The organism is Hymenobacter polaris (assembly GCF_012927305.1).
Classification (GTDB): domain Bacteria; phylum Bacteroidota; class Bacteroidia; order Cytophagales; family Hymenobacteraceae; genus Hymenobacter; species Hymenobacter polaris.
Map to the genome: position 1 here is coordinate 567,853 of NZ_JABBGH010000003.1, position 111,517 is coordinate 679,369.

General features: G+C 59.3%; 116 protein-coding genes, 4 tRNA genes and 1 riboswitch (2 of these 121 running past the window's edge). Of the genes, 75 read left to right on the forward strand and 45 right to left on the reverse strand.

Features of this window, described 5'->3' with window-relative positions:
* From HHL22_RS18840 to HHL22_RS18860, 5 genes are all read right to left on the reverse strand, one after another.
* Positions 1-924: the 5' portion of a tetratricopeptide repeat protein gene (locus tag HHL22_RS18840; protein WP_169532946.1), read on the reverse strand. It extends 474 nt beyond the left edge of the window; only the first 924 of its 1,398 coding nucleotides appear in the window; its start codon is at positions 922-924; its stop codon lies beyond the left edge, outside the window.
* Between the two features lie 107 nt (positions 925-1,031).
* The gene (locus HHL22_RS18845; protein WP_169532947.1) at positions 1,032-2,045 is read right to left on the reverse strand and encodes an NAD-dependent epimerase/dehydratase family protein; all 1,014 of its coding nucleotides are present in this window, start codon (positions 2,043-2,045) and stop codon (positions 1,032-1,034) included.
* An 8-nt stretch (positions 2,046-2,053) separates the two neighbouring features.
* Entirely contained in the window at positions 2,054-2,740 is a 687-nt protein-coding gene (locus HHL22_RS18850; RefSeq protein ID WP_241738180.1) for a tyrosine-protein phosphatase, read from the reverse strand.
* Between the two features lie 105 nt (positions 2,741-2,845).
* On the reverse strand, positions 2,846-5,359 hold the full coding sequence (locus HHL22_RS18855) for a polysaccharide biosynthesis tyrosine autokinase (RefSeq protein WP_169532949.1): 2,514 nt from the start codon (positions 5,357-5,359) through the stop codon (positions 2,846-2,848).
* A gap of 52 nt (positions 5,360-5,411) precedes the next feature.
* Positions 5,412-6,419 (reverse strand): polysaccharide biosynthesis/export family protein, encoded by a 1,008-nt coding sequence (locus HHL22_RS18860; protein ID WP_241738181.1) that lies wholly within the window; start codon positions 6,417-6,419, stop codon positions 5,412-5,414.
* A 113-nt stretch (positions 6,420-6,532) separates the two neighbouring features.
* On the opposite strand from HHL22_RS18860, the gene HHL22_RS18865 reads away from it, so the two are divergent.
* The 4 genes from HHL22_RS18865 (at position 6,533) to hpf (ending at position 9,393) form a co-directional block, all read left to right on the forward strand.
* Positions 6,533-7,675: an acyl-CoA dehydrogenase family protein gene (locus tag HHL22_RS18865; protein ID WP_169532950.1), complete on the forward strand. Its 1,143-nt coding sequence runs from the start codon at positions 6,533-6,535 to the stop codon at positions 7,673-7,675.
* Positions 7,676-7,754: 79 nt separating this feature from the next.
* On the forward strand, positions 7,755-7,949 hold the full coding sequence (gene rpsU / locus HHL22_RS18870; protein WP_169532951.1) for a 30S ribosomal protein S21: 195 nt from the start codon (positions 7,755-7,757) through the stop codon (positions 7,947-7,949).
* A 228-nt stretch (positions 7,950-8,177) separates the two neighbouring features.
* Positions 8,178-9,056 (forward strand): tyrosine-type recombinase/integrase, encoded by an 879-nt coding sequence (locus HHL22_RS18875; RefSeq protein WP_169532952.1) that lies wholly within the window; start codon positions 8,178-8,180, stop codon positions 9,054-9,056.
* Positions 9,057-9,090: 34 nt separating this feature from the next.
* Positions 9,091-9,393: a ribosome hibernation-promoting factor, HPF/YfiA family gene (hpf, locus tag HHL22_RS18880; RefSeq protein ID WP_169532953.1), complete on the forward strand. Its 303-nt coding sequence runs from the start codon at positions 9,091-9,093 to the stop codon at positions 9,391-9,393.
* A gap of 164 nt (positions 9,394-9,557) precedes the next feature.
* On the opposite strand, the gene metK is transcribed toward hpf, so the two are convergent.
* From metK to HHL22_RS18895, 3 genes are all read right to left on the reverse strand, one after another.
* Entirely contained in the window at positions 9,558-10,820 is a 1,263-nt protein-coding gene (gene metK, locus HHL22_RS18885; RefSeq protein WP_169532954.1) for a methionine adenosyltransferase, read from the reverse strand.
* 135 nt (positions 10,821-10,955) lie between these two features.
* Positions 10,956-12,164, reverse strand: a complete 1,209-nt coding sequence (locus HHL22_RS18890; RefSeq protein ID WP_169532955.1) for a class I SAM-dependent methyltransferase — start codon at positions 12,162-12,164, stop codon at positions 10,956-10,958.
* A gap of 137 nt (positions 12,165-12,301) precedes the next feature.
* Positions 12,302-12,904 carry a hypothetical protein gene (locus tag HHL22_RS18895; protein WP_169532956.1) on the reverse strand — a complete coding sequence of 201 codons (603 nt, stop codon included), beginning with the start codon at positions 12,902-12,904 and terminating at the stop codon, positions 12,302-12,304.
* Between the two features lie 114 nt (positions 12,905-13,018).
* Between HHL22_RS18895 and ahcY the strand changes: the two genes are divergently transcribed.
* Positions 13,019-14,338 (forward strand): adenosylhomocysteinase, encoded by a 1,320-nt coding sequence (gene ahcY / locus HHL22_RS18900; RefSeq protein WP_169532957.1) that lies wholly within the window; start codon positions 13,019-13,021, stop codon positions 14,336-14,338.
* A 72-nt stretch (positions 14,339-14,410) separates the two neighbouring features.
* On the opposite strand, the gene HHL22_RS18905 is transcribed toward ahcY, so the two are convergent.
* The 3 genes from HHL22_RS18905 to HHL22_RS18915 form a co-directional block, all read right to left on the reverse strand.
* Positions 14,411-14,914 (reverse strand): hypothetical protein, encoded by a 504-nt coding sequence (locus HHL22_RS18905; protein ID WP_169532958.1) that lies wholly within the window; start codon positions 14,912-14,914, stop codon positions 14,411-14,413.
* A 56-nt stretch (positions 14,915-14,970) separates the two neighbouring features.
* A complete protein-coding gene (locus HHL22_RS18910; protein ID WP_169532959.1) occupies positions 14,971-16,032 on the reverse strand; it encodes an LLM class flavin-dependent oxidoreductase in 1,062 nt (353 codons plus the stop codon).
* 71 nt (positions 16,033-16,103) lie between these two features.
* Positions 16,104-16,973, reverse strand: a complete 870-nt coding sequence (locus HHL22_RS18915; protein WP_169532960.1) for an SDR family oxidoreductase — start codon at positions 16,971-16,973, stop codon at positions 16,104-16,106.
* Positions 16,974-17,123: 150 nt separating this feature from the next.
* Between HHL22_RS18915 and HHL22_RS18920 the strand changes: the two genes are divergently transcribed.
* The 7 genes from HHL22_RS18920 to nadD all read left to right on the forward strand — a co-directional run bounded on the left by HHL22_RS18920 (position 17,124) and on the right by nadD (position 22,710).
* On the forward strand, positions 17,124-18,428 hold the full coding sequence (locus HHL22_RS18920) for a hemolysin family protein (RefSeq protein ID WP_169532961.1): 1,305 nt from the start codon (positions 17,124-17,126) through the stop codon (positions 18,426-18,428).
* A gap of 56 nt (positions 18,429-18,484) precedes the next feature.
* Positions 18,485-19,255 (forward strand): glycosyltransferase family 2 protein, encoded by a 771-nt coding sequence (locus tag HHL22_RS18925; RefSeq protein WP_169532962.1) that lies wholly within the window; start codon positions 18,485-18,487, stop codon positions 19,253-19,255.
* Positions 19,252-20,325, forward strand: coding sequence for a glycosyltransferase family 9 protein (locus tag HHL22_RS18930; RefSeq protein WP_169532963.1), 1,074 nt, complete (start codon positions 19,252-19,254; stop codon positions 20,323-20,325). Before HHL22_RS18925 ends, HHL22_RS18930 begins: the two co-directional genes overlap by 4 nt.
* 181 nt (positions 20,326-20,506) lie before the next feature.
* A complete protein-coding gene (locus tag HHL22_RS18935; protein WP_169532964.1) occupies positions 20,507-21,145 on the forward strand; it encodes a sigma-70 family RNA polymerase sigma factor in 639 nt (212 codons plus the stop codon).
* Between the two features lie 51 nt (positions 21,146-21,196).
* Positions 21,197-21,496: a hypothetical protein gene (locus HHL22_RS18940; protein ID WP_169532965.1), complete on the forward strand. Its 300-nt coding sequence runs from the start codon at positions 21,197-21,199 to the stop codon at positions 21,494-21,496.
* Between the two features lie 12 nt (positions 21,497-21,508).
* Positions 21,509-22,099: a guanylate kinase gene (gene gmk, locus HHL22_RS18945; RefSeq protein WP_169532966.1), complete on the forward strand. Its 591-nt coding sequence runs from the start codon at positions 21,509-21,511 to the stop codon at positions 22,097-22,099.
* Positions 22,096-22,710 carry a nicotinate (nicotinamide) nucleotide adenylyltransferase gene (gene nadD, locus HHL22_RS18950; protein ID WP_169532967.1) on the forward strand — a complete coding sequence of 205 codons (615 nt, stop codon included), beginning with the start codon at positions 22,096-22,098 and terminating at the stop codon, positions 22,708-22,710. The genes gmk and nadD overlap by 4 nt, the downstream gene beginning before the upstream one ends.
* Before the next feature lie 71 nt (positions 22,711-22,781).
* Here the strand turns inward: nadD and frr are convergent, their stop codons facing one another.
* From frr to HHL22_RS18965, 3 genes are all read right to left on the reverse strand, one after another.
* Positions 22,782-23,345 (reverse strand): ribosome recycling factor, encoded by a 564-nt coding sequence (gene frr / locus HHL22_RS18955; RefSeq protein WP_169532968.1) that lies wholly within the window; start codon positions 23,343-23,345, stop codon positions 22,782-22,784.
* Between the two features lie 93 nt (positions 23,346-23,438).
* Positions 23,439-24,197 carry a UMP kinase gene (gene pyrH / locus HHL22_RS18960; protein ID WP_169532969.1) on the reverse strand — a complete coding sequence of 253 codons (759 nt, stop codon included), beginning with the start codon at positions 24,195-24,197 and terminating at the stop codon, positions 23,439-23,441.
* Positions 24,198-24,308: 111 nt separating this feature from the next.
* Positions 24,309-24,812, reverse strand: a complete 504-nt coding sequence (locus tag HHL22_RS18965; protein ID WP_169532970.1) for a biotin/lipoyl-containing protein — start codon at positions 24,810-24,812, stop codon at positions 24,309-24,311.
* Positions 24,813-25,033: 221 nt separating this feature from the next.
* Here HHL22_RS18965 and HHL22_RS18970 point away from each other — a divergent pair, with 221 nt between their 5' ends.
* The 49 genes from HHL22_RS18970 to rplQ all read left to right on the forward strand — a co-directional run bounded on the left by HHL22_RS18970 (position 25,034) and on the right by rplQ (position 62,030).
* Complete coding sequence (locus HHL22_RS18970) at positions 25,034-27,484, forward strand: M1 family metallopeptidase (protein WP_317172701.1); 2,451 nt, start codon at positions 25,034-25,036, stop codon at positions 27,482-27,484.
* 131 nt (positions 27,485-27,615) lie between these two features.
* Positions 27,616-27,695: transfer RNA gene (locus HHL22_RS18975), tRNA-Tyr, on the forward strand.
* Positions 27,696-27,715: 20 nt separating this feature from the next.
* A tRNA-Gly gene (locus HHL22_RS18980) sits at positions 27,716-27,788 on the forward strand.
* A 41-nt stretch (positions 27,789-27,829) separates the two neighbouring features.
* A tRNA-Thr gene (locus tag HHL22_RS18985) sits at positions 27,830-27,901 on the forward strand.
* Between the two features lie 162 nt (positions 27,902-28,063).
* On the forward strand, positions 28,064-29,254 hold the full coding sequence (gene tuf, locus HHL22_RS18990; RefSeq protein ID WP_169532972.1) for an elongation factor Tu: 1,191 nt from the start codon (positions 28,064-28,066) through the stop codon (positions 29,252-29,254).
* Positions 29,255-29,391: 137 nt separating this feature from the next.
* Positions 29,392-29,465 (forward strand) — tRNA-Trp (locus HHL22_RS18995).
* A gap of 53 nt (positions 29,466-29,518) precedes the next feature.
* Positions 29,519-29,716: a preprotein translocase subunit SecE gene (gene secE / locus HHL22_RS19000; protein ID WP_169532973.1), complete on the forward strand. Its 198-nt coding sequence runs from the start codon at positions 29,519-29,521 to the stop codon at positions 29,714-29,716.
* A gap of 12 nt (positions 29,717-29,728) precedes the next feature.
* Positions 29,729-30,286 carry a transcription termination/antitermination protein NusG gene (nusG, locus tag HHL22_RS19005; RefSeq protein ID WP_169532974.1) on the forward strand — a complete coding sequence of 186 codons (558 nt, stop codon included), beginning with the start codon at positions 29,729-29,731 and terminating at the stop codon, positions 30,284-30,286.
* A 114-nt stretch (positions 30,287-30,400) separates the two neighbouring features.
* Positions 30,401-30,844 (forward strand): 50S ribosomal protein L11, encoded by a 444-nt coding sequence (gene rplK, locus HHL22_RS19010; RefSeq protein WP_169532975.1) that lies wholly within the window; start codon positions 30,401-30,403, stop codon positions 30,842-30,844.
* A gap of 20 nt (positions 30,845-30,864) precedes the next feature.
* A complete protein-coding gene (gene rplA / locus HHL22_RS19015) occupies positions 30,865-31,563 on the forward strand; it encodes a 50S ribosomal protein L1 (RefSeq protein ID WP_169532976.1) in 699 nt (232 codons plus the stop codon).
* 15 nt (positions 31,564-31,578) lie between these two features.
* Entirely contained in the window at positions 31,579-32,133 is a 555-nt protein-coding gene (gene rplJ, locus HHL22_RS19020) for a 50S ribosomal protein L10 (RefSeq protein WP_169532977.1), read from the forward strand.
* Positions 32,134-32,192: 59 nt separating this feature from the next.
* Complete coding sequence (rplL, locus tag HHL22_RS19025) at positions 32,193-32,573, forward strand: 50S ribosomal protein L7/L12 (RefSeq protein WP_169532978.1); 381 nt, start codon at positions 32,193-32,195, stop codon at positions 32,571-32,573.
* 418 nt (positions 32,574-32,991) lie between these two features.
* Positions 32,992-36,858 carry a DNA-directed RNA polymerase subunit beta gene (rpoB, locus tag HHL22_RS19030; RefSeq protein WP_169533523.1) on the forward strand — a complete coding sequence of 1,289 codons (3,867 nt, stop codon included), beginning with the start codon at positions 32,992-32,994 and terminating at the stop codon, positions 36,856-36,858.
* A gap of 296 nt (positions 36,859-37,154) precedes the next feature.
* Positions 37,155-41,510 carry a DNA-directed RNA polymerase subunit beta' gene (gene rpoC / locus HHL22_RS19035; protein WP_169532979.1) on the forward strand — a complete coding sequence of 1,452 codons (4,356 nt, stop codon included), beginning with the start codon at positions 37,155-37,157 and terminating at the stop codon, positions 41,508-41,510.
* Positions 41,511-41,643: 133 nt separating this feature from the next.
* Complete coding sequence (locus HHL22_RS19040) at positions 41,644-42,069, forward strand: hypothetical protein (protein ID WP_169532980.1); 426 nt, start codon at positions 41,644-41,646, stop codon at positions 42,067-42,069.
* 1 nt (position 42,070) lies between these two features.
* The gene (locus tag HHL22_RS19045; protein WP_169532981.1) at positions 42,071-42,397 is read left to right on the forward strand and encodes a DUF3467 domain-containing protein; all 327 of its coding nucleotides are present in this window, start codon (positions 42,071-42,073) and stop codon (positions 42,395-42,397) included.
* A gap of 232 nt (positions 42,398-42,629) precedes the next feature.
* Positions 42,630-43,058, forward strand: a complete 429-nt coding sequence (gene rpsL / locus HHL22_RS19050) for a 30S ribosomal protein S12 (protein WP_169532982.1) — start codon at positions 42,630-42,632, stop codon at positions 43,056-43,058.
* 79 nt (positions 43,059-43,137) lie between these two features.
* The gene (rpsG, locus tag HHL22_RS19055; protein ID WP_133656894.1) at positions 43,138-43,605 is read left to right on the forward strand and encodes a 30S ribosomal protein S7; all 468 of its coding nucleotides are present in this window, start codon (positions 43,138-43,140) and stop codon (positions 43,603-43,605) included.
* A gap of 109 nt (positions 43,606-43,714) precedes the next feature.
* A complete protein-coding gene (fusA, locus tag HHL22_RS19060) occupies positions 43,715-45,856 on the forward strand; it encodes an elongation factor G (RefSeq protein ID WP_169532983.1) in 2,142 nt (713 codons plus the stop codon).
* Positions 45,857-45,902: 46 nt separating this feature from the next.
* Positions 45,903-46,208, forward strand: a complete 306-nt coding sequence (gene rpsJ / locus HHL22_RS19065) for a 30S ribosomal protein S10 (RefSeq protein ID WP_144846844.1) — start codon at positions 45,903-45,905, stop codon at positions 46,206-46,208.
* 227 nt (positions 46,209-46,435) lie between these two features.
* Complete coding sequence (rplC, locus tag HHL22_RS19070; protein WP_169532984.1) at positions 46,436-47,056, forward strand: 50S ribosomal protein L3; 621 nt, start codon at positions 46,436-46,438, stop codon at positions 47,054-47,056.
* 21 nt (positions 47,057-47,077) lie between these two features.
* Entirely contained in the window at positions 47,078-47,722 is a 645-nt protein-coding gene (gene rplD, locus HHL22_RS19075; protein WP_169532985.1) for a 50S ribosomal protein L4, read from the forward strand.
* The gene (gene rplW / locus HHL22_RS19080) at positions 47,722-48,009 is read left to right on the forward strand and encodes a 50S ribosomal protein L23 (RefSeq protein WP_169532986.1); all 288 of its coding nucleotides are present in this window, start codon (positions 47,722-47,724) and stop codon (positions 48,007-48,009) included. Before rplD ends, rplW begins: the two co-directional genes overlap by 1 nt.
* 69 nt (positions 48,010-48,078) lie before the next feature.
* On the forward strand, positions 48,079-48,906 hold the full coding sequence (gene rplB / locus HHL22_RS19085) for a 50S ribosomal protein L2 (RefSeq protein ID WP_169532987.1): 828 nt from the start codon (positions 48,079-48,081) through the stop codon (positions 48,904-48,906).
* Between the two features lie 3 nt (positions 48,907-48,909).
* On the forward strand, positions 48,910-49,188 hold the full coding sequence (gene rpsS / locus HHL22_RS19090; protein WP_169532988.1) for a 30S ribosomal protein S19: 279 nt from the start codon (positions 48,910-48,912) through the stop codon (positions 49,186-49,188).
* 1 nt (position 49,189) lies between these two features.
* Entirely contained in the window at positions 49,190-49,627 is a 438-nt protein-coding gene (rplV, locus tag HHL22_RS19095; protein ID WP_169532989.1) for a 50S ribosomal protein L22, read from the forward strand.
* Positions 49,628-49,633: 6 nt separating this feature from the next.
* Complete coding sequence (gene rpsC, locus HHL22_RS19100) at positions 49,634-50,527, forward strand: 30S ribosomal protein S3 (RefSeq protein ID WP_169532990.1); 894 nt, start codon at positions 49,634-49,636, stop codon at positions 50,525-50,527.
* A 94-nt stretch (positions 50,528-50,621) separates the two neighbouring features.
* Positions 50,622-51,050, forward strand: coding sequence for a 50S ribosomal protein L16 (gene rplP, locus HHL22_RS19105; protein ID WP_169532991.1), 429 nt, complete (start codon positions 50,622-50,624; stop codon positions 51,048-51,050).
* 3 nt (positions 51,051-51,053) lie between these two features.
* Positions 51,054-51,263: a 50S ribosomal protein L29 gene (gene rpmC, locus HHL22_RS19110; RefSeq protein WP_169532992.1), complete on the forward strand. Its 210-nt coding sequence runs from the start codon at positions 51,054-51,056 to the stop codon at positions 51,261-51,263.
* 2 nt (positions 51,264-51,265) lie between these two features.
* Complete coding sequence (rpsQ, locus tag HHL22_RS19115) at positions 51,266-51,565, forward strand: 30S ribosomal protein S17 (protein WP_169532993.1); 300 nt, start codon at positions 51,266-51,268, stop codon at positions 51,563-51,565.
* A gap of 9 nt (positions 51,566-51,574) precedes the next feature.
* Positions 51,575-51,943: a 50S ribosomal protein L14 gene (gene rplN / locus HHL22_RS19120; protein ID WP_169532994.1), complete on the forward strand. Its 369-nt coding sequence runs from the start codon at positions 51,575-51,577 to the stop codon at positions 51,941-51,943.
* Positions 51,944-51,947: 4 nt separating this feature from the next.
* Positions 51,948-52,211 (forward strand): 50S ribosomal protein L24, encoded by a 264-nt coding sequence (rplX, locus tag HHL22_RS19125; protein ID WP_169532995.1) that lies wholly within the window; start codon positions 51,948-51,950, stop codon positions 52,209-52,211.
* A gap of 12 nt (positions 52,212-52,223) precedes the next feature.
* On the forward strand, positions 52,224-52,781 hold the full coding sequence (rplE, locus tag HHL22_RS19130) for a 50S ribosomal protein L5 (RefSeq protein WP_169532996.1): 558 nt from the start codon (positions 52,224-52,226) through the stop codon (positions 52,779-52,781).
* Positions 52,781-53,050 (forward strand): 30S ribosomal protein S14, encoded by a 270-nt coding sequence (gene rpsN / locus HHL22_RS19135; protein ID WP_144846881.1) that lies wholly within the window; start codon positions 52,781-52,783, stop codon positions 53,048-53,050. Before rplE ends, rpsN begins: the two co-directional genes overlap by 1 nt.
* A gap of 312 nt (positions 53,051-53,362) precedes the next feature.
* A complete protein-coding gene (gene rpsH, locus HHL22_RS19140; protein ID WP_169532997.1) occupies positions 53,363-53,761 on the forward strand; it encodes a 30S ribosomal protein S8 in 399 nt (132 codons plus the stop codon).
* A gap of 22 nt (positions 53,762-53,783) precedes the next feature.
* Entirely contained in the window at positions 53,784-54,341 is a 558-nt protein-coding gene (gene rplF / locus HHL22_RS19145) for a 50S ribosomal protein L6 (RefSeq protein ID WP_169532998.1), read from the forward strand.
* A gap of 9 nt (positions 54,342-54,350) precedes the next feature.
* The gene (gene rplR / locus HHL22_RS19150) at positions 54,351-54,701 is read left to right on the forward strand and encodes a 50S ribosomal protein L18 (protein ID WP_169532999.1); all 351 of its coding nucleotides are present in this window, start codon (positions 54,351-54,353) and stop codon (positions 54,699-54,701) included.
* A gap of 6 nt (positions 54,702-54,707) precedes the next feature.
* Complete coding sequence (rpsE, locus tag HHL22_RS19155) at positions 54,708-55,322, forward strand: 30S ribosomal protein S5 (RefSeq protein WP_169533000.1); 615 nt, start codon at positions 54,708-54,710, stop codon at positions 55,320-55,322.
* Between the two features lie 6 nt (positions 55,323-55,328).
* Positions 55,329-55,508 carry a 50S ribosomal protein L30 gene (gene rpmD / locus HHL22_RS19160; RefSeq protein ID WP_169533001.1) on the forward strand — a complete coding sequence of 60 codons (180 nt, stop codon included), beginning with the start codon at positions 55,329-55,331 and terminating at the stop codon, positions 55,506-55,508.
* 15 nt (positions 55,509-55,523) lie between these two features.
* Positions 55,524-55,970, forward strand: coding sequence for a 50S ribosomal protein L15 (gene rplO, locus HHL22_RS19165; RefSeq protein ID WP_169533002.1), 447 nt, complete (start codon positions 55,524-55,526; stop codon positions 55,968-55,970).
* 25 nt (positions 55,971-55,995) lie between these two features.
* Complete coding sequence (gene secY / locus HHL22_RS19170; protein ID WP_169533003.1) at positions 55,996-57,312, forward strand: preprotein translocase subunit SecY; 1,317 nt, start codon at positions 55,996-55,998, stop codon at positions 57,310-57,312.
* 3 nt (positions 57,313-57,315) lie between these two features.
* Positions 57,316-58,098: a type I methionyl aminopeptidase gene (gene map, locus HHL22_RS19175; RefSeq protein ID WP_169533004.1), complete on the forward strand. Its 783-nt coding sequence runs from the start codon at positions 57,316-57,318 to the stop codon at positions 58,096-58,098.
* A gap of 4 nt (positions 58,099-58,102) precedes the next feature.
* Positions 58,103-58,321, forward strand: a complete 219-nt coding sequence (gene infA / locus HHL22_RS19180) for a translation initiation factor IF-1 (RefSeq protein WP_035567874.1) — start codon at positions 58,103-58,105, stop codon at positions 58,319-58,321.
* A gap of 22 nt (positions 58,322-58,343) precedes the next feature.
* Positions 58,344-58,460 (forward strand): 50S ribosomal protein L36, encoded by a 117-nt coding sequence (gene rpmJ / locus HHL22_RS19185; protein ID WP_068340511.1) that lies wholly within the window; start codon positions 58,344-58,346, stop codon positions 58,458-58,460.
* Positions 58,461-58,569: 109 nt separating this feature from the next.
* The gene (gene rpsM / locus HHL22_RS19190; protein ID WP_169533005.1) at positions 58,570-58,947 is read left to right on the forward strand and encodes a 30S ribosomal protein S13; all 378 of its coding nucleotides are present in this window, start codon (positions 58,570-58,572) and stop codon (positions 58,945-58,947) included.
* A 105-nt stretch (positions 58,948-59,052) separates the two neighbouring features.
* The gene (gene rpsK, locus HHL22_RS19195; RefSeq protein WP_144846925.1) at positions 59,053-59,445 is read left to right on the forward strand and encodes a 30S ribosomal protein S11; all 393 of its coding nucleotides are present in this window, start codon (positions 59,053-59,055) and stop codon (positions 59,443-59,445) included.
* Between the two features lie 26 nt (positions 59,446-59,471).
* Entirely contained in the window at positions 59,472-60,077 is a 606-nt protein-coding gene (rpsD, locus tag HHL22_RS19200; RefSeq protein ID WP_169533006.1) for a 30S ribosomal protein S4, read from the forward strand.
* A 172-nt stretch (positions 60,078-60,249) separates the two neighbouring features.
* On the forward strand, positions 60,250-61,239 hold the full coding sequence (locus HHL22_RS19205) for a DNA-directed RNA polymerase subunit alpha (protein WP_169533007.1): 990 nt from the start codon (positions 60,250-60,252) through the stop codon (positions 61,237-61,239).
* A gap of 170 nt (positions 61,240-61,409) precedes the next feature.
* Positions 61,410-62,030: a 50S ribosomal protein L17 gene (gene rplQ / locus HHL22_RS19210; protein WP_169533008.1), complete on the forward strand. Its 621-nt coding sequence runs from the start codon at positions 61,410-61,412 to the stop codon at positions 62,028-62,030.
* 104 nt (positions 62,031-62,134) lie between these two features.
* Here rplQ and hemW read toward each other — a convergent pair whose 3' ends face one another.
* Positions 62,135-63,277, reverse strand: coding sequence for a radical SAM family heme chaperone HemW (gene hemW / locus HHL22_RS19215; RefSeq protein ID WP_169533009.1), 1,143 nt, complete (start codon positions 63,275-63,277; stop codon positions 62,135-62,137).
* Between the two features lie 118 nt (positions 63,278-63,395).
* Here hemW and HHL22_RS19220 point away from each other — a divergent pair, with 118 nt between their 5' ends.
* Both HHL22_RS19220 and HHL22_RS19225 read left to right on the forward strand, forming a co-directional pair.
* Complete coding sequence (locus HHL22_RS19220) at positions 63,396-65,291, forward strand: BamA/TamA family outer membrane protein (protein ID WP_169533010.1); 1,896 nt, start codon at positions 63,396-63,398, stop codon at positions 65,289-65,291.
* 83 nt (positions 65,292-65,374) lie between these two features.
* On the forward strand, positions 65,375-66,004 hold the full coding sequence (locus HHL22_RS19225) for a DUF6624 domain-containing protein (RefSeq protein ID WP_169533011.1): 630 nt from the start codon (positions 65,375-65,377) through the stop codon (positions 66,002-66,004).
* 59 nt (positions 66,005-66,063) lie between these two features.
* On the opposite strand, the gene tsf is transcribed toward HHL22_RS19225, so the two are convergent.
* The 10 genes from tsf to recA all read right to left on the reverse strand — a co-directional run bounded on the left by tsf (position 66,064) and on the right by recA (position 75,410).
* Positions 66,064-66,900 carry a translation elongation factor Ts gene (gene tsf, locus HHL22_RS19230; RefSeq protein ID WP_169533012.1) on the reverse strand — a complete coding sequence of 279 codons (837 nt, stop codon included), beginning with the start codon at positions 66,898-66,900 and terminating at the stop codon, positions 66,064-66,066.
* A gap of 159 nt (positions 66,901-67,059) precedes the next feature.
* Positions 67,060-67,833 (reverse strand): 30S ribosomal protein S2, encoded by a 774-nt coding sequence (rpsB, locus tag HHL22_RS19235; protein ID WP_169533013.1) that lies wholly within the window; start codon positions 67,831-67,833, stop codon positions 67,060-67,062.
* A gap of 21 nt (positions 67,834-67,854) precedes the next feature.
* Positions 67,855-68,241 carry a 30S ribosomal protein S9 gene (gene rpsI / locus HHL22_RS19240; RefSeq protein ID WP_169533014.1) on the reverse strand — a complete coding sequence of 129 codons (387 nt, stop codon included), beginning with the start codon at positions 68,239-68,241 and terminating at the stop codon, positions 67,855-67,857.
* 45 nt (positions 68,242-68,286) lie between these two features.
* Positions 68,287-68,739, reverse strand: coding sequence for a 50S ribosomal protein L13 (gene rplM, locus HHL22_RS19245; RefSeq protein WP_169533015.1), 453 nt, complete (start codon positions 68,737-68,739; stop codon positions 68,287-68,289).
* A 122-nt stretch (positions 68,740-68,861) separates the two neighbouring features.
* Entirely contained in the window at positions 68,862-70,463 is a 1,602-nt protein-coding gene (locus HHL22_RS19250; protein WP_169533016.1) for a hypothetical protein, read from the reverse strand.
* Positions 70,464-70,471: 8 nt separating this feature from the next.
* Positions 70,472-71,185, reverse strand: coding sequence for an RluA family pseudouridine synthase (locus tag HHL22_RS19255; RefSeq protein ID WP_169533017.1), 714 nt, complete (start codon positions 71,183-71,185; stop codon positions 70,472-70,474).
* A 57-nt stretch (positions 71,186-71,242) separates the two neighbouring features.
* Positions 71,243-72,331 (reverse strand): sensor histidine kinase, encoded by a 1,089-nt coding sequence (locus HHL22_RS19260; RefSeq protein WP_241738182.1) that lies wholly within the window; start codon positions 72,329-72,331, stop codon positions 71,243-71,245.
* Between the two features lie 165 nt (positions 72,332-72,496).
* Entirely contained in the window at positions 72,497-73,219 is a 723-nt protein-coding gene (locus HHL22_RS19265; RefSeq protein WP_169533018.1) for a response regulator transcription factor, read from the reverse strand.
* 93 nt (positions 73,220-73,312) lie between these two features.
* Positions 73,313-74,140, reverse strand: a complete 828-nt coding sequence (locus HHL22_RS19270) for a DUF3108 domain-containing protein (protein WP_169533019.1) — start codon at positions 74,138-74,140, stop codon at positions 73,313-73,315.
* Between the two features lie 160 nt (positions 74,141-74,300).
* Entirely contained in the window at positions 74,301-75,410 is a 1,110-nt protein-coding gene (recA, locus tag HHL22_RS19275; RefSeq protein WP_169533020.1) for a recombinase RecA, read from the reverse strand.
* A gap of 319 nt (positions 75,411-75,729) precedes the next feature.
* Between recA and HHL22_RS19280 the strand changes: the two genes are divergently transcribed.
* Positions 75,730-76,812 carry a hypothetical protein gene (locus tag HHL22_RS19280; protein WP_169533021.1) on the forward strand — a complete coding sequence of 361 codons (1,083 nt, stop codon included), beginning with the start codon at positions 75,730-75,732 and terminating at the stop codon, positions 76,810-76,812.
* Between the two features lie 150 nt (positions 76,813-76,962).
* Here HHL22_RS19280 and HHL22_RS19285 read toward each other — a convergent pair whose 3' ends face one another.
* On the reverse strand, positions 76,963-77,352 hold the full coding sequence (locus HHL22_RS19285; RefSeq protein ID WP_169533022.1) for a DUF6799 domain-containing protein: 390 nt from the start codon (positions 77,350-77,352) through the stop codon (positions 76,963-76,965).
* 77 nt (positions 77,353-77,429) lie between these two features.
* A complete protein-coding gene (locus tag HHL22_RS19290; protein WP_169533023.1) occupies positions 77,430-78,026 on the reverse strand; it encodes a GNAT family N-acetyltransferase in 597 nt (198 codons plus the stop codon).
* 75 nt (positions 78,027-78,101) lie between these two features.
* On the opposite strand from HHL22_RS19290, the gene HHL22_RS19295 reads away from it, so the two are divergent.
* Positions 78,102-78,989, forward strand: a complete 888-nt coding sequence (locus HHL22_RS19295; protein ID WP_169533024.1) for an SDR family NAD(P)-dependent oxidoreductase — start codon at positions 78,102-78,104, stop codon at positions 78,987-78,989.
* Between the two features lie 159 nt (positions 78,990-79,148).
* Here the strand turns inward: HHL22_RS19295 and HHL22_RS19300 are convergent, their stop codons facing one another.
* From HHL22_RS19300 to guaB, 8 genes are all read right to left on the reverse strand, one after another.
* On the reverse strand, positions 79,149-79,562 hold the full coding sequence (locus HHL22_RS19300) for a hypothetical protein (RefSeq protein WP_169533025.1): 414 nt from the start codon (positions 79,560-79,562) through the stop codon (positions 79,149-79,151).
* A gap of 132 nt (positions 79,563-79,694) precedes the next feature.
* Positions 79,695-80,660 (reverse strand): AAA family ATPase, encoded by a 966-nt coding sequence (locus tag HHL22_RS19305; RefSeq protein ID WP_169533026.1) that lies wholly within the window; start codon positions 80,658-80,660, stop codon positions 79,695-79,697.
* Between the two features lie 169 nt (positions 80,661-80,829).
* Positions 80,830-82,206 carry a peptidylprolyl isomerase gene (locus HHL22_RS19310; RefSeq protein WP_169533027.1) on the reverse strand — a complete coding sequence of 459 codons (1,377 nt, stop codon included), beginning with the start codon at positions 82,204-82,206 and terminating at the stop codon, positions 80,830-80,832.
* A gap of 250 nt (positions 82,207-82,456) precedes the next feature.
* Positions 82,457-84,844 (reverse strand): peptidylprolyl isomerase, encoded by a 2,388-nt coding sequence (locus tag HHL22_RS19315; protein ID WP_169533028.1) that lies wholly within the window; start codon positions 84,842-84,844, stop codon positions 82,457-82,459.
* A gap of 193 nt (positions 84,845-85,037) precedes the next feature.
* Positions 85,038-85,454 carry an ATP-binding protein gene (locus HHL22_RS19320; RefSeq protein ID WP_169533029.1) on the reverse strand — a complete coding sequence of 139 codons (417 nt, stop codon included), beginning with the start codon at positions 85,452-85,454 and terminating at the stop codon, positions 85,038-85,040.
* A 114-nt stretch (positions 85,455-85,568) separates the two neighbouring features.
* A complete protein-coding gene (locus tag HHL22_RS19325) occupies positions 85,569-85,898 on the reverse strand; it encodes an STAS domain-containing protein (RefSeq protein WP_169533030.1) in 330 nt (109 codons plus the stop codon).
* A 20-nt stretch (positions 85,899-85,918) separates the two neighbouring features.
* Positions 85,919-88,006 (reverse strand): GAF domain-containing SpoIIE family protein phosphatase, encoded by a 2,088-nt coding sequence (locus HHL22_RS19330; protein ID WP_169533031.1) that lies wholly within the window; start codon positions 88,004-88,006, stop codon positions 85,919-85,921.
* Positions 88,007-88,213: 207 nt separating this feature from the next.
* Positions 88,214-89,692, reverse strand: a complete 1,479-nt coding sequence (gene guaB / locus HHL22_RS19335) for an IMP dehydrogenase (RefSeq protein WP_169533032.1) — start codon at positions 89,690-89,692, stop codon at positions 88,214-88,216.
* 154 nt (positions 89,693-89,846) lie between these two features.
* Here guaB and HHL22_RS19340 point away from each other — a divergent pair, with 154 nt between their 5' ends.
* On the forward strand, positions 89,847-90,029 hold the full coding sequence (locus HHL22_RS19340) for a hypothetical protein (protein WP_169532496.1): 183 nt from the start codon (positions 89,847-89,849) through the stop codon (positions 90,027-90,029).
* A gap of 290 nt (positions 90,030-90,319) precedes the next feature.
* Here the strand turns inward: HHL22_RS19340 and HHL22_RS19345 are convergent, their stop codons facing one another.
* The 7 genes from HHL22_RS19345 to HHL22_RS19375 all read right to left on the reverse strand — a co-directional run bounded on the left by HHL22_RS19345 (position 90,320) and on the right by HHL22_RS19375 (position 98,943).
* Positions 90,320-91,168, reverse strand: coding sequence for an FRG domain-containing protein (locus HHL22_RS19345; RefSeq protein WP_169533033.1), 849 nt, complete (start codon positions 91,166-91,168; stop codon positions 90,320-90,322).
* Positions 91,169-91,303: 135 nt separating this feature from the next.
* A complete protein-coding gene (locus HHL22_RS19350; protein WP_169533034.1) occupies positions 91,304-92,146 on the reverse strand; it encodes an oxidoreductase in 843 nt (280 codons plus the stop codon).
* A gap of 119 nt (positions 92,147-92,265) precedes the next feature.
* Entirely contained in the window at positions 92,266-93,582 is a 1,317-nt protein-coding gene (locus tag HHL22_RS19355; RefSeq protein WP_169533035.1) for an O-antigen ligase family protein, read from the reverse strand.
* 389 nt (positions 93,583-93,971) lie between these two features.
* Positions 93,972-96,644: an ATP-dependent helicase HrpB gene (gene hrpB, locus HHL22_RS19360; RefSeq protein WP_317172702.1), complete on the reverse strand. Its 2,673-nt coding sequence runs from the start codon at positions 96,642-96,644 to the stop codon at positions 93,972-93,974.
* Between the two features lie 149 nt (positions 96,645-96,793).
* Entirely contained in the window at positions 96,794-97,723 is a 930-nt protein-coding gene (locus HHL22_RS19365; RefSeq protein ID WP_169533036.1) for a glycosyltransferase family 2 protein, read from the reverse strand.
* 48 nt (positions 97,724-97,771) lie between these two features.
* Positions 97,772-98,530 (reverse strand): YqjF family protein, encoded by a 759-nt coding sequence (locus tag HHL22_RS19370; protein ID WP_169533037.1) that lies wholly within the window; start codon positions 98,528-98,530, stop codon positions 97,772-97,774.
* 86 nt (positions 98,531-98,616) lie between these two features.
* Positions 98,617-98,943: a rhodanese-like domain-containing protein gene (locus HHL22_RS19375; RefSeq protein ID WP_169533038.1), complete on the reverse strand. Its 327-nt coding sequence runs from the start codon at positions 98,941-98,943 to the stop codon at positions 98,617-98,619.
* Positions 98,944-99,030: 87 nt separating this feature from the next.
* Here HHL22_RS19375 and pnuC point away from each other — a divergent pair, with 87 nt between their 5' ends.
* The 4 genes from pnuC to HHL22_RS19395 all read left to right on the forward strand — a co-directional run bounded on the left by pnuC (position 99,031) and on the right by HHL22_RS19395 (position 101,959).
* Positions 99,031-99,699, forward strand: a complete 669-nt coding sequence (pnuC, locus tag HHL22_RS19380; protein ID WP_169533039.1) for a nicotinamide riboside transporter PnuC — start codon at positions 99,031-99,033, stop codon at positions 99,697-99,699.
* A 102-nt stretch (positions 99,700-99,801) separates the two neighbouring features.
* The gene (locus tag HHL22_RS19385; RefSeq protein ID WP_169533040.1) at positions 99,802-100,368 is read left to right on the forward strand and encodes an LbetaH domain-containing protein; all 567 of its coding nucleotides are present in this window, start codon (positions 99,802-99,804) and stop codon (positions 100,366-100,368) included.
* A gap of 37 nt (positions 100,369-100,405) precedes the next feature.
* Positions 100,406-100,933 carry an AAA family ATPase gene (locus HHL22_RS19390; RefSeq protein WP_169533041.1) on the forward strand — a complete coding sequence of 176 codons (528 nt, stop codon included), beginning with the start codon at positions 100,406-100,408 and terminating at the stop codon, positions 100,931-100,933.
* Between the two features lie 144 nt (positions 100,934-101,077).
* Positions 101,078-101,959, forward strand: coding sequence for an aldose 1-epimerase family protein (locus tag HHL22_RS19395; protein WP_169533042.1), 882 nt, complete (start codon positions 101,078-101,080; stop codon positions 101,957-101,959).
* A gap of 1 nt (position 101,960) precedes the next feature.
* On the opposite strand, the gene HHL22_RS19400 is transcribed toward HHL22_RS19395, so the two are convergent.
* Positions 101,961-103,523 (reverse strand): DUF4139 domain-containing protein, encoded by a 1,563-nt coding sequence (locus tag HHL22_RS19400; RefSeq protein ID WP_169533043.1) that lies wholly within the window; start codon positions 103,521-103,523, stop codon positions 101,961-101,963.
* Between the two features lie 241 nt (positions 103,524-103,764).
* Complete coding sequence (locus tag HHL22_RS19405) at positions 103,765-103,968, reverse strand: hypothetical protein (RefSeq protein WP_169533044.1); 204 nt, start codon at positions 103,966-103,968, stop codon at positions 103,765-103,767.
* Positions 103,969-104,328: 360 nt separating this feature from the next.
* Positions 104,329-104,432, forward strand: a riboswitch (TPP riboswitch).
* Between the two features lie 64 nt (positions 104,433-104,496).
* Between HHL22_RS19405 and HHL22_RS19410 the strand changes: the two genes are divergently transcribed.
* From HHL22_RS19410 to HHL22_RS19425, 4 genes are all read left to right on the forward strand, one after another.
* Complete coding sequence (locus HHL22_RS19410) at positions 104,497-106,983, forward strand: TonB-dependent receptor (RefSeq protein ID WP_241738183.1); 2,487 nt, start codon at positions 104,497-104,499, stop codon at positions 106,981-106,983.
* A gap of 155 nt (positions 106,984-107,138) precedes the next feature.
* Complete coding sequence (gene modA / locus HHL22_RS19415) at positions 107,139-107,912, forward strand: molybdate ABC transporter substrate-binding protein (protein WP_169533046.1); 774 nt, start codon at positions 107,139-107,141, stop codon at positions 107,910-107,912.
* Positions 107,913-108,077: 165 nt separating this feature from the next.
* Positions 108,078-108,761, forward strand: a complete 684-nt coding sequence (modB, locus tag HHL22_RS19420) for a molybdate ABC transporter permease subunit (protein WP_169533047.1) — start codon at positions 108,078-108,080, stop codon at positions 108,759-108,761.
* Positions 108,758-109,570 carry an ABC transporter ATP-binding protein gene (locus HHL22_RS19425; RefSeq protein ID WP_169533048.1) on the forward strand — a complete coding sequence of 271 codons (813 nt, stop codon included), beginning with the start codon at positions 108,758-108,760 and terminating at the stop codon, positions 109,568-109,570. The genes modB and HHL22_RS19425 overlap by 4 nt, the downstream gene beginning before the upstream one ends.
* Before the next feature lie 10 nt (positions 109,571-109,580).
* On the opposite strand, the gene HHL22_RS19430 is transcribed toward HHL22_RS19425, so the two are convergent.
* On the reverse strand, positions 109,581-111,326 hold the full coding sequence (locus HHL22_RS19430; RefSeq protein WP_169533049.1) for an APC family permease: 1,746 nt from the start codon (positions 111,324-111,326) through the stop codon (positions 109,581-109,583).
* Between the two features lie 156 nt (positions 111,327-111,482).
* Here HHL22_RS19430 and HHL22_RS19435 point away from each other — a divergent pair, with 156 nt between their 5' ends.
* On the forward strand, positions 111,483-111,517 hold the 5' portion of the coding sequence (locus tag HHL22_RS19435) for an acyl-CoA dehydrogenase family protein (RefSeq protein WP_169533050.1). Its footprint extends 1,201 nt past the window's final position; only the first 35 of its 1,236 coding nucleotides appear in the window; it begins with the start codon at positions 111,483-111,485; its stop codon lies off the right edge, out of view.

Genomic DNA, 111,517 nt, shown 5'->3' on the forward strand with positions numbered 1-111,517 from the left:
AAACCAAGCTTCGTCCATGTTGGGGTTTATGTCGAGGGCGCGGCGGTAATACTGCCGGGCGGGCTCCCACTCGCGCAATTTCTCGTAGCACTCCCCAATGTTGCACAAAGCTTCATCAGTGGGCTCGTTGGGCGGGTAGCTCAGCTCAAACTCGGCAATGGCGCGCTGGTACTTCTGCTGGCACACGTAGGAATCGGCCAGCCAGTGGTGCGCATCGTAAAAATCAGCTTCGATAACGATGGCGTACTCAAAAGCCGCAATGGCCTCGTCGTACTTCTCGCAGCGGTAGTAGTACTGCCCCAAGTTGTACCAAGCCGTGGCCGAGTACGGGTCATCATCGGTGAAGCGCTGGAAGAACTCCTCGTGCTCAACCAATCGTTCGCTGACTTCCAGGCAGTTGAGTAATTCCTGCACCGTGGTTTCGTTGTCGGGGTGCAGGCGCAGACTGTTCTTGTAGTGGCGCGCCGCGCTCTTATACTTATGCCAGCTTTGGTAGGCTAGGCCTAAGTTGAAATGAATATCCTCGCGGTCGGGGTTGCCGCTCAAGGCAGTCTGGAACTGGCGCACGGCCTCTTCGAACTGCCCGCGTTGGGTAGCAATAATGCCGCGCGTCACGGCTACGTCGGCATTGTCGGGCTCGCGGCTGGCCACGTCCGCAATCTGGCGCTCGGCCTCCGAATAGTCACCGCGCATGGCCGAAATCTGCGCCCGGTCAATTAGTAGCTCGGTCGAAAACGGATATTGCCCTAGGGCGGTGTCGCAGGCCTGCTGAGCTTTTTCGAAAGCGGCCGAGGTTACGTAGTGGTCAATTATTACTTCAAACTCTTCTAGGTCAAAAAAAGCCGCCTCGTTGTGAGCCAGCATTTGCTCGTAGCGCCGCACGGTTTCGTGGGCAGCCCGGGGGTCATCAAATGGTTCGTTCATGCGCATACTTACACGAAGGGAGGGCTGGCAGGACAGTAGCTAAAGATACGTGTTTTCTGGATTTGTGCCGTCCTAGACCTACTAGTTAATAAAACCTGCCAGCTAGTCTATGCTATAACCGTGGGCAGGGTAGCGAGGTTCGCCGCCAACTGCTGGGCGGCCCAGGCAATGGTATCGGCTAAAGGGATAAATTCTAAAGAGGTAGCTTTCTGTACTTTGCGAGTGTCGTAGTGAATAACTTGTCGGCCAGCCCGCGCCGTATCGCGGGTGATAAGCGGGCGCGCACCAGTGAGTAGCGCGCGCGCACGCTCCAAGCGCCAAATAACTTCGGCGGCCCAGTTGGGCACGGCCGTAGTAGGGGGGCGCCGGCCTAGGGCCTGGGCCACCTGCGCCAAAAAGTTACCCAGCGGATAAGCGCCCCCGTTCAGAATATAGCGCTCGGTAGGGCCGGCTGGCAGCTCTAGCATCAGACGCAAAAAGTGAGCCACCACATCGCGCACATCTACAAAGTTGAGCACCCCGCGGGTGTAAAAATGGTGCTGCTCGTAGGCGTAGCGCAGCAGCCGAGTGCTACTGCGGTGCCAGTTGCCGCCGCCCAGCACCACCGACGGATTGATGATAACGGCCTGCAGCCCCTCGGCAGCCCCGCGCCACACCTCCAGCTCGGCCAGGTACTTGCTGGTGGCGTAGGCCGAGTGGCTGCCCCCTAGGTCCCAGGTGGCGGTTTCGTCGAGCATCAGCGGACCCGCTGCGGGGACTGCGGCTGGCTGGCCTAGCGCCGCCACCGACGAGACGTAGCCTAACCGCACGCCGGGCCGGGCCAGGCACACATCTACTACGTTGGCGGTGCCTTCCACATTCACTTGCAGCAAATTCTCCTCGTCTTGCGGCGCATACGAAACCAGACCTGCGCAATGGAAAACGTGCGTCACCTCGGGCGTAATGGCGCTGGCCAGCAGCAGCGGGTCCAGCAAGTCGCCCGCCACCCACTCAACCCCGGCAGGGGCTAGGGCAGGGGGCGTGTCGCCCCGGTAGAGGGCTCGCACCGGCAGTTGGCGCGCCCGCAGCTCGCCCAGCAGCTGCGCACCGATGAGGCCGGTGCCGCCGGTGACAAAAATCATGTGGCAGGCTAAAGCGTAGGATTGAGGAGTGGCAGCTCCAGCACTTTGCGGAAGTAGCTGGACGCGACGGTTTTGCGGCCTAGGGCCTCCGTGTGGCGCAAGTGGTGCGTATCCGTGCCTACGAAATCGACCAGGCGGCTATCAATCATTTTTTCCGCTGCCTGCCGGGCCGCGGGCGAATAGTAGCCAGCCAGCGAGTTTAGGTTGATTTGCAGCAAGACACCATACTCATTCCGTAGCTTCTCGATTTCTGCGAAGCGCCCATAGTAGTATACATAGCGCTCGGGGTGCGCCAGCACGGGCCGGTAGCCGGCCGCTTGCAAATCAAAAATGGTAGTGCGTAAGTTGAGCGGCTCGTTCAGAAACGACGTCTCGAAAAGCAGGTAGCGCTGCTCGCCGCCAAAAGTGAGCAGCTCGGTGCCCGCCGCCAGCTTGCGGCCCAGCCACTCATCGAGGTAGTACTCGGCCGCGCATTCTAGCTTTATATCCCCTAGGCCCGCTGCTTCAGCTGCAGTGCGCAACTCGGCCAGCGCTGCCCGAATACCCTCTGGCGTGTTCTTATAAAAGTCGCCCATTACGTGGGGCGTCATAATGAGCTTATGAAACCCTAGCTCGCGCAACTCGCGCAGTAAATCCAAGCTGTGGGCCACCGTTTCGGCGCCATCGTCGAGGCCCGGCAGCAGGTGCGAGTGCATATCTGTACGCAACCCGGCCAGCGGCTGGCCAGTCATCAGCCCAGTGGCGGATGAGACTGACTCGCCCCCAAAAAGTTTCTGCCAAAAGCTTGCCATAGCTATATGCTAACTAAAAAGCCGCTTCATGCGCTGGCCAAAAGTGGGCTTGCCGGGTTCCGGCTCCTCATAGTAGCCCATGCCGTAGCTGCCATACCCGTAGCCATAGCCATACCCATATCCATACCCATAGCCATTCGAGCCCTGGGCCTGGGCGTCATTAAGAACGGTGCACATGCGCCCAAACTGATTGTTGCGCATCAGGCGATTCAAGTTTTTGAGGAAAGTTTTGCGGGAATAGTTCGCTCGCACGATGTAAATAGGCACATCCGCCTTGCGCATGATGAGGATGCCATCGGTTACCAGGCCCACCGGCGGCGTATCAATCATGATAACATCGTACTGCTGATGCAATTCCTTAATCAGCTGGTCGAAACGCGGGCTTAAAATTAATTCTGAGGGATTAGGCGGTGTCGGACCAGCCGAAATAAAATCAAGCGCCTCTACAGAAGTGTGCTGGATGCATTCGGCTGCACTATGGCGGTCAATAAGAATAGTGCTAATGCCACGCACATTCTCAGCCCCAAAAGCTAGGTTCACTTTTGGCTTGCGCATATCCAGGTCCAGAATAATAACCCGCTGACCCGATAGCGCAATGATGCCTGCTAGGTTCACGGCCACGAAAGTCTTACCCTCGCCCGAGATGGTGGACGTAATGGATATAAGCCGTTTTTTATTCGATGGACTAATAAAGTCCAGGTTAGTTCGAATAGAGCGGATAGCTTCTGACACCGAAGCTTTCGGATTTTTATCCACTACTAACCGCGAGATGTCCATCGGCTCTTTTGCATATGTCGGAATTACCCCGAGTACTGCCGCTTTCGTATTGCGCTCCAGCTCACCTACGCTGGTAACCGTGTTGTGCATCAAGTAGCGCCCCGCAATTAATCCTAGGCCCAATATCAAACCGCCAGCTAAACCAATAGCATAAACCAGCAAGCGTTTCGGTGAAATAGGGTCAAGAGGTGCGGAAGCTGAAGAGAGAACTTGGAAATCAGGATTAGTGCCTGCACTGCTAATTTCGTAGTCTATCTGTTTTTGCAATAAATTTTGAAAAATACTATTGTACAAATCGAGTGGTCGCTCCAAGCGAGCTAATTCTGTTTGGATACCGGGTAGCGAATGAAGTTTTTCTATTAATTCCGTATTCTGCTCATCAAGCCGGTCGATCTTTTTCTGCAGTAATTTACTGCTCTGCACTAATTGACGATTAACGGCTTGCTGTGTGGTCGCTAAACCAGCATTCAAATCTTCAACTGTAAAGGTTCCGCTTTTATAAGAGCGCTTAACACGCGCTATGTTCAATTGCTGCGCATTAAGTTGTTCCAAAAGCTGTACCAGTACCGGGTCATGCAAATCGGCTAGGGCCGGAATATTCTGACTGACCGTTTGGTCTTCGCGAATCGTAAGACGCGCTTCTTCGGCTAACTGCTTGACTTCTTTCAATAACTGAATACCTTCTTCCAGCGTCAATCGTTGAGCTATTAATTCCTCTTGCTTTTCTCTGGTAGTAGCTAACTCGCCCTTCGCATCGTAGGTGCGGTTACGACCTACAAAACTCTTTAAGTTATTTTCTGCTACGGTCAGCTTTCTGCCATACTCTTGTAATTGCGTAGTGACAAACGCTCGTATTTTAGTAGTAGTTAAGCTCTTTTCCTCCAATTTTGCTTGGAGATAAACGGAGTCTAATGCATTTACTATAGCTACTGCTTTGAGACGATTATTGTCAGTAAAAGCGATTTGAATTGTATTAGCATTTGGATTTAATACTTCTACCGTTAGGTTAAGATTGAGATACCTGTCAATTGCAGTATCATCAAGTAAAGTAAAATGATATGCGTTGCCAATTAGTGGTTTTGATTCCCCGTCAGGGAGTAAGCGCAGATTTATTCCAGGCAAGCGCACTAGCTGTCCAATTCCATAGGTGCCACGGATAATTTCTGCACCAGCAGTTATCGAAAGTTGATAGTGTTGGGTGTCAATATATTCTATTTCAAAATTATGATTATAATAACCATCATCTGAAATACTGTATTCTACGCGAAAGGGAGAAGTATTAAATAATTCATTTTCGAGTACTGTTCCTTTGGCGTAATAATTTATATCCAGAGGTATTAGCTTTTTCAAGCGATTGTACGTAATTTCCGACTTAATCAATTCTATCTCACCAGCTAGCTTCGAGCTGGGACCATCCTGGCCGTTACTACCCGGTGCACCACCCAGCCCTAATACGGATGCGCTTTTCTGTTCGTCTATTTTAAGTACCGAGGAGGCTTTATATACAGGCTTGGTATAGCGTAAATACAGCCAAGACCCGGTTATTCCCACTATGAGTAATAGCATTACCCAAAGTAGGCTTCGGCGAGCTACCAGCACCAAGGTGGTCAGGTCGAGTCCCTCACCGGCTTCTGTTTCCTCTTCAGTAACAGTTTGGCCCGTTGAGGAAGGCGTAGCATCGGCATTACCTGTCGCTGTAGCTTGGCGAATCAGTTCCTCTAACTCAGCATTCTCACTCACAGCCATAAAGGTAATTTTTAGATGATACTAGGATATAAAAATTTGGTATTAAGTTTATCTACCTTCTAACAAATGATATAATAGCTAGAAAAAACCCAATAGAGCTAAAAGCAAGTGAGTAAACTGGTGCAGCATCAGCAAGCGCCTCTAGGAAAGGTCGACGAACGGGTTGCACATAAATAATATCATTAGGTTCAACCTGCAGGTTGCCACGTCGCATTCCCTCTATAGTACTTAAGTCAATAAACTGTACTTGCGGGTTTTTTAGGTCACCCCGAATAATGCGAATATTATCGACGCGGCCGCCGTAACGACCACTGGAACCTACGCTAGCATCGACCCCCCCCGCCAGAGCTAATACTTCCAGCAGGTTCATATTATCATTATTGAGCGCAATAACCTGCCCGCCTGACGCCCCTAGGATAATAACGCGGTTGTTGGTAACAGCTGTACGCACAAAAGATTCCACATAGTACTTGTCGTAGCGTACCTTCAATACGCTGTCAGCTTGCAGCAACGTAAATCCCTGTAGGCGTACCTCATCTATAATGGGAAGACGTACTTTGCCGTCGGCCTGCACTAAGTAGTCACTGCCCGTAGAGCCAGCCCCGGCACCAGTGTTGCGCCCCGTAGTAGCTGGCCGGGCAACGCTACCACCGCCACTTGGCGAGCCAAACGGCAGTTCACCATTGGGGTCAATCAGTCGTTCTCCTTTATTGGTGTACACCCGTACATTTAAGTAATCATTGGGCTGGATGCGGTAATTGCGCGAAGTGCGATTTACAGCCCGGCGCAGCCTAGCCGTATCTACCACGCCATCAGCTCCTTTTGTAAGACGGAAAAGCGTGCGCTGCCGATAATACTTAGTAGAAGCGCAGGAGGACAGCAGCCCGAGCACGGGCAAAACCAGCCAGCAGAATGTCTGGAGCCGGAAAAGAGGAGATACGCGGGAATAAAGCAAAAGAAAAGGCTGTTCAAGGAAAAACCGAGCCAGCTGGCCAGGTAGGCTGGGGCTGTGCGCACGGAAAAATGTTCCAAAAGTAACCCTGGCAGCGGCAGCTTTCAAAAATCAAGCCGTTGCTCACCCACATGCTGGGCTTCGCCGTAAATTTGTTTGGTAGCGCTAGGCCTTATTGCCAAGCTGCCAATACTCTTCCTTCCTCTTCTCTCCCCACCCACATGGAAGCTACCCTAGCAACCGAAAACCAAGAAATGATTGCGCAGATGGTGCGCGACTTTGGCCAGCAGCACATCAAGCCGCATTTTATGCGCTGGGATGAAAGCCAGGAATTTCCTCGCAAAGTGTTTCGCCAGTTGGGCGAGCTAGGCTTAATGGGCGTATTGGTGCCCGAGCAGTACGGCGGAGCGGGCTTCGGTTACCAGGAATACGTGACGGCTATTGCTGAGCTTTCAAAGCTAGATGGTAGCATTGGGCTGAGCATGGCGGCGCACAACTCCTTGTGTACTGGCCATATTTTGCAGCACGCTTCCGAAGCTCAGAAGTTGTGCTACTTACCGCGCTTGGCTTCGGGCGAATGGCTAGGGGCCTGGGGCCTCACCGAGCCCAATACTGGCTCGGATGCCGGCAATATGCGCACTACGGCCGTGCGCGACGGCAACGACTACGTGCTGAACGGAGCCAAAAACTTTATTACCCATGGCAAGAGCGGCGACGTAGCCGTGGTCATTGCGCGCACTGGCGAGGTAGGTGACTCGCACGGGATGACGGCTTTCATTGTGGAGCGCGGCACGCCGGGCTTTGCAGCCGGGCGCAAAGTGGATAAGCTAGGAATGCGTGCGTCCGAAACCACGGAAATGATTTTCACGGACTGCCGGGTGCCGGCCGAGAACGTAATCGGAGAAGTGGGCGAAGGCTTCGTGCAGTCCCTTAAGGTGCTCGATGGGGGGCGCATTAGCATTGCGGCGCTTAGCCTAGGCATTGCGCAAGGCGCCTACGAGGCCGCTTTGCAGTATAGCAAGGAACGCCAGCAGTTCAATCAGCCCATCAGCAAATTCCAAGGCATTGCTTTTAAGCTGGCCGATATGGCCACCGAAATTGAGGCGTCCAGCCTGCTGACCTACCGGGCTGCCGCTCTTAAAGATGCGGGCCACAGCGTCAACCAAGAGTCGGCCATGGCCAAGCTCTACGCTTCCGAAACGGCCGTGCGCGTGGCTAACGAGGGCGTGCAGATTTTTGGGGGCTACGGCTATACCAAGGATTATCCGGCCGAGAAATACTACCGTGACGCCAAGCTGTGCACGATTGGCGAGGGTACCAGCGAAATTCAAAAGCTGGTAATTGCCCGCACCTTGCTGAAATAGAGCCGGCAACCCTTGCTACTAAGCGGCGCTCGACGTATCTTTGCGGCCCGTTTGGCCTGAAATTTCCTTACCCCTCGATATGATTATCGTTCAAATCAAAGACAACGAAACCGTTGACCGCGCGCTGAAGCGCTTCAAAAAGAAGTTTGAGCGCACCGGCGTGCTGAAAGAGCTGCGCCGCCGCACCTTCTTCCAGAAGCCCAGCATTACCAAGCGCAAGCAGAAGCAGAAAGCCGTTTACAAGCTGGCTACCTACGGTACCGACAGCGAATAAACCTTCACGCTGAGTTTCGTTGAGGCTGATAAAAAGCCCGGCTGGTTGCCTACGCAACCAGCCGGGCTTTTCGCGTGGTAGGTACCCTAGAGCTGGGGTAGGCTACTAATGTGAGGCCGATACCTTGTAACCGAACTGCTGCTCCCTAGGCCCTCAGCGGCGGCTAAAGTCACTCGCTGGAGTACATTTCGCGGGTTGGCTGCCTGGCCACGTTCTTTAGAACCATCGATGGAGGAATTTCTGGATTTTTTACGCTTCGAGAAGCGTCTTAGCCCCCACACGGTTACGTCCTACCAAACCGACCTGACCCAGTTTGCGGCCTTTCTGAGGCAGGAGTATGAGCTGGCTGATATGCGCCAGGCCACGCACCCGCTTATTCGGAGTTGGGTAGTGAGCTTGATGAGCCAGCGCCTCGACCCGCGCACCGTGAACCGAAAAGTGGCTTGCCTGCGCTCGTTCTATAAGTTCTTGCTGCGCGCGCGCCAGGTGGAAGCCAACCCCATGCTGCGCGTGAAAGCGCCTAAGATGGCCAAAAAGCTGCCCGAGTTTGTGCCCGAAGAGGCGCTGAACCGGCTGCTCAACAACTTTCAGTTTGAGGATAACTTTGGCGGCGTGCGCGACCAGCTGATTCTAGAAATGCTTTACGGTACGGGCATTCGCCTTTCGGAACTGCTGGGCATTACGGATGCCGACCTGGACCTGGCCGGTAGCACGGTGCGCGTAACGGGCAAAGGCAACAAGCAGCGCTTAGTGCCCCTCAATCCTTCGCTGCTGCTGGTGCTAGCGCGCTACCGCGCCGCGCGGCTGGCTGAGTTTGGGCCTGGCGGCGGCGAGTTGCTGCGCACCGATAAAGGCACCCCGCTCTACGAGAAGCTGGTGTACCGCACCGTGAAGCGCTACTTAAGCCAGATTTCGACCTCGGTGGCGCACCAGCACCCACACGCGCTGCGCCATGCCTTTGCTACCCATTTGCTGGGCAAGGGAGCCGACCTGAACGCTATTAAGGAGCTGCTGGGCCACGCTAGCCTAGCCGCCACGCAGGTGTACACGCACTTGTCCGTCGATAGGTTGAAATCCGTATTCGACCAAGCGCATCCTCGTGCGTGAGTTCCGACGTTTTCCCACTCAACCTTTTTTGCCCATGAAAGTGCAAATGCAATCGGTGCATTTCGACGCCGACCAGAAGCTGCTCGACTTTATTCAGCAACGCCTCAACAAACTCGACCACTTCTACGACCGCATTACCGATGGCGAGGTAATTCTGCGCGTTAACAACAAAGATGGTGTAGCGAATAAAACCGTTGAAATCAAGCTGATGGTGCCGGGCAGCACCCTCTTCAGCACGGAAGACGCCACCTCGTTTGAGGCCGCCACCGATGCGGCGGTGGAAGCGCTCAAAAGCCAAATTTCAAAGTATAAGGCCAAGCACTTAGCGCAGCACTAAGCCGCCACCTAGCTAAGCGCTAGCCGCCCCGGCTGCTACCGCTTAGCTAGGTGGCCCTGGCCTAGGGCAGCCGCCACGCAGCTAGGCGCCCCTAGGGGGCCAGCGCACTAAAAAGCCCCGGTAGCCAAGCGGCTACCGGGGCTTTTTAGTGTAAAATTTCGGCTTTACAGGTTGAAAGCTGCCTTAATCTTATCCACGTAGTCGAGCTTTTCCCAGGTGAAGGTTTCGAAGGTTTTGTCTTCGCCATTCTTCATTTTTACGGTTACCGTGCCGGGCTGGCGGCCCATGTGGCCGTAGGCGGCCGTGGGCCCGAAGATGGGGTTGCGCAAGCCAAAGCGCTCTACAATAGCGTAGGGGCGTAGGTCGAAGAGCTGGTTTACCTTATCCGCAATTTCGCCATCGGTTAGGGGCTGGCCACTAGCGTCTTGGGCTTTAGTAGTGCCGTACGTAGTCACGTACAAGCCTACCGGCTTGGCCACGCCAATGGCGTAGGCTACCTGCACTAGCGCCTGGTCGGCCACGCCGGCGGCTACCAGGTTTTTAGCAATGTGGCGGGTAGCGTAGGCGGCCGAGCGGTCGACTTTGCTCGAATCCTTGCCCGAAAACGCGCCGCCGCCGTGGGCGCCCTTGCCGCCGTAGGTATCCACGATGATTTTGCGGCCCGTGAGGCCCGTATCGCCGTGCGGGCCGCCGATTACGAACTTACCCGTGGGATTGATGTGGTGCTTGATGTCTTCGGTGAACAGGGCCTGCATGTCGGAGCTGAGCTTGGCCTTGACCCTAGGGATAAGAATGGCGATGATGTCCTGCTTGATGCGGGCCAGCATCTGCTCCTCCGACTCGTCAAAATCGTCGTGCTGGGTGCTGATGACGATGGTATCGATGGCCTCGGGGCGGTGGTCGTCGGAGTAGCGGATGGTAACCTGGCTTTTGGCGTCGGGCCGCAGGTAAGTCATCTCCTGGCCTTCCTTACGAATGGCCGATAGCTCTTGCAGCAGGCTGTGCGAGAGATCGAGGGCCAGGGGCATGTAGTTGCCGGTTTCATTGGTGGCGTAGCCAAACATCATGCCCTGGTCGCCGGCGCCCTGCTCTTCGGGGGCCTGGCGCACCACGCCCTGGTTGATGTCGGGCGACTGCTCGTGCAGCGCCGACAGGATGCCGCAGCTTTCGGCCTCGAACTTATACTCGGCCTTGGTGTAGCCAATGCGCCGGATAACGGCGCGGGCTACGGTCTGCACATCAACGTAGGCCGACGATTTCACCTCGCCGGCTACTACTACTAGGCCCGTGGTAACGAGGGTTTCGCAGGCAACTTTGGCGGCGGGGTCCTGGCGCAGAAAGTCGTCCAGGATGGCATCGGAAATCTGGTCCGCTACTTTATCGGGGTGGCCTTCCGACACGGACTCGGAAGTGAACAAATAGGGCATGGGATGGAGCTAAGCAAACAAAAGCCGCCCGCCGGGCCAAAGGCCGGGGGCGGGCGGAAGTGCAAAAGTAGTGAGTACGGGGTTAGTGGTTAGCGAGTAAGGCCGGCCGCCTAGGGTGCCACCGGCTACCAAACGCTACCCTAGGCTACTCGGCGCCACTTTCTCGCATACCAGCACCAGCAGGCGGCCGCGCAAGTCGGTAGTAGCAAAAAGATACGTGTCGCCCCCTTCGCGGATGCCCGTGCGCCGCCGAAAGTCAGCTACCGACTCGGGGAAGTTGCGCGTCGTGACGTGGGCGCGGCCCTCGGGCCCTAGGTGGCTTTTCAGGGCCGGGCCGTCGGCTTTCTCCACCGCTAGCACCCGAAAAATGCGGCCCGGAAAATCTGCTCGCAGTTCGCTGCTAGTGTATAAATGACTGTGCTGATGCAATTTGAGTAGCTCGAAGGCCGTGCCGATACTTTTGAAAGCGCCGGCTTTGAGAATGGCCGCGTTGGGCTCGTAGAGGTACTGCTGCGGCTCGGCGTAGCGAGCCACGGCCCTCGCCTCGCGGGCGCGGTTGAGGCGAAACTCCTGCTGGCTGCCGTCGCGGCGTAGGTTTAGGGCATAGCGCTCGGGGTCGACGGCGGGCTCCAGACCCAGCTCATAAAGCACCTCCTTTACCTCATTATCCACGGCCAGCACCCATAGGCGGCGCACGTGCTGCAGCTCCTGAATGGCCAGCTCGATGTCAAGCATGGGCGAGGTTTTGAGCAGGATGCGCGGGGCGTGGCGCAGCAGCAGCGGTAAGATGCGCGGCACATCGGGCTCGCAGTCGGCCAGCCGCACTATTTTGCCGCCGCGCTGGTCGCGCCGGGCCGGGTCGAGGTACAGCCAATCGAAGGGCTCGGTTTGCTGGCGTAAAAAGGCCACGGCATCGGCGGCTTGAATGGTGACATTGTCGATGCCTAGCTGCTGGAAATTATAGGCTACTACCTGCGCCAAGCGGGCATCGCGCTCCACGTAGTCGACCTGCGCTACCACCGCCGCGAAGTGTACCGCATCGGCCCCAAACCCACCGGTTAGGTCGGCCAGGCGGGTGGCGCCGGCTACCAGACTCGCCTTGAAGGCGGCCGTGCGCTCGGAGGAAGCCTGCTCGACCGAGAGCGTGGGTGGAAAAATCAGTTCCGGGTTGTCGGCCCAGGCGGGCAACTTGGTGCGAGCCTTTTGGCGGGCCTGAATCTGGCGCACCAAGTCGGGCACCGGCAAGTGGGGGTGGCGGCGCGCCTGCAGTGCCAGATGCGCCGGGTCATCGTTGAGGTGGGCGGCCACGTAGCGCCGCGCCGCCTCGGGTAAGGGAAACTCCATTATGCCCTAACTAACGCAAAAACCCGCAAACTGGTGCAGCAGCAGTGACTAATGATGAGCGATTAGTGAGTAATAATCAGCTAATTGAATGGTTATTACTTGCTGATTATTACTCACTAATCACTCATCATTAGTCACTACAAAGTCCACCCTAGGGCCAGCACCGGCCGCCCTTGCGGCGTGGCTGCCAGCCCGTAGGTAGCTGGGCGCAATGGGCGCAGGCCGCCGTGCCGCGTGGTGGGCAGGTCGCTATTGTAGCTGTCCACCGCCTGCTGGAGGTACTCGTTGGTGTGGCGATTGATGAAGAGCGTGGCCACCAAGCTAGTGACGAGCAGGCCGCCCGCTACGATTTGGCCGGGGCTGGCATACTGCGCGTTGCCACCGTTGTATACCTGCGCGCCGTAGCCCAGCACCGAGCCTACCAGCAACGCGCGGTCGGCCAGGTAGAGGCTTTTTTGGCGCTTGTAGGCGTTCAGCGAAGCGAGGGCTTCCTGGTTGTTGTTGAGGTAGGGGCGTAGCTTCTGGCCGAAAAAGCCAGCGCTTTGGTAGCTCTCCTCGCCGGTTTTGCCGGGCGGCAAAAAAAAGAAATTATGCTGAGGGCCGTATTGGCCGCGCTCTAAATCTTCGGGCTGCAGCCGGATAGTGGCGGGGGCAGCCTGGGCGGCGGCGCGCAGTGGGGAGGTGGCAGTTAGAGCGGCAAAGCAACCAATAGCTAGCCAACGCATTGAATAAGATTTCATAAGAATAAATAAGCTCGTCACTTACAAAGATACAGCGCGCTTGGCTGCGGCTGCTCCCTTAACCAACTCGTATCTTTGTGGTTACTTCCAAAAGCTTTTTAACCAACCTGATTTATGGTGCAAACCCCTGCCACTACCTACGTGCCCTATAAAGTGAAAGACCTCAGCCTGGCTGAGTGGGGCCGCAAGGAAATTCGCCTGGCCGAGGCTGAGATGCCCGGCCTGATGGCCCTGCGCGCCGAGTACGGCCCGAGCCAGCCCCTGAAGGGCGCCCGCATTGCCGGCTGCCTGCACATGACCATTCAAACGGCCGTGCTCATCGAAACCCTTATTGCCCTAGGGGCGGAGGTGACGTGGTCGTCGTGCAACATCTTCTCGACCCAGGACCACGCCGCCGCGGCCATCGCCGCCGCCGGCATCCCGGTGTATGCTTGGAAGGGTATGAACGAGGAAGAGTTTAACTGGTGCATCGAGCAGACGCTGTTCTTTGGCGAAGAGCGCCAGCCGCTGAACATGATTTTGGACGACGGCGGCGACCTCACCAACATGGTGCTCAACGACTTCCCCGAGCTAGCCAGCGGCATTCGCGGCATCTCGGAAGAGACGACCACCGGCGTGCTGCGCCTCATCGAGCGCGTGAAGCTAGGCACCCTGCCCATGCCGGCTTTTAACATCAACGACTCGGTTACCAAGTCGAAGTTTGATAACAAATACGGTTGTAAAGAGTCGGCCGTAGACGCTATTCGCCGCGCTACCGACATCATGATGGCCGGTAAAGTGGCCGTGGTAGCCGGTTACGGCGACGTAGGAAAAGGTACTGCCGCCAGCCTGCGCGGCGCCGGCGCCCGCGTCATCGTCACCGAGATTGACCCCATTTGCGCGCTGCAAGCGGCCATGGACAGCTACGAGGTGAAGAAGATGGAGAATGCCATTCCGCGTGCTGACATCGTGATTACCACCACCGGCAACTGCGACATCATCCGCGAGGAGCATTTCCGCGCCCTCAAAGACAAGGCCATTGTGTGCAACATCGGCCACTTCGACGATGAAATCGACATGGCCTGGCTGAACAAGAACTACGGCCACACAAAAGACACGGTGAAGCCGCAGGTAGACTTGTACAACATTGACGGCAAAGAGGTTATCATCCTGGCCGAAGGTCGCTTGGTAAACCTGGGCTGCGCCACCGGTCACCCCTCGTTCGTGATGTCGAACTCGTTCACCAACCAGACGTTGGCCCAGCTGGAGCTGTGGAAGAATTCGGAGCAGTACGAAAACCAAGTGTACACCCTGCCCAAGCATCTCGACGAGAAAGTAGCCCGCCTGCACCTCGCCAAGATTGGTGTGGAGCTGGACGAGCTGACGCCTAAGCAAGCCGACTACATCAAGGTGCCCGTCGAAGGCCCTTTCAAGTCGGACCTCTACCGCTACTAAGCCCTAGGGTAACGGAGCTAGAAAAAGCCCGGTTGCGCAAGCGGCCGGGCTTTTTTGTACTTGTAGTCGTGTTTACAGCGCAGCGAGCGGCATGGCCCCGGTGTACTCCTGGGTTTGCTTGAAAATGGGTACCCCCAGCAGCAGCCAGCTATGCTCGAGCACCGCTACGTAGCGCAATTGCTGGCCCGCCTGGGTGGCCGTGCCCAGCACCGGGCGCCAGCGGTGCCCTATCACTACGCCCTGAATGGCGGCATACAGGCCGCGCGGCTTCACTACTCCGGCCGTTTCAAAGTATTCGGCCAGCATCATCAGCTTCATTCCACTGCCTAAAGTGGTAGTATTGATAGCGCTGCCGTTGCCCAAGGGAGTACCGGGCGGTAGGCTTCCCAGGAGGTTAGCGTTAGGCATAGCGGGCGGGCTGGAGCCACGAGAAGCCAGTAGCACCATGCCTAGGCTGAAAAAAATGGCTAGCGTTATTCCGAAGCGCTGCCGCAGCAGCCTCGCTGCTTGCACGGTGGCGTATAGCAGCCCTAGGGCCACTACCACGTTAAAGGCTGACCAAAGTAAGTTCGCCATGTGGGTGAGGAGGTTGGGTGGAAAAGGTGCACCTAAGCTACAGCCTAGTGAGCCAATTAGCCGGCTACGGCGGCGCTGGCCACCTCCACCCCGAGGGCCGCGCGCACCGCCGGCGCCACCTGGGTGCCGAATAGCTCGGTGGAGTGCAGCACCGCCTCGTGCGGCATACCTTCCAGCATCAGCTGGCCGATAAAGCGCGTATTGTTGAACAGTTTGCTGACGTAGAGTAGCTTATCGGTGACCTGCTGGGGCGTGCCCACAAACAGCGGCCCCTGCGGCCCGCACAGCTGGTCGAAGTGCGCCCGCGACATGGGCGACCAGCCACGCTCGCGGCCGATGCGGTTCATCACCGTGGCGTAGGCCGGGAAGAACTCGTCGGTGGCTTGCTTGGCAGTTTCGGCCAGATGGAAGTGGCAGTTGAGGCACAGCGGCAGGGCGGCGGCATCGTGGCCCGCCTGCTGAGCCGCGCGGCGGTAGAGGTCGGCAAAGGCCACGTACTGCGCCGGCGCCCCCCCTAGGATGGCAATGGTGAGGCCCAGGCCCAGCGTGCCAGCCCGCACGGCCGAGGCTGGCGTGCCACCCACCCCAATCCAGATGGGCAGCTTGGGCTGCACCGGGCGCGGGTACACGCCCTTACCCGCGATGGCCGGCCGATGCTTGCCCTTCCAAGTGACTACTTCCTGCTCGTTGATTTGCAGTAGTAGCTCCAGTTTCTCGGCGTATAGTGCGTCGTAATCCTGCAGGTCGTAGCCAAAGAGTGGAAACGACTCGATGAAGGAGCCGCGCCCGGCAATAATTTCGGCCCGGCCGTTAGAGAGCAAATCCAGGGTGGCGAAGTTCTGGAACGTGCGCACGGGGTCGGCCGAGCTGAGCACCGTCACGGCGCTGGCCAGGCGGATATGTTTGGTAACTGTTGCCACGCCCGCCAGCACCACTTCGGGGGCCGACACTACGTAGTCGGACCGGTGGTGCTCGCCAATGGCCAGCACGTCGAGGCCCACTTCGTCGGCCCGGCGCCCTAGGGCCACTAGCTCCTGCATACGCTGCGCGGCGGCGTAGTCCTGGCCAGCTACGTGGGCCGGCGCTACTTCGCCGAATGAACTGATTCCTAGCTGCATAATTCTGAATAGTGAGGTTGGTACATCAAAGGTAAGCGCACAAACTTACGGATTGATGTACCAACATCAATTTAGTCCAGAAAGTTTGTGCTCGTCAGCTGCTCGCTCATTTCCCACAGGCGCTTGTTGTTAGCAGCGGTGTTGAACTTGCTTTTCACCGCCACTGGCTTGCTCTTGTCATAAAAGCCACCGCTGCTAGTGCCCGCCTTGGCATCGGTAGCCAGGAAGATGCTGGTTTGCGCGCCCTTCTCGGGCGAAATCATGAATGGGCGGCCCAGTTCCAGCAGCGCCCCCACAATGCCGCCGGTTTGCTTGCCGTAGTTGGTGGCTACCGCGCCGGGGTGCAGGCAGTTGGTTACCACATTGCCGATGCCGTGGGCGCGCAGGCGCTTGGCCAACTCCTGCGTAAACATGATGTTCCAAAGCTTGGTAGTGCCATACTCCCACACCGGGCTGTAGTCGCGCTCCGACTGGATGTCGTCGAGTGTGGGCTTGGAAAATTTGTACGCGTTGGAGGCTACGTTTACGATGCGAGCGGCCTCGCTTTTCTGCAGCATATCAAACAGCAGGCTAGTTAGTAAAAACGGACCTAAGTGGTTGGTGGCCAGCGTCATTTCGTAGCCATCGGCCGACAGTTCGCGCTCGGCCCCGAACATGAGCCCCGCGTTGTTGAGAAGCACATCGAGGCGCGGATACTTCTCGTGCAGTTGGGCGGCCACGTCGCGCACTTGCTGCAGGTTCGAGAGGTCGGCCAGCACGGTATCAATCTGCTGGTTGCCGGTCTCGGCGATGAGCTGCTGGCGGGTTTGCTCGGCCTTGTCGGCATTGCGGGCCAGCATGATGACGTGCGCGCCGCGCCGGGCTAGCTCGCGGGCCGTGACTTTGCCGATGCCCGAGGTAGCGCCGGTAACGAGGATGAGTTGGTCTTGCAGGTTAGCCATAGAAGGAGGGACTGGTAAAAGCTGGGTTATACGCGCCGGGGCCAGCGCCGGCGGCCGGCAAAGCTAGCCGGGCAGCTTTTTTTGCGCCCAGTCCGTTAAGCTAGCCGCGTTCCTTTCGCGTCTTTTGCCGGCCTAGGGCCGTTCATTGCTATGGCTCTACTCTTTATTCTGCTGTTGATTATTCTAAACGGCGTGTTCTCGCTGTCCGAAATCGCCCTGGTATCGGCGCGCAAGTCGCGGCTGGAGGCTGAAGCAACTGCCGGCAATGAGCGAGCCGCCGCCGCGCTCCAGCTGGCGCAGTCGCCCAGCCAGTTTCTGGCGGCCATCCAAATTGGCATCACCTTGGTTGGCATCCTGACGGGCGCCTTCGGCGAGGCCCGCCTCACCCAAAGCGTGCAGGGCCTGGTGGGGCGCGTGCCGGCCCTGGTTCCCTACAGCGGCACCATTGCTACCGTGCTGGTGGTGGGGCTGATAACTTTTCTCTCGGTAGTGGTGGGCGAGCTGCTGCCCAAGCGTATTGGCCTGGCCAACCCCGAGGGTGTGGCCAAGCTGGTAGCTGGCCCCATGCACTGGCTGGCCCGGCTGGCTACGCCCGCCATCTGGCTGCTGAATGCGTCGAGTAATGCGCTGTTTAAGCTCTTGGATATCAAGCCACGGCAAAGCCAAGTGACGGAAGAAGAAATTCAGGCCCTGGTGCAGGAAGGCGCCTCGACGGGCGTGGTTCAGGCCATCGAGCAGGATATTGTGCAGAATGCCTTCCGCCTCGGCGACCAGCAGGTGAGCCAGCTCATGACCAGCCGGCCCGACATCGTGTGGCTCGACGCCGCGGCCGACCCCGCCACCCTGCGCCAGGTGGTGCTCGGCCGCAAGCTTTCCCTGTACCCCGTGGCCGAGGGCAGCCTCGACCAGGTGCTGGGCACCGTGCGCTCGGAAGAGCTGCTGAGCGACAGCCTCGACCAGCAGCTGGGCCGCCTGCGCGAGCTGAGCCAGGAGGCGCTCTACCTCTCGGCCACCACCAAGGCCTACCACGCCCTCAAGCTGTTTCAGCAGTCGCACCGCCACCACGCGCTCGTGGTGGATGAGTTCGGCAGCGTCCTGGGTTTGCTCACGCTCTACGACCTGCTGGGCACCCTCGTCACCGACCCCGACGCCGGCCCCGCTTCCACCGACATCGTGCGCCGCGACGACGGTTCCTTCTTACTGAATGCTCAACTGCCTTTTACCACTTTCGCCGATTATTTCCAGCTGCCGGCCGACGAGCGCGCCGCCTTGCAGGTGTTTCATACCCTAGGGGGCTTCGTGCTGCAGCAAGTGGGCGCTGTGCCCAAAGTGGGCCAGCATTTCACCTGGCACGGCCACTACTTCGAAGCGGTGGACGTAGAGCGCAGCCGCATCGACCGCATCTTGTTCCGCCCTAGGGCTGATAAAGACACTAAGGCCCCGGCGCCGGCCTAGGGTAGGGGCGGGGTGGATGGCGGCTACCCGGCCCCGGCGCCGGATATTTGCGCTCCATGCCCGCCGTATCGCTTTCCGTCGTCGTCATCACCTTCAATGAGGAAGCCAACCTGGCCCGCTGCCTACAGGCCCTCGGCGACGTGGCCGACGAGGTGCTGGTGGTAGATTCCTTCTCAACCGATGATACCGCGGCCCTGGCCCGCCGCCTAGGGGCGCGGGTGGTGCAAAACGTCTTCGCGAGTTACGTTGAGCAAAAAAACTTCGCCACCGCCCAGGCCCGGTTCGACTACGTGCTGCAGCTCGACGCCGACGAGGTGCTGACCGACGAGCTGCGCCAAAGCATCGCGGCGGCCAAGGCCGACTGGCAGCACGCCGCCTATTCGCTGGCCCGCCTCACCAACTACTGCGGCGCCTGGGTGCGCCACGGCGGCTGGTACCCCGACCGCAAGCTGCGCCTCTACGACCGCCGCCTGGGTAGCTGGCAGGGCCTGCTGCTGCACGAGCGCTACGAGGTATTGCCCGGCCAAAGCACCGGCCAGCTCGCCGGCGATGCTCTGCACTATTCCTACGTCTCCGTGGCTCAGCACGTGCGGCAGCTCAATAAATTCACCAGCATCACCGCCCAGGAGCAGGCGCTGAAGGGCCGCACGCGCGTCACCCTGTTTCACTTAGTGCTGAAGCCGTGGTGGAAATTCTTCCACGGCTACGTGCTGCGGCTGGGCTTTCTCGATGGTTTCGCGGGGCTGAGTATCGCCGTTATTTCGGCCCTAGGGGTGTTTATTAAGTTTGCCAAGCTCCGCACCCGCACCCAGGACGCCCCCGCATGAGCCTGCCCCCGCCGCCTAGTTCGCCGCCCACCTTTCTGGTATCGCGCCCCGACGCCATAGGCGACGTAGTGCTGACGCTGCCCGTGGCCGGCCGCCTCAAGCAGCTGTACCCTGGCTGCCGGGTGGTGCTGGTGGGCCGCGCCTACACGGCCGCCGTAGGTGCCGCCTGCCCCTGGCTCGACGATTTTCTGAACCTCGACGAGTTGCTGGCCCAGCCGCCAGCTGTGCAGCTCGCCACGCTCAAAGCCTACGGCGCAGCGGCCATTATCCACGTTTTTCCGCACCGGCAGCTAGCCTGGCTGGCGCGCCGGGCGGGCATTCCCATGCGCATCGGCACCCGCAACCGCTGGTGGCATTGGCTTACTTGCAACCGCCTGGTAGCCCTCAGCCGCCGCTACTCGTCCCTGCACGAGGCCCAACTGAATTTGCAGCTGCTGGCCCCCCTAGGGCAAGCTAGCGTGCTGCCCCTGCCTGCCGTGGCCGAGCTGGTGCGCCTAGTGCCGGCCGTGCCGCTGGCGCCCCGCTGGCAGCAGTTGCTGGCTGCGCGGCGGCTTGGTCAGCTCAACGTGGTGCTGCACCCGCGCAGCCGCGGCAGCGCCCGCGAGTGGGGCCTAGGGCACTTCGGCGAGCTGGCGCGCGTCCTACACGCCGCCGGGCACCGCGTGTTCATCAGCGGCACCGCCGCCGAAGGCGTAGAACTGGCCGATTGGTTGCGGCAAAACGCCGATTACTTAGCTGCCGACCTGACGGGGCAGCTAACCTTACCCGAGTTCCTGGCTTTCCTGGCCGCGGCCGATGGAATTGTGGCGGGCAGCACTGGCCCCTTGCACCTGGCAGCGGCCCTAGGGCGCCATGCGCTGGGGCTATACCCACCCATTCGGCCTATGCACCCCGGCCGCTGGGGGCCCCTAGGGCAGTACGCCGGGTACCTGGTTTTCGACCGGCCCGACTGCCAGGATTGCCGCGCCGCCCCCGCCGCCTGCTCTTGTATCAAAGCCATTGGGGTGGCCGAGGTTGCAGCCTGCGTGGGCAATTGGCAGTCTTTGCCCGTAATTGGCTACGCAACCTGACGAGCCACTAGCTACGTACTTGCCAGGCTAGCCAGCAACTGCTGCCTAGCGCTAGTAGTGGGTTTATGAGGATTTGGTGAATTATTACTGAATCCGACCCTTGCTCTAGCTCGTACTTTTGTTCGCTCCCTGCTCAACTTTTTGCTCTCTGCGGACTTTACTATCTGTCAAAACACCTACCATGAGTGATTCTCCCGAACGGGTGAAGTTGAGCAAGGAAGAAAAAGACCGGCGCTTTCAGGCCGAGTTGATGCCTGTGCTCGACCCGCTCTACAATTTTGCCTACCGCCTGACGCTTGACGAGGACGATGCCAACGACCTCGTGCAGGAAACCTACCTCAAGGCCTACCGCTTCTTTGAGTACTTCGAACCCGGTACTAATGCGAAAGCGTGGCTATTTCGCATCCTGAAAAACTCGTTTATCAACGACTTTCGGAAGAAAAGCAAGCAACCCGCCAAGGTTGATTACAGCGAAGTTGAAGGCTATTACAATCCCGATGAGGTAGAAGGCGATGCCGATATCGGTGCCTCTTCGTCGGACATGCGCCAGCAGTCCACGCGCGACTTGATTGGCGACGAGGTAGCCAGCGCACTGAACTCGCTACCGGTTGATTTTCGCACAGTTATCATTTTGTGCGACCTCGAGGGATTTACCTACGAGGAAATGGCCAAGGTGCTCGATATTCCGATTGGTACGGTGCGCTCGCGCTTGCACCGGGCACGAAATTTCTTGAAAGAGAAGCTGGAGAAGTACGCCTCTTCGATGGGTTACGGGAACGATGATGTAAATTCGGCCGTTACCGACGACGAACAGGAATAGTACTTTCACCTCCTTAAGACCCAGGCGCACGTCTGCTCCCTTACCTCGCTCATGGAATCTACCGCTACTACCACCCATACGTCGGCCTCGTCGCTAATTGCCCCTCCGCTTAGCGCCCCCGACTGCGACCGCGTGAATATTGTGCTAGACCAACTTCTCGAAGGGCGGAGCCTAACGGAAGATGACGAGGACTATCTCCTCAACTACGGCGAAGACTGCTCGCCCTGCTTCGATAATATCAAGCGCCAGCAGGCTTTTGTCAGCTTTCTGAACCAGAAAGTGAGCCGCCGCTCGGCTCCCATGAGCTTGCCGCACGCCATTATGGCGCGGCTTCAGGCCGAGTTGGCGTAGCTTTGCGGCCCTATGCAGGGCAAAATCATCGTGTTCACGGCGCCTTCGGGCGCGGGCAAAACTACCATTGTGCACCGCCTCGTGGCGCGCATTCCTGAGTTAAGCTTTTCCATCTCGGCCTGCACGCGCGACAAGCGTGGCCGGGCCGAGGTAAATGGCAAAGATTACTACTTCATCTCAGTAAGCGAATTCCAGGATAAAATCCGCCACGACGAGTTTGTGGAATGGGAGGAGGTCTACGAAGGAGCTTTCTACGGCACTCTAAAGTCGGAAATCGAGCGTATTTGGACTAACGGTCAGCACGCCATCCTTGATGTAGATGTGAAGGGAGGCTTGAGCATCAAGCAGTTCTATAAAGACCGGGCCCTCGCTATTTTCGTGAAGCCCCCGTCCATTGAAGTGCTAGCCGCCCGCCTCGATGCCCGCGCTACCGATTCCAAATCCAGTATTTCGTCACGCCTCTACAAAGCCACTTTCGAGTTAGCCTTCGAGGATAAATTCGACGCCGTAGTTGTCAACGACAACCTCGAAACGGCCGTGGATGAAGCCGAAGCCCTCGTGCGCGCTTTCCTAGCCGCCGACGTTACCGCCGAGGCCGTATGAGTTCCGAAGAGCAGCCTGTGGCCGCTAGCCCGCGCATCGGGCTGCTCTTCGGCTCGTTCAACCCCGTGCACACGGGCCACCTTATTTTGGCCGAGTACTTCGCCACGCGCACCGATTTAGCGGCTGTGTGGCTAGTCGTCTCGCCCCAAAGTCCCTTTAAAGTTGACGACCCGCTGCTGCCCGATACCGAGCGCCTAGCCCTACTGCGCTTGGCAGTGGCTGGCAACCCGCGCTTGCGGGCGGAAGACCTTGAGCTAACTCTACCGCGCCCAAGCTACACCATTTCCACGCTCGATGCGCTGCGCCAGCGCTACCCCACGCACGAGTTTGTGCTACTGATGGGCGGCGACAACCTGGCTGGCCTGCCCCGGTGGCGCGCCGCCGACCGCCTTACCACCGAGCTGGACCTCTACGTATACCCTAGGCCCGGCGCGCCGCTACCCGATTTAACCGCCTTTCCGCGCGCCCAAGTCATGGCCGCCCCACTCCTCGATATTTCGGCCACCTTTATTCGGGCCAGCGTGCGGCGGGGCCAAAGCATTCGCTACCTGGTGCCGGCCGCCGTGGAGCAGGAGATTTTAACCCGTGGGTATTACCGGCAAACTCCCTAGGGGTAGGCCCAATCAAAAAGGCCCCGCGCAGCTTGCGCGGGGCCTTTTTGATTGGGCCTACCCCTAGGGGCTCAGATGGTCATAATCTCGGACTCCTTCTTGGTTAGCAGCTTTTCCACCTCGGCAATGTGCGCGTCGGTATAGCGCTGCACTTTGGCTTCGGCATCCTTCACGGCGTCTTCGGGCGCACCGTCTTTCTGCAGCTTGCGCAGCGCCTCGTTCACGTCTTTGCGAATACTGCGCACGCGCACCTTGCCCGCCTCCGACTCATTTTTGGCTTGCTTCACCAGGTCGCGGCGGCGCTCCTCCGTCATGGGCGGAATATTGAGCCGCACCCCGTCGGCGTCCGACATGGGGTTCAGCCCGAGGTCGCTGTTGCGGATGGCTTTCACAATCTCAGCCACCATGTTCTTTTCCCACGGCTTGATGTGCAGCGAGCGGGCATCGGGAGCCGATACGTTGGCTACCTGCGCCAGGGGAGTGGGCGTGCCGTAGTAGTCAACGCGCAAGCTATCGAGCATGGCCGGCGAGGCCTTGCCCGCCCGAATGCGCGCCATCTCGACGCCTACGTGCGCCACAGCCTTGCCCATCGATTCTTCGGCGTCGCTGAGGTAGAATTGAATTTCTTCGTCCATCTTAACTAGTTGAAAATTAGCGGGTGTTTTTTGAGTAAAGGGAATAGCCAGCGCGTAGGTTCTAACTCCTAAGCCTCAAGCGCTCGGCAGGGCCTAGGCTTTGGGTGGGGCGGCGTGCTTCTCGCTGGGTTTGTAGGCCTGCCCATCCATCGTCACGAGCGTGCCCAGGTCTTCGCCGGCCATCAGGCGCTCTAGGTTGCCGGGCGTGTTCATATCAAAAACGATGATGGGCAGGTTATTTTCCTTGCACAGTGTGAAGGCCGTCATGTCCATCACCTTCAGGTTCTTCTCCATCACGTCGTCAAACGAGATGCGCGGGTAGCGCGTGGCGGTAGGGTCCTTTTCGGGGTCGGCGGTGTAGATGCCGTCCACGCGGGTGCCTTTTAGTACCACATCGGCCTCAATTTCCACGGCCCGCAGCGAGGCCGCCGAATCGGTGGTGAAGTACGGCGAACCAATGCCAGCGCCAAAAATGACCACCCGGCCCTTTTCTAAGTGCCGTAGGGCCCGGCGGCGCACGTAGGGCTCGCACACCTGCTGAATGCTGAAGCCCGACAGCAGCCGCGTCGAAGCGCCCAGCTTTTCCAGCGCGCTCTGTAGGGCCATCGAGTTGATGACCGTGGCCAGCATGCCCATGTAGTCGCCCTGCACGCGGTCGAGGCCTACCTGCTCGGCCTGCACGCCCCGAAAAATATTGCCCCCACCAATCACCACGGCCACCTGCACGCCCAAATCGGCGACGGACTTTACTTCGGTGGCGTATTGCATCAGGCGGTTGGCATCGATGCCGTATTGCTGCTCGCCCATCAGGGCCTCGCCGCTTAGCTTCAAAAGAATTCGGTTGTACTGCACTGTGTAGGTAGCGGTTAGCTACTAGCTTGGGTGGAAATAAATGCCGCGTTATACGCGTGGCAGCCTAGGGGCGCCAGGAGAGCGGCAAACGGGTAGTGGCCGGCGGGCAGCTTATGAAAACGCTACCAGCACCTGGCCCTTGGTCACGTTGTCGCGCGCGCTCACTTTTATGCTGCCAATAAGGCCGCCGGCGGGCGCTTTCAAAATATTTTCCATCTTCATAGCTTCCAGCACCAGCAGCGGGTCGCCCTTCTGCACCACTTGGCCGGGCTGCACGCGCACCTCTACAATGAGGCCGGGCATGGGTGCCTTCAGCTCGTTTACTTTAGCGGCAGCGGCGTTGCTGAGGCCTAGGCGGTCCAGCAGCTTATCAAGCTGGTCCTGGGCACGCAGGTCAAGGCGCTGGCCGTTGATTTTCAGGCTGAACGTCTTGGTGGCGTAGTCGGCGGCTAGCACCTCGACCGTGTACGCGCGCCCACCGTGCAGCACCTGGTAGCGGCCAGGGGCCAGTTCAGCTAGCTGCCAGTCAAAAGGTTGGCCGTTAAGGGTAACGGCCGCAGGGCCCCGAAAATCAACTTCCCAGCCGTGGGCCAGGCCAGTGCTAATGGTGAGCATAGGAGGAGGCGGCCCTACCGGCCGAAATGGGGTTAAAGGTACGCGCAATCTTAAATTCGCCCAGAATACCCCAGCGTTTCTCCGGCTGGCGTTCTGTTATGCGTATTTCCGTCCTAGTTATTATTGGTTTAGTATTACTGGCTGATTTTTCGGCAGTTGGGCAAGCTCGCAAAAGCTCAGCCTCCGCAACCTCCAAGCGGACGTCGGCCACTAAAATTCCCGTGCCTCCGCCGGCTCCCGTTATTACCGTGCCTGCCTGGCTGCCGCCCGATGCCCCCTACCAGCCCGCCGCCCCCCAACTCACCGACCTAGTAGATACCAAGCTCGACGTGCGCTTCGACTATGCCCACCAGTATCTGCTAGGCACAGCCACGCTCACGGTGCACGCGCATTTTTACCCGCAGCGCGCCTTAGTGCTCAATGCCAAGGGCTTCGATATTAAGAGCGTGCAGCTCCTAGGGTCTGCGTCGCCCAAAACCCTGCCGTATACCTACGACGGCCGCCAGCTTACCATAGCGCTCGACCGCGCCTACCCACGTGGCCAAAATTACCAAGTGCGTATTGGCTACGTGGCCAAGCCCAATGAGCTACCCGCGGGAGGCAGTGCGGCCATCACCTCTGATAAGGGTTTATACTTCATCAACCCCCTAGGGAAAGAGCCTACTAAGCCTCGCCAAATCTGGACCCAGGGCGAGACGCAAAGCAATTCCTGCTGGTTTCCTACCATCGACCATCCCAACCAGCGCATGACGCAGGAAATAGCGCTCACGGTGGAGGATAAGTTTAAAACACTTTCGAATGGCTTGTTGGTGAGTTCGCGCAAAAACGCCGACGGCACCCGCACCGATACCTGGCGGCAAGGGCTTTCGGCGGCGCCCTATCTCACGATGCTGGCAGTGGGCGACTTCGCGGTAGTGCCCGATACCTGGCGCGGCAAGGCGGTAGACTACTACGTGGAGCCTAGGTACGCTGGCACGGCCAAAGCCATCTTCGGCCACACGCCCGAGATGATGGAATTTTTTTCCAAAAAGCTCGGCGTGGATTTTCCGTGGGAGAAGTACGCCCAAATTGCCGTGCGCGACTACGTGAGCGGTGCCATGGAGAATACCACCGCCACGGTGCACGGCGCGGCCATCCAGGGCACTCGCCGCGAGTTGCTCGACATGCCTTACGAAACTTCTGAGTCAGTTATCGCCCACGAGCTGTTTCACCACTGGTTTGGCGACCTCGTGACGTGCGAAGCCTGGAGCAACCTGCCCCTTAACGAGAGCTTCGCCAACTATGCGCAGTACTTGTGGGCCGAGCACGAATATGGCCCCGACCAGGCCGCCCTGGTGCAGCAGCAAGACCTCGCCCACTACCTCGAAGAAGCCGAGGCCAAGCGCGTGCCGCTCATTCGCCCGCACTATGAAAACCGCGAGGACATGTTCGACCGCCACTCGTATGAGAAGGGCGGCCGGGTGTTGCATATGCTGCGCCAGCAGGTAGGCGACGATGCCTTTTTCGCCAGCCTCAACCGATACCTGACGCAGAATAAGTTTAGCGCCGTCGATATCAGCCGTTTACGCGTGGCCTTCGAAGAAACCACTGGCGAAGACCTAGGGTGGTTTTTCGACCAATGGTTCATGCAGCGCGGCCATCCCGAATTGAAAGTGACGCACACCTATGCCAACGGCCAGGTGTTGCTGCGCGTGCAGCAAGTGCAGGATACCCTGTTCCAACCGGTATATCGGTTGCCCACCACGGTCACCGTCTGGCAAAAGGAAAAGCCGCTCGACCACCGTATTCTCATCACCAAAGCCGACCAAACATTTGCCTTTCCGGCCGCCGAAACGCCCCCATTGGTTAAGTTCGACAGCGAGGGCCAGCTGCTAGCCCAACTGGATGAGCAGCGCACGCAAGAAGAGCTGCTGTTTCAATTTTACCACGCCAAGGGTTACCTGCAAAAGTATGAGGTGTTGGATGAGCTGCAGAATAAAACAACGGACTTCGCTGTAAGCGGACTGATGCGCAACGCACTGCAAGACAAGTTCTTTGCTATTCGGCGCGCTGCCCTCGACCACTTGCGCGGCTACCACGGCCCCACGGCTAATACGGTCCGCTCCGAGATTCAGCGCCTTGCCACCACCGACCCTAGCAGTGCCGTGCGGGCCCAGGCGCTTATTACGTTGGCCAGCTTCTCCAACGAGAACTTTCTTACTACCTACCAGGCTGCTCTGCGCGACAGCTCTTACCTGGTGGAAGCCGCCGCAGTAGAAGCCTTGGCGAAGATGCCTACCCCGGCCACCGTGCGCTCCCAGCTCGCGGCCCTCGAAACCACTCCTAATACCGGTTTGGTAGTGGCGTTGGCCAGCTACTACGCCCAGCGTGGCACCATCGACCAGTATACCTGGTACCTGCGCCGCCTGCCCGACCTCACCGATAACGACCTTTACGCCTACCTACCCGCTTTCGGTACGTTCATGGTGCAAATGCCCGTCATCGAGCGCGAGCGCGGCCTCCAGATACTGGAGGATATGGCCCGGCGCCACCCGCAGTACATTGTGCGCCTAGGGGCCTACCGCGGGCTGCTGAACCTGATGCCTAGTCAACCTGACCTAAAATCCAAGCTACTGGATATCAAAACCAAAGAGACGGACGAACGCCTTAAAGCTTTTTACAACTTAATGTAGGAACTGCGGCTGCTAAAGGTTGTTCAGATACGTGGCAGTAAAAAATTTCTGGCCAATTGTTGGTGCCTTTCCGAAAAAGCCGTACTTTTGCGTCTCAAATCCAGCAAACGGCCGGTTTTGAAATAAAAAACGGGGGTATCGCATAGCGGCAATTGCGGGTGACTGTAACTCACCTCCTTCGGGTTCATAGGTTCGAGTCCTGTTACCCCCACGTATTTTTTGAGGCCATCTGCGGGAGTAGCTCAGTTGGTAGAGCGGCAGCCTTCCAAGCTGCAGGTCGCGGGTTCGAACCTCGTCTCCCGCTCTCGGATGCTAGTCCACAGCTGGCATATAAGTTTAGCATAAGCCGTTTTAGCTCAGTGGTAGAGCACTTCCTTGGTAAGGAAGAGGTCATGGGTTCAAATCCCATAAATGGCTCAACAGTTACGGAACTACCCACCCCTAGGGTGGGTTAGGGCCGGGTCGGTAGGAGAAGCGATACACAGTATAAGCCTGCAATAGGCCCAGCTGGGTTTCGCTTTCTTGCCATATAGGCCTCCTGTTTTTCCCAGTTAATTCCCCTTTTTTTACTTCTTTACAATGGCTAAAGAGAATTTCGACCGGTCCAAGCCGCACGTAAACATCGGCACCATCGGCCACGTTGACCACGGCAAGACGACCCTGACCGCGGCTATCACCACGGTTCTGGCTAACCAGGGCCTGGCCGAAAAGCGCGACTTCTCCTCGATTGACAATGCTCCCGAGGAAAAAGAGCGTGGTATCACTATTAACACCGCGCACGTAGAGTACGCCACCGCTAACCGTCACTACGCCCACGTTGACTGCCCCGGTCACGCTGACTACGTGAAGAACATGGTAACCGGTGCTGCCCAGATGGACGGTGCTATCCTTGTAGTAGCTGCTACCGACGGCCCGATGCCCCAGACCCGTGAGCACATCCTGCTTGCCCGTCAGGTAGGTGTTCCTCAGCTGGTGGTGTTCATGAACAAGGTGGACATGGTGGATGACCCCGAGCTGCTCGAGCTGGTAGAAATGGAAATCCGCGAACTGCTGTCGTTCTACAACTTCGACGGCGATAATATCCCCGTTATCCAGGGCTCGGCCCTAGGCGGCCTGAACGGCGATGCCAACTGGGTTCCCAAAATCAACGAGCTGATGGACGCGGTTGACTCGTTCATTCCGATTCCTGCTCGTCTGACTGACCTGCCCTTCCTGATGCCGGTGGAAGACGTGTTCTCGATTACCGGCCGCGGCACCGTGGCTACCGGTCGTATCGAGCGCGGTATCATCAACTCGGGCGAGCAAGTGGACATTCTCGGGATGGGCGCTGCCGAAGGTCTGAAGTCGACGGTAACGGGTGTGGAGATGTTCCGCAAAATCCTGGACCGTGGCGAAGCTGGTGACAACGTAGGTCTGCTGCTCCGCGGTATTGAGAAAGAAGCCATCCGTCGCGGCATGGTTATCTGCAAGCCCGGCTCGGTGAAGCCTCACCAGAAGTTTAAGGCTGAGGTGTACGTACTCTCGAAAGAGGAAGGCGGTCGTCACACTCCGTTCTTCAACAACTACCGTCCGCAGTTCTATCTGCGTACCACCGACGTTACCGGTATCATCTCGCTGCCCGAGGGCGTTGAAATGGTAATGCCCGGCGACAACATCACCATCACGGTTGAGCTTATCAACAAGGTGGCAATGGAGAAAGGCCTGCGTTTCGCTATCCGCGAAGGCGGCCGTACGGTAGGTGCCGGTCAAGTAACCGAAATCCTCGACTAAGTATAGCTTAGATTACTAATAAAAGGCGCCCCTGAGTAATCGGGGGCGCCTTTTGTATAAAAAGGCTTGCTAGTTAAGCAGCTTTTTCATACCTTTGCACTCCCTTTGGCAAATAGTGGCAATAGGGACCTGTTTACACGAGTGTAGTTCAAGGGTAGAATAGAGGTCTCCAAAACCTTTGATGGGAGTTCGAATCTCTCCACTCGTGCCACTTGGGCCGCCGCTGGCGGCTCTTTTTTACGCCCTCAACGGCTTGATTGCGACATGGCTAAGCTGAACAACTATTTCCGCGATACTATCGAGGAAATGCGTTACAACGTAACGTGGCCCTCGACTACTGAGCTGCAAAAGAGTGCTGGTTTGGTGCTCTTGGGTTCTTTGGTTTTCGCCGCAGTGGTAGGATTGATGGACGTGAGCTTTAACTCCATTCTGCAAGCTTTCTACACTTCGTTTGCCCGCTAGGCTAGTAAAACAATGGCTGAGCTAAAATGGTACGTGGTGCGCTCGGTGAGCGGCCAGGAGAAGAAGGCAAAGACGTACATGGAAACCGAAATTGGCCGGCACAACTTGCAAGAGTTGCTGCCGCAAGTGCTGATTCCGGTTGAAAAGGTATTCGAGATGCGCAATGGTAAAAAGCGCGTGCGCGAACGTAATCTATACCCCGGCTACATTATTATCCATTCGGATTTGACGCACGGCGAGGTGCAAAATATTATCACCTCTACGCCGGGCGTAATTGGCTTTCTAGGGGATAAGGAAACCAAAACAACCAATGCTAAGCCAGTTCCACTATCGCTGAATGAGGTGAATCGCCTCCTAGGGGTGGTAGATGAGGCAGAAGAGAAATCGGCTGAACTCGAAACTCCCTTTACTGTGGGCGAACTGGTTAAAGTCATAGATGGCCCCTTCAATGGCTTTAGCGGCAACGTGAATGAGGTATTCGAGGAGCGCAAAAAGCTTAACGTTATCGTGAAGATTTTTGGCCGCGCGCAGCCAGTAGAACTAAGCTATACTCAAGTAGAAAAAGAGTAACTAACAATACACGTCACTCGGCATCCACTCCGGCCGGGCGGGGCTTCCACTAGGGGTATTTTTTACTGAGGTGCGAGCGAGTTACGTCGCTTGAGCCACAGCTTTACAAACCAAATGGCCAAAGAAATTAGAGGTTACCTGAAACTTCAGGTAAAGGGAGGCGCGGCGAATCCTGCCCCGCCAATTGGACCTGCGCTTGGTAGTAAAGGCTTAAACATCATGGAATTTTGCAAGCAATTCAACGCTCGCACCCAAGATAAAGCCGGCCAAGTTTGCCCTGTCCTGATTACCATGTACACCGACAAGTCGTTTGACTTCGTCATCAAGACCCCGCCGGTGCCGGTGCTCCTTATGGATGCCGCTAAGCTGCAGGGCGGCTCGAAAGAGCCGAACCGCAACAAGGTAGGTTCGGTAACCTGGGACCAAGTGCGCACGATTGCCGAAACCAAAATGCCCGACCTCAACGCCTTTAAGGTAGAGTCGGCCATGAAGCAAGTAGCCGGCACGGCTCGCAGCATGGGTATCACCGTGAAGGGCGACTCGCCTTTTGCTGAATAACTAACCGGAGGACATACACAATGGCAGCAATCAGCAAAAAGCGCAAGGAAGCCCTTGCCAAACATGACTTAACACAGGTGCGTAGCCTGCTCGAAGCCGCGCAAGTAGTGAAGGATATCACCTTCACCAAATTTGATGCTTCGGTTGATATTGACGTACGCCTCGGTGTAGACCCCCGTAAAGCCGACCAAATGGTGCGTGGCGTAGCTACGCTGCCCCACGGTACCGGCAAAACTGTGCGGGTGCTGGCTCTGGTAACGCCTGATAAAGAGGCTGAAGCCACCGCCGCCGGCGCCGATTTTGTGGGTCTCGACGACTATATCTCGAAAATCGAGAAGGGCTGGACTGATGTAGACGTGATTATCACGATGCCCTCAGTAATGGCAAAGGTGGGCCGTCTAGGCCGGGTACTAGGTCCACGTGGCCTGATGCCTAACCCAAAATCGGGTACTGTGACTACGGACGTAGCAAAGGCTGTGCAGGAAGTGAAAGCCGGTAAAATCGACTTTAAAGTTGATAAAACTGGCATTATCCACTGCTCGGTTGGCAAAGTATCGTTTGACCCCAGCAAATTGGCTGAGAACGCGTTAGAGGTCATCCAGACCCTAGGCCGTTTGAAGCCATCGTCGTCGAAAGGTACTTACATCCGCAGCATCACGCTCAGCAGCACCATGTCGCCGGGTGTACCCGTAGACAGCACCGTTTCTTCCGCTAGCTAATTAAATCAACCAACCATGAACCGGGAAGAAAAACAAGCCCTCGTGGATGAGTTGAGCGAGAAGTTTCAGTCGCACAACGCATTCTATATAGCCGACGCCTCAGGCATGTCGGTAGCGAAAATCAACGAATTTCGTCGCCTTTGCTTCAATCGCGGCATGGAATTCAAGGTTTACAAAAACTCGTTCATTCGCAAAGCTCTCGATACACTAGGTAGCGACACTGCGGAAATGGACACGGCGCTGAAAGGCCAATCGGGTGTGCTGTTTTCGAAGGAAAGCGGTAACGCACCTGCCAAGCTGCTGAAGGACTTCTACAAGTCGCAGGCCTACCCGCGCGGCGTAGAGCCCAAGCCCGCGCTAAAGGGTGCCTATATCGACGCTAGCATCTTCATCGGTGCCAGCCAGCTCGAAGGCCTCACTACTATTAAAGGCAAGCAGGAACTGCTCGGTGAGCTTATCGGCCTGCTGCAATCGCCCGCCAAAAATGTTATCTCTGCTCTGTCGAGTGGTGGTAGTAAGCTGGCTGGCATCCTCAAAACACTTTCCGAAAAAGAAGAAGCTGCTGGCTAACCGCTGCTCACCTTTTTCACCTTTCAATTTCAATTTTCAACCCTAAATACCCTACAGAAATGGCCGATTTGAAAGCCTTCGCTGAGCAGCTTGTTAGCCTCACCGTTAAAGAAGTAAACGAACTAGCTGGCATCCTGAAAGATGAGTACGGCATTGAGCCGGCTGCTGCCGCTCCCGTAATGGTAGCCGGTGGTGGCGGTGCTGCCGCTGCTGAGGCTCCCGAGGAGAAAACTTCGTTCGACGTAATCCTGAAGTCGGCCGGCGGCGCTAAGCTGCAGGTAGTGAAGCTGGTGAAAGACCTGACCGGTCTGGGCCTGAAAGAGGCTAAAGAACTGGTTGACGGTGCTCCTAAGCCCCTGAAAGAGGGCGTAACTAAAGACGAGGCCGAAGGCCTGAAAAAGCAGCTCGAAGAGGCTGGCGCTGAAGTAGAAGTTAAGTAGGTTCGCCTACGGGCTTGCTCCCGCTAACGGATTAGGCCTGGCAGTACGCCAGGTCTTTTCCTGTTTCGGGGGATAAGCAAAGGATTGCAACTAAAAGCTTTGGCTCTTGGTTGTCTTACGCTAGCAGTTTTCTTCTCTATTGCTTAATGGAGCGAAGTGCAATGAAGGACCTTATCACGTTAGAAGTCGTTAGAGTTTCGGACTCATTTGACAATCAACGTGGTAAGGTCCTTTCCTGCGCTAGTAACTGTTGAGTTTGTCTGAAGGCTTTTACCGTAGGTGCAGGTGTGAAAGCAAACTTCCGAACCCAACGCAGCTAGAGTGCTAACTCGCGTAACTAGAGTAGCTTACGTGTACATTTTTAAAACCTTTCCAATTGGCTACACCGCAAGCAACTGAGGCCGCCGAAGTCAAACACCTGACTGGGGCCAGTGAGCGAATCAATTTCGCCAAGATTAAGAAAGTTATTGAGTATCCGGACTTTTTGGACGTGCAAGTGCAGTCGTTCCAGGAGTTCTTTCAGCTCGAAACGGCCGCCGCGAGCCGCACGAACGAGGGTCTGTTTAAGGTGTTTGCCGAGAACTTCCCGATTTCGGACTCGCGCGAAAACTTCGTGCTGAACTTTATTGATTATCACGTTGACCCGCCGAAATACACGGTGGATGAGTGCATCGACCGCGGCCTGACTTACGCCGTGCCGCTGAAAGCGAAGCTGCAACTCATTTGTAATGACAAGGATAACGAGGACTTCCAGACGATTGAGCAGGAAGTTTTCTTGGGCAATATTCCGTATATGACGGAGAAAGGCTCGTTTGTTATTAACGGGGCCGAGCGCGTTATCGTATCGCAGCTGCACCGCTCGCCGGGCGTGTTCTTTGCCCAGAGCAAGCACACCAACGGCACGAAGCTGTATTCGGCCCGCATCATTCCGTTCAAGGGTTCGTGGATTGAGTTTGCCACGGACGTGAACAACGTGATGTACGCGTACATCGACCGGAAAAAGAAGTTTCCGGTGACGACGCTGCTGCGCGCCATTGGCTATGGCACCGACAAGGACATCCTGGACTTGTTTGGCCTAAGCGAGGAGTTGAAGGCAGATAAGAAAACCCTCAAGAAGGCTGTAGGCCGCAAGCTGGCGGCTCGTGTGCTCCGCACTTGGACGGAAGACTTCGTGGACGAGGACACCGGCGAGGTAGTTTCTATCGACCGTAACGAAGTATTGCTGGAGCGTGACTCGGTTATCGAGGAAAGCGACATCGATACCATCGTGGATGCCGGCGCTAAGTCGGTGATTCTGCACAAGGAGAATGTGAACATCGCGGACTTCGCGATTATCTACAACACCCTGCAGAAGGACAACTCCAACTCGGAGAAGGAAGCCGTGGAGCAGATTTACCGTCAGCTCCGTAACACGGAAGCCCCTGACGAGGAGACGGCCCGCGACATCATCCAGAAGCTGTTCTTCTCGGACAAGCGCTACGACCTCGGGGAAGTGGGCCGCTACCGGATTAATAAGAAGCTGGGTATCGGCATGGACCAGGAGGCCCGCGTACTAACCAATGAGGACATTGTGCTCATCGTGAAGTACCTGATTGGCCTGATTAACTCGAAGGCCATTGTCGACGACATTGACCACTTGAGCAACCGCCGCGTGCGCACGGTAGGGGAGCAGCTCTACGCCCAGTTCGGCGTAGGTCTGGCCCGCATGGCGCGTACCATCAAGGAGCGCATGAACGTGCGTGACAACGAGGACTTCAAGCCGGTGGACCTGATTAACGCTCGTACCCTGTCGAGCGTGATTAACTCGTTCTTCGGCACCAACCAGCTGTCGCAGTTCATGGACCAAACCAACCCGCTGGCTGAGGTGACGCACAAGCGTCGCGTATCGGCGCTGGGGCCGGGAGGTCTGAGCCGCGAGCGTGCGGGCTTCGAGGTGCGCGACGTGCACTACACGCACTACGGCCGCCTCTGCACCATTGAAACGCCGGAAGGCCCAAACATTGGTCTGATTTCGTCGCTGTGCGTGCACGCCCGCGTGAACTCGATGGGCTTCATCGAGACGCCTTACCGCACAGTAAGCGCCGGCACTGTGGACATGACCGAGAACGTGAAGTTCCTGACTGCCGAGGAAGAGGATACCCACCACATCGCTCAGGCTAACTCGCTGCTCAGCAACGAGGGCAAGCTGACGCAGGAGCTGGTGAAAGGCCGCTTCGAAGGCGACTTCCCGGTGGTAGGCCCGGAGGAATACTCCTACATGGACGTAGCCCCGAACCAGATTGTATCGGTAGCCGCTTCGCTGATTCCATTCCTGGAGCACGACGACGCCAACCGTGCGCTGATGGGCTCGAACATGCAGCGCCAGGCAGTGCCCCTGTTGCGCCCGCAGGCCCCGATTGTGGGCACGGGCCTGGAAGGCCGCACGGCTATCGACTCGCGCGCGCTCATCATCGCCGAGGGCGATGGCGTGGTGGACTCGGTGGATGCCAACCGTATCATCATCAAGTACGACCTGAACGACGACGAGCTGGCCGTGAGCTTCGATGCCGACCGCAAGACGTACAGCCTCATCAAGTTCCGCCGCACCAACCAGGATACCTGCCTCAACCTCACGCCGCTGGTGAAAAACGGCGAGCGTGTGACCAAGGGCCAGGTGCTTTGCGAGGGCTACGGTACGAACAAAGGCGAACTGGCCCTGGGACGCAACATGCAGGTGGCCTTCATGCCGTGGCAAGGCTACAACTTCGAGGATGCCATCGTTATCTCGGAGCGCGTGGTGCGCGATGACATCTTCACTTCGATTCACATCGAGGAGTTTGAGTTGGAAGTGCGCGAGACCAAGCGCGGCGAAGAGGAGTTGACCTCGGAGATTCCGAACGTGAGCGAGGAAGCCGTGCGCAACCTCGACGACAACGGCATCATCCGCCTGGGCGCGGAGGTACGCGAAGGCGACATCCTTATCGGTAAGATTACGCCCAAGGGCGAAACCGACCCGACCCCAGAGGAGAAGCTGCTCCGCGCCATCTTCGGCGACAAGGCCGGCGATGTGAAGGATGCCTCGCTTAAGGCGCCGCCCTCTTTGAACGGCGTGGTTATCGGCACCAAGCTCTTCTCGCGACCCAAGAAGGACAAGAACCTTCGCGCCAAGTCGAAGAAAGAGGTGGAGGACCTGAAGGAAGGCTACGCCCGCGAGCTGCGCGGCGTGAAGGCCATTATGATTGATAAGCTGGTGGCGTTGCTGGAAGGCAAGACCTCGCAGGGTATCAAGCACCGCTTCGGGGACGACGTGCTGGCGAAGGGCGTGAAGTTTGGCCGGAAGAACATCAGCGAAGCGCTGTTCCCAGACAAGAACGCCTACCGCGATGAGAGCAACTACGCCGTGCCGGAAGAGGTAAACCTCTTCAAGGACCTGCAGCTCGACCACTGGACCGCCGACAACCGCGTGAACGAGATGCTGCAACAGCTCATCAAGAACTACGCGAAGCGCCGCAACACCATCACGGCCCGCTTCAAGCGCGACCGCTTCACGCTGGAGGTAGGCGACGAGCTGCCCGCCGGCATCGTGCAGCTGGCCAAGGTGTACATCGCCAAGAAGCGCAAGCTGAAGGTAGGTGACAAGATGGCCGGTCGCCACGGTAACAAAGGGGTAGTTGCCCGCATCGTGCGCGATGAGGACATGCCCTTCCTGCCCGACGGTACGCCGATGGACATCGTGCTGAACCCGCTGGGTGTGCCGAGCCGCATGAACATCGGTCAGATTTACGAAACCGTACTCGGCTGGGCCGGCCTCAAACTAGGCCGCACCTACGCCACGCCGATTTTTGACGGCGCGACCGAGGACGAGGTAGCCAAGGAGCTGACGGCCGCTGGCCTGCCCGATTGGGGCCGGGCTTACCTGCACGATGGCTTGAGCGGCGACCGCTTCGACCAGCCGGTGACCGTGGGCGTGATTTACATGCTCAAGCTCGGCCACTTGGTGGATGATAAGATGCACGCTCGTTCCATCGGGCCGTACTCGCTCATCACGCAGCAGCCGCTGGGTGGTAAGGCGCAGTTTGGTGGCCAGCGCTTCGGCGAGATGGAAGTGTGGGCGCTGGAGGCCTTCGGTGCTTCCAACGTGCTGCAAGAAATCCTGACCGTGAAGTCGGACGACGTGGTAGGTCGCGCCAAGGCGTACGAAGCCATCGTGAAAGGCGACGTGCTGCCGAAGCCTAATATCCCCGAGTCGTTCAACGTGCTTATCCACGAACTCCGTGGCTTGGCGCTGGAGATTTCGCTCGATTAAGTAAGGTACCGGAGTTGGCCGCCTAGGGGGCCAACTCCGGTAAACTTGCTAGCGGCGCAGGATGCTAGTTATAAAAAGTAGTTAACGGGCGACCGATACGAAACAGCCACCCCGAGACAGGTCAGGGTAGCCACAGGAATCGGGAGTTTATATATAGTAAGAGTAAGTAAGGCCTGACGGAAATCTACTGCGCGGCGTACCTGTCCGACCTGTAGAGCACTTTTCGTAGCGTCGAACTGTTAGAAGATACTCTAACAGCTAAAAGCCAAACAGCTAACAGCTAATAATCAAACCTAATGGCTTTCGCAAAAAACAAGAAGTTAGTACAGGACTTCTCGAAGGTTACTATCTCGCTGGCCTCGCCGGAAGGCATTCTGGAGCGCAGCACGGGGGAGGTAGTAAAGCCGGAAACGATTAATTACCGCACCTACAAGCCCGAAATGGGTGGCTTGTTCTGCGAGCGGATTTTCGGCCCGGTGAAAGACTGGGAATGCCACTGCGGCAAATACAAGCGTATTCGCTACAAGGGCATCATCTGCGACCGTTGCGGCGTGGAGGTGACCGAGAAGAAGGTGCGCCGCGAGCGCATGGGCCACATCGAGCTGGTGGTGCCCGTAGCTCACATCTGGTACTTCAAGAGCCTGCCGAATAAAATCGGCTACCTGCTGGGCCTGCCCACCAAGAAGCTCGACCAGATTATCTACTACGAGCGCTACGTAGTGGTGCAGCCCGGCGTGCAAGCCGAAGAAGGTGTGCAGCAGCTCGACTTCCTCACCGAGGACGAGTACCTGGACATCATCGACAAGCTGCCGCGCGAAAACCAGATGCTGCCCAACGATGACCCGCAAAAGTTCATCGCTAAAATGGGGGCCGACGCGCTGCAAATGCTGCTCGAGCGCATCAACCTCGACGAGCTGAGCTACTCGCTCCGCGACTCGGCTGCGCACGAGACTTCGCAGCAGCGGAAGGCGGAGGCGCTGAAGCGTCTGCGCGTAGTAGAAGCTTTCCGCGATGCCGCCACCCGCGTGGAGAACAAGCCCGAGTGGATGGTTATCCGCATGGTGCCGGTGATTCCGCCGGAGCTGCGCCCGCTGGTGCCGCTGGATGGTGGCCGCTTCGCCACGTCCGACTTGAACGACCTGTACCGCCGCGTTATCATCCGCAACAACCGCCTCAAGCGCCTGATTGAAATCAAGGCCCCGGAGGTGATTTTGCGCAACGAGAAGCGCATGCTGCAAGAGGCCGTGGACTCGCTCTTCGACAACTCGCGCAAGGTGAACGCCGTGCGCGCCGAAGGTAACCGCGCGCTGAAGTCGCTGTCCGATATGCTGAAAGGCAAGCAGGGCCGCTTCCGCCAGAACCTGCTGGGTAAGCGCGTGGACTACTCGGGCCGTTCGGTTATCGTGGTAGGCCCCGAGCTGAAGCTGCACGAGTGCGGCCTGCCCAAGAACATGGCCGCCGAGCTGTTCAAGCCGTTCATCATCCGCAAGCTCATCGAGCGCGGCATTGTGAAGACGGTAAAGTCGGCTAAGAAGATTGTGGACCGCAAGGATGCCGTAGTGTGGGATATCCTGGAGAACGTGCTGAAGGGTCACCCGGTGCTCCTCAACCGTGCTCCTACGCTGCACCGTCTGGGTATTCAGGCGTTCCAGCCGCGCCTCATCGAGGGCAAGGCTATCCAGCTGCACCCGCTCGTGTGTACGGCTTTCAACGCCGACTTCGACGGTGACCAGATGGCTGTGCACGTGCCCCTAGGGCCGGCTGCTATCCTGGAAGCCTCGATGCTGATGCTGGCCTCGCACAACATTCTGAACCCGGCCAACGGCGCGCCTATCGCCGTACCGAGCCAGGACATGGTACTGGGCCTGTACTACGTAACTAAGGGCAAGCGCTCGACCGACGACGAGAAGATTCAGGGCGAAGGCCGGGTGTTCTACTCCGACGAGGAAGTGGTGATTGCCATCAACGAGAAGCAGCTCTCGAAGCACGCCTACATCAAGGTGAAAACCATGGTGCGCGACGAGAACGACGACCTCGTGCCCCGCATCATCGAAACAGTGGCCGGCCGCGTGCTCTTCAACCAGCTCGTGCCCAAGGAAGTAGGTTTCGTGGACGAGCTGCTGACCAAGAAGAAGCTCCAGCAGATTATCTCGATGGTCTTCAAGCGCACGGGCATGGCCCGCACGGCGCAGTTCCTGGACGACATCAAGACCCTCGGCTTCCAGTCGGCCTACAAAGGCGGTCTGAGCATGGGTCTGGGCGACATCCAGATTCCGAAAGAGAAGGACATCCTGATTGCCCAAGCCCAGGCGGACGTAGCTGCAGTAACGCAGAACTACCAGATGGGTCTGATTACGAACAACGAGCGCTACAACCAGGTAATCGACATCTGGACCCGCATCAACTCGCAGATTACGGAGACCCTGATGGGCCGCCTGGAGAAGGAGAACCAAGGCTTCAACTCCATCTACATGATGATGCACTCGGGTGCCCGCGGCTCGCGCGAGCAGATTCGCCAGCTCGGCGGCATGCGCGGCCTGATGGCCAAGCCCCAGAAATCGCTGCAAGGCTCGGTAGGCGAGATTATCGAGAACCCGATTCTGTCGAACTTCAAGGAAGGCCTCGACGTAATCGAGTACTTCATCTCGACGCACGGTGCCCGTAAGGGTCTGGCCGACACGGCCATGAAGACGGCCGACGCCGGCTACCTGACCCGCCGTCTGGTAGACGTGTCGCAGGACGTAATCGTGAACGAGCCGGACTGCGGCACGTTGCGTGGCACGGAAACCTTCGCGTTGAAAGACAACGAGGACATCGTGGAGCCGCTCTCCGAGCGTATCCTCGGCCGTACCAACGTGCACGACATCATCGACCCGCTGACCGACGAGTTGATTCTGGCCGCCGGCTCGCAGATTACTGAGGAAATTACCCGCCGCATCGACGCTACTAGCATCGAGTCGGTAGAGATTCGCTCGGTGCTGACTTGCGAAAGCAAGCGCGGCATCTGCGCCAAGTGCTACGGCCGTAACCTGGCCACCGGCCGCATGGTGCAGAAAGGTGAGGCTGTGGGCGTTATCGCCGCGCAGTCCATCGGTGAGCCCGGCACGCAGCTGACGCTCCGTACCTTCCACGTAGGTGGTACGGCCTCGAACATTGCGGTTGAGGCTAACATCCGCGCCAAGTTCAACGGCGTGATTGAGTTCGAGGACATTCGCGCCGTGGCTGGTACCAACGCCGAAGGGGGCGCTACCAACGTGGTAATGGGTCGCTCGGGCGAAATCCGCATCGTGGACAAGGATACGCGCAAAGTATTCATTGCCAACCACGTGCCGTACGGCTCGTTCCTGCTGGTGAAGGAAGGCGATGCCGTAGAGAAAGGCCAGGAACTGGTAAACTGGGACCCGTACAACGCCGTTATTCTGGCCGAGTTCGACGGTACCATCCAGTACGATGCCATCACCGAAGGCGTGACCTACCGCGAGGAGGCCGACGAGCAGACGGGCTTCCGCGAGAAGGTTATCACCGAATCGAAAGACAAGGCGCAGAACCCCTCGGTTATCCTGCTGCCCGCCAAAGGTGCCGATGCCGACTCCAACAAGTCGTACTCGATGCCGGTAGGCGCTCACCTGAACGTCGAGAACGGCACGAAGGTGAAGGCCGGCCACATCCTGGCCAAGATTCCCCGCGCCGTGGGCAAGACCCGCGACATTACGGGTGGTCTACCCCGCGTAGTGGAGCTGTTCGAGGCCCGCAACCCGTCGAACCCGGCGGTAGTATCGGAAATCGACGGCGTAATCACCTACGGCTCGGTGAAGCGTGGTAACCGCGAAATCTTCGTGGAGTCGAAAGACGGCGTGAAGCGGAAGTACATGGTGCCGCTGTCGAAGTTCATCCTGGTGCAGGACAACGACTTCGTGCGGGCCGGTGCCCCGCTCTCCGACGGCGCCATCACCCCGACCGACATTCTGAACATTCAGGGTCCGGGCGCGGTGCAGGAGTACCTCGTGAACGAGATTCAGGAAGTGTACCGCTTGCAGGGCGTGAAAATCAACGACAAGCACATCGAAGTAATCGTCCGCCAGATGATGCAGAAGGTGCTCGTGATGGATGCCGGCGACACGAGCTTCTTGGAAAACCAGCTCGTGGACAAGGTATCGTTGATGGAGGAGAACGATACCATCATCGACATGAAGGTGGTAACCGATGCCGGCGACTCGACCGAGTTGCGCCCCGGCCAGATTATCTCCTCACGCAAGCTGCGCGACGAGAACTCGTCGCTGCGCCGCCGCGACCTGAAGCTGGCCGAAGTCCGCGATGCCCAACCGGCGGTGTCGAAGCCGACGCTGCAAGGCATCACGCAGGCTTCACTGGGCACGGCCTCGTTCATCTCGGCTGCCTCGTTCCAGGAGACGACCAAAGTACTGAGCGAAGCCGCCATCCGCGGTAAAGCCGACGAGCTGCTGGGCCTGAAGGAGAACGTAATCGTTGGCCACCTCATCCCGGCCGGTACTGGCCTGCGCGAGTACCAGGGCATCGAGGTTACCTCGAAAGACGACCTCGCCGCCCGCCAGAGCGCCGCTGCCGCCGAGCCCGCCGCCCCCACCAAGCGCCCCTCGCGCGCCAAGCGCGAGACGACCACAGTGCAGGACTAACGAGTGACGTAGGTTTGTAAAAGCAAAACCCCCGGTTGGCGTGAGTGCCGGCCGGGGGTTTTTGTTTGGGTAAAAGCCGTCAGGCTGAGCTTGTCAGCCATCTTGTAGCCCTAGGGGCTTACTTGCGTTCATTATGATGACAACTGATAAAGCACCGATAGAAGATTTTCACAACTCACGGTTTCAAGTAGGACAGATTTGGGAGTATCAAACGCGAACCGCTGACCCGAATTCTACTTTGCAAATTTTGAAAGTTGAAAAGCTATACGGCGCAGAAATAGCTGTTCATATTCAAGTGAATGGTTTAAATCTGAAGTCTAATCCTGAAAAGAAAGACAGCGGTACGGCATCGCATTTACCTTTTTCAGAGGATGCGATTGAAGCCAGTGTAACACAGTTAGTTGTTGCAAAAGAATCGTTGCCGCAGGATTTTGAAAAAGGCTACCAAATGTGGCGTGAAGCATTCCTTGAAGGCAAGGCAGGTGTATTTGCAATGCCTATTGCGAGAGTAGTGAATATGATTGAAGAAACAATGTTTGGCGAAAGCCAGAGCGAATAATATGCAACCCAACCAACCCCAAAACACCGACCCTAATGCGCTCAACATCGAGTTGAGTGAAGCCATTGCTGAGGGCGAGTACGCCAATCTGGCCCTGATTGCCCACAGTAGCAGCGAGTTCGTGGTGGATTTTATTCGCCTGCTGCCGGGCGTGCCCAAGGCCAAGGTTAAGGCCCGCATCATCCTCACGCCCGAGCACGCCAAGCGCCTGCTGGCGGCGCTAGAGGAGAACGTGCAGAAGTTTGAGCAGAGCTTTGGCGCTATCAAGCTGCATCAGGATGCGCCTACTTATCCTATCAACTTTGGTGGAGCGGTAGGGGAGGCGTAGGTGGCCCTAGGGGACACAAACAGAACGTCATGCTGGGCCTACCGAAGTATCTTGGTAAACGATGCCCTAGGGGCGTGGTAGAGATGCTTCGACAAGCTCAGCATGACGTTTTTGTGTCCCCCACTTCTGGAAGATTAACTTTTTCAGCGAGTTTGCTTTTCTAAAAGCGATTTCGTACCTTTGCAGGCCTGAAAAATCTGGAGGCAAACGGCTTCCGTCAATCAATTCCTAAATGCCAACCATTAACCAACTCGTACGGAAAGGTCGTGAGGCTCTGACTACCAAGTCGAAGTCGCCCGCCCTTGATTCGTGCCCGCAGCGTCGGGGCGTGTGCACCCGTGTGTACACCACCACGCCTAAGAAGCCGAACTCGGCTATGCGCAAAGTGGCCCGTGTGCGCCTTACCAACGGTAAGGAAGTAAACGCATACATTCCCGGTGAAGGCCACAACCTCCAGGAGCACAGCATCGTGCTCATTCGCGGAGGCCGGGTAAAAGACCTGCCTGGCGTGCGCTACCACATCATCCGTGGTGCCCTCGACACGGCTGGGGTTAGTGGCCGTCTGCAGCGCCGCTCGAAGTACGGTGCTAAGCGCCCGAAGCCAGGCCAAGCCGCAGCGGCTGGCAAAGGTGGTAAACCAGCACCCGGTAAGAAAAAATAATTAGTTAGTGCTTGGTGTTTGGGACGTTTAGGTGAACCTAGCGGCCCTAGGCACCAAGCACCAAGCACTATCCAATACCATGCGTAAGTCTAAACCGAAAAAGCGCATTCTCCTGCCGGACCCCAAGTTCAAGGAGACGCTCGTAACCCGCTTCGTCAATTACATGATGTATGACGGGAAAAAGAACTTGGCCTACACCATTTTCTACGATGCCGTAGAGCAAGTGGAAACCCGCACCAAGGAAAGCGGCCTCGAAATGTGGCGCAAAGCGCTCAATAATGTGATGCCGACTGTGGAAGTGAAGAGCCGCCGCGTGGGTGGTGCCACCTTCCAGGTGCCGATTGAGGTGCGCGCTGACCGCCGCATCGCCGTGGGCTCGAAGTGGCTGATTCAGTACGCTCGTCGTCGTGGTGAGAAAACCATGAAAGACAAACTAGCGGGTGAAATTATTGCCGCTGCTAAAGGCGAAGGAGCTGCCGTTAAGAAAAAAGACGATACGCACCGCATGGCCGAAGCTAACAAGGCCTTCTCGCACTTCCGATTCTAATATCTCGGGCGTTAGCGGGTTGATAAGTTTAGATGGAATGTTTAACCACTCTTGGTTGTCTTCTTACCTGAGCTTATCAACCCGCTAACGCGCTAATTAACCTATTGTAATGGCCGTCAATAAAGACCTCGAATATCTGCGTAACATCGGCATCATGGCCCACATCGACGCGGGCAAGACGACGACTTCGGAGCGCATCCTCTACTATACGGGGAAAACCCACAAAATCGGGGAGGTGCACGATGGTGCCGCCACGATGGACTGGATGGAGCAAGAGCAGGAGCGGGGCATTACCATTACCTCGGCTGCTACCACTACTTTCTGGAACTACCCCACCGATGCCCAAGGCAACACGGTGCCGGATACCAAGCAATACAAAATCAACCTCATCGATACCCCTGGTCACGTTGACTTTACGGTGGAGGTGGAGCGTTCGCTGCGCGTGCTTGACGGGGCAGTGGCTTTGTTCTGCGCCGTATCGGGCGTGGAGCCGCAGTCGGAAACCGTATGGCGCCAAGCCGACAAGTATAGCGTGCCCCGTATCTGCTTTGTCAACAAGATGGACCGCGCCGGTGCCGACTTCTTCAAAGCCGTTAACGAGATTAAGGAAAAGCTTGGTGCCAACCCAGTACCATTGCAAATCCCCATTGGCGCTGAAGACACCTTCAAAGGCGTAGTTGACCTACTCACTGGCAAGGCTATTGTGTGGGACGATGCTACCGAAGGCAAGTCGTATAACGAGATTCCAGTGCCCGAGGACCTAGTGGACACCGTAGCCGAATGGCGCGAAAAGCTCATTGAGAGCGTAGCTGAGTACGATGATACCTTGATGGAGAAGTTCTTCGAGGACCCGGAGAGCATTACGCGCGAAGAGATGATGGTCGTTATCCGTAAAGCGGTTATCGATATGAAATTCTCGCCGGTGCTCTGCGGCTCGGCTTTCAAAAACAAGGGCGTTCAAACGATGCTGGATGCTGTAATGGCTTACCTGCCGTCGCCGCTTGACATGCCGGCCATTGTGGGTACCAACCCCGATAACGGCGATGAAGTAGAGCGCCACCCCGATAACTCGGAGCCTTTCACCGCGCTGGCTTTTAAGATTGCTACCGACCCTTACGTAGGCCGTCTATGCTTCTTCCGCTGCTACAGCGGTCAGCTTGATGGTGGTTCCTACGTGCTCAATAACCGCACTGGCAAGAAGGAGCGTATTTCGCGCCTCATGCAGATGCACTCCAATAAGCAGAACCCGATTGACAAAATCCAAGCGGGTGATATTGCGGCTGGTGTGGGCTTTAAGGACATCAAGACTGGCGATACGCTAACCGACGAGAAGAACCCGTTGGTACTGGAGTCGATGTCGTTCCCCGAGCCGGTAATTGGCTACGCCATTGAGCCTAAGACTCAGGCTGACGTGGATAAAATGGGTATGGCTATCGCCAAGCTCATTGAGGAAGACCCCACGTTGCGCGTGAACACCGATGAAGAAACCGGCCAAACTATTCTGCGTGGTATGGGCGAGTTGCACTTGGAAATTATTATCGACCGGATGCGCCGCGAGTTCAAGGTTGAAATCAACCAAGGTGCTCCGCAGGTTGCCTACAAGGAGATGCTGACCAAGAAGGTGGACCACCGCGAAACTTACAAGAAGCAAACTGGTGGCCGCGGTAAATTCGGCGACATCGTGTTTGAACTCGGTCCGAAAGAAACCGAGCCGGAAAAACCTGGTATGGAATTCGACAATGCTATCGTGGGTGGTGTCATTCCCCGCGAATTCATTGCTCCCATCCAAAAGGGTTTTGAAGAAGCTATGAAGCGTGGCCCGCTGGCTGGTTTCCCCATCGAGACCATGAAGGTGCGCCTCTACCATGGCTCATTCCACGATGTTGACTCGGACGCGCTGTCGTTCGAATTGGCTGCCCGTGATGGTTTCCGTGAGGCTGCTCGCAAGGCTGGTCCGAAACTGCTCGAGCCCATCATGGCCGTTGAAGTAGTTTGCCCCGACGAGTACACCGGCCCGGTAACTGGTGACTTAAACCGTCGTCGCGGCCTGATGAAAGGCATGGACACTAAAGGCGGAGCCCAAGTTATCAAGGCGGACGTTCCGCTGTCAGAGTTGTTCGGCTACGTGACCGACCTGCGCACGCTGTCGTCGGGCCGGGCTTCAGCTTCGCTTACCTTCTCGCACTATGAGCAGGTACCTACTAACATGGCCGATGCCATTGTAGCTAAGACTAAAGGCACTCGCGCCTAATATTTATTCAGCTTGTCAACCCTAGGGCAATCGGCCCTAACCAACCATGAACCAGAAAATCAGAATCAAGCTGAAAAGCTACGACCATAATCTGGTCGATAAGTCTTCCGAGAAAATTGTGAAGGCTGTGAAAGCTACCGGTGCCATCGTAAGCGGCCCCATTCCGTTGCCTACGGAAAAGGAGAAGTATACGGTGCTGCGTTCGCCCCACGTGAATAAAAAGAGCCGGGAGCAATTCCAACTCTGCACCTATAAGCGCTTGGTGGATATCTTCTCGACCAGCAGCAAAACGGTAGATGCGTTGATGAAGCTGGAGCTGCCTAGCGGCGTTGACGTTGAAATCAAAGTCTGAGCCTAGGGTTTAGTGTATGTAAAAGCCCCGCTGGTAAGAGCCAGCGGGGCTTTTTGTGTCAGGAAAAATGCGGTAGTTGCCGTAGGCATAAAATACCTCAACTGCTTGACTTGAAATATTTTCCTTAGTCTATTGGTTTTTCTCAGCAAAAAACCTTACCTTTGCACTCCCTTTTAGAAAAGGCCACTCGGGCCTTTTTCTTTTGTGTCTATTTAACAACCACAAGAATGCCTGGCATCATCGGTAAAAAAATCGGTATGACAAGCCTCTTCACTCCGGACGGGAAAAACATTCCCTGCACGCTCATCGAGGCGGGTCCGTGCGTAGTGACGCAGGTTAAGACCATCGAGACGGACGGCTACAACGCCGTGCAGCTCGGCTATGGCGAGAAGAAAACCAAGCGCACCACTAAAGCGCTTGCTGGTCACTTCGCCAAAGCTAACACCACGCCTAAGAAGCGTTTGGTAGAATTCCGCACTGATGACGTGAAAACCTTCGCGCTCGGTAGCGAAGTGAAGACGGACCTGTTCGAAGAAGGAGAATTTGTTGACGTAGTTGGTACTTCGAAGGGTAAGGGTTTTCAAGGCGTGGTAAAGCGCTACAACTTCCAGGGTGTAGGTGGGCAGACCCACGGTCAGCACAACCGCTTGCGTCACCCGGGTTCTATTGGTGCTTGCTCGTGGCCTTCGCGCGTGTTCAAAGGAATGCGCATGGGTGGCCGTATGGGCAGCGACCGCGTGAAAGTGCAGAACCTAAAGGTGATGCGCATTGTAGCTGACAAGAACCTGATTCTGGTGAGCGGTTCGGTGCCCGGCGCCAAGAACGGCTACGTGGTTCTGGAGAAATAACCTGCTAAGCTCGACTAGATAATGGAACTGTCCGTATTCAATAGCAAAGGTGAAGACACTGGCCGTAAGGTTACGCTGTCCGACGCCGTGTTTGGCCGCGAGCCGAACGAGCACGTCATGTACCTTGACGTGAAGCAGTACCTGGCCAATCAACGCCAGGGCACGCACAAATCGAAGGAACGTGCCGAAGTAGCCCGCACTACCAAAAAGCTGAAGAAGCAAAAAGGTACCGGCGGCGCCCGCGCTGGCTCAATGAAGTCGGGTGTATTCGTAGGCGGTGGCCGTATGTTCGGTCCTAAGCCTCGCGACTACGGCTTCAAGCTGAACAAGAAAACCAAGCGCCTTGCCCGCTTGTCGGCTCTATCGGTTCTGGCCCGCGAAGGCAAAGTAGCCTTGGTAGAAAACCTGACCCTAGGGGCTCCCAAGACGAAAGACTTCGTAGCTATCCTCGAAGGCCTAAAGCTCAACAATGGTCGCAAGACGTTGTACGTGGCTGCTGAGGCTGACAAGAACCTGCTGCTGAGTGCCCGTAACATCCAGAAGGTGAAAGTGGCTACTCCGGTAGCTCTCAACACCCACGACCTGTTGAACACCGACACCTTGCTGCTGAGCGAGGAAGGTCTGCGTTCGCTGGAGCAACTCTACACCGCTAACAACGCCGAGTAATGAGCACGCTGAAACGCCCCATCATCACCGAAAAGGCCACTGGCCTGACCGAAAAAGGCCGCTACGTGTTCGAAGTAGAGCGTACGGCTAACAAGGTGCAGATTAAAAAAGACGTAGAGCAGATGTACGGGGTAACCGTAACGAGCATCAACACGATGCGCACCATCGGCAAGGTCAAGTCGAAATTCACCAAAGGTGGCCAGGTTGCTGGCCGCCGCGCCCACGGCAAAAAAGCCGTTGTGACGCTGAAAGATGGTGATATTATTGATTTCTACGGCAATATCTAATTGCTTAACAAGGTAGGGTGGCCCTAGGGTCGCCCGCCATTTTAACCGCCGCAAAAGCAAACGCTAGTAATGGCACTAAAAAAACTCCGTCCCACAACGCCCGGCCAACGCTTCCGCGTGGCCCCGGCTTTCGATGAGCTTACTGCCTCGACGCCGGAGAAGTCGTTGCTGGCACCACTCAAGAAGAGTGGGGGCCGCAACTCTTCGGGTAAGATGTCTAACCGCTACATCGGCGGTGGACACAAGACCCAGTACCGTATCGTGGACTTCAAGCGTGATAAAGCCGGAGTGCCGGCCACGGTGAAGACCATCGAATATGACCCTAACCGCACAGCTCGTATCGCCTTGCTGCACTACGCCGACGGTGAGAAGCGCTACATCATCGCTCCTGCTGGCTTGGCCGTGGGTACGCAGATTGTATCTGGTACCGGCGTAGCTCCTGAAGTTGGCAACGCTTTGCCGCTGCGCGAGATGCCTCTCGGTACCATTGTACACAACATCGAGCTGCAACCCGGCCAAGGTGCCGCCATCGCTCGCTCAGCTGGCACCTACGCTCAGCTTGTGGCTCGCGAAGACCGCTACGCTACGTTGAAGCTGCCTTCTGGTGAAATGCGCATGGTGCTCGTAACCTGCACTGCTACGGTGGGCACTGTTTCGAACGGTGACCACATGAATGTAGTAATGGGCAAAGCTGGCCGCAACCGCTGGGCTGGTCGTCGCCCCCGCGTTCGTGGCGTTGCTATGAACCCCGTTGACCACCCCATGGGTGGTGGTGAAGGTAAGTCGTCGGGTGGTCACCCGCGTAGCCGCAATGGCATCTTCGCTAAGGGCCAGAAGACCCGTAACAAGAATAAGTATTCGGAAAACCTTATTGTCAGCCGGAAAGGCAAAAAATAACCAATGGCACGTTCACTGAAAAAAGGGCCGTACATTGACTTCCGGCTCGAGAAGAAGGTAGAAGCGCTGGAAAGTGCTGGTAAGAAGACGGTAGTTAAAACTTGGTCGCGGCGTTCAATGATTTCGCCCGACTTTGTAGGTCACACCTTCGCGGTACACAACGGGAATAAATTCATTCCGGTGTATGTAACTGAAAACATGGTCGGCCATAAGCTCGGCGAGTTTGCGCCCACGCGCAACTTCCGTGGTCACGTCGCCAAAAAAGATAAAGGCAAGCGTTAAGATGGAAGCAGTAGCCAAACTCCGTAACGTGCCTACCTCGCCGCGCAAAATGCGCTTGGTAGCCAACTTGGTCCGCGGTAAGCGGGTCACGCAGGCCTTAGGTCTGCTCCGCTTCGAAGCCAATTCGGGTGCCGAAAAGGTAGAGAAACTGCTTTTGTCGGCCCTAGCCAACTGGCAGCTTAAAAATGCTGATGAGCGCATTGAAGACGCCAACCTGTACGTGACCGAAATTATGGTTGACGAAGGCCGGCAGTTGAAGCGCCTGCGCCCCGCCCCGCAGGGTCGTGGCCACCGCATTCGCAAGCGTTCGAACCACATCACGCTGACGGTTGGTCCGCAGCGCGAGTCGCAGATGACGAAAAAAGAAATTAACGCTATGAATCGCGCGCTAACTTCTATCGACGCTGCTACCTCTACCGAAACCCCCGCCAACGCTTAATCTATCATGGGACAGAAAGTAAATCCCGTCGGTTTCCGCCTCGGCGTTATCAAAGGCTGGGACTCTAACTGGTACGGCGGCAAAGATTTTGCCGACAAGCTGGTAGAGGATGAGAAAATTCGCAAGTACATCAACGCTCGTATCCAAAAGGGTGGTATTTCGCGCATTGTTATCGAGCGCACGCTGAAGCGCATTACTATTACCATTAACACGGCTCGTCCGGGTGTAGTAATTGGTAAAGGCGGCCAAGAGGTTGATAAAATCAAAGACGAACTCAAGGAAATTACCAAAAAGGATGTTCAAATCAACATCTTCGAGATTAAGCGTCCTGAGTTGGATGCTCGCCTAGTGGGCGAGAGCATCGCGCAGCAGTTAGCTGCCCGTATCTCATTCCGCCGCGCCATGAAGATGTCGATTCAGGCCGCACTTCGTGCCGGTGCTGAAGGTATCAAGATTCAGTGCGGTGGTCGCCTAGGCGGTGCTGAAATTGCCCGTTCGGAGCAGTATAAGGAAGGCCGCACGCCGCTGCACACCCTGCGCGCTGACATTGACTATGCCCTCTCGGAAGCGCAGACGGTGTATGGCAAAATCGGCATCAAAGTATGGGTGATGCGCGGGGAAATATTTGGTAAGCCTGACTTGTCGCCTAACCAAGCTCCGGCTGGCGGCCAGGGTGGCGATGACCGTGGTGGCCGTGGTGACCGCGACCGTGGCCCACGTGGTGACCGCGATGGCCGTGACCGTGGCCCACGCCGCGATGGCCAAGGTGGAGGTGACCGTGGTCCGCGCCGTGATGGCGGTGCGGGTGGAGCTTCCCGTGGTGGCCAGGGTGGCGGCAACCGGGGCGGCGCCGGTAGTGGTGCTCCTCGTGGTGGCCAAGGTGGTGGTCCCCGCCGGTAATCTATAGTTTGAAGGCCTTAACCCTAGTCTGAACTATCCAGTGCAGGCTAGGGTTTAGTGCAAATATTTTTTTAGTTTCTTTCTCTTTTTTAACATGTTACAACCGAAAAGGACCAAGTATCGCAAGATGCAAAAGGGTCGCGTGACTGGCTTGGCCTACCGCGGCAGCTCCATAGACTTCGGTTCGTTCGCTATCAAGTCGCTGGAGACTTCATGGATTACGGCTCGCCAGATTGAGGCAGCTCGTATTGCCGTGACCCGTGCTATGAAACGCGAAGGGCAAGTATGGATTCGCATTTTCCCCGACAAACCCATTACCAAGAAGCCGGCTGAAGTGCGGATGGGTAAGGGTAAAGGTGCCCCTGAGTATTGGGTAGCTTGCGTAAAGCCAGGAATGATTTTGTTTGAATCGGATGGCGTGAGCCTCGAAACTGCCAAAGAGTCGCTACGCCTAGCGGCCCAGAAGCTGCCGGTTCGTACCTCATTTGTAGTTCGTCGCGACTTCGAAGAATCTGCTGCCTAACCGATGAAAAGCACTGAACTCCGCGCCCTGTCTTTAGAAGACCTGCGCACTCAACTTAAAACTGAGCAAACCAACGGCCAGCAGTTGCGCTTTGCGCACGCTATCAGCCCGCTCGAAAACCCGGCCCGTTTGAAGGTCAACCGCAAAACCGTTGCTCGCCTGCAAACGGAGCTTTCGCGTCGGAATAATGAGCAGGCTTCTAACCAAGCTTAGTAATGGAACCGACTCAAGAAAACCTGTTGCCGGCTCACAACGCCGCTTCCGACCGTAACCTGCGGAAGGAAATCGTCGGCAAGGTAACTAGCAGCAAGATGGACAAGTCCATCACGGTGGCTGTTGTGGTAAAGCAGCAGCACCCAATTTACGGCAAGTTTGTGAGCAAGACGACCAAGTTTCACGCTCACGATGAGAAAAACGAGTGTGGCGAAGGCGATACGGTGCGCATCATGAGCACTCGCCCGCTAAGCAAGACTAAGCGCTGGCGTTTAGTTGAAATTGTTGAACGTGCTAAATAATCCTGAACGATGATACAGCAAGAATCCCGCCTCACGGTGGCCGATAATAGCGGCGCCAAGGAAGTGCTCTGCATCCGCGTATTGGGTGGCACGGGCAAGAAATACGCAACGGTTGGCGATAAAATCGTGGTAGCTATTAAATCGGCAATTCCTTCGGGAAACGCTAAAAAAGGTACCGTAAGCAAAGCCGTTATCGTGCGTACTAAGAAGGAAATTCGCCGCAAGGACGGTTCCTATATCCGCTTCGATGATAACGCTGCCGTGTTGCTTAATAACAACGACGAACCGCGTGGCACACGCATTTTCGGGCCGGTGGCCCGTGAGTTGCGCGAGAAGCAATTTATGAAAATCGTATCCCTAGCCCCTGAAGTAATCTAAAGCTATGGCAACGAAAGCAAAAGCAGCCCCCGTACACTTGCACGTGAAAACGGGCGACAACGTACTCGTAATTGCCGGTGATGAGAAAGGCAAGCGTGGCGTTATTAAGTCGGTGAATCGCTCGACCCAGCGCGTCATCGTGGAAGGCCTTAACCTGGTGACTAAGCACAACAAGCCGAGTGCGAAGAACCCTCAGGGTGGCATCACTAAAATCGAAAGCCCGATGCACGTGTCAAACGTGAAGAAGGTTGATTCGGCCAACGCTTAACCCGCTACGACTATGGCCCGACTAAAAGATAAATACGAGAAAGAAGTAGTACCTGCGCTCCAGGAGAAATTCCAATATAAGAGCATTATGCAGGTACCGCGCATCACCAAAATCTGCATTAACCGCGGCATCGGTGCCGCGGTGGCTGATAAGAAATTGGTTGATAATGGAGTAGAGGAGTTGACCACTATCTCTGGCCAGAAGGCAGTGCCGACTATCGCTAAGCGCTCGGTATCTAACTTCAAGCTCCGCGAGGGAATGCCTATTGGCGCGCGTGTAACGCTACGTGGTGAGCGCATGTACGAGTTTCTGGACCGCCTGCTGACGGTGGCCCTGCCCCGTGTGCGTGATTTCAAAGGAATTAATGATAAAGGCTTCGATGGCCGTGGCAACTACACACTCGGCGTGAAGGAGCAAATCATTTTTCCGGAGATTTCGATTGACAAAATCAAAGGCATCTCGGGTATGGACATCACCTTCGTGACGACCGCCGAAAACGATGAGCAGAGCTACGAGCTGCTCCGCGCCTTCGGGATGCCCTTCGCTAACGCTAAAAAGGACGCTCAATAATGGCTAAAGAATCCATCAAAGCCCGGGCCCGCAAGCGCGTTGCCCTGGTAGCCCGCTACGCCGAGAAGCGTAAGGCTCTGAAAGCTGCCGGCGACTATGCCGGCCTCGACAAGCTGCCCCGCAACGCTTCGCCTGTGCGCTTGCACAACCGCGATATGATTGATGGCCGCCCCCGTGGCTACATGCGTAAGTTTGGCATCAGCCGCGTTCGTTTCCGCGAGATGGCACTGGCCGGTAAAATTCCCGGCGTGACCAAGTCAAGCTGGTAAGCACCCTAGGGTGCTTTACACAAAGAAACCTCCTATTGTATAGATTGGAGGTTTTTTTGTGCGAAGCACCCCAGAGTGGATTTATTATACTAGCACTTGCATAAGTGGCACGTTGTCTGCTACCTTTGCACCCCGAAATAGAATATTGTGGGCTTACCCACCCGCTTTGGCAGGTTGCCGAAAGAAACCATGGGCCGCGCCCCGAAAGCCGAGCCCAGTAGTCTTAACTGGAATTTCGCTGTAGGGCTATTAGCTACTGCTGCGAAATTTTCTTATCTTTGCGGCCCCAAGTTGTGGGCCATTTATAACTAAATGAATACTGACCCGATTGCCGATTACCTAACCCGGGTACGCAACGCCCAGAAGGCGGGGCACCGCGTGGTGGAAATCCCGGCCAGCAACATCAAAAAGGAAATGACGAAGGTGCTCTATCAAAAGGGCTACATTCAGAGCTACCGTTTTGATGATACCTCTGCGCAGGGCGTAATTAAGATTGCGCTTAAGTACAATCCTACTACGAAAGCTCCGGCCATTACTAAGCTAGAGCGCATAAGCACGCCTGGCTTGCGCCAGTATGCGCACGTAGAGAACCTGCCGCGTGTATTGAGTGGCCTAGGCATTGCCATTCTCTCGACCTCGAAGGGGGTAATGACTGAGAAGGAAGCTAAGAACGAGAACGTGGGCGGCGAGGTGCTGTGCTACGTGTACTAACCCGCTAAGCAGTAGTATCTATATGTCCCGCATTGGTAAACTGCCGATAAGCCTGCCCAGTGGCGTGCAGGTATCGGTTGATAAAGACAACACCGTTACGGTGAAAGGCCCTAAGGGCACGCTTACGCAGGCCGTGGACCGCGACATCACGGTGGCTACCGAAGATGGTAACCTGATAGTGAGCCGGCCCACCGAGCAGAAGCGCCATAAGGCTATGCATGGCCTCTACCGTTCGCTCATCAATAACATGATTACCGGCGTGAGTACTGGTTATGAGCACAAGCTTGAGTTAGTAGGGGTAGGCTATAAGGCTGCCCTAGCTAACGGCGCATTAGAATTGTCGCTGGGCTATTCGCACAATGTGTACCTAGCTATGCCCCCCGAAGTAGCGGCTACGGCTGTAACTGAAAAGGGAAAAAACCCTATTGTGACCCTGACTAGCATTGATAAGCAATTGATTGGTCAGGTAGCCGCTAAAATCCGCTCGCTGCGGAAAGTAGAGCCTTACAAAGGCAAAGGTGTGCGTTTCGTGGGTGAAGTGGTTCGTCGTAAAGCCGGCAAGACTGCCGCTAAAAAGTAATTCAGCATCATGGCTTTCGATAAAGCATCTCGCCGGAAGCGCATTCAGCGCATTATCCGCACGAAAGTGTCCGGCACTTCGGAGCGCCCGCGCCTGTCGGTATTCCGCTCTAACACGGGCATCTACGCTCAAATCATCGACGATACCGCTGGCCGTACGCTAGCTGCCGCTTCGTCGAAAAAGGTAACAGCCGAAGGTGGCAACGGCGTAGCGCTGGCAGCTGCGGTAGGTCGCGAAATCGCGGCCAAGGCCCAAGCCGCCGGTATTACTAAAGTAGTGTTCGACCGCTCGGGTTATTTGTATCACGGTCGGGTTAAATCATTGGCTGAAGGAGCCCGCGAAGGCGGCCTCAATTTCTAACGCATCATGGCAGAGTATAACAACAACAACCGTGGTGGCGGTGCCGGTGGCAACGACCGTGGTGGTAATAACAGAGGTGGCAATGACCGCCGGGGTAATGACCGCGGCGGTCGTGGTAACGACAACGCCGTGCAAGGCGAGTCGGACCTGAAAGAGAAAGTAGTAGCCATCAACCGCGTAGCGAAGGTGGTAAAAGGTGGTCGTCGTTTCAGCTTCTCAGCTATCGTAGTGGTAGGCGATGGCAAAGGCACCGTAGGCTATGGCCTAGGCAAAGCCAACGAAGTAACCGACGCCATTGCCAAAGGCATTGACGACGCCCGCAAGAACCTCGTGAAAGTGCCGCTGTATAAGCACACGGTACCCCACATCATGGAGGGCAAATACTCAGGCGGCTACGTGCTAGTACAACCAGCTGCTGCTGGTACTGGCGTAATTGCCGGCGGTGCCATGCGTGCCGTGTTCGAATCGGCCGGCATTAAGGATGTACTTGCAAAATCAAAAGGTTCGTCAAACCCCCATAACGTGGTAAAGGCTACCTTCGATGCGCTATCTAAGATGCGCGACCCAATGCAGATTGCCCAAGCTCGTGGTATTTCTCTTGCTCGCGTTTTTAACGGTTAAAAGACGATGGCTCAAATTCAAGTAAAACTCGTCCGTAGTGCCATCGACCGCCCCGAGCGGCAGAAGCGCACTGTGCAGGCCCTAGGCCTACGCAAACTCAACAGCGTTGCTACTCACGAAACCAATGCCAGTATCCTAGGCATGGTAGCCTCGGTAAAGCACCTGCTCGAAGTAACTGAACTTTAAGCGTTTATACTAGATATGAATCTTTCCAATCTCAAACCTGCCGAAGGTTCAACGCGTAATAATAAGCGTTTGGGTCGCGGCGAGGGCTCGGGCCGGGGTGGTACCTCGACTCGAGGCCATAAAGGTGCCAAATCGCGTTCAGGTTACTCGCGCAAATCGGGTTTCGAAGGTGGCCAGATGCCATTGCAGCGCCGTGTACCTAAATTCGGCTTTAAAAACATCAACCGGGTAGAGTATAAAGGTATCAACCTTGATGTGATACAAAACCTATTCGAAACGAATAACGCTGCTACCATGGGCGCAGGCTACTTTGTAGAAGCCGGCCTAGTATCGAAAAACGCTAAAATCAAAGTACTTGGCCGTGGCGAACTAAGCGCGGCTATCGAAGTGCATGCCCACGCTTTCTCTAAATCGGCTCAAGAGGCTATTGAAAAGGCTGGTGGTAAGGTTATTACCCTGTAGCTTATCTATTCGTTAGTTCCTAGCAATGAATAAGTTTATCAACACGATAAAAAACATTTTTGCGATTGAGGATTTGCGTACGCGAATCCTCAATACGCTGCTTTTCATTGCTATCTATCGGCTCGGCTGTTATGTCGTGCTTCCTGGCATTGATCCTAACCGCCTCAAGCAAGGGACGAATGGGGTGTTTGGTATTCTGGATACATTGCTCGGTGGTGCGTTTAGTCATGCCTCGATTTTTGCTTTGGGCATTATGCCCTATATATCAGCTTCAATCGTATTGCAACTGCTAACGATTGCCGTGCCGTATTTTCAAAAGCTGCAAAAAGAAGGGGAATCGGGCCGTAAAAAGATAAATCAATATACCCGTATTCTGACTATTCCGATTGTGATGGCGCAGTCGGCCGGCTTTCTGGCTACCATTAATGCCGAAGCGATTGCGAATCCTGGTACATTCTTTACTATTTCTACCATGCTCATTATTACAGCTGGAACGCTGTTTTGCATGTGGCTAGGGGAAAAAATCACTGACAAAGGCATTGGCAACGGTATCTCTATGATTATCATGATTGGTATTGTGTCACGTTTACCCGGTGCCTTAATAGGAGAAGCAGCTTCCAAGGGAATCAATAAGTCGTTGATTTTCTTGCTGGAAATGGTAGTACTATTTTTAATTGTGATGGCTGTTATTGTGTTGACACAAGCAGTGCGTCGCATTCCAGTACAGTATGCTAAGCAAGTAGGTGGCACCACACAACTAGATGCGCAGCGTCAATTTATCCCGTTGAAAGTAAACGCAGCTGGGGTGATGCCTATCATTTTCGCCCAATCACTGATGTTTGTGCCAAATATTGCTGCCCAGGCCTGGAACAAGAATAGCGAGTTAGCAGCCAGTATCGCGACTTATTTCTCACCTGAGAATTGGGTATATAATGCTGTCTTCGCATTCTTAATTATCGTCTTCACTTATTTCTATACTGCCATCAGCGTCAATCCTAATCAGATTGCTGATGACTTAAAGCGGAGTGGGGGTTTTGTACCCGGTGTTAAGCCTGGTCGTGATACTTCGGAATTCATCGATGAAATCCTAACGCGTATTACGCTACCGGGTGCTGTTGCGCTTGCCTTGATTGCGGTATTTCCAACCGTAGCGCTTCTACTGGGAGTAACACGTCCTTTGTCACTATTCTATGGTGGTACCTCACTCATCATTATGGTAGGGGTAGTGCTCGATACGCTTAATCAAGTAGAAAGCTACTTGCTGATGCGTCATTACGATGGTATGATGAAATCTAGTAAGCTGCGAGGGCGGCCATCGCAGCCCATCGCTATTGCTTCGTAATGCATGGCTACAGGAGTTATTCAGTTTAAAACTGAAGAAGAAATTGATTTAATGCGCGAAGCAGCTCGGTTGTTAGCGCAAGCTCATGGTGAAGTGGCCAAGCTTATCCGCGAAGGCGTAACGACGCGGGAGTTAGACCGCCGCGCCGAGGAGTTTATCCGTGACCATGGTGCGGTGCCTTCGTTCAAAGGGTATAATAATTTCCCTTATAGCCTTTGTTTGAGCCCGAACTCGGTAGTAGTGCATGGTTTTGCAACAGACAAGCCGCTGCAGAACGGAGATATTTTGTCAGTTGATTGTGGGGTGCTTTTAAATGGTTACCACGCAGACAGCGCCTATACCTACCCAATAGGGGAGGTGCCTTTGGCGGTAAAGCAATTGCTAAAAGAAACAGAAGCCTCGCTTTACAAGGGTATAGAGCAAGCAATTGCTGGCAACCGAGTAGGAGATATCAGCTACGCTATTCAAAATTACGTGGCTCCTAAGGGCTACGGAGTAGTGCGGGAGCTAGTAGGGCATGGGGTAGGTGCCAAGCTGCATGAGAAGCCAGATGTACCTAACTATGGTAAGCGCGGCTCGGGACCTAAGCTACAAACCGGCATGACCCTCGCCATTGAGCCAATGATTACACTAGGCAAAAAGGAGGTAATGCAGGAAAAGGACGGTTGGACTATCCGTACTCGCGATAATAAGCCAGCCGCGCACTTTGAGCATACAGTTGTTGTTAGAAAAGATAAGGCAGAAATTCTGACCTCATTTGAATACATAGAGAAAGCACTGCACTAGCCATATGGCCAAACAAGCGTCTATCGAGCAGGACGGAACCATCCTGGAAGCCCTGTCCAACGCCATGTTCCGTGTGGAATTGGAAAATGGGCACCAGTTGATTGCTCACATTTCGGGCAAGATGCGAATGCACTACATCAAGATTTTGCCCGGCGACAAGGTGAAATTAGAAATGTCGCCTTACGACTTGTCGAAAGGGCGAATTAAGTATAGGTATAAGTAATTTTTTCGTTTTCTTCAAGGCCATGAAAGTAAAAACCTCGGTGAAGAAGCGTAGCGTTGATTGCAAAATCATTCGCCGTAACGGCAAGCTCTACGTCATCAACAAGAAGAACCCGCGTTTCAAGCAACGTCAGGGCTAAACCAATTTCAGAAACTCGGAGGCTTGGGTACTGGTAGCAACCCTAGGGCTGCTATCGCCTTCCAAGTTGCTGCCGGGCTTTCTGGTCCGCAAACATCTTATTTTTCCTTATGGCTCGTATCGCAGGGGTAGACATCCCGGACAACAAGCGCGGCGAAATCGCCCTGACTTACATCTTCGGCATTGGCCGGAGCAACGCGGCTAAAATTCTCACCAAGGCCGGTATCGACATCAACAAAAAGGTGAAGGATTGGACGGAAGCCGAATCCGGTGAAGTTCGCGCCATCATCGCTGCTGAGCATAAGACGGAGGGTGTATTACGCTCGGAAATCCAGCTCAACATTAAGCGCCTGATGGACATTGGCTGCTACCGCGGCCTGCGCCATCGCAAAGGCCTGCCGGTGCGAGGCCAGCGTACCAAAAACAACTCGCGTACTCGTAAGGGCAAACGCAAGACTGTGGCTGGTAAGAAGAAAGCAACTAAGTAAACTTCAGCGGCAATCAGCTTTGAGCTAGAAGTTGTGGGTTAGTATTTTAAGACTCATAACTTCTAACTCAAGGCTAACACCTGCCGTGTTTTCAGCGATAACCAAATGGCACAAAAAAGAAAAGACAAGGCCAAAAAGCGCCTTGTGGTGGTGGAGCAAGTCGGCCAAGTGCACATCCGCGCTTCGTTCAACAATATCATCATCTCGGTAACCAACTCCAATGGGCAGGTGATTTCCTGGGCTTCAGCGGGCAAGATGGGTTTCCGAGGTTCGAAGAAAAACACTCCCTACGCTGCTCAAATGGCGGCTAGCGACTGCGGCAAAGTGGCGCACGACCTAGGCATGCGCAAGGCAGAAGTATTTGTGAAAGGTCCGGGTGCTGGTCGTGAGTCGGCCATTCGTGCCCTAGGCAACATCGGTATTGAAGTGACGACCATCCGTGATGTGACGCCGCTGCCGCACAACGGCTGCCGCCCGCCCAAGCGTCGCCGCGTTTGATTTCTCACTTTTGATATTCCTGTAAAATGGCACGTTATACTGGCCCTACCGCCAAAATCGCCCGCCGCTTTTCGGAGCCCATTTTTGGCCCGAGCAAAGCGCTCAACAAAAAGAATTATCCTCCGGGCCAGCATGGCCGTGGCCGCCGCAAGAAGCAGTCGGAATACGCTGTGCAGCTGATGGAGAAGCAGAAGGTAAAGTACCTGTATGGGGTGCTAGAAAAATATTTCGAGAACCTCTTCCACAAAGCCGCTGTGCTGCCGGGTATCACCGGCGACAATCTGCTGGGTTTGCTGGAGTCGCGTCTCGATAATGTGGTATATCGCTTGGGTATTGCCAGCACGCGCCGCGCGGCGCGCCAGCTGGTATCGCATAAGCATATCACGGTGAACGGCGAGGTAGTTAACATTCCTTCGTATAAACTGCGTGCTGGCGACCAAGTAGGCGTGCGGGAGAAGTCGAAGTCGCTGGAAGCTATCACGACTTCGCTGAGTGTACGCAATTCGCGTCAGTTCTCGTGGCTGGAGTGGGACGGCAAAGAGATGGTGGGTAAGTTCACCAATATGCCATCGCGGGAGCTGATTCCGGAAAAGATTTCGGAGCAGCTTATCGTCGAATTGTATTCGAAGTAATAAACTGGCACTTTGTGCGGCCCGGGCTTTGGCTCGGGCCGCTTTCGTGCTGTACCCGCTTCCGGTTGGTCCCCGGTGGGAGAGGGTAGCCAAGCGCAAGCAAGGCATTGGGTTTGGGGAACTTAGCGAGCCTAGGCTCGCTTTACTTGTACTTACTTAACACGCCCCACATATGTCAATCTTAGCTTTTCAAATGCCGGAGAAGGTCGTAATGGAGAAAGCCGACGACTTCACTGGTTCGTTTGAATTCAAGCCTCTGGAGAAGGGCTACGGTGTTACGATTGGGAATGCGCTGCGTCGCATTTTGCTTTCGTCGCTGGAGGGCTTCGCCATTACGTCGGTGCGCACGACCTCGGTGCTGCACGAGTTTTCCACGATTGAAGGGGTGATTGAGGATATGTCCGAAATCATCCTGAACCTCAAGCAGGTGCGCTTTAAGAAAATTAGCGATGCCATTGAGGACAAGATTACGGTGCGCATCAGCGGGCAAGATACTTTTACCGCTGGCGACATTGCCAAGTTTGCTAACGGCTTCCAGGTGTTGAATCCGAAGCTGGTTATCTGCAACCTAGACCCAGCCAAAGAACTGGAATTTGAGTTGACGGTGAATCGTGGCCGTGGTTACGTGCCGGCCGACGAAAATAAGCCGACTGACCAAGTATTTGGCCAGATTGCCATCGATGCTATCTACACGCCCATCAAAAACGTGAAGTACAGCATCGAGAACACCCGCGTGGAGCAGAAAACGGACTACGAGCGTTTGTTGATTGAAATTCAAACCGACGGTTCGATTCATCCTGAGGAGGCATTAAAAGGTGCGGCCAATATTCTGATTCAGCACTTCATGCTGTTTTCGGACAATACTATTCAGCTGAGCGGCAACCGCCCGGCGGCGGCTGAACCAGTGGATGAGGAGACCCTGGCTATGCGCAAGACGCTGAAGACCCCGCTCAGCGAGATGGACCTTTCGGTGCGCGCTTATAACTGCCTGAAGGCGGCTGACATCAAGACCCTAGGCGAGCTGGTGCAGCTCGACATGGCTGACATGATGAAGTTCCGCAACTTTGGTAAGAAGAGCCTCACGGAACTGGAAAACCTGGTGGAAGAGAAGGGCCTGCACTTTGGCATGGACCTCGGCAAGTATCGCCTCGACGAAGATTAGTAATTGATTGCCGTGCTGGCTGCTAGCACCTCCACCGCGGGGTTATGGCAGCCAGCCTTTTTTATAGCTTTATTCACCCCGCTACGCCCTAGGGGACAAGGTTCTAATGAGGCCGCTTTGGCCCGCCGTGGTCTTGGCCCGCAAGCGTAGCATTTACCCAAAACTGTCCCATGCGACACGGTAAAAAAATCAACCACCTGGGCCGCACGGCGTCCCACCGCAATGCGATGCTGTCGAACATGGCTTCGTCGCTCATTATCTCGAAGCGCGTAACTACGACCGTGGCCAAGGCCAAGGCCCTGCGCCAGTTTGTGGAGCCGCTGCTGACTAAGGCGAAGGACGATACTACGCACTCGCGCCGCACCGTATTTGCCACCTTGCAAAACAAGGAAAGCATCAAGGAACTGTATGGCGAGATAGCTGGCCGCATTGCTAACCGCCCCGGTGGTTACACGCGCATCCTGAAGCTGAGCGCTAGCCGCGCCGGTGATAACGCTGACATGTGCATCATCGAGCTGGTAGACTTCAACGAAACCCTACTCGAGAGCAAGAACGCTGCCGCTGCTAAGTCCACTACCACCCGCCGCTCGCGCCGCCGTGGGGGCAATGCGGGTGCTGCTGCGGCTGCCAGCACCACCAACGAGGCTGGTACCGAAGCTCGTGAGTTCGTGCCCGAGTTGAACGACGAAAGCAACACCAACCAAGAAGCTAACCGCACCGAATCAGGTGCTGTTTCGCCCACGGAAGCGGAAGCTACCACCTTGGACCAGCCCGCCGACGACCAAAAATAGGCGGTGGCTAGAGCCCTAGGGTCCTCAACACAAAAAAAGGTCATGCTACATAGCATGACCTTTTTTTGTGTTGAGGACCCTAGGGTGCGGTAAGTACGAAATCTTTAGGCTACTTCAGTAAATAGCTCCAGCGTAATATGGTCGGCCAGCAGCTTGCCAGCATCGGTCAGGCGGAGTACCTGCTGGTCGAGCGTGACCAAGCGTTGGTTCAGCAGGCTTTGTAGGTATTGACTGTGGGTAGCTAGCAGGTTTGTACCTAGCTCATCGGCGAGGTAGCGCAGGTCGCAGCCGCGGCTGGTGCGCAGGGTGGTAAGCAGGTATTCATTGGCTTGGTCGAGTGCGGAGAGTTGCTCCACGGTGGCGGGCACCTCGCCCTGCTCAAGCACGGCCGCCACGTAGCGCGGGTTGTTGGCCACGGTATATTGGCGGCTACGGCCATCGAAGGAGTGGGCGCTGGGCCCAAGACCCAAGTAAGGTACACCGCGCCAGTAATTGCTGTTGTGGCGGCTTTCGCGGCCCGGCAGGCAGAAGTTGCTGATTTCGTACTGCTCGTAGCCGCCAGCCCGCAGTTGCGCTAGCAACTGCTCAAACTGCTCGGCCACAAACTCGTCGGGCGGCGCCAGGAACGTGCCTTTTTTTAGCCGGCGGCCGAAGGCAGTATCTGGCTCGATGGTGAGCGCATAGGCTGAAATGTGCGGTACCCCTAGGGTCAGCAACGCCGCCAAGTCGGCCTGCCAGATGGCGTGGCTGGCGGCTGGAATGCCGTAAATAACGTCTACCGAAATATTTTCGAAGCCAGCAGCTTGTGCTTGCTGCACGGCCTGCCGCGACTCGGTGGCCGAGTGCGCCCGATTCATAAGGCGCAGGTGCGGCTCATGGAAGCTCTGTAGGCCAATGCTGAGGCGGTTGATGGGCGAGGCGGCCAGCACGGCCAGCTTCTCAGGCGTGAGGTCGTCGGGGTTGGCTTCGAGGGTAATTTCGGCCCGTGGCGACACCTCAAACTGCGCGTGAATGGCGGTGAAGATGGCGTCTAGCTCCGCCGCCGTAAGCAGCGAGGGCGTGCCGCCCCCAAAATAGATAGTTTCGAGGGGCGTGGCGGGCGCGGGCAGATAATGGCGCCGGAGGGCCATTTCTCGGGTCAAAGCGGCTACAAACTGCGTCTTTAGCCCCATGGAGGTGCTAAAATGGAAGTCGCAGTAGTGGCAGGCCTGCTTGCAGAATGGAATGTGTAGGTAAAGGCCGGGCATGAGCAGGCAGCGCGTAATTTGCGAGAAGCGCCAACGAGCTACAACACGCCAAGCGCGGGGTAAAATTCGCTCGGCGGAAATTAACTGGTCGGTTTTGCGTTTGCCTCTCCGACGAATTATGCGTTACCGCTTCCTTTTTGTACTGGGTTGCTGGCTGGGGCTGGTGGGGCCTGCGGGCGCCCAAACGCCCCTAGGGTCGGGGGCGGGCGTGGTAGTACCCACGGCGCCGGGGCTAGCCTCGCCCCCGCTACCCCCCGATACCACCCGCCGCCGGGCCCCGGCAGTGCCGCGCAAGCTGCCCGGCCGCCTGCGCACCCTGGTGTGGGTTGGCACCGCTGCCGACCAGGCTTTGGTGCGGCGCTTCCACCCTAGGGCTACGGTGCCCGACTCGCTTACGGCCCTGCGCACGGTACGCGAGCTAGTGCTGGCGCTGCAAGCTGAGGCGTATCTACTGGCGTCGGTTGATTCGCTAAGCTGGGGGCGCGATACCGTGCGAGTGCACGTGTACGCTGGCGAGCCCTTCCGCTGGGCCTACTTGCACAATGGCAACCTGGGCGACGGCCTGCTGACGCGCGCGGGCTACCGCGAAAAGTTTTTTCGGCGCACTCTCTGGCGACCGGCCGAGTGGGTTAGCTTGCAAGAGCGTATCCTCACCGAAGCGGAGAACCAGGGGTATCCCTTTGCCACTGTCGGCCTCGATTCGCTACAGCTAGCGGCTAGTTCCATTGCCGGGCGGGTGGTATTGCGGCGCGGGCCGCTCGTCACGTTCGATTCGCTGCAGGTGATTGGCACGAGCCGCACCAAAAAGCGCTTCCTAACCAAATATTTGCAGCTTTTTCCGGGGGCGCCCTATAGCCAGCAGCGCGTGCTGGCGGCGGCGGCCCTGCTGCGGCAGCTGCCCTACGTGCGCCTGCGGGCCGAGCCCGAGGTGCGCTTTGCCAGGGGGCGGGCGCGGGTGTACTTATTGCTCGATGAGCGGCCCGCCAACCAGTTCGACGCCATTGTGGGGCTGCTGCCCAACGCGACGGGCAGCGGCGTGCAGTTTACGGGCGACGTGACCGTGGCGCTGCGCAACCTGCGCGGCGGTGGCAAACAAGTGGGCCTGCAGTGGCGCAAGGTAGATGCTGCCTCCCAAACGCTCGATGTTAACTACTTGCACCCCAATTTCTTCGGTACGCCACTCGAAGTAGCCGCCACCTTCAACCTGTATCGCCAGAACTTGGCGTTCCTCACCATTCATCCGAGGCTGCAGGTAACCTACCCGACGGCGCGGGCGGGCCGGCTTACCTTCTTTGCCGAGCAGCGCAGTTCGCGCTTGCTGTTCGATAGCCTCGCTTACGTTAACCTCAACAATCTCAATACCCTACCTGACTACATTGATTCGGAAACTAATAGCTACGGTTTGGCCTACGCCCGCACCTACCTCGACGACTTGTATTTCCCGCACCGGGGCTCGTTTGTGAGCTTGCAGGGCAGCGTGGGCACCAAGACGGTAAGCCGCAACGCCTTTATTCGGGAAGACCTGTACGCTACGCTGCCCCTGCGCTCGACGCAGTATAGCTTCAACGGGCGCGCCGAGCGCTACTGGGCCCTAGGGCGGCAGGGGGTGCTAGTGGCCCGCCTGCGCGGCGAGGCACTCTTCAACCAGCAGCAAAAGTATTTCCTCAACGACTTGTTCCGCCTAGGGGGCCTCAACTCCCTCAGAGGCTTCAGCGAAAACCAGTTTTACACTAATGCCTACGGGGTCGGCACCATTGAATTCCGGCAGTTTACCGGGCCTGAGGGCTACGTATTTCTATTTGCTGACCAAAGCGTGCTGCGCGCTTACCAAGCCGCCACCGTAGGCCTCACGTCGGCCCTGGACGCGCCCACGGGCCTAGGGGCGGGGCTGAGCTTTCGCACGGCAGCCGGGCTGTTTCAGTTTGTGTATTCGGTGGGCCGCTCACCGTTTTATAACCAATCGTTTGGCCTTTCCAACTCTAAAATTCACTTCGGCCTGACCAGCCGGTTTTAGACAGTAATAAATGGAAGCTGCAACCTTACGGCGGTGGGTAATCTCTGGTTTAAAACCACTTTACGAGGGTAACCTACCTGAAGATGAAACAGCTTTTCCTTTACCTGCTAGCTACTAGCTGGGCTACTACGGCCGCCGCCCAAACGTCCGTGCAGTACCCCAGGCTCAGCAAGACGCTGGATAGCCTGGCTTACGTAGACCAGTGGCCCATGCAGCAGATGTTCAAACAACTGCCCGACAGTGCCGGCCGCGACTTGGTGAAAGTAGAGGAAATCAACTTCGCTCGCCACCAGCCTATCCTCGAGAAAATCGTGCGGCAGTACGGTTACCCCGGTTTCCGGCAAGTAGGGGAGAAAAGCGCCAACAACTTCTGGCTGCTAGTGCAGCACGCCGACGCCCACCCCGATTTTCAGCGCCAGGTGCTGAAGCTGATGCAGGCTGAGGTGAAGCGTAAAAACGCCAGGCCCGCCAACTATGCCTACCTCACCGACCGGGTAGCCATCAATGCCGGCCAGCCCGAGGAGTATGGCACCCAAGTGACCTATGAGAACGTCGGCACTGCAGCGGTTAAAGCAGTGCCTAAGTCGCTACGCGACCCCAAAAACGTGAATAAGCGCCGTGCCGCCATTGGCATGGAGCCGCTGGAAAACTACTTGGATGGCATGACCAAGATGCACATCGAGATGAATAAACCGAAAACGCAACTGCCATAAAAAAAGCCCGCTGGCGCATTGCCAGCGGGCTTTTTTATTCAGTGATACCCTAGGGGCGCTTACGCGCCGATAGCTACGCGCTTGAACGACTCTACCGTCATGCCCTTCGACGTCTTGTCGAGCAGTTGGGCGATGGTTACCGAATTGTCCTTCACGAATTCCTGGTTGAGCAGGGTGTTGTCCTTGTAGAACTTGTTGAGCTTGCCCTGGGCAATTTTCTCCAGCATGGCTTCGGGCTTGCCCTCGGCACGGGCCTGCTCCTTGCCAATCTCAATTTCGCGCTCTACCGTAGCCGAGTCCACGCCGTCCTTGTCCACGGCTACGGGCTTCATCGCTACGATTTGCATGGCTACGTCGCGGCCCACATCAGTGGTGTCAGCGCTACCCACGTTCTTCAGGCCCACCAGCACGCCTTTTTTGTTGTCCGAGTGGATATACGAAGCCACTTTCTCGGCGCTCAGCGTGGCGTAGGTCAGGTCGAGCTTCTCGCCGATTTTGCCGGTCAACTCGGTGATATGCTCCTGCACGGTGCGGCCATCAGCCTCCTTGGCGGCCAACAGGTCTTCTTTGGTGCCCACGTTGGTTTTCACGGCCGTATCCAAAATTTGCTGCACCAAGGTGCGGAAGTCGGCTACTTTAGCCACCGATTCGGTTTCGCAGGCTAGGGCCACCAGCTTACCATTTTTGCCATCCTCGCTCACGTTCACCAGCACGAGGCCTTCCGACGTGGCGTTATCGGCGCGCTTGTCAGCAATTTTCTGGCCCTGCTTGCGCAGGATGTCGCGGGCGGCTTCAAAGTCGCCGTTGGCCTCGGTGAGGGCCTTTTTGCAATCCATCATGCCCGCGCCGGTCATGGTGCGGAGCTTGTTTACGTCTGCGGCGGTGATAGCTGCCATAGTGGTAGCGCGGGCTTGCCGCCCGCGAGTTGGGTGTATAGGGAAATTTACGTTTTGAGTCGCGGGTCAGCAAGCCCGCGCAACCGAAAAAGAAAAAGGGAACCGCCAAGCATTAGCCTCGACCGTTCCCTCTTTCGTCAAGCTTTAAAAGCGAGCAGCTTAGCTTTGGGTATCAGCCTCGGTTTTTTCAGCAATGGCAGCTTCGTCAGCTTCCTTGCGCTCGGCATCTTCCTTGTCAACCTTGCGCTCCGACAGGCCTTCCTCAATCGCCTTGCCCATCACGTTCATGATAAGCTGAATCGACTTCGAGGCGTCATCGTTGGCCGGGATGGGGAACTGCACCAGTTCTGGGTTTGAGTTGGTATCAACGATAGCAAATACCGGAATCCCCAGCTTCTGGGCTTCTTTCACGGCGATGTGCTCGCGCTTCACGTCTACCACGAACAGGGCAGCGGGCAGGCGGCTCAGGTCGGCAATGCCGCCCATTACGCGCTCTAGCTTCTCGCGCTCGCGGTTCATCATGAGCTTCTCGCGCTTAGCCAAGGCGGCGTAAGCGGTGTTTTCTTTCACCATCTTGTCGATGGAGCTCATTTTCTTCAAGCTCTTGCGGATGGTGGCGAAGTTCGTCAGCATCCCGCCCAGCCAGCGGTCAGTCACGTAGGGCATTTTGAGGCGCTGGGCCTCCGTCTGCACAATCTCCTGCGCCTGCTTCTTGGTGGCTACGAACATGATTTTGCGGCCGCTTTTCGCAATGTTGCGAATAGCATTGGCAGCGTAATCCAGCGAAGCCAGCGTCTTGTTGAGGTCAATGATATGGATGCCGTTCTTCTCCATGAAGATATACGGCGCCATTTTGGGGTCCCACTTGCGCGTGAGGTGGCCGAAGTGGGCACCCGCGTCAAGCAGTTCTTTATAAGAGGTGGACTGAGCCATGATACTACTACGGTTAAACGATTAGCGCTTCGAGAACTGGAACGAGCGGCGGGCTTTGCGCTTGCCGAACTTCTTGCGCTCCACCATGCGGGGGTCGCGCGTCATAAAGCCTTCCTTGCGCAGGGCCGATTTGATTTCGGCGTTGTCGCTTACCAAGGCCTTCGAGATGGCGAGGCGGATAGCCTCGGCCTGGCCGGCGATGCCGCCGCCACTCACGTTGACCGTGATGTCGTACTGACCCACCTGCTCGAGGATGGCCAGGGGCTGGTTCACGATGTTCTCCAACAGCTCGTTGGCGAAGTAGGACTTCATGTCCCGGTTGTTGATAGTGATATTCCCTTGCCCGGCCTGCATGTAGATGCGAGCCACCGAGGTTTTTCTTCTACCAGAGGTGTTAGTAGCTGCCATTAAAGTGGAAAAAATGCGGCCAAAATCGACCGTAAAAACGTTGATTTACAGATTCTTCAGCTCGTAAGCTACAGGCTGCTGGGCTTCGTGCGGGTGCTCGGTGCCAGCGTACACGTACAGGTTGCGGAACTGCGCCGAACCCAGACGGTTGTCTTGCAGCATGCCTTTTACGGCGTGCTCAATGGCTTTGCGCGAATCGCGGTTCAGTTGCTCGCGCAGAGTGCGGCGCTTCTGGCCACCGGGATAGCCCGAGTGGGTGAGGTACACCTTCTCGGTTAGTTTCTTGCCCGTTACGCGCAGCTTGTCAGCGTTAATAACGATAACGTTATCGCCGCAGTCGGAGTTCGGGGTGAACGAGGGCTTGTGCTTGCCGCGCAGCAGGTTAGCGATTTGGCTGCACACGCGGCCCAGCGGGGCCACGCTGGCATCCACGATAACCCAGTTTTTCTGGGCGTTGGCCTTGTTGACGTGGGTCGTCTTGAAGCTCAGGTGGTCCATAGGAGTGGTAAAAATTACCGGCTAAACAATTGACAATAAACCCCAAGCCGAGCGGGCTTGGGGAAAAACGGACACAAAGGTACTGTTTTTTTGGCAGAACGCCAAGCGCAACCCATTAAACTTTAAGGCTGTGCGCGGGGCCTCGGGCCCGGCTGCCCGTACAACTCTAGCAAGCCGGTGGCGGAGCGAAATTGCTGCCGGTAGCCATAGCGCGCTAAATAGGCGGCTACCAGGGCCGCGTTAGCGGGGCTGGTAGCCGCCGCGGCCGCCCGGCCCCATAGCAGCACGTAAGTGGGCCGGTAAGCCCGTTGGTAAAGCACCGGATTCAGCCGGGTAGGGTACTGGCCATACTCGGAGATGGGCGAGCGGCCTGGCCGCCATACCAAGGGGAAATATCCGGTTTCGGCTTCGTAGTTCTCGTAGCACAGCAGCTGGGCTTCGGTCCCTAAGTAGCCCGCGGCATGCACAAATAAGGGCAGGTAGCTATCTAGCTCGGGGCCGCCGGGTAGTTGCGTTACGTCGGCATACGTGAGGGCGAGCAGACTGGTGCCCGGCCGGAGGTGGGGTAGCGCTGAGCGGTAGTCGGCCAGCGCAAGCTGGTAAGGCTCAAACTTCTGCCACCGGAAGCTCAGGAATAGGCTGGCTACCAAGGCGCCTACGCCCAGCCCTGCTACCCGGAGCGGCCGTGGCCAGGGTACAGCCCCTAGGCCCCCCAGCAGCACCAAGTAGCTGAGCAGCCCCCACCGCGGCCGGATGATGCTGCCGCCCGCTATTTCGTCGGGGAGGGCTACGTAGGCCACCAGTAGTAGCAGCAGCGCGCCCAGCCAGGGCAGCACGGGTCTTATGGCCGCCCCGCGCCATAGCTGCCCCGTGGCGGCCACTAGGGCCGCCAGCAGTAGCAGCGCCACCAGCCAGCGATAGGTGCCCTCGGCCGACCCGCTGTAGTGCAGCGCTTCGAGGCGCACCCAGCTCCAGAGGTTTTCACCATACTGCTGCGCGGGCTGCGCAGTGGCTGCCCCCTTGTGCCAGAAATACCACCCTAGCAAGGGAAGGGTAGGCGCGTAGGCTACCGCTAGCTGCCCTAGGGCCCGCAGCACTTGCCGCTGCTGCCAGCCCGCCGCAAGCGCCAGCAGCCCGAGTAGCAACCCCGAAACCAGGTAGGTAAGCGGATGGGCCAGAAACAATAGCGTGAGCAGGCCCGCTAGCGCCGCCACGCTCCCAAGCGTTCGGCCGGGCCGCACCTGGCGCAGCCAGTACCCGAGGGCCCACAGGAGGATAACTATGCTTAAGCAAAAATTATAGAATCCCCACAGCAGTACTACGCTGTAAATCAAAGGAAAGCTGAGTACGGCCAGCCAGCTGGCATCGGGGCGCAGGGCGCCTAGCAGGTAGCGAAGAGCCAGCGGAAGCCCGGCCACGTAAAGGGTGAGTACAAGCTTATCGGCCAGCCACGGCGGCAGCGCGGTAAGCAAGCCGCCGAGCAGCAAGTGGCTGAGGTAATTGGGCTCGGGGTTGAAGTTGAACGCCAGTAGCTGGTGCGCCGCGCTACCGGGGTGCAGCAGCATAGCCTTTAGGAGCCACGCATTGTAGAGGTGCGCCGGCCCGTCGGAAGTCAGGAAGTAGCGGTGGCTCCACAGGGGCAGCAGGTGCGCCGCCAGCAGCAACCAAAATAGCCCCTGCTCCCAGCGAATGCGCAAACCGGCAGCGGTAGCAGGCGTGGGCATACGTGGGGCTAGCGGTACTGCCCTAGGGTGTCTACCAGCACCCGGAAGTCCTTGGGATAAGGCGCTTCTACTACAATAGGCTGCCCATCCAGGCCCATAAAGCCTAGCTGCTTGGCGTGCAAGGCGAAGCGCTTGATGAAAGGCTGCTCCTGCTCGCCCTCCTTCAGGTTAAACTTCTTCTTGAGCGAGGAGAGGTAGAAGTCCTCGCCGCCGTAGAGGTGGTCGCCCACGATGGGGGTTTCCACGTAGGCCAGGTGCAGGCGTATCTGGTGCATACGGCCCGTTACGGGCTCACACTGCACCAGCGCGTGGCGGGCATAGGTATCGAGGGTGGTGAAGCGGGTTTCGGCCGGCTTGCCCTTGTAAGCCAGGCGGGCCTTGCCGCTCTTAGTGGTTTCGATGTTGCGCTCCACGATAAACTTGTCGAGCGGCGGCGCGCCCCAGGTCACGGCGTGGTACACTTTGCTCACCTCACGGTTCTCGAACTGCATGGCCAGGTGGCGGTAGGCCTCGGGGTGTTTGGCCAGGGCCAGGGCGCCGCTGGTGTCGCGGTCGAGGCGGTGGCCCACCTGGGCATCGTCGGCATACTCGCGGGCCAGGCGCAGCAAGCTGGGCGCCACCCCAATGCGCTCGTCGAGCGTGGCTAGAAACGGCGGCTTGTTGACGACGATATAATCGTCGTTCTCAAACAGAATGAGGTCTTGGAACTTGGGTGGCTTCATGCAGAGTACAAAGGTACGGTGGCGGCTGCGCGCACTTGGCGCGCCCGCACCAGGGCCCTAGGGCTGCACCTTGGGCCTAGGCAGCTTAAACTCCATGGTAGTGCCCTCGCCCAGCACGCTCTTGATATGAATGGTAGACTTGTGCGCCTCCACGATGTGCTTGCTGATGGCCAGACCCAGGCCCGAGCCACCGGCGGCCCGCGAGCGGCTTTTCTCGACGCGGTAGAAGCGCTCGAAAATGCGCGCCTGGTGCTCGGGGGCAATGCCGTTGCCATTGTCGCGCACGGCCACGCGCACGCTGCTGCGGCCGGGCGTAAGGGCTACCACCACCTGGCCCTCCTGCTCGCGGCCGTACTTCAAGGCGTTGTCAATCAGATTAATAAGAACTTGGCGAATGCGGTTACGGTCAGCTAGCACGGGGATTTCCTCGCCGGCCAGGTGGGGCGGGAAGAGGGTCAGCGTGGCGCCGCGCCGCTCGGCCTGCTGCCCCAGCAACTCAAACAGCTCGTGCACCAGCGCCACCAGGTCGAAGCGCTGGCGGCGCATGCGCACCACGCCCTTTTCGAGCTGCGCAATGGTCACCAAATCCTGCACCAGCGTGCCCAGCGTGTCGAGGCTGGCGGCGGCGCGGTGCAAGAACTTGCGGCGCATGGCCGGGTCCATACTAGAGGCGTCGGTGTCGGCCTCCTCCTCGTCCAGAATGGTATGCACGAAGCCCTGGGCGGCAAAGAGCGGCGTTTTCAACTCGTGCGATACGTCGGCCAGAAACTCGCGGCGCAGCGCTTGCAGGCGCTTCAGCTCATCCAGCTCCTGCTGGCGGCGCTGGGCGGTTGCTACTATCTCATCGCCTAGGCGGCGCAGGGGTTCGGGCCGAAACAAAAACTTGTTGCTCAGCTTCTTAAATTCTTTGCGCTTGATGTGCTCCAGGCGCGAGTAGATGCTGTTTATTTCGCGGAAGATGAGCGCCTCAAACGACAGGTAAATAAGCAGAAAGCAGGCCGCTACCGCCAGGCCGCCCGATAGAAACGCCTGGGAGCTAGGCAGCTGCGGAATATAAACGGCCGCCAGCGTGAGCACCCCCGCCACCAGCAGCGCAATAAGTATGGCAATAGTGCGCGACGACAGCAGGTGCAACAGCTTGAGCATAGGGCAGTTTAGTAGAAAAGAAGGCCTAGGGGCTCCGGGGGCCAACAAAGAACGTCATGCTGAGCTTGCCGAAGCATCTCTACCGAACAGCCCCTAGGTGGCGTGGCAGAGATGCTTCGGCAAGCTCAGCATGACGGTCTACTATCTTGCTAGGCTCAAGGGCTTCTAGTCGGCGTTAAACTTATAACCCACGCCCTTAATGGTTTGGATGTGGTGGTCGCCCACTTTCTCGCGCACTTTGCGCACGTGCACGTCCACGGTACGGGCCAGCACGAACACGTCGTTGCCCCAGATATTTTGCAGCAGCTCGTCGCGGCTGAATACCTTGTGAGGGGCGGCGGCCAGGAAGGCCAGCAGCTCAAACTCTTTTTTGGGCAGCGTGATTTTGCGCCCGTCCTGGTACACGGCAAACGCCGTGCGGTCGATGCGCAGGCCGTTGATGTCGATGGCTTCCACGCCGGCGTGGGGGTCCTGGTCGCGGCGCACCAGGGCGGCCAGGCGGCTCAGCAGAGCCCTAGGCTTGATGGGCTTGGCAATGAAGTCGTCGGCGCCGGCCTCAAAAGCCGCCACTTCGCTAAACTCTTCGGCGCGAGCGGTTAAGAACAGGATGTAGGTGTCCTTGAATCGGGGCTGCTCGCGCAGCTGGCGGCAGGTGGCAATGCCGTCGAGGTGGGGCATCATCACGTCGAGCAGGATGATGTCGGGGGCAAAATCAGGCGCGATGGCCAGGGCCTGGCGGCCATCGCCGGCCGAAGCGGTGAGGTAGCCCTCCTTCTTGAGGTTGAACTCGAGCAGCTCCACGATGTCGGGGTCATCGTCCACTACCAAAATCTTGTAGGTAGCGGCCTTGGCAGGCGCCGCCTTGGGATGGGCTAGGGTAGGAGCCACAGTAAATAGGGCGAAAGGGGGAAGAACTTCCGCGCCGCAAAATTACCAGAACGTGACGGGGTGGCGGTATTACGTTTGTGTGAAGCCCCGACCCTAGGGCTGCGTTTGCTGCCGCGCCACCATGTTAAGCTTGGTTTTCAGCCCGTCGGCCTGGTACATATCCACCTTCACCGCGCCCACGAACAGCTCGGCTTGGAAGAGCACCGGAATCTTGTTCTTATCGTCGGAGAAGTAAACTTTAATAGCGTCCTCGCCGCGGAAGATGCGGTTTTTGGGCATCCGGGGCACCAGCTTGATGGCGTGCACCAGCCCGGCTTTGGTTTCTACCAGCTCGCGGCCCTTGTACACCACCTCTAGGTTGAAGGTGCCCTCGTCGAAGAAGCCGCCCACGTGGATGACCTCGCCGGGCTTCATGTGGTCGTAGTCGAGGGTGCGCAAAAAGTAGAAGCCGCTCACCAGTTCCTGCACGTTGTTGGGCACCTTAAAGGTGTAGCGGATAGGCTCTTTGGTGTGGGTTTGCAGCACGTTCACTACGTCGCGTGCTTGGTCAAAGTCCACCACTTCCTTCTTGCGGTAGGTACCCTCGGCAATGTCGCGCGTCGAGCGCAGGGGCAAGATACTGGCTGTATCGATGTAGGCCCGCCACTGGTCGCGCACGTGCATAAAGAAGTCGAACGACCCTAGGGTGCGCCCGCTCACGGTGGCGCGGTAGCAGGGGCGGTCGGCCACGCGCTCTAAATTGCTGGAGGTTTCAATCACCGCCTCGCCCGCATTGATGATGCCGTAGTGCACCTTGTAGCGGATGGTTTCGCCGGTGCGGAAGCTGGCGTTGGGCCACAGGCGCACGGGCTCGGCCGTGCCAATTGGCTGCGTGAAGGCAGCGCACAGCAGTAGCAGGGGAACGAGTAACCAGCGACGCATACAAGTAAAAAACGAAAAGCAGGACCGCATCGGATTTACAAACGCCGGGCCAGCTCGCAAAAATATGCGGTAGGCGCACGGTAATTTTTGCGGCCTAGGCACAAAAAAGCCCCGCTGCCGAAGGGGCAGCGGGGCTTTATAGGCAGCGTCCTAAAAAATCTTAGAAAGTGTCTTCGCCGTCTTCGGGGCCGCTCATGTCCACCGGGATAACGGCCTCGTCGCCCTTGGCCATCTGGCGAATTTTGCCTTCGATGGTATCGGCCAGCTCGGGATTGTCGAGCAGCAGGGTTTTCACGGCCTCGCGGCCTTGGCCAATCTTGTTGCCGTCGTAGCTAAACCACGAGCCCGACTTGCCAATAATGCCCATGTCCACCCCTAGGTCCACAATCTCGCCGACCTTGCTGATACCCTGGCCGTAGATGATGTCGAACTCCACCACCTTGAAGGGCGGCGCTACCTTGTTTTTCACCACCTTCACCTTGGTGCGGTTACCGGTCACATTGTCCTTGTCCTCCTTAATCTGCCCGATGCGGCGGATGTCGAGGCGCACCGAGGCGTAGAACTTGAGGGCGTTACCGCCGGTCGTGGTTTCGGGCGAGCCGAACATCACACCAATTTTCTCGCGCAGCTGGTTGATGAAGATGCACAAGCAGTTGGTTTTGTTGATGGTACCGGTGAGCTTGCGCAGGGCCTGGCTCATGAGGCGGGCGTGCAGACCCACTTTCGAGTCGCCCATGTCGCCTTCTAGCTCGCCTTTCGGCACTAGGGCGGCCACTGAGTCAATAACGATAATATCAATGGCGCCGGAGCTGATGAGCTGGTCGGCGATTTCGAGGGCCTGCTCGCCGTTGTCGGGCTGCGCGATGAGGAGGTTATCCACGTCGATATTCAGCTTCTTGGCGTAGGCCGGGTCGAAGGCGTGCTCGGCGTCGATGAAAGCGGCCGTGCCCCCAGCTTTCTGGGCCTCGGCAATGGCGTGCATGGTCAGGGTCGTCTTACCGCTCGACTCCGGGCCGTAAATCTCGATGACGCGGCCGCGGGGCAGCCCGCCGATGCCCAGGGCAATATCGAGCGAGAGCGAGCCGGTGCTGATGGCCGGAATGTCGTTCACTTTCTGGTCCGAGAGTTTCATCACGGTACCTTTGCCGAAGGCCTTGTCAAGCTTCTCGAGCGTTAGCGCGAGGGCTTTGGCTTTCTCAACGGCCGGGTCGCCACTTTTTTCGGCTTTCTCGGCTTTTTCTGGTTTTTCGGCTTTGGTTGCTAAGGCCATGGGCTAGGGGAGGTTGAAAACTTGAGGTTGGTAAATCTACGATGTTTTGGCTTGCGGCCGACCGGCAATTTTCATTTACCGTTCTGTTATTCGGCGGCCATTTCTAACACCAGGCTTACCGGTTTTGTGCCGGCCGCGACTCAAATTTATGGGGAAATTTCTAAAAAATTTAGTTTGCCTTGCAAGCCTGCTAATTACAGCCGCGCCGGCCTGGGCTCAGCTGGATAACCGAGCGTTTACGTCGCCTGCGCCGGGCTTCCCTAGGGCGGGTAAAGTCGTATATCCTGACTTCATTGGGCCAAAGGAGTACGTTGACTCTATGGCGGCTGAACAAGATGCTCATTTAAAAACCTATGAAGTTGAAAAAGGCGACCTCCGCATCGCCCTAAATAGCTTCACCTTCTTTAAAGACAACGAATACTTCAACGAGATTGTCGAAGGCTACACCCTATTCGGCACGCAGCTGAACCCGCAGCTCGTGTACTACCCCACCAAAAACCTGCGCCTGGAGGGCGGCATGTTTCTGTGGAAGGACTTTGGCAATCCGCAGCTGCGGCAGGTGCGGCCCACATTTCGGGCTACCTGGACGGTGGGCAATAACCACTTCATTTTCGGCAACATCCTGCCCAATCTCAACCACCAGTACATCGAGCCACTGTTCGACTTTGAGCGCGTGATGCTAAAGCCGTTGGAAGAAGGCTTGCAGTACCGCCTCACCAGCAAGCGCGTGTTTCTGGACGTGTGGGTGGACTGGCTGAAGCAGGAGTATCCCGGCGTGGCCTACCAGGAGCAGATTGCCGGCGGCCTCAGCAGTAGCTTCCGCCTCACCGGCGACAATAGCCCGGTGCAGCTCAGTATCCCGTTCCAATTTACGGCCCGGCACTTCGGCGGGCAGATTGACACGTTGCACGCACCGGTGCAAACGCTGTTCAACTATGCTACTGGCGTGGTGGCCCGGCTGCCCCTAGGGGGGCCGGTGCTGCAAGCCGTGCGCCTCAACGCTTACGGCACGCTGTACCGCGATAACTCGGGCTTTTTTCGGCTGCCCTATACCCAAGGCCACGGCCTCTACCTCAACGGCACCCTAGAGACGCGCTACGCCGACCTGATGGTGAGCTACTGGCAGGGGCACCAGTTCTACGCCCCCCTAGGGGCCCCCTACTACCAAAGCGTGGCCTCGCGCTACGGCACGCCCGGCTACACCGATGCCGAGCGCCGCCTGCTGCTGGTGCGCCTGCTGCGCGACTTCCGCATCTCGGACGCGGCTGCCGTGACGGTGCGCGTGGAGCCGGTGTACGATATCGGCAACAAGATTTTGGACTACTCCTTCGGCGTGTACCTCAACTTCCGGCAGGAGTGGCTGCTGGGCAACCTGGCCCGCCGGGTGCGGGTGGGCCAGTGAGCGCGGAATATTGCATAAAATACCAAGAAGCGGTCATGCTGAGCCTGCCGAAGCATCTCTACCGCCCCGCTAGGACAGCACTAAGCGGGGCGGTAGAGATGCTTCGGCAGGCTCAGCATGACCGTCTAGTTTTCTGCCGGTAGGGGCAGCTTACATCGAGCTACTCATTTTGCCGCCACCCATCATCTTGCCCTTTTTGCCGCCGTGGTGCATCACCTGGCCGCCCATCGACACGCCTTCGCCGTCTTGGAGCATCATGGTTTTACCGCCGGCCATGGTTACCTGGCCGTTCGTGGCCACTTTGGTGCCGTTGCTCATGGTCATCTCCTGCGCCATAGGCATCATTTTGCCGTCTTGCATTTGCATCATCTGGCCGCCGTGCATCATGACGCCGCTTTCGCGACCACGCGATTCCATACGCTTGTGCTTGGTGGGCATGTGTCCCTCTTCTTTGGCAACGGCGGGCGCCGCCTGGGCGTGGGCGAGCGATGCGGAGGCTACCAAAGCCAACGAGGCGAGAATACTGGGAAAAGATTTCATGAAGATTTGATAAGCTAACCAGCGGAACCTTACCGCTTTAGCTTGCTCTAACGCAGCGGCTAGCTTCGTGTTGCGCATTAAGCTTCCGGCGCATAGCGCGTGAAGTACAAGATGTCGGGCTCGGGCGGCCGCGCTAGCACCCGGCGCAGTCCCTGGCGCAGGCGCGGCCAGTGCGTTGGCTGCGCCGGCTCGGCCACGAAACCCAGGGCCTGCGCTACTGCCTGCCCGCGCAGGTTGTCGGCAAAGCAGCGAATGAGCAGGCATTGGGCTTTCACTTGCCCGAAGCCGAAGCCTACCACGGCCCCTAGGGCCTCGCGGGCGTAGCCTTGACCCTCAGCCTGCGGGGCCAGGTAGTAGCCAATTTCGGCCTGGCCGGCCAGCTGCGGCATCAGGCAAATATCACCGAGGTACACCTGGCCGGTGCGGTGCCAGATGCCGAATACGTAGAAGCGGCCAGTGCGCCAGTCGTGGGCAAAGGCGGCCAGTTGCGCGGGCGCGTGGGCCAACGTGGGCACGGCCAGCAGGCGGTCGGGAAAAGAAGTGGCGAGCCGGCCGCGGCTTTCATCAAGCACGGCAAAAAAGGACGGTGCGTCGGCCACCTCGTAGGGGCGCAGCAGCAGGCGCGGCGTAAGAAGCACTAGGGGGTCCAGACCAATAACGAGGGGCCCGGGCATAGTGAACCATAACCCCCCAAGCCTAAAACTAGTAAGAAAACCCGCATACTTCTCTTCTCTTTTTTTTCTTTTCCCATGAACAGACTACAAGGTAAAGTTGCCATTGTGACGGGTGGCGGCGCGGGGGTTGGCGAGGCCATTTCCAAACTATTTGCCCAAGAAGGGGCGGCCGTGGTAGTGGCTGGCTTCCCCGAAGACCCCGTGCAGGCGGTGGTAGATGAGATAAAAGCCAGCGGCGGCCGGGCCACTGCCTTCGAGGGCGACCTGTCGAGCCAGGCCGTGGCCGAGGCCTGCGTGCAAACCGCCGTGGGGGAGTTTGGCCAGCTCGACATTCTGGTAAACAACGCCGGTACTTTCCCGGCTGCCAAGGAATTGGATGAATACCCGGTCGAAGCCTTCGAGTACATGGTGAAGAACAACATCTATACTGCTTTTCACATGAGTCGGGCCGCGCTGCCCGAACTCAAGAAGACCCGCGGCAACATCGTGAGTGCTGGTTCGGAGGCGGGCCACATGGGTGAGCCCAATAATACTCCCTACGGCGGCACCAAAGGCTTTATGCACGCCTTCACCCGCGGCATTGCCGGCGAGCAGGCCAAGCACGGCGTGCGCGCCAACTGCGTAGGCCCCGGCCCAATCGATACGGCCTGGACGCACAAGGAAACCGGCCCGATGAGCGCCGAGATGGAAAAGCAAACTACCGAAGGCGTGCCCATGGGTCGCCGCGGCACGCCCGAAGAAATTGCCAACGTGTACCTCTTCCTAGCCTCGGATGAGGCGAGCTACGTCACCGGCGCCATCTTCTTCGCCGATGGTGGCACTACCATATCCAAGAGTGCCTCGGGCGCCCAGGTGCCCACCGACCTCAAGCAGGAGCCAAAGGGCAAGCTGGACCTGCGCCACAGCAAAGATGGCAACACCGAAGTGCGCCCCGAGGATGCCGGGCACATGGTGCGCAAATAGTTGCCTGAGCCTCAGAGTTGGCAGATTTTGCCAATTACTAAAAACTAAAAAAGCCCCGCGTGCGCGGGGCTTTTTTAGTGACTGCCTAGCCCACGACAGGCAGCTAGTGAGCCGTTCGCAAAATTCCAGAAAATTCAAAAAATCTGCCGAATTCGTGCGTTAGCTATATTGCTTGGGGCTGCCTAGGGCCTGCTGGGTTCGCATCACGTTCACCTGGCGGGCGGCCTCATTGAAGAACTCCAGGCGGCGAATCAGCATTTCCTTCACGAATACCCGGCCCTCGGGCGTGCGCATAATGGCGTGCTTATCGGCCAGCACCCGCTGCATGGCCCCTAGGGTCTGGTCTTCGTGGCGCATAAACTGCTGCTGAAATTCGGCCAGCCGCGCCACTCCGGTGGCCGTGAGGGTGAAGTGCTCGCCGGCTCCCTGGTTCAGCACCTCGCACAAGATGTAGACTTCCAGCGGCAGGCTGGTTTCGAGGGCCGTCGTGCGCAGGTCGAGGCCGGCGGCCAGGGCGTCTAATATCACGCGCACATTGCGCTCAAACTGCTGGTAGTAGGCTTGGGCTTCCATTGCGGGCAGGCTTAAAAAAGGCATTCATGCCGACGAAGGAAGCATCTCTGCCGCGTAAGTAATTCTGAACATTGAGATTACTTGTGCGGCAGAGATGCTTCCTTCGTCGGCATGACGTTCTGGGGATTATGATTACAACAATTCGCGAACAATCTGTTCCACCGTCACGCCCTCGGCCTCGGCCTTGAAGTTGCGCACGAGACGGTGGCGCAGGATGGGCAAAGCTACGGCGCGCACGTCCTCTATATCGGGCGAGTACTTGCCCATGAGCAGCGCGTTGCACTTGGCAGCCACTATCAGGTACTGGCTCGCCCTAGGGCCGGCGCCCCACTCCAGCAACTGCTTGGCCCTGGGGGCGGCGCGCTCGCCCTGGGGACGGGTTTTGTGCACCAGCCCCACGGCGTACTCCACCACGTTGTCGGCCACCGGCACGCGGCGCACCAGCGCCTGGTAGGCCTGAATATCGGCGGCGTGTAGCACCTTGCGCACGCTGGGCTTGCGGTCGGTGGTGGTGTTTTTTACAATATTCAACTCCTCCTGGTAGCTCGGGTAGCCCAACTCGATGTTGAACATGAAGCGGTCGAGCTGGGCCTCGGGCAGCGGGTAAGTGCCTTCCTGCTCGATGGGGTTTTGGGTGGCCAGCACGAAGAAGGGGCGCGCCAGCGGGTAGCGCTGCCCAGCCACCGTCACGGCGTATTCCTGCATGCTTTCGAGCAAGGCAGCCTGGGTTTTGGGCGGCGTGCGGTTTATCTCGTCGGCCAGGATAATGTTGGAGAAAATCGGACCCTTCACAAACTGAAATTCCCGCTGCTGGGTCAGCGTTTCCGAGCCCACAATGTCCGACGGCATCAGGTCGGGCGTGAATTGGATGCGATTAAACGAGAGGTCCAGCGCCTCAGCAATAGTATTGATGAGCAGCGTTTTGGCCAGGCCCGGCACGCCTACTAGCAGGCAGTGGCCCTGGGCAAACACGGCTGTCAGCACCAGGCGCACTACCTCGTCCTGCCCCACTATTACCTGCCCGATTTCCTGCCGCAGCTGCTGAAAAGCAATTTTGAGCGAGTCGGCCGCTTCTTTATCGTTCTGGAATGACGTCATTAGCACGAACTACTTGGGTACTGGAATAAAGAAGAAAGAGCAGTAACAAAGAACGTCATGCTGAGGCCCGCGAAGCATCTCTCCCGAACAATGACCCTAGGGGCCAGGTAGAGATGCTTCGACAGGCGCAGCATGACGTTCTCTTTTCAGTGGGGGTGCGCTGCCGTCATCATTCGGTGCCCGCCGCCAGCACCTTGCACTGCGCATAGTCGGGGGCCACTTCCAGGTATACGGTGTTGCGGTTCTTCTCGTACCACTCCTCCAAGGCCTTGCTTTTCTTTTCGTTAAGCGCGGCCTGCGATATTTTCTGGTAGTCGTCGAGCAGGTTAGCCTGATGAGGCGGCGTGTTGCTCTTGAGGTACAGAATACGCATGGCGTCCTTGCCATCATCGGTGCGGTAGGCGAGGGGCGGCGTAATGTGGCCTACCTTCATCGTGTCGATGGTGAAGAAGATGGCCGGGTCGAGCTTGTCGAGGGGCAGCTTTGAGCCGCCGTCCTGGCGGTTGGCCAGCAGGCCGCCGTTGCCGCTGGTGCCTTTATCCGTGCTGTTGTCCTTGGCAGCCTTGGCAAAGCTGATGCTATCGCTCAAAATCTGCTTGCGCAGGCGCGTCAGCTTCAACGCCGCCTCGCTGGCATCGGCCGCGCCGGTGGTGGGCTTTAGCAGGATGTGGCGGGTGGAATACTGGTCGCCCTTGCGCTCGATGAGCTGGATGAGGTGAAAGCCGAACTGCGACTCCACCACCGGCGAGAGCTGGCCGGGCTCCAGCTTGCGCGAGGCGGCCTCGTACTCGGGCACCAGCTCGCCCTTCTTAAAATACCCTAGGTAGCCGCCCTGCGCCCCCGAGCCGGGGTCCTGCGAGTACTTCTTGGCCAACTCCTCAAAGCTCTCGCCGGCCTGAATGCGCCCGCGTAGGTCGTTGAGCTGGGAAATGGCCGCCTGCTTGGCCTTATCATTCACCTGGGCCGGGATAACTATCTGACCCACTTCCACTTCGGTGGAGTAGTACGGCAGACTGTCCTTCGGAATCTTGTCGAAGTACTCCTTCACCTCGCGGGGCGTCACCGTCACCTTGCCCGAAATCTTGTCCTGCATTTCCTGCTGCACCAGCTGGTCGCGCACCTGCGAGCGCAGGTCCTCCTTCAGCACCCGCACGGGCTTGTTATACAGCTCTTCCAGCTTTTTCTCCGAGCCCACCTGCTGCACAAAGTAGTTCATGCGGCGGTCCAGCTCGCTGTTCACGCGGCTATCGGTCACGGTCACTGAGTCGATATCGGCGCGGGCCAGCATCAGCTTGTTCAGCACCAGGCTTTGCAGCACCTTGCAGCGCAGGTCGGGCGGCAGGGGCTTGCCCTGGGCGCGAGCCTGCTCCTGGGCCACAATGCCTTCCACGTCGGAGCGCAGAATTATTTGGTTATCCACCTTCACAATAATGCCGTCGAGCATTTGCTGCCCGGTGCGCGGCCGGCTCATGCCCAACTGGGCACGGCTAGCCAGGGGCAGGCTGAGAAACAGAATCGCTACGAGGCACCAGGATAGTCGTTGCATAAGTATCTAATGAGCAAGGGGCTACGGGTTGGTAGCCGTTGGCTGGAAGCAGGGTAATCGACAAGCGCCGCGCCGCTGGGCACACCAGCGGCTCTGGCCTACAGAGCCCCCTAGGGGGCAAATGGTTGCCAGCTGGTTAGCTGAACGCGGCCGACTGGCAAAACATAGCAGCCGGCTTGGCAAAATTTCAACTTTTTTTAACAAAGGAAGCTGCCGGCGGCCGCTGGGGCCTGGGGCCGGCGTGGCCCGCCTATTTCGTTATGAGCTTCGTCACTTCTTCCTCGTTCACTTTCACCGGATATTCGGCGCGCAGCTGCTCAATCCACTGCTTTTCGAGGTAGTTCTGGTAGTCGCTGGTGGCTTGGCCGCGGGCGTCGGCCAGGCGCTTGGGGCCGGGCGGCAGGCTCCGCTTGAGGTCGAGCAGGTAGTAGCGGCCGTCCTGCTGGGTGCGGTAGGTACCGGCGGGCTGGGTCAAGTACTCATCCACTACCTTGTTGTCACCCTTCTGGAAGGTACGCTGCTGAATCTGCACCGCCAGCGGATTCTGCTGGTTGAGGTGGGCCTCCACGGTGGCGGGCGAGCTGCTGAAGAAGCTCACCTTCGTGTCGCCGGTGGCCGTGGTGGGGCTGCTGGCCGCCGCTAGGCTGAGGCGCGTGCGCACCACGCCGCCGGTTTGGGCCAGGTAGTCGAGGGCGGCGGCGGCGCGCTGGCGGGCCAGGGCCGCGCTTTCGCCCCGGCGCACGTGCCCGGCAATGGTGGCCGAGAGGGTCGTATCCTGGTTGAGGCGCTGGGCAATGGCATCCAGGGCGGGCACGCCGTTGCTCTTGGCCGGCGTGGCGGTGCCTAGGGAAAAGTGTACTAGTGCCGAGCCGGCTTTGCCCGCCACCGGGTAGCGGCCGGCCGCCAGCTCACGCTGGGCGCGGGCCAGCACTTTGGGCGAGGCGGCCGAAATGAGCGTGCCTTGCACCCGCTGCCCAAACTGGTAGTTGGCTTGGTTGGCCAAAAAGAACTTGCGCAGCCCGGCCGTGTCCTCAATGGCCTTGCTCCACACCTTCTGGTCCATGAGCTGAAACAGCAAGATGCCGTCGCGGTACTCCTGCACCAGCATGCGGTAATCCTCATACTTAACGGGCAGGTGGTCGCGCTCGTAGTCGGTCAGCTTCTGGTCCACGTACTGGTCGTAGAGCTGCTGCATGGCAAACTCGGGCGTAGCCGTGGGGCGCGGGCGCTGGTTTTGCTGCACATAGGCCAGGAAGTCGCTCACCGGATAGGCTTGGGTCATGATGGTAAACAGCGCCAGCTTGTCGCTGCCTGTTTTCACGGCTTTGCCCGCCTTGCCGCTGCTGGTAGGGGCTAGGCGCGCGGCATCGTACTTGTAGTGGCCCTTCAGTAGGGCCGTATCGCCTTGGGCAAAAGCGAGTTGCTTGGAAGCCGGAATTTCCCGAAACTGGTTTTCCTGACGGATGCGCTTGAGAAAGGCGGCGCGGTTTAGCTCCGAGCGCGAGTCCTTGCCCACTTTGCTGGTGAGCGTGGGCTTCAGCGTTTCAAACGAGGGAATGGGCTGCTTCTCTACCAGCTTGATGATGTGCCAGCCGTAGGGCGTTTGCACGGGCGGGGCAATGTCGCCGGGCTTTTGCAGCTTAAAGGCCACTTCCTCAAACGAGGGAATCATGCGGCCGGTGCCGAAGGCGGGCAGCTCGCCGCCGTTGGGGGCCGAGCCGGCATCTTCCGAAAACTGACTGACCAGCTTGTTCCAATTCTCCCCCTTTTGCAGGCGGGCGTACAGCTCGTTTATTTTTTTGTGGGCCGCGGCCGAGTCGGTCGTAGGGGCCTGGGGCGTCACGCGCACCATCAGGTGGGCCACTTTCACTTCGCCCTGGGCCGGGCGGCGGTCGTTTACCTTGATGATGTGGTAGCCGAAGCGCGTGCGAATGGGCACACTCACCTGCCCCACCGGCGTGCGGTAGGCGGCCGACTCAAACGGGTACACCATCTGCATGGCCGTGAAGTAGCCCAGCTTGCCGCCGTTTTCCTTAGCCGAAGGGTCTTCGCTGGTCGTGCGAGCCACGGTGCTAAAGTCCTCGCCGCCGCTGGTCACGCGCTGGCGCAGCGCCACTATCTTTTGGTAGGCGGCCAGGGTATCGGCCGGGGTAGCGTCGGGCGCCACCCGAATAAGGATGTGCGAGGCGTTCACTTCCTGGCCCATGCGGGCGTAGGCTTCGCGCACCAGCTGGTCGGTCACGCCCTTCTCGGTGAGGTAGGGCTGGGCCAGCTGCTGGCGGTAGCCCTCCAGCTCGCGCCGAAAAGCCTGGGTGGTGTCGAGGCCGTGCTTCTCGGCATCGAGCACCTTGAGCCGGAAGTTGGTATACAGGTTGAGGTACTCCGTGACGCTAGCGCGGGTGCCGTAGTCGGCAGCAGTGCCGTTGTTTTTCTTGTACACGTAGGCAAACTCGCGGGCCGGCACGGCGGTAGCGCCCAGGGTTTCGATGGTAGGCCCGGCGGGCGGCAGGGCTACTCCTACGGTTTGGGCTAGCCCGGCCGGCACGGTAGCCGTAGGGGTAGGCTTGCTGGTTTGGCAGGCGGCCAACTGCAGCAACGTAGCGGCAGTGGCCCCCACCAGCGAAAGGCGAGAAGGCATAGACGGTGATAGCGACTTGTGGTGAATGGACTATTTAGCAAGTCAACCCACTACAACACAAGTGCAATTTTACGAAGGAAAACGCGGGTGTGTCGCCCAACACCCGGCTAAGGCGCATGAGTTTCCTCCCAGGCCCCGCCAGCGCGGGCCTGGACCTTAGGGCGCCTGGTTGGCCTTAGGGCCAACCAGGTGCCTACCCTAGCTGCTTCGTCAGGTGGCAGATGGTGTGCGAATTGCGCTCAAAAAACACCACCTTGTCCATAATGCGCGACACCAAGGCCATGCCCATGCCGCCCTTGCGCCCCTGCCGGATGTACTCGCTCATATCGGGCGAGGGCGCTACATTGCTGGGCAGAAACAGCGTATTGCTATGGTCCTCAATCTCCACGTCCAGGTTGTGGTCGCGTAGCTGCATCAACAGGTCCAGGTACTGCGAGGCGTCCTCCTCGTTGGCGTGAATGATGAAATTGGCTACCACCTCATCTACGGCCAGCACTACCTGGTTTACCAGCACCTCATTGCCGTGAGCCGCCAGCAAAAAATCGCGCACAAAGTCGCGCACCTGCTGGAGGTTCTGGCGCGAGCATTGAATGCGTAGATGGCGGGTCACGGAAGGAGAAGTATGAATTATGAACTAGAAGCTATGAGTTATGACACGCGAAACAGTAGCCACATGCGGCCACCAGTTCAATTCATAATCACTAACCCCTAATTCATAATTAAGCTAAGCGGCTTGAGCTTCTTGCTCGGTTTGCACAATATTCATCAGCGAGTCGAGGCCGAGTATCTCAAACACGTTGAACACCTTTTCCTGCATGTTAAAAAACACCAACTTCACGTTGGCATCCTGCAGGCGCTGCAAGTGTGAGATGAAGACGCCCAGGCCGGCCGAGGAGATGTAGCTGAGGCGCTGGCAGTCGATAAGTATTTTCTTGTAGCTCAGTAGCTCGGGTTTATTCAACTCAGCATCAAGCACTACTGCCGACGAGGCATCTAGCTCGCCGTCGAGTAGAAAAGTTTGGGTATCGCCAGAGGGTTGCGCGGTTACTTTCATACTAGGGCCATACGAGGGCACTATTGTTGGGGTTGGGAGGCCTTAAACTTGACTACGAGCAGCGTTTGGTCGTCGTGCAAGGGCTGGCCCAGGCTAAACTGCTGCACATCATTACGGATGTACGCGTTAATGCCTTCGGCAGATTGGTAGAAGCACTCGCCTAGCATCTCGCGCAGGCGGTTTTCGCCGTACTCGTCGCCGGCCGCGTTGCGCGCTTCCACAATGCCGTCGGTGTAAATGACCATTACGTCGCCGGGGTTGTAGTCCCAAAACTGGGTTTTGACGTGCTTGCCGTAGTTGTCGTTGCGGATAATGCCCAGCCCTAGGCCCTCGGTGTGGAAATAGCTCACCTCCTCCTTAATGGAGTGGTAGTAGAGCGTATGGCAATGCCCGGCCCGTGCAAAGCTGAAGCCGCCGGCCTGATAGTCAATGAGATAAAAGGCAGCCGTAATAAACGACGAGCGCTCGAGGCAGTGCGTGAGGGCTTCGTTGGCCTGCACCATAAAGCGGTGCGGGTCGGGGAAGCGCTGCCGGTCGCTTTTGGCCAGCGGGTTAGGCTGCATCAGGGCGTGGAAAATGCCCTTCATCTGGGCCGTGTGGAAGGCGGCTGTCACACCCTTGCCGCTCACGTCGCCAATGAGCACGGCCAGCTTCTGGCCCGGCAGGTGCAGAAAGTCGTAAAAGTCGCCGCCTACTTCCTTGGCGGCCTGGGCGTAGGTGCTGATTTCAAACCAGTTGTCGGTAGGTAGCTGCTTGGGTATTAGGCGCTCCTGCACCAGCGCCGCAATGCGCAGCTCGTCTTGGGTGCGCTGGCTCACCTGCGCCTCGCGCACCAGCTGCAGGTTTTCGAGGCTGAGGGCGGCCTGGGTAATGAAGGTATGCAGCACACTCAGGTCGTCGGGCTCGAAGCTTTCGGTTTCCATTTTGAGCAGTACGAGCGTGCCAAAGTTGTGAGGGCCACCGTTGTGCAGCGGCAGCAGCGCCAGCGAGCCGTAGCCAGTCAGCCCTAGGCCCTGCAGCAGCTGCGAGCGCTCCAGGTCGTTGTCGACCAGCTCGTGGGCGGGGCCGGCGGCGGGGTTGGCCAGGCGGTCGCGCAGCTGCCCGGCGGCGTCAGCGCTCAGCTGGTAGGTGATGGGGGTCACCTCTTCGCCGTCGGCCTCCGCAAAGTGCGGGTCGAGCCAGGCAGCGTCGGCCTGCAGGGTTTGCACTATCGAGTTTAGCAGGTTCTGGTAAATCTCCTGGGGCGTTTTGCCGCGCTGAATGACTTGGCTGAGCTGCTGCAGGCTCATAAACTCGGTGCGGCGCTGCTCGTACACGTCGGCCACGGGCAGGTTGAACAACGACACCAAGAGGCCCGCCACCGCATACACCACCGCAAAGAAGGAAGCCAGCAGCAAAAAGCTTTGCTGGGCCGCCGGCGCCGCGAGGGTTGGGTCGGCCTGCACCTGGCGCAAGTACAGCAGAAATAACACCAGAAAACCCAGGATGCCGAGCTGCAGCAGGATGGCCTGGGTTTTCTGGCTGGTAGAGAGGTAGGCCACCCAGCGCTGGTGCCCGCACAAGTAGATGCCGAAGATGCCGATGGCCGCGTACACCACCAGGCGCAGGGGCGGCGGTATCACCCAGGTAGTGAGCTGGAAGAGCAGCAGCGCCCCTAGCAGCAGCTCAAACACCAGCCACTCGCGCCGCAGCCGCGCGCCGCCCCGAAAGCTCACCAGCGCCCGCCAGGTATAGAGCGTCTGCGAGAGCAGGCCGATAAAGAGCGCCAGCGCAATGGTGTAGTCCACGGCCCGGTTGGTGTGGGTGTTGGGCTCGAGCCAGGCAATGCCCTCCACCACCAGCAAGCCCGCCGTGAGGGCCAGCGCCCGCCAAAACAGCTGGCGCAGCGTACCCAAAAAATTGTGCCCCCGCAGCGGCCCGGTTTGGATGCGGGCGAAGATAAACACGCAAGCTGCGAAGCCGCCCTGCGCCGCCAGCGCCAGCCAGTGCGCCCAATTCACCCCCGGCCCGATGCCCGCGTTGCCTTGGCCTAGGGTGCCCAGCAGCAGCGCCACCCAAAAAAGGGCCGCAAGTACCAGGAGCCAGGTTGAGCGAGAAAATTTAGGCATAGAAGCGAAAGCAAAGACGCGGCCGCGCAGCTAGGTTGCATCCCTGGACTACCACGCGCGGACAAGCCAAGGGCGTAAAAATACGCAAGCCGGCAATTAGGAAACGAATGCCCGGTGCCCCAAGCAAACGAAACGCATTTGGCGGGCTATAAGGGCCAGCCCCGCCCCTATAGCCCGCCAAATGCGTTTAGGCTGGTGCCCTAGGGCCTAGCGGCTCGAATAATTGGGCGCCTCGCGGGTAATCTGCACGTCGTGGGGGTGGCTTTCGCGCAAGCCGGCTCCGGTGATGCGCACGAACTGCGCCTGCTGCAGGGCCCCTAGGTCGGCGGCGCCTACGTAGCCCATGCCCGCGCGCAGGCCGCCCGCCATCTGGTAGAGCACCTCGCTGGCGTCGCCCTTAAAGGGCACGCGGCCCACGATGCCCTCGGGCACCAACTTCTTCACGTCGTCCTCGGCATCCTGGAAGTAACGGTCTTTCGAGCCCTCTTCCATCGCCTCGACCGAACCCATGCCGCGGTAGCTCTTGTAGCGGCGGCCTTCGTAGAGCTGCAGCTCGCCGGGCGCCTCGGTGGTGCCGGCCAGCAGCGAGCCCACCATCACGGCGGCGGCCCCGCCGGCCAGCGCCTTCACAATGTCACCCGAAAACTTGATGCCGCCATCGGCCACCAGCGTGGCTTCGGTGCCGGCCAGGCCCTTGGCCGCCTCCAGCACGGCCGAGAGCTGCGGCACTCCAATGCCGGCAATGATGCGGGTGGTGCAAATGCTGCCCGGCCCCACGCCCACCTTCACTACGTCGGCGCCAGCGTCGGCCAGGGCCCGGGCCCCGGCGGCGGTGGCCACGTTGCCCGCCATCAAATCCACGTTAGGGTAGACTTCTTTGATGCGGCGCACGGCGTCGAGCACGCCCTGGCTGTGGCCGTGGGCGGTGTCGATGCTCAATAAGTCTACACCAGCCTCAACCAGCGCGGCGGCGCGGGCCATGAGGTCGGCCGTCACCCCTAGGGCGGCGCCCACGCGCAGGCGGCCCTGCGCATCCTTGCTGGCATTGGGGGCACGACGGCGCTTGCGAATGTCCTTATAGGTCATCAGCCCGGTGAGGCGGCCGTCGAAATCCACCAGCGGCAGCTTGTCCACCTTGCGGTCTTGCAGCATGTTTTCGGCCTCGGCGCGGTCGGTGCCGGCGGGGGCCACCACCAGGCGCTCGCGCGGCACCATCACCGTGGTTACCAGCGGGCTCAAGTCGCGCTCGAAGCGCAGGTCGCGGCTGGTAATGAGGCCCACCAGGCGGCCGTCGGCCTCCACGATGGGCACGCCGCCGATGTGGTGCTTGCGCATCAGGCGGTTGGCTTCTTCCAGGGTGGCGGTGGGCGGCAGGGTGAAGGGGTCGAGAATAACCGCCGACTCGGAGCGCTTGACGCGGCGCACCTGCTCGGCCTGAGCCTTCACGCTCATATTCTTATGGATGATGCCGAGGCCACCCTCCTGGGCCATAGCAATGGCCATGTCGGCCTCGGTCACCGTATCCATCGCCGCCGAGAGCAGCGGCAGGTGCAGCCGAATGCGGGGGGTGAGCTGGGTGCCGGGGTCGCAGTCGCGGGGCAGTACGGCCGAGTAAGCTGGCAGCAGCAGTACGTCGTCGTAGGTCAGGGCCTCGAAGGCGATTTTGGGGGTGGCGGAGTCGGCCATAGCAAGAGGAGTTTTCAGAAAAACCTATTGCCAGGCAAATATACAGCGCAAAGTCTCGACCAACCCCCGCATTGTGCCGACGGCGCTCCGCCGCCTGGCACCAAGCTTGCCAATAGCCTAGGGGTACTTTCTTTCTCTTTTCCCGTTCCACGCCATGCTTACCGTATTGCTGCGCCGGGTGCTGCCGCTGTTGCTGCTGGGCACCCTAGGCCTCAGCTCGTGCGTCACGAGCTACCGCCGCTACCCGCCACCCCCGCCCCGCGGCTACTACCGCCACGGCTACGGCCGCCCACTGCCACCCCCGCCCCCGCCGCGCCCCGGCCCCTACCGCTACTGAGGCGCGGAGCCTAGCCGCTAAGCTGCGCCCTAGGGCAGGCTACTATCTGTTGATTGAGCACAAAAAAAGCCTGCGCTAGGTAGCGCGGGCTTTTCCATGAGGTTCCTTTTCCACGAGAAAACCTGTTATGAGCCAACCAACCCGAAGGGTGCGAGCACCCCTAGGGCCAATTGACCTTACAAAGGAACGAAATAGGTTACAGTACTTGCCCCCTGCACTAGCCAAACGCGGCTGTAGCGTCGCCGAGCGGGCATCTTGGCTCTCCGAATGACGCCCGCCAACCCGCCCGATTAGCCCGGCAGTTCGGCGCCGTCGCCGGTGGCGGGGCGGCCCTGGGCGGCCGAGTAGTGGCGGTGCAGCCAGCGGCTAAGGCCCCCCAGGCCGGGCATGAGTACCCGCTCGGTGATGTTGGCCTGGTCGAGCTTATCGCGCACCTCCCACTTGAGGCGGGCGGGCAGCCGGATGCGAAAATACAGTTCGGGCCGCTGGGCCAGCCAGTCGTGCAGCAGCGCCTGGGGCGTGCTCATAAGCGAAAATAGGGCGTACTGGTGCACGATGCGCGCATCAAGTGAGGGCGGCTCCAGAAACAGCACGAACGGCTCGGCTTGCAGCTCTTCGAGGGTGCCTAGGGTGGGGGCGGCGGGCAGTAGCAGGTCGGAGGTAAACACGTTGGAGCCCTCGCGCTGCAGCACCGCGTGCAGGGGCGGGGGCAGGTACTCGGCGGCCTTCACGTAGTTCAGCGCCCAAATAATGCCGTCCTGGTGGTAGGCGTGCAGGTCGTCGGTGGCGAAGTGCAGCGCCACGTAGGGCGAGTACGTCCAGTCGAGCAGGCGGGTGGGCAGGCCGTGGTGCTGGGCCAGGGCCAGCCAGTCCCAAAGGGCGGTGGCGCTGGGCGGGGCCGTCGTGTCGCGCGCATACTTGCGGAAGTTGCGCAGCAGGTGGTGCTCCAGCTCGTGGTAGTTGCCCCCTAGGCGCTGCAGGCTGGTGGTGAGCCGGTAGCCGAAGCTGCGCATGCCGCGGTACACAAACGGTGAGCGGTAGCGGCCCAGGCGCGCGTCCCAGGTTTCGCGAAACAGCAAATCCTGCAGGTGCGCCCAGCTTTGGGCCTCGTACTCGTGGGCATCGGGAGGGGGCAGCATAGCGGAATCAGCTTATCAACAAAGAACGTCATGCTGGGCCTACCGAAGCATCTCTACCGAACGTATTGCGCGGGAGAGAGGCTTCGGCAGGCCCAGCATGACGTTCTTTTGGCTGCCGGTGGATAGCCAGTCAGCCTATTTGCCGGCCTCGGGGAAGTCGGCGCCGTTGCCAATCTCGGCGTACTGCTCGATTTCCTTCTTGATTTCGGTGAACTTGTCCAGCGCGCCCTGCACGGCGGCTTTGCCCAGGGGCAGGTGCAGGGGCGGGTGCTCCATGCGCACGAGGTCGAACATGGCCTGGGCGGCGCGCTCGGGGTCACCGGGCTGCTTGCCGCTGTTGCTGGCCATGCCCACCAGGCTCTTGCCTACGGTTTCTTTATAATCGGCAATTTGGGGCTCGGTGTAAGTGGCCGAGCGCCCGGCCCAGTCGGTGCGGAAGCCGCTGGGCTCGACGTTGGTAACGTGAATGCCCAGCGGGCCTACCTGCTTGGCCAGGCTCTCGCCAATGCCTTCGAGGGCAAACTTGCTGCCGTGGTAAATACCCGCCGGCGGAAACGTGGTAAGCCCGCCAATACTAGTGACGTTCAGAATATGGCCGCTTTTGCGCGCGCGCAGGTGGGGCAGCACCGCCCGCAGCACGCGCAGGGGACCGAATACGTTGACGTCGAACTGGCGCTGCACCTCGGCGTCGTCAATCTCTTCGATGGGGCCCAGCGAGCCGTAGCCGGCGTTGTTCACCACCACGTCGAGGTGACCCAGCTTATCAATGGCCGTGGTCACGGCGGCTTTCACCTGGTCTTCGTTGGTCACGTCGGCCACTACGCCCAGGCCGTTGGGCTGGTGGCTTTGGGTGAACTCGTCGGCCTGGTTTTGCTCGCGGAAAGTGGCGGCTACTTTGTCGCCGTTGCGCAGCGCCAGCTCGGCCAGGTGCTTGCCAAAGCCGGTGCTCACGCCGGTTATAAACCAATTCTTGGTCATGGGTTGGGAGGAGGAAAAGGAAAGGATATGGGCTAAGACGCACGAGCGCGCCCGAATGTTTAGCCCGCGTGCGGCGGCTAGCCGCGGCGCCCCCCTTGCTTACCGGCCCTAAAACCACCCTAGGCCACGGCCGCCGGGCGCACGCCCGGCTGGTAGGGGCCGGGCTGGGGCGCGGGCACCTCGGCCAGGGTAGGCGCGCCGGCCAGCAGCAAAAAAAACAGCCCCGTCACCACGCCAATCTGGGTTTCGAGGGTGTACTCGACCAGGAACGACGCCGTGACGATGGCGTAGATGAGCACCAGAAGGGCATTGCGCGTGCGGAAGGCCTGCCGCAGCGGGTAGTAAAAGCCCAGCAGCGACACCAGTAGCCCCAGCACGCCGTAGGCCGCCAGGTTGAAAATGAATTGGTTGTGCGGCAGCAGGTAGTGGTCGCGCGAAATCTGGGGGTACATGTAGCTGTACTGGTCGGCCATGGCCTGGTCGAGCTTCACCTTGCTTACCCCCAGCAGCGGGTGCTCGCGAATAACGGCGTCGGCCACCTGGTAGGAGTAGTAGCGCGCCGTAACCGAGTAGTTATTCGCGCTTTCTACCGTGTCGAGCTGGGCCGTGTCGGTGCGCGTGTTCACAATCTTGTTTTGCAAAGTGGGGAACAGCAGCAGGCAGCCACCCCCTAGGGCCAGGGCCACCAGGGTGCTTTGCAGCATTAGACGCCAGCGGCCGTAGTGCCCGCCCAGCCACGCCAGCCACAGCGCCCCCGCCCCGTACAGCGTCACCAGCCCGCTGCGCACCGCCAGCAGGTGCTGGTACAGAAACAGCAGCACCACGCCCGCCAGCACCAGCCGGCGCAAAAGCCGCGGCAGCGGGCTTGCCGTGAGCAAAACCAGGCCCGCCAGCACCGCCATGCTCACTAGCAGGCTAAAGCGAATGTGGTCGGGCACGGTCGGCATCACCTGCGACTGCAGGTACAACTGCTCGATTACTTGCTGGTGCCGCAGGTAGTACACGGTGCTGCCCGCCGCCGCCGCCAGGCAGCAGCCCAGCAGCAGCAGCCACAAAAAGCGCAGGTGCCGGGGCTGCCAGGCCGGCAGCAGCAGGAAAGCCCCCGGCAGCAGCAAAAACGGCGACTCCAGCAGCAAATCCTGCCACAGGGCCGCATCGGTGAGGGCGGTACGCAGCAGCCCGGTACCTAGGTGCACCAGGTACACCAGCCCAAAGCACAGCAGGCTGGGCCACTGCGCCCACTGCGCCACGCGCCGCTGCCCGAGGGCATAGCCCACGCTCGTCAGGAACAACCCCGCGATGCCAATGCTGGGCAGCACTCGCACCCAAGTGGCCGCAAACACTCCTCCGATGATGAGCGCGCACCAAAACACACTCACCTGCCGCACGCGCGCCTCGGAAAAAAACTGCCACATGGCCGGGGTCAGAGAAGGCAAAGCTGGCAGCAAGCAAATATCCTAGGGCTACCAGCCCATTCCGTGGCCACAAAGGTAGGGGCGCCAACGGGCGGCTCTGCCAACGAGCCCGGCCAAGCCCCAGTGCCCTAGCGGGCTCGCTGCGCAGCCTGGCCACTGCTTAGCCTACCTGCTGGCGCAAAGCAGGTAGCAACGTGCCCTATCTCGCTGCGCAGGGTCCCGCCCCCGGTTGCTTTAGAGCAGAGAAGCCAGGCGCCTACGGCGCGGCAACGCTTAGGCTCCTTTCATTTAAAAAAATGGCGGGGCCTCTCGGCAAAGAAAAGCAACCCGCCTTGCGCGGCAACTAATTTAATACTGCAACGCGCAATTTTGTACTGCCTACTGAACTCCTTGTACTACCCTAGGGGTATCTAGGACGATTCGAGGCGCTTTTTGGTGAGTTTAGTGGGGATGTGCTCCATGGGCTTGTCGGGCCAGGGGTGCTTAGGGTAGCGCCCTTTCAGGTCCTTGCGCACCTCAAAGTAGCCCTTCTCCCAGAAGCTGCGCAAGTCGCGCGTGACCTGCGCCGGCCGGCCGCCCGGCGACAGCAGGTGCAGCAGCAGCGGCACCCGGCCGCCGCCCACGGTGGGCGTTTCGGTGAGGCCGAATAGCTCCTGCAGCTTCACGGCCAGCACCGGCGCGGCGGCATCCTGGTAGTCGAGCTGAATGAGCGAGCCGCTGGGCACTTCGAGCGCGGCGGGCGCCAGGCGGTTCAGCTCCTGGCGCTGGGCCCAGCCGCCGGGCAGGCGCGCCAGCAGCGGCTCGCTCAGGTCGAGGCGCTGCACCTGCTCGAGGCTGCGCAGACTGGCTAGGTGCGGCCCCAGCCAGGCGGGCAGCTCGGCCAGCAGCGTAGTTTCGTCGAAGGCCGGCCACGCCTCGCCGCCCACCAGCTGGTGCACGAACTGCAGGCGCTGCTGCAGCTGCCGGGCGCCGTCGGTCCAGTTCAGCTTACCGAGGCCCGCCTGCTGCAAATATCCCAGCAGGGCCGCCACCACCAGCGCCGGCTCGGGCTGGGTGAGGTTGGTTTCGGCCAGTACTAGTGCCCCCAAGCGGCGCAGGCGGCGGCCCGCCACGCGCCCAGTGGCCGGGTCAAAGCGCACCTCGTCGGTGGTCGCAATCTGGTCGGCGAAGGCTTCCTCCAACTCGGCGCGGCCCAGGGGGGCGGCCAGGGTAGCGCGGGGCGCGGCGGCCGTGCCCGCCAGGTAGGCCACCGCAAAAAAAGGCGCCTGCGCATCCACGTCCTCGGTGCGCAAACTCACGCGCTGGCCCGTGACGAGGCGCAGCCGGTCGGGCGCCTCGCGCTGGGCCAGGCGGTCGGGGTAGGCCAGGGCCGTGAGTAGCCCTAGGGGCGCTTCGGTCAGCAAAGGCGCCGTAGCCTCGCCCTTTAGTCCTAGCCGGCCGCGCAGGTGGCGGGCCACGTCGCGCACGCGCTGCAAAGTGGCGTGGTGCAGGGCCAGGCCCGGCAGCGGCGGGCGGCCGCTGGCCAGCGCTTCGAGGCGCAGGCGCAGGTCGGGGGGCAGCGGGCGCGGGTCGGCGGGGGTAGCCCAGCGCAGCAGGTCGCGCTCGGCCAGCAGGGCCGCCAGCGCGGCGGCGGCGTGGCCGTGGCCCAGGGCGTGGCCGCGCGCTACCAGGTGCCCCAGGCGCGGCGGCAGCCCTAGCCGGGCCAGCGCCCGGCCGTGGGGCGTGGGCTTTGAGAGGGTAGGGGGGGAGGAGGGTAAAGGGGTAGGAGGGGGTAGTTGGGCGGATGCTCCACTGCCGGCTAGCTCGCTGGAGTCGGCTAACTCCTCTTGCCTTTCCAGCGCCCCTAAGCGCACTAGCAGCTCGCGGGCCTGGGCCAGGGCGGCGGGCGGCGGCGCGTCGAGCCAGCGCAGGGCGGCGGCTTCCTGCGCGCCCCACAGGGCTAGCTCCAGGGCCAGGGCGCTGAGGTCGGCGGTCTGGATTTCGGGCGGGCGGTGGGCGGGCAGCTGGTGGTGCTCGGCTTCGGTCCAGAGGCGGTAGCAGGTGCCGGAGGCCAGGCGCCCGGCGCGGCCCCGGCGCTGGTCGGCGGCGGCGCGGGCCACGGGCACGGTTTCGAGGGTGGTGAAGCCGGTGCGCGGCACGAAGCGCGGCACCCGTGCAAAGCCGCCGTCCACCACCACCCGTACGCCCTCGATGGTGAGGCTGGTTTCGGCAATGCTGGTGGCCAAAATTACCTTGCGGCGGCCCACGGAGGCTGGGCGCAGGGCGGCGTTTTGCACCTCCAGCGGCAGCTCGCCATGCAGCAGGTGCAGGTCCACGTCGGGCCCTAGGGTGCCCAGCTTCTTCTCAACGCGCTGCAAGTCGGCCACGCCGGGCAAGAACACTAGCACGTCGCCCGCGTGGTCGGCCAGGGCCTGGCGCACCTGCGCGGGAGCCGCTTCGGCCAGGCGCTCGCTGGGTTTATGGGGCAGCCCCGCCGCCTGGCGCGGACTCAGGTAATGCGTTTCGATGGGGTGCAAAAAGCCGGCGCTGCTTACTACTGGCGCGGGCAGCCACTGGCCCAGGCGCTGGGCCTCCAGGGTGGCTGACATGAGCAGCAGGCGCAGCTCGGGCCGCAGCACGGCCTGCGCATCCAGGGCCAGCGCCAGGCCCAGGTCGGCGTTGAGGCTGCGCTCGTGAAACTCGTCGAACACCACGCAGGCCACGTCTTCCAGGGCCGGGTCGTCTTGCAGCATCCGAATCAGGATGCCTTCGGTGATGACCTCGATGCGCGTGGCGGCCGACACCCGGCTGTCGAGGCGCACGCGGTAGCCCACGGTGGCCCCCACGGGCTCGCCCAGCAGCTCGGCCAGGCGGGCGGCGGCGGCGCGGGCGGCCAGCTGCCGGGGCTCCAGCACCAGTATCTTTTGGGCGGCCGGGCGCCACGCGGCCGCCAGCAGCGCCAGGGGCACCACGGTGGTTTTGCCCGCGCCGGGCGGGGCTTCCAGCACCGCGCGCGGGCCAGCCGCCAGCGCCGCCAGTAGCTCGGGCAAGGCCGCTACGACGGGCAGGTCGGGCAACGGCGGCAGTTGGAAAGCGGTAGGCACGATGGTGTTTTTTGAGTTTATGTGTTTCGTTCTGGCGTTGACCCCACCCCCGGCCCCTCCCCTCCGGGAGAGGGGAGCCACCGCGGCGCGGTACCGAACTCGTTAGGCTCCCCTCTCCCGGAGGGGAGGGGCCGGGGGTGGGGTCAACGCTACCCCCTAGGGGCTACTCCGGCGCCGACGGGCCGAATGGAGGCTGACTCGGGCGCGCCCTGGGCCAGGAAGCGCGCCAGGCGCAGGTAGTGGCGGGCCCGCCGCGCCCGAAACAGCAGCTTGACCACGAATACCCAGCGCACCAGCCAGGCCTGCGCGGGGCTAAAGTTCTTGCGCAGGAAGTAAGCCAGCGAGATGTAAAACTCGCGCAAAATGGGGTAGCTCGGCTCGGTGCTGCTGCCGCCCAGGTGCGTAAACTCCGAAGCCGGGCTCACCACCACCTCGCGGCCCGCCTGCCACACCTGCCAGGCCAGGTCCTCCTCCTCGCAATACAGAAAGTAGTGCGCGTCGAGGCCGCCTACTTGCTCAAACAGCGCCGCATCGACGAACATGGCGGCGCCGGTAACCAGGTCGGCGCGGTAGGGCTGGTGCGTGGTGCGGGCGTTGCGCGGCGGGTGGTGCCCTAGGCCCACGGCCCGCGTAAAGGTGCGGCCCAGCACCTTGTCGGCCAGGGTGGGGAAGTAGCCGGCGGTTTCCTGCCACTCGCCCTGGCGGCCGTACATCTGCGGGGCGGCCAGCCCAATTTCGGGCCGGGCGGCCAGCAGGGCGCTCAGCTCAGTCAGGCAGTCGGTGCGCAGCAGCGTGTCATTGTTGAGCAAGAACACGTAGGCGGGGCGCACGGTGGGGGCGGCCGTCCGGTAGCCCAGCATGTTACCGCCCGCAAAGCCCAGGTTCACGTCCGAGTAGCACAGCAGCACCTCGGGCCGGGCGGCCAGTGCTTGCAGCGCTGCCCGGTCGGCCGGGGCCGAGGCGTTGTCCACCACCACCACGCGGTAGGCGGTTTCGGGCCGGGTGTGGCGGCGCAGCGACTCCACGCACGCCAGCGTGTGGGCGGCCGTATTGTAATTGACCAGCACAACTAAAACCATGGCAGCGGGCAAAAGGCACCCCAAAGGTAGCGGCGCCGCCGCTGGCCCTCACACCCGCCGCAGGCGCCACAAATCGACGTGCAGCGGCCCGCCCGCCAGCAGGTGCGGCGCCCCGGTGGGCGTGGGCAGCCCGTGGCCGGCCAGCAGGTCGGAGCGGTAGTCGAGCAGCTCGGCCCGGCGCAGCGGCCAGGACTGGTGCGAGATGCGGCCCCGGTACAGGCGCTCGCCCCGGCCGGGTGCGCCCCCGCCGCTGGCCGCGTACAGGCAGTAGCGTTCGGTCAGAAAAAACTCGAGCGAATCGGGTGCGGGCGGCGGCAGTAACTCGCCCAGCTGCCAGGTGGCGGCAAACTCGGCGGCGGGCGCGCCGTTGTGCACGCGGTGTCCGGCGTAGTGCAGGCGCTCGGGCCCTAGGCGCTCTAGGCGCAGCTGGGCCCGGAAGTAGGGCAGGTGAAAGAAAGTGCGCGCCGCCCACACGGCTAGAGCGTTGGTGGCATCAAGCGAGAAAAACCACACGCCCGGCACGCCGTCCAGGTGCACGTAGGTGCGCACGTTCAGTTCCAGAAACTCGCGCACGCCGGGCACGGGCGGCGTCACGAGACTGCGCACATCCCACATCCGAAACGGCACTATCCCAATCCACGCCTGCCCCTCGAAGGTATCAACCTGCAGGCGCGGCGGCAGGTGCGCCTGAATGACTTCGGGCGGCACCGGCCAGTGCATAAACAGCAGGTCGCCCCAGTCCTGGTGCATCAGCGGGCAGCGGGCGGGGCGCCGGCGCTGGGCAAGGCGTTGGGCGAGGGTGGGCATAGTCTTTGGTAAGGCGTGATTAATCGTTTGTCATTGCTTCGCAGGCTCGCCATGACAAACGCCCTTGCGTAAGTCCTTCACTCATACTAATAAACCGGTATCGCAGGGTCGGCCTCGTGGCTGTAGGCGTCGATGCCGCCCTTTAAGTTAAGCACATTTTCGTAGCCTAGGCGCTGCTGCAAGTACCCCAGCGCCTGGGCCGAGCGCACGCCGTGGTGGCAAATGAGCACCACTGGGCCCTGGCGCCGAATTTCCTGGGCGGCGCGGCGGGGCAGCTCGCCCAGGGGCACGAGCTGGCTGCCGGGCAGGTGGCAGTAGTCAAATTCGATGTCCTCGCGCACATCAATGAGCTGGATGTCGTCGCCGGCGGCGAGGCGGGCGTGCAGGGCGGTGGGGGTAATCTCGGGCAGCATAGCGCCGCAAAAGTACCCTAGGCCCACGCAGCGCCGCCCCGGCAACTGCCGGGCGGGCTACCTTGCGCGCAGTTTGCTTGCCGCTCCATGCCGTTTTTGCTCGATGCCGCCGCGCCGCTGCGCGAATTTGCCGCCGCCGTACTGGGCACCACCGACCCCCTCGAGATTACCGCCGTGCTCACCGGCATTGCGTGCGTGGCGCTGGCGGCGCGCAGCGTCATCTGGAACTTCCCGGTCGCCATTGTCAGCTGCGGGCTCTACATCGTGGTGTTTGTGCGGGCGCGGCTTTATTCGGATGCGGGCTTGCAGCTGGCCTTTATTGCGCTGGCCGCTTACGGCTGGTGGAGCTGGCTGCAACGCCGGCGCCCGCTCGCCACGCCCGGCCCGCACCCTGAGGCTACCGAGCCCCAGGTGGCGCCCATTACCCGCACGCCCGCCCGGCAGTGGGGGCTACTGCTGGCCGCCGGCGCCGCCTATGCCCTAGGGGCCGGCTACCTCTTTGCCCGCTACACCAACGCCGCCCTGCCCTACTACGACAGCACCACTACCGCCGTGAGCCTGGTGGCGCAGTACCAGCTCTCGCGCCGCCAGCTCGACAACTGGCTGCTCTGGATAGGCGTGGACGTAGTGTACGTGGGCCTGTACTGGAGCCGGGGCCTAGCCCTCACCAGCCTACTCTACATTGTGTACCTGGCCCTGGCCGCCTACGGCTACTGGCAGTGGCGCCAGGAGTGGCGCGGGCAGCCTAAAGGGTAAGTAGTTTGCGGAGCAAAGCGTTATGATTTAGTTAATACGATATTTTGCGGCCTATTTAATGGCCAACACCGATTCAGCACCTGCCTAAACGTGCACTAAGCCATGAATCAGGACAAGGATATTTTTGCCCGGATGCTCGCCGGCGGTATAATTCAGCCCGATGACCCGCAACTACCAGTAATGTGGGAGGCGGTAGCGCGCGCCATCCGGCTGTCGCCTGCCCTCAATGCCTTCACCAGTATCGACGAGAGTCGGACGCGGCTCGGCGAATTAATCGGCTGTGAGGTTGACCCCAGTACCGTATTGTTCGTGCCCTTCTTCACCAACTTTGGCCGGCATATCTACCTGGGCAAAAACGTGTTCATCAACCATGCCTGCTCCTTCCTCGACTTAGGGGGCATCACCATTGAGGACAATGTGCAAATCGGTCCTAAAGTAAACCTCATCACCGAAAACCACCCCCTGGAACCTAGCGCACGCAAGGCGCTGCATCTGAGTGCCATTGTGGTGCGGCGCAATGCGTGGGTAGGGGCGGCCGCCACTATTCTGCCAGGCGTTACGGTGGGTGAGAACGCGGTGGTAGCGGCCGGCGCTGTCGTGAATAAAGACGTGCCAGCCAATACCGTCGTGGGCGGCATTCCCGCCCGAATCCTTAAAACCATTGCGTAGAAACTAGCGGTTCGTCGCGGCCGCTCTAGTTTGTCACTTGAAAATCTCCCTCACCGGGCCCGAATCGGCGGGCAAATCGACCTTGGCGGCGCAGCTGGCCGCCCACTACCGCGCCGCCTGGGTGCCCGAGTACGCCCGCGCCTACCTCGAAGCGCGTGGCGCCGCCTACACCCTGCCCGACCTGGAGGCCATTGCCCTAGGCCAGCTGGCGGCCGAAAACGCGGCCGCGGCTACGGCCGGGCTGCTCTTCTGCGACACCGACTTGCTGGTGATTAAAATTTGGGCCGAGCACGCCTTTGGCGCGTGCCCGCCCTGGGTGTTGGCCGCGCTGCGGCAGTCGCGCTACGCCCTCACCCTGTTGCTGGCCCCCGACCTGCCCTGGGCGCCCGACCCCCTGCGCGAGCACCCCGACCCCGCCCAGCGCTGGCATTTCTACAACCTGTATAAAGCCGATTTACAGCGCTTGGGCTGGCCTTTCGTAGAAGTAGCAGGCCCATCCGCCAGCCGCCTGGCGGCCGCCGTGGCCGCTGTAGATAAGCTGCTGGCTAGGAATTGTGCCACTTGAACGTCATTCCGAGCCGGCGAGGAAGCTCGCTAGTGCCGCATAGGGTACGTTTAGGGGTTATTGCCTATTAGAGAACGAGCTTCCTCGCCGGCTCGAAATGACGTTCTTTTACTGTTGCTTGATACTTGCCAACTGCCCCCGCTTATGAACCACTCCCTCGCCAACGACCACTGCCGCGCCACCGTCGCCACCCACGGCGCCGAGCTAACCAACCTGGTAGACCTGGCCAGCGGCCGCGAATACCTCTGGCAGGCCGATGCCGCCTACTGGGGCCGCCACGCGCCGCTGCTGTTCCCCATCGTGGGCAAGCTGCCCGATGACACCTACCTGCACCAAGGCCGGGCCTATAAGCTGCCGCAGCACGGCTTCGCCCGCGACCACGAGTTTCAGCTGATGCAGGAGGCCGCCGATAGCCTCACGTTTCAGCTCCTGCCCAGCGCCGAAACCCTAGCTAGTTATCCGTTCGAGTTCGACTTGCGCGTGACCTACACCCTGCGCGGCCGCACGCTGACGGTGGCGTGGCTAGTGCGCAACCCCGCCGCCAGCGGGCAAGAGCTGCTCTTCAGCATTGGGGCGCACCCGGCCTTCAACTGCCCCCTAGGGCCCGGCGAGCAGTTCAAGGACTACGCCTTCCACTTCGACCACCCCGTAACCCTGCGCCGCCAGCTGCTGCAGGGCGGCCTGCGCAATGGCGAAACCGCCCCGGTGCTCGACCACCAAACCCAGCTGCCGCTCAGCTACGAGCTGTTTGCCGAAGACGCGCTGGTATTCAGTCACTTCGATTTCACGCGCCTCACCCTGGGGCTGGCCGATGGCACCGGCCCCTTCGTGCGTCTGCGCTTTGACGGCTTCCCCTACCTGGGCCTGTGGACCAAGGGGCCCGGCGCGGCCTTTGTGTGCGTAGAGCCCTGGCAGGGCGTGGCCAGCCCCCTAGGCCCCCCGCAGGAGCTGCGCGACAAGGAAGGCATCCTGAGCCTAGGGCCCGGCCAGGAGTTTGCCACTAGCTATGAAATAGAGATTGGCTAACCTACCGGAATTTTGGATTGGAGATGCGCACGCGGTGATTGATGATTTCCACCTGCTTGTCTTTGGGGTAATCGACTTGGAACGTGAACACCAGGCGCTGATTGGTGCCGGGCGGCAGCGTGAGCAGCCAGGTGAGCTTGCCGGTGCGCTTATCTAGTTCAGCCCCGCTGGCTTCGAGCACCTTCACGTCAATCTCCTTTTCCTCCGAGATGGGCACCTCGTCGAGTAACCGCAGGTGCACGGTTTCGGCGTGGCGGTTGAGCACGTTGAGCTGGTAGCTGAGGCGCACCCGGCGCTTGTCGCTCAGCGGCACGTTGCCGCTGAAATCTTCGAGTTTGGCGCGGCCCACCACCAGTTGCGGGTCGGTGCCCAGGGTCACTTCGAGCGAGTCGTTGAAAGCCCGGTCGTCGAGGTCGGTGCGGCCCACATATACGCCGTCGTGGTACACGCTGGCGCGGTCGGGCAGCTGCAAGCCTTCCCAGCCGCTCACCTTGGTTTGGAGCACCACCTGCTCCGACACGCGCGGCACGGCCAGGTATTCGGGGTGGGCCGGCAGGGAAACCGGGGGTAGGGTTAGCTCGCGGCGGCCGCCGGAGGCTAGGGTGATTGGCTCGGGCACCTCGTAACGGGTGCCCTGCGTGGCCAGGGCACCCGAGTGGCCCTTGGCGGTGCCCTTCACCACGTACTCGTCTACGCGCCCCTCGCCGTTGTGGTCGCCGCCGTCGAAATCCAACTCCCAGGGAGTTAGCTCGGGCCGCTTCACGTCGGCCACCTCGTAGCGCATCAGCACCACCGGCAGGCGCTGCCAGTCGAGGCCAGTGCGATTGCTAAGCCGGCCGCGGGTGACGAAGCGTACCGCGCGCCCGCTGGCGTCGGCCCGGATATCGAGCGCAGGAAGCCAGGGGCTGCGATGGTTGAGGAAGTAGTGCAGCGTGAGCGTCACCATGCCGGCGTGGGCAGCCCGCACCACCAGCACCTGCCGGTCGCCGCTGCTGGTTTGGCTGGCGCGGGGCTGCACCTGGGCAATGTCCGTTTTAAGAACTGCCAGGCGCGCCTCCGCGCGGCTGGTTTCCTGCTGAATAGTTGGTAAGCGCTGGCGCATGAGGGCGGCCCCGCGCTGCACCTCGGCGCTCCAGTTGGCCTGCGTGCCGGAGGGCAGGGTTTGGTTGGCCAGCAAAAAGGCTTTTTCCTGCTTTAGCCCGTCCAGCTCGCCTTCCAGGGTGCGCTGCTCGGCGGTGGCCCGGCTCAGGCTGTCGGCGGCAGTGGGGTAGAGGGGCGTGGGCGGCGGCAGCTGCTCATCGTCGTCGTCAATAAACAGCAGCTCGGCTCCTTCGCCCCATTGCGCTTCCAGGTCTTCCGTGCCGAGGCGGGGCGAGAGGCCGCTTACCACCACCCGGTTGAGGCCGGCCGCCAGCGCCACGGTAGCCCGGTGTTCCAGCGCCGTGCCGTTGAGGTACACCGTGGCGCGGGTGAGGGGAGGCTTCACGGCCACGCGGTTCGGAACAGACTGGGCCAGTAGGCTGGCCGGGGCAGCTAGTAATAAAATGACTAAGCGAGTAAACATAACGCAAGCAGCCAGACAGATGGCCCGGTAAAGTTGCGCTTAAAGGAGGCTTCGCTTGGCAGTTGGCGCGCTTGATATTCTGCTATTTAGAAAAATATATAGTTACGTATAAACTGCTCTTGGAAAAAGCCTATTAGGAAAATGGCCTGCCGCAAAGCTTCTAAACGCAGGCGGCGTGGGCTGCCCGGCCTAATCTGCCGGGCAGCCCACGCCGCCTGCGTGCCTAGTCCACAGTTGGCCGCTACGCCTCCACGGGGCGGCGCGGGCGGTTGTAATCAGGCTCCCAGTCGTTGATGGGGCGCGAGATGCCGGGGGGCAGGTCGAGGTCGGGCAGGCCGGGGTCGTGGGGCTCGCCGCCGCCGTCATCGTCGCCCGAGGAGGGGGGCGGCGGGGGCAGCGTGCGGCGCTTGGGCACCACCATAAACAGCGTAAACGTGGCCAGCATAAGTAGGGCAAATAATAGCTGATGCATAACCTGAAACGATAGAAAAACGCGCTAAGTGGGTAAAAACCAAGAGCAGCAAACAGGCCGCCGCCGCCGGCACTGGTAAGAGGGCCAACGCAAACGGGCGGCTTGGTGTTGCGCCCCGCCCGGCCTAGGGGCTAAGTTAACTGATACCTAGGAAAAAGGAAAGTATTAGGCATGGAGTAGGACGAGTTGCCCTCGCTTTTTAGCACCCTGGCGCAAGCGCCCCGCCCTGGCCCCCCGCTCAGAGGTAGGCACTTGCGCCGGGGCCCTGAAAGCCTATTTCAATAGTTAGTGGGCGGGCGTAAGCAGTTTAGGGGGCCTAGGGTCTATCTTTGCCGCCATGTTTAGGGGTGCTGGCGTTGTGCGCGACGCCGGCTGAGATTACACCCATTGAACCGGAACCGGGTAATGCCGGCGTCGGGAACGAACCAATCCGCGAGCGCTTCCGCCCACGCACCGACCCCTGGGGCGCGGGCGCGTTTTATCCTTTCCGCACCTACGTTGTTGAAAAAGTACTTTTTACCGGGCGTGGCGCTGCTGGCGCTGGCCGCCCCGGCGTGGGCGCAAGGCCCCGTTAGCGGCACCATCAGCGATGCCCGCACCGGCGAGCCGCTGCCCGGCGCCACCATCTTGCTCGACGGGGCGGCCCTAGGGGCTACCTCGCCGGCCGGCACCTACAGCCTGGCCAGCGTGCCGGCCGGGCCGCACGAGCTGCGTATCACCTTCGTGGGCTACGAGCCGCTGGTGCGCCCGCTGCAAGGCCAGCCCCAGGCCCAGCGCCTGGACGAGCGCCTGCAGCCGGGCGGCGTGCTCACGGGCGAGGCCCTGATTGTGGGCACCCGCGCCAGCGACCGCACCGCCACCGTGTATACCGACCTGGGCAAGCAGGCGCTGGGCAAGCGCAACTTCGGCCAGGACCTGCCTTACCTGCTCGACCAGACGCCCTCGGCCGTGGCCTCGTCGGATGCCGGGGCGGGCGTGGGCTACACCAACCTGCGCATCCGCGGCGTCGATGGCACGGGCATCAACACCACCATCAACGGCGTGCCCCTGAACGACCCCGAAAGCCACGGCTCGTTTCTGGTGAATCTACCCGATTTGGCCTCGTCCATCAACAGCATCCAGGTGCAGCGCGGGGTGGGCACCAGCCAGAACGGCAGCGCCGCCTTCGGGGCCAGCCTCAACATCTCGACCCTGGAAAACCGCCGCGAGGCCTACGCCGAAACCCAGAACAGCTACGGTAGCTTCAACACCTGGAAGAACAACGTGAGCTTCGGGACCGGGTTGGTGGGCAAGTACTTCACCTTCGACGGCCGCCTATCGCGCATTGCCAGCGACGGCTATATGAACCGGGCCAGTTCGGACTTGAAGTCGTACTACTTCGCCGCCGGCTACCAGCGCGGCAGCACGCTACTCAAATTCATTACCTTCTCGGGCCGCGAGAAAACCTACCAAGCCTGGAACGGCGTGCCCGAGCCGGCCATTACCGGCAACCAGGCCCAACTGCAGGTATACCTCGACAACGGCGAGCTAACGGCCGACCAGGCCGCGCGGGCCCTCACTGAGGGCCGCCGCTGGAGCTACTACACCTACCCCAACCAAACCGACAACTACCAGCAAAACCACTACCAGCTGCACCTCTCGCAGGGCCTGGGCTCGGATTGGAGCCTAGGGGCCGCCCTGCACCTGACGCGCGGCTTTGGCTACTACGAGAGCTACCGCGCCAACCGGCGCTTCTCGGCCTACAACCTGCCCGACGTGGTGGTGGGCGCCGACACGCTGACGCGCACCAACCTCATCGACCGCAAGTGGCTCGATAACTACTTCTACGGCGGCACCTTCGCCCTCAACTACCAGCCTAGGGCCAATGACAAGCTGCAAGCCACCCTGGGCGGCGGCTGGAATAAGTTCGACAACGAGCATTACGGCGAAATCATCTGGGCCCAGTACGCCAGCACCAGCTTTCCGGGCCAGCGCTACTACTACAACCTAGCCCACAAAACCGACTACAATGCCTACGCCCGCGCCACCTACCAGGCCCTGCCCTGGCTGGGGCTGTACGCCGACGCGCAGGTGCGCCACATCCGCTATGCCATTGATGGCGTGGAGGATGCGCAGCAGGACGTGACCACCCGCGCCAGCTACACCTTCTTCAACCCCAAGGCCGGCGCCACCATTAGCCTGGGCCACGGGCAGCAGCTCTACGGCAGCTTCGCCGTGGGCCAGCGCGAGCCGGTGCGCACCGACTTCACCGACCGCCAGCCCGGCTACGCCCCCGCCCGCGCCGAGCGCCTCAACGACCTGGAGGCCGGCTACCGCTACAGCCGCGCCGACCTGGCTTTCCTAGGGCCCAGCACGGCCGTAAGGCTGAGCGCCAACTACTTCGACATGACCTACGTGAACCAGCTGGTGAACACCGGCCAGCTCAACGACGTGGGTACCGCCCTGCGCACCAACGTGGCCAACAGCTACCGCCGCGGCGTGGAACTAACGGGCTACGTAGCAGCGGCCGATAAAATCAGCCTCAGCAGCACGCTCACGCTCAGCCGCAACCGCATTCTGGACTACCGCGACGTGACTTACGACGCCAGCTACAACCCCGTGGTAGCCGCCGAGGGCCGCAACACCGCCATCTCATACTCGCCCAGCGTGGTATCGGCCCACACGCTGGAGGGCCAGCCCCTAGGCGGCCTGCGCCTGGCCCTGCTCTACAAAACCGTGAGCCGCCAGTACCTCGACAATACGGAGAATGTAAACCGCAGCCTCGCCGACTACCAGGTGCTCGACCTGCGCGTGCGCTACGCCCTGCACCCCGGCTTCGTAAAGGAGCTGGAGCTGGCCGTGCTGGTGAGCAACCTGCTGAACGCCCGCTACTCGGCCAACGGCTACACCTACAGCTACCTCGGCGCCAGTGGCAATTCCGAAACCTTCAACTGGTACTATCCCCAGGCCACCCGCAACTTCCTGGCCTCGGTAAATGTGCGCTTCTAGACCGCAGATTTAACGGATTACACGGATTACGCAGCTACGCCTTGCTGCATAATCCGTGTAATCCGTTAAATCTGCGGTCTAAACCTAGGGCCTACCATCGTTGTATCTTCGGGGATAGTACGTCCGCACCACGCGGGTGTCGCCTAGTTTGTTTGATGCTTCGCGTTCTTCTTTTTCTGACCTTAGGGCTCAGCGGCTGGCTAGGGGCCGCCCGGCCGGCCCCGGCTGCCCGCCCCAGCGCCCCGCCCGTTACCATTGCCGCCGCCGCCGATTTGCAGTACGTGCTGGACTCGCTGGTGACCATCTTCAACCGCCAGCACCCGCAGCAACCGGTAACGGTGGTGTACGGCTCGTCGGGCCGGTTCTACGAGCAGCTGACTCACGCCGCCCCGTTTGATATTTTCTTCTCGGCCGATAGCGACTACCCGCGCCGCTTACAGCAAGCCGGCCTCACGGCCGCCGCGCCCGTCGAGTACGCCCAGGGCCGGCTGGTGCTCTGGAGCCGCAAGCTGGACCCTAGGGCCCAAGGCATGAATACCTTGCTCGACCCCCAGGTGCGCCGCATTGCCATTGCCAACCCCGCCCACGCGCCCTACGGCCGCAAAGCCGAGGAAATCCTGCACCACTACCAGCTCTACGACCGGGTGCAACCCAAGCTGGTGCTGGGCGAGAACATCGGCCAGGCGGCCCAGTACGCCGCCACCGGCGCCGCCGATGCGGGCCTGCTGGCGTACTCGCTGGCCCTCAGCCCCGAGCTGCGCCGGGCGGGTCGGTTCTACCTCATTCCGGCCACCGCCCACACGCCCCTGCACCAAAGCTACGTGCTGCTCAAGCGCGCCCAGGGCAACGCCACCGCCACCGCCTTCGCCAGCTTCATCGGCAGCCCAGCGGCCAAGGCAGCGCTGAAGAAGTATGGGTTTGGGTTGTAAAAATTTGAAAATAATCAAAGCAAAAAAGCACGTCATGCTGAGCTTGTCGAAGCATCTCTACCGCGCAAATAGACCTAATCGTTAGGATTACTTGCGCGGTAGAGATGCTTCGGCAAGCTCAGCATGACGTGCTTTTTACAGCTACTGCTACTACTTACACCGCCTATGCTTCCCCCCGACTACTGGCAAACCCTGCGCCTGACCTTGGCCCTGGCCGCCAGCACCACCGGCATCCTGCTGGTGCTGAGCGTGCCCGTGGCCTACGCCTTGGCCTACGGGCGCTGGCGCGGCCGCCCGCTCGTGGAGGCCGTCGTGAGCCTGCCGCTGGTGCTGCCGCCTACCGTCATCGGCTACTACCTGCTGCTGGTTTTCAGCGACAGCACCGCCCTAGGGCGCTTCCTAATTAATAACTTGGGCTGGGAGCTGAACTTCAGCTTTCCAGGCATCCTGGTGGGGTCGCTGGTGTACAGCCTGCCATTTATGGTGCAGCCGCTGCAGGCCGGGTTTCAGCAACTGCCGCGCTCGCTGCCCGAGGCGGCCTACACCCTGGGCAAGTCGCGCCTGACGACCCTGTGGCGGGTGCTGCTGCCCAACATGCGCCCGGCCCTGCTCAACGGGGTGGTGCTCACATTTGCGCACACCCTAGGGGAGTTTGGGGTGGTGCTGCTCATTGGCGGCAACCTGCCGGGGCGCACCCGCGTGGCCAGCATCGCCATCTACGACGAGGTGCAGAGCCTGCGCTACGCCGAGGCCAATGCCTACGCCCTCACGCTGCTCGCCCTGGCCTTTGCGATATTGGTGGCCTTGTTCTGGCTGGTGCGCAAAAACGCCGCCCACTTGTCCGCGTGATTGACTTCCACCTCCGCAAAGCCCTGCACACCGCCGCCGGCCCCGGCCACCTCGACGTGGCCCTGACCCTGGCGCCCGGCGAACTGCTGGCCCTCACCGGCCCCAGCGGTGCCGGCAAAACCACCCTGCTGCGCCTGCTGGCCGGCCTCGACCGCCCCGACGGCGGCTTCCTCACGGCGGCGGGCCAGGACTGGTACCGCGCAAAGCCGCGCCGCTGGCTGCCCCCCCAGCGCCGCCCCCTAGGGCTGGTTTTCCAGGACTACGCCCTGTTTCCGCACCTGACGGTGCGCGAGCAGCTGGCCTTCGCCGCCGATGGGCAGCCTGATAATAAGCAGATTGTCAACGAGCTGCTGGCGATGCTGGAGCTAACCGAGCTAGCCGGCCAGCACCCGGCCCAGCTCTCGGGCGGGCAGCAGCAGCGGGTGGCGCTGGCCCGCGCCCTGGCCCGCCGCCCCAGGCTGCTGCTGCTCGACGAGCCCCTCTCGGCCCTCGACCTGCCCACCCGCCTGCGCCTGCAAGCCGCCCTGGCCGAGGTGCACCAGCGCTTCGAGCTGACTACCATCCTCATCAGCCACGACCCCACCGAAATAGCCCGGCTGGCCACCCGCGTGGTGGAGCTGGCGCTGGGCCAAGTGCGCCGCGTGGGGCCGCCCGCCATGCCCGCCCCCAGCCTGCGCGGCACGGTGCTGGCCGTGCTGCCTGCGGGCCGGGCGCAGGTGCAGCTGCCCGGCGGCGCCGTAATAGAAGTGACCCTCGGGCGGGCAGCACGGGTAGGAGAGGAGCTGGAACTGAGCGTGACAGTAGCCTAGGGAGCTACCGCTAAATAATCAGCCGCACGCCGCCCAGCTCCGAAATCTGGTAGGGAAATTTATCGCCGGGCGAGCCAATGAACATGAAGTTTTTCGGGATGTGCCACTCCTCCGACAGCTGCGTGATGAGGTCGGGGCCGAAGGTGCCGGGGCGCGTCACGAAGTCTAGGTGGATGTTGGGGTAGGCGCGGTCGAGCACGTGCAGGTCGTTGAGCAAGTCAGGGGGCACTTGTTGGCCGTTTTGCAGCAGCATCACAATCTTAAGGCGGTTCGTGAATTCGTTTTCCTCCACATAGGTCATCACCTTATTGAGGTTGGCCACGTTGTCGCCCTTTGTAAAGTACACGAACTCTTGCTGGTTTAGCTCGCGTAGCTGCCGCCGGATGCTGACCTGGCTGCTAATAGCCAGCCGCCGAAACCGCTCGTAGAACGAGGTAGCGCCGGCCAGCACGAAGTTGAGCAGCGCAATGCGCTCGAGCATGGCGTAGACGATGAGCGCCGCCGGAATGAAATACTGCAAAAAGACCACCAGGTAGCCGGGGTTCTTTTGCACGTTGCCGTAGAGGCCCAGCAGCACCCCCAGCAGGGCCAGAAACACGCTGAACACGCCCGCCCGCACCGGCCGGGGCAGCTTGGCGCGCTTTACTTTCAGCAGGAAATTGCCGAGGGCGAAAAACGCCATTACCGACAAAAACGAGATGGTGTACACGCCAGCCAGCGTTTCCAGCTCGCCCTGCGTGATGGCTAGAATGGACAAACACAGCCCGAAGAAAATGGCCAGGATAATGTAGTTGGCCCCGCGCCGGTTTTCGCGCAGGAAAAACTGCGGCCAGATGCGGTCCAGGGCCATGCGCTTGATGAGGCCGCTCACGCCCACGAAGCTCGTGAGCACGGCCCCGGAGAGCACCGTCACGGCATCGATGGAGATGACCGTGGCTAGCCAGGGGCCGCCCGTTTGCTGGCCCAGGTACGAGAGCAGGGTTTCCTGGTGCTCGCCCACGGTAGCCAGCGGCACCACCGCCACGGCCAGCAGCGCAATGACGGGGTTGAAGAAGCTCACCACCACCCACATGTTGCGCAGCGTTTTTTGGAACACGCCGGGCGCCTGCTCCTCCACGAAGTTGGCCGAGCTTTCGAAGCCCGAGATGCCCAGCATAGCCGCGCTAAACCCTAGAAACAGCGCCACCAGCAAGCTGCCGCCCACCACCGGCTGCTGGTAGTTGAGGTGCAGCGTGGCAAGGCCGTGCTGGGCCACAAACCACGCGCCCGAGCCCACCAGCAGCGTGAGCGCCGCCAGGTGAGCCACAAAAATAACCACCGCCACAATGGCCGACTCCGACATGCCGGCCGAGGTAAGCAGCAGAAAAAACGTGAGCAACCCCGCCGTGGCCCACAGCACCGGCACGTGCGGCACGGGCGCGATGAGGTAGAGGTAGTTCATGGCCTCGCCCGCGCTCAGCACCGCCGTGGCCATGTAGGAGAGGATGGTGAGGCAGGCCGCGATGGCGGCATTGCTCTTGCTAGTGGTGTTGAGCAGCACGTTGTAGGCGCCACCGTTGAGGGGCAAAGCGCCCACCACCTCGCCGTAAATCTTGCGAAACAAATACAGCAGCCCGGCCACCAGTAGTAGCGCCACCCAGGCGTACTGCCCGGCAAAGCCAATGGAGAGCGCCGACACGTAGAGGCACGACGAAGAAATGTCGTTGCCGCAAATAGCCGTGGCCTCCAACTCATTAAGTTTCTTCTCGTGGGCCATGCTACCTAGGGGTGAACTACTGGTGAATACGTGGCAGGTGTACGGGAACCGCCGGGATTAAGGCGGGCCGCAGGAAAAGCCGAGTGGCCCGCCCGCTGCCTGGCGCCCCCTACTGGCCGCTAGTATCTTTGCTTAAACCTCCAGTTCCTCCCGCCCATGTCCTCCATCGCCGACGTTCTCTCGCCCGAAGC

Excerpts from the sequence above, each read along its gene's own strand:
- HHL22_RS18845 (WP_169532947.1), bottom strand. The coding sequence starts at position 2,045 with ATGATTTTTGTCACCGGCGGCACCGGCCTCATCGGTGCGCAGCTGCTG.
- HHL22_RS18850 (WP_241738180.1), bottom strand. The coding sequence starts at position 2,740 with ATGCACTCGCACCTGCTGCCGGGCCTCGACGATGGCGCCGAAACGGTG.
- HHL22_RS18855 (WP_169532949.1), bottom strand. The coding sequence starts at position 5,359 with ATGGCTGTGAGTGAGAATGCTGAGTTAGAGGAACTGATTCGCCAAGCT.
- HHL22_RS18865 (WP_169532950.1), top strand. The coding sequence starts at position 6,533 with ATGGAAGCTACCCTAGCAACCGAAAACCAAGAAATGATTGCGCAGATG.
- rpsU (WP_169532951.1), top strand. The coding sequence starts at position 7,755 with ATGATTATCGTTCAAATCAAAGACAACGAAACCGTTGACCGCGCGCTG.
- HHL22_RS18875 (WP_169532952.1), top strand. The coding sequence starts at position 8,178 with ATGGAGGAATTTCTGGATTTTTTACGCTTCGAGAAGCGTCTTAGCCCC.
- hpf (WP_169532953.1), top strand. The coding sequence starts at position 9,091 with ATGAAAGTGCAAATGCAATCGGTGCATTTCGACGCCGACCAGAAGCTG.
- metK (WP_169532954.1), bottom strand. The coding sequence starts at position 10,820 with ATGCCCTATTTGTTCACTTCCGAGTCCGTGTCGGAAGGCCACCCCGAT.
- HHL22_RS18890 (WP_169532955.1), bottom strand. The coding sequence starts at position 12,164 with ATGGAGTTTCCCTTACCCGAGGCGGCGCGGCGCTACGTGGCCGCCCAC.
- HHL22_RS18895 (WP_169532956.1), bottom strand. The coding sequence starts at position 12,904 with ATGAAATCTTATTCAATGCGTTGGCTAGCTATTGGTTGCTTTGCCGCT.
- ahcY (WP_169532957.1), top strand. The coding sequence starts at position 13,019 with ATGGTGCAAACCCCTGCCACTACCTACGTGCCCTATAAAGTGAAAGAC.
- HHL22_RS18905 (WP_169532958.1), bottom strand. The coding sequence starts at position 14,914 with ATGGCGAACTTACTTTGGTCAGCCTTTAACGTGGTAGTGGCCCTAGGG.
- HHL22_RS18910 (WP_169532959.1), bottom strand. The coding sequence starts at position 16,032 with ATGCAGCTAGGAATCAGTTCATTCGGCGAAGTAGCGCCGGCCCACGTA.
- HHL22_RS18915 (WP_169532960.1), bottom strand. The coding sequence starts at position 16,973 with ATGGCTAACCTGCAAGACCAACTCATCCTCGTTACCGGCGCTACCTCG.
- HHL22_RS18920 (WP_169532961.1), top strand. The coding sequence starts at position 17,124 with ATGGCTCTACTCTTTATTCTGCTGTTGATTATTCTAAACGGCGTGTTC.
- HHL22_RS18925 (WP_169532962.1), top strand. The coding sequence starts at position 18,485 with ATGCCCGCCGTATCGCTTTCCGTCGTCGTCATCACCTTCAATGAGGAA.
- HHL22_RS18930 (WP_169532963.1), top strand. The coding sequence starts at position 19,252 with ATGAGCCTGCCCCCGCCGCCTAGTTCGCCGCCCACCTTTCTGGTATCG.
- HHL22_RS18935 (WP_169532964.1), top strand. The coding sequence starts at position 20,507 with ATGAGTGATTCTCCCGAACGGGTGAAGTTGAGCAAGGAAGAAAAAGAC.
- HHL22_RS18940 (WP_169532965.1), top strand. The coding sequence starts at position 21,197 with ATGGAATCTACCGCTACTACCACCCATACGTCGGCCTCGTCGCTAATT.
- gmk (WP_169532966.1), top strand. The coding sequence starts at position 21,509 with ATGCAGGGCAAAATCATCGTGTTCACGGCGCCTTCGGGCGCGGGCAAA.
- nadD (WP_169532967.1), top strand. The coding sequence starts at position 22,096 with ATGAGTTCCGAAGAGCAGCCTGTGGCCGCTAGCCCGCGCATCGGGCTG.
- frr (WP_169532968.1), bottom strand. The coding sequence starts at position 23,345 with ATGGACGAAGAAATTCAATTCTACCTCAGCGACGCCGAAGAATCGATG.
- HHL22_RS18965 (WP_169532970.1), bottom strand. The coding sequence starts at position 24,812 with ATGCTCACCATTAGCACTGGCCTGGCCCACGGCTGGGAAGTTGATTTT.
- tuf (WP_169532972.1), top strand. The coding sequence starts at position 28,064 with ATGGCTAAAGAGAATTTCGACCGGTCCAAGCCGCACGTAAACATCGGC.
- secE (WP_169532973.1), top strand. The coding sequence starts at position 29,519 with ATGGCTAAGCTGAACAACTATTTCCGCGATACTATCGAGGAAATGCGT.
- nusG (WP_169532974.1), top strand. The coding sequence starts at position 29,729 with ATGGCTGAGCTAAAATGGTACGTGGTGCGCTCGGTGAGCGGCCAGGAG.
- rplK (WP_169532975.1), top strand. The coding sequence starts at position 30,401 with ATGGCCAAAGAAATTAGAGGTTACCTGAAACTTCAGGTAAAGGGAGGC.
- rplA (WP_169532976.1), top strand. The coding sequence starts at position 30,865 with ATGGCAGCAATCAGCAAAAAGCGCAAGGAAGCCCTTGCCAAACATGAC.
- rplJ (WP_169532977.1), top strand. The coding sequence starts at position 31,579 with ATGAACCGGGAAGAAAAACAAGCCCTCGTGGATGAGTTGAGCGAGAAG.
- rplL (WP_169532978.1), top strand. The coding sequence starts at position 32,193 with ATGGCCGATTTGAAAGCCTTCGCTGAGCAGCTTGTTAGCCTCACCGTT.
- rpoC (WP_169532979.1), top strand. The coding sequence starts at position 37,155 with ATGGCTTTCGCAAAAAACAAGAAGTTAGTACAGGACTTCTCGAAGGTT.
- HHL22_RS19040 (WP_169532980.1), top strand. The coding sequence starts at position 41,644 with ATGATGACAACTGATAAAGCACCGATAGAAGATTTTCACAACTCACGG.
- HHL22_RS19045 (WP_169532981.1), top strand. The coding sequence starts at position 42,071 with ATGCAACCCAACCAACCCCAAAACACCGACCCTAATGCGCTCAACATC.
- rpsL (WP_169532982.1), top strand. The coding sequence starts at position 42,630 with ATGCCAACCATTAACCAACTCGTACGGAAAGGTCGTGAGGCTCTGACT.
- rpsG (WP_133656894.1), top strand. The coding sequence starts at position 43,138 with ATGCGTAAGTCTAAACCGAAAAAGCGCATTCTCCTGCCGGACCCCAAG.
- fusA (WP_169532983.1), top strand. The coding sequence starts at position 43,715 with ATGGCCGTCAATAAAGACCTCGAATATCTGCGTAACATCGGCATCATG.
- rpsJ (WP_144846844.1), top strand. The coding sequence starts at position 45,903 with ATGAACCAGAAAATCAGAATCAAGCTGAAAAGCTACGACCATAATCTG.
- rplC (WP_169532984.1), top strand. The coding sequence starts at position 46,436 with ATGCCTGGCATCATCGGTAAAAAAATCGGTATGACAAGCCTCTTCACT.
- rplD (WP_169532985.1), top strand. The coding sequence starts at position 47,078 with ATGGAACTGTCCGTATTCAATAGCAAAGGTGAAGACACTGGCCGTAAG.
- rplW (WP_169532986.1), top strand. The coding sequence starts at position 47,722 with ATGAGCACGCTGAAACGCCCCATCATCACCGAAAAGGCCACTGGCCTG.
- rplB (WP_169532987.1), top strand. The coding sequence starts at position 48,079 with ATGGCACTAAAAAAACTCCGTCCCACAACGCCCGGCCAACGCTTCCGC.
- rpsS (WP_169532988.1), top strand. The coding sequence starts at position 48,910 with ATGGCACGTTCACTGAAAAAAGGGCCGTACATTGACTTCCGGCTCGAG.
- rplV (WP_169532989.1), top strand. The coding sequence starts at position 49,190 with ATGGAAGCAGTAGCCAAACTCCGTAACGTGCCTACCTCGCCGCGCAAA.
- rpsC (WP_169532990.1), top strand. The coding sequence starts at position 49,634 with ATGGGACAGAAAGTAAATCCCGTCGGTTTCCGCCTCGGCGTTATCAAA.
- rplP (WP_169532991.1), top strand. The coding sequence starts at position 50,622 with ATGTTACAACCGAAAAGGACCAAGTATCGCAAGATGCAAAAGGGTCGC.
- rpmC (WP_169532992.1), top strand. The coding sequence starts at position 51,054 with ATGAAAAGCACTGAACTCCGCGCCCTGTCTTTAGAAGACCTGCGCACT.
- rpsQ (WP_169532993.1), top strand. The coding sequence starts at position 51,266 with ATGGAACCGACTCAAGAAAACCTGTTGCCGGCTCACAACGCCGCTTCC.
- rplN (WP_169532994.1), top strand. The coding sequence starts at position 51,575 with ATGATACAGCAAGAATCCCGCCTCACGGTGGCCGATAATAGCGGCGCC.
- rplX (WP_169532995.1), top strand. The coding sequence starts at position 51,948 with ATGGCAACGAAAGCAAAAGCAGCCCCCGTACACTTGCACGTGAAAACG.
- rplE (WP_169532996.1), top strand. The coding sequence starts at position 52,224 with ATGGCCCGACTAAAAGATAAATACGAGAAAGAAGTAGTACCTGCGCTC.
- rpsN (WP_144846881.1), top strand. The coding sequence starts at position 52,781 with ATGGCTAAAGAATCCATCAAAGCCCGGGCCCGCAAGCGCGTTGCCCTG.
- rpsH (WP_169532997.1), top strand. The coding sequence starts at position 53,363 with ATGAATACTGACCCGATTGCCGATTACCTAACCCGGGTACGCAACGCC.
- rplF (WP_169532998.1), top strand. The coding sequence starts at position 53,784 with ATGTCCCGCATTGGTAAACTGCCGATAAGCCTGCCCAGTGGCGTGCAG.
- rplR (WP_169532999.1), top strand. The coding sequence starts at position 54,351 with ATGGCTTTCGATAAAGCATCTCGCCGGAAGCGCATTCAGCGCATTATC.
- rpsE (WP_169533000.1), top strand. The coding sequence starts at position 54,708 with ATGGCAGAGTATAACAACAACAACCGTGGTGGCGGTGCCGGTGGCAAC.
- rpmD (WP_169533001.1), top strand. The coding sequence starts at position 55,329 with ATGGCTCAAATTCAAGTAAAACTCGTCCGTAGTGCCATCGACCGCCCC.
- rplO (WP_169533002.1), top strand. The coding sequence starts at position 55,524 with ATGAATCTTTCCAATCTCAAACCTGCCGAAGGTTCAACGCGTAATAAT.
- secY (WP_169533003.1), top strand. The coding sequence starts at position 55,996 with ATGAATAAGTTTATCAACACGATAAAAAACATTTTTGCGATTGAGGAT.
- map (WP_169533004.1), top strand. The coding sequence starts at position 57,316 with ATGGCTACAGGAGTTATTCAGTTTAAAACTGAAGAAGAAATTGATTTA.
- infA (WP_035567874.1), top strand. The coding sequence starts at position 58,103 with ATGGCCAAACAAGCGTCTATCGAGCAGGACGGAACCATCCTGGAAGCC.
- rpmJ (WP_068340511.1), top strand. The coding sequence starts at position 58,344 with ATGAAAGTAAAAACCTCGGTGAAGAAGCGTAGCGTTGATTGCAAAATC.
- rpsM (WP_169533005.1), top strand. The coding sequence starts at position 58,570 with ATGGCTCGTATCGCAGGGGTAGACATCCCGGACAACAAGCGCGGCGAA.
- rpsK (WP_144846925.1), top strand. The coding sequence starts at position 59,053 with ATGGCACAAAAAAGAAAAGACAAGGCCAAAAAGCGCCTTGTGGTGGTG.
- rpsD (WP_169533006.1), top strand. The coding sequence starts at position 59,472 with ATGGCACGTTATACTGGCCCTACCGCCAAAATCGCCCGCCGCTTTTCG.
- HHL22_RS19205 (WP_169533007.1), top strand. The coding sequence starts at position 60,250 with ATGTCAATCTTAGCTTTTCAAATGCCGGAGAAGGTCGTAATGGAGAAA.
- rplQ (WP_169533008.1), top strand. The coding sequence starts at position 61,410 with ATGCGACACGGTAAAAAAATCAACCACCTGGGCCGCACGGCGTCCCAC.
- hemW (WP_169533009.1), bottom strand. The coding sequence starts at position 63,277 with ATGCCCGGCCTTTACCTACACATTCCATTCTGCAAGCAGGCCTGCCAC.
- HHL22_RS19220 (WP_169533010.1), top strand. The coding sequence starts at position 63,396 with ATGCGTTACCGCTTCCTTTTTGTACTGGGTTGCTGGCTGGGGCTGGTG.
- HHL22_RS19225 (WP_169533011.1), top strand. The coding sequence starts at position 65,375 with ATGAAACAGCTTTTCCTTTACCTGCTAGCTACTAGCTGGGCTACTACG.
- tsf (WP_169533012.1), bottom strand. The coding sequence starts at position 66,900 with ATGGCAGCTATCACCGCCGCAGACGTAAACAAGCTCCGCACCATGACC.
- rpsB (WP_169533013.1), bottom strand. The coding sequence starts at position 67,833 with ATGGCTCAGTCCACCTCTTATAAAGAACTGCTTGACGCGGGTGCCCAC.
- rpsI (WP_169533014.1), bottom strand. The coding sequence starts at position 68,241 with ATGGCAGCTACTAACACCTCTGGTAGAAGAAAAACCTCGGTGGCTCGC.
- rplM (WP_169533015.1), bottom strand. The coding sequence starts at position 68,739 with ATGGACCACCTGAGCTTCAAGACGACCCACGTCAACAAGGCCAACGCC.
- HHL22_RS19250 (WP_169533016.1), bottom strand. The coding sequence starts at position 70,463 with ATGCCCACGCCTGCTACCGCTGCCGGTTTGCGCATTCGCTGGGAGCAG.
- HHL22_RS19255 (WP_169533017.1), bottom strand. The coding sequence starts at position 71,185 with ATGAAGCCACCCAAGTTCCAAGACCTCATTCTGTTTGAGAACGACGAT.
- HHL22_RS19260 (WP_241738182.1), bottom strand. The coding sequence starts at position 72,331 with ATGCTCAAGCTGTTGCACCTGCTGTCGTCGCGCACTATTGCCATACTT.
- HHL22_RS19270 (WP_169533019.1), bottom strand. The coding sequence starts at position 74,140 with ATGCGTCGCTGGTTACTCGTTCCCCTGCTACTGCTGTGCGCTGCCTTC.
- recA (WP_169533020.1), bottom strand. The coding sequence starts at position 75,410 with ATGGCCTTAGCAACCAAAGCCGAAAAACCAGAAAAAGCCGAGAAAGCC.
- HHL22_RS19280 (WP_169533021.1), top strand. The coding sequence starts at position 75,730 with ATGGCGGCTGAACAAGATGCTCATTTAAAAACCTATGAAGTTGAAAAA.
- HHL22_RS19285 (WP_169533022.1), bottom strand. The coding sequence starts at position 77,352 with ATGAAATCTTTTCCCAGTATTCTCGCCTCGTTGGCTTTGGTAGCCTCC.
- HHL22_RS19290 (WP_169533023.1), bottom strand. The coding sequence starts at position 78,026 with ATGCCCGGGCCCCTCGTTATTGGTCTGGACCCCCTAGTGCTTCTTACG.
- HHL22_RS19295 (WP_169533024.1), top strand. The coding sequence starts at position 78,102 with ATGAACAGACTACAAGGTAAAGTTGCCATTGTGACGGGTGGCGGCGCG.
- HHL22_RS19300 (WP_169533025.1), bottom strand. The coding sequence starts at position 79,562 with ATGGAAGCCCAAGCCTACTACCAGCAGTTTGAGCGCAATGTGCGCGTG.
- HHL22_RS19305 (WP_169533026.1), bottom strand. The coding sequence starts at position 80,660 with ATGACGTCATTCCAGAACGATAAAGAAGCGGCCGACTCGCTCAAAATT.
- HHL22_RS19310 (WP_169533027.1), bottom strand. The coding sequence starts at position 82,206 with ATGCAACGACTATCCTGGTGCCTCGTAGCGATTCTGTTTCTCAGCCTG.
- HHL22_RS19315 (WP_169533028.1), bottom strand. The coding sequence starts at position 84,844 with ATGCCTTCTCGCCTTTCGCTGGTGGGGGCCACTGCCGCTACGTTGCTG.
- HHL22_RS19325 (WP_169533030.1), bottom strand. The coding sequence starts at position 85,898 with ATGAAAGTAACCGCGCAACCCTCTGGCGATACCCAAACTTTTCTACTC.
- HHL22_RS19330 (WP_169533031.1), bottom strand. The coding sequence starts at position 88,006 with ATGCCTAAATTTTCTCGCTCAACCTGGCTCCTGGTACTTGCGGCCCTT.
- guaB (WP_169533032.1), bottom strand. The coding sequence starts at position 89,692 with ATGGCCGACTCCGCCACCCCCAAAATCGCCTTCGAGGCCCTGACCTAC.
- HHL22_RS19340 (WP_169532496.1), top strand. The coding sequence starts at position 89,847 with ATGCTTACCGTATTGCTGCGCCGGGTGCTGCCGCTGTTGCTGCTGGGC.
- HHL22_RS19345 (WP_169533033.1), bottom strand. The coding sequence starts at position 91,168 with ATGCTGCCCCCTCCCGATGCCCACGAGTACGAGGCCCAAAGCTGGGCG.
- HHL22_RS19350 (WP_169533034.1), bottom strand. The coding sequence starts at position 92,146 with ATGACCAAGAATTGGTTTATAACCGGCGTGAGCACCGGCTTTGGCAAG.
- HHL22_RS19365 (WP_169533036.1), bottom strand. The coding sequence starts at position 97,723 with ATGGTTTTAGTTGTGCTGGTCAATTACAATACGGCCGCCCACACGCTG.
- HHL22_RS19370 (WP_169533037.1), bottom strand. The coding sequence starts at position 98,530 with ATGCCCACCCTCGCCCAACGCCTTGCCCAGCGCCGGCGCCCCGCCCGC.
- HHL22_RS19375 (WP_169533038.1), bottom strand. The coding sequence starts at position 98,943 with ATGCTGCCCGAGATTACCCCCACCGCCCTGCACGCCCGCCTCGCCGCC.
- pnuC (WP_169533039.1), top strand. The coding sequence starts at position 99,031 with ATGCCGTTTTTGCTCGATGCCGCCGCGCCGCTGCGCGAATTTGCCGCC.
- HHL22_RS19385 (WP_169533040.1), top strand. The coding sequence starts at position 99,802 with ATGAATCAGGACAAGGATATTTTTGCCCGGATGCTCGCCGGCGGTATA.
- HHL22_RS19395 (WP_169533042.1), top strand. The coding sequence starts at position 101,078 with ATGAACCACTCCCTCGCCAACGACCACTGCCGCGCCACCGTCGCCACC.
- HHL22_RS19400 (WP_169533043.1), bottom strand. The coding sequence starts at position 103,523 with ATGTTTACTCGCTTAGTCATTTTATTACTAGCTGCCCCGGCCAGCCTA.
- HHL22_RS19405 (WP_169533044.1), bottom strand. The coding sequence starts at position 103,968 with ATGCTGGCCACGTTTACGCTGTTTATGGTGGTGCCCAAGCGCCGCACG.
- modA (WP_169533046.1), top strand. The coding sequence starts at position 107,139 with ATGCTTCGCGTTCTTCTTTTTCTGACCTTAGGGCTCAGCGGCTGGCTA.
- modB (WP_169533047.1), top strand. The coding sequence starts at position 108,078 with ATGCTTCCCCCCGACTACTGGCAAACCCTGCGCCTGACCTTGGCCCTG.
- HHL22_RS19430 (WP_169533049.1), bottom strand. The coding sequence starts at position 111,326 with ATGGCCCACGAGAAGAAACTTAATGAGTTGGAGGCCACGGCTATTTGC.